Genomic DNA, 115,343 nt, shown 5'->3' with positions numbered 1-115,343 from the left:
GCCATCTCTTCTACCAGGCCTCTGCGCTTCAGCCTTCCGACCATTTTTTCCAGTCCATCCCGGCTAACTGATGGATATGTAGAGAAATACGGAGTGATTTTATAAAGATGAGCATCCTGGATGGTCTGTGATGAGCGTTTGCCCTGTAAAAGGTGAAACAGCGAATAAATGGTTCTCTCACCATTGATTGTTTTCAATATCGACAAAACAACAGACTCCAAATAGGTTATCCCCATACTATCACCCTTGAAATTAATGCCAATGATGGCTAAAAACATTTTTCTATCCCATTTGCCTGCCTATTTTTGGGTAAAAATAAACATAGCGTAGGGAAAAAATCCCTATCCTGCTATAGCAGAAAAATATTATAGCTTTATTTTAACATGAAAATGTCCAGCAGAATGTTTTATTTTCAGCGCAAAATCCATTCCACGCCTTATCTGATAAGCATTCTCAATACTTTTTTTATTGAAATGTTGGCGATACAGTTTTACAATAGATATGAGGAATACGTTTTCACTGATATTGGTGAAAACAGCATATTATTGTTAAACACTTGGGAGGAATTATATCATGGCTAAGTACACGATCGTTGACAAAGAAACTTGTATTGCATGCGGAGCTTGCGGTGCAGCTGCTCCAGATATTTATGATTACGATGATGAAGGCATCGCTTTCGTAACACTTGATGAAAATGAAGGTATTGTTGAGATTCCTGATGTATTAATCGACGACATGATGGATGCATTCGAAGGCTGCCCAACCGACTCAATCAAAGTTGCTGATGAGCCATTCAACGGAGATGCAACGAAGTTCGAATAAGATCATACATAAATTCCCGCTTAATAAGCGGGAATTTTTTATTTTGACTGAGAAAATTAAACACTTTAAAAACCAAAAAGCAACGGTGCAGGCCGTTGCTTTATATCATCAAAAATATATCAAGCACTCTTATAGTTTTGCTGTCTTTCAATCCATGTTTTCATTCTCGTGAACATCAGCATGAATACGATAGACATCATCAAGCCTTTTACGAAGTTGAAAGGCAGGATACCTGCTACAATAAACTGTTTTGTTTCTGGACCAGACATTGCCGGCATATTCAGGAACAATGTGTAGGCAGGCAGGAATACATAGTAATTAAGGACACTCATCAGAATGGCCATGCTGACTGTCCCTGCCACTAAGGCAAACGTCATTCCTTTTTTAGTTTTTACCCGCTGATATAGATAGTAAGTTGGCAGAATGAATAAAACTCCTGCTGCGAAGTTGGCGGCATGGCCAACTGGCACTCCAGTTTCACTGCCTGTCATGAAATAATCAAGGATATTCTTTATAAGTTCTACTAAAATACCAGCTGCCGGACCGAAGATCAAAGCAGCAATCAATGCAGGAATATCGCTGAAATCGACCATCAAGAATTTTGGAAACGGCGGCAGCGGAAAATTCAGCAGCATCAAGACATAAGATATACTGCTCAACATTCCAATTGAAACCATTGCTTTTACACTAAATTTTTTCATTTTCCTCTCTCCTTATAGAGATCCATCTCACATAAAGAAGAAAGATTCAGCATTCACATACCCATAGACAAATAAAATCCCCCAAGTTTTATGCTTGAGGGAGAATTGACTAAGGCATGCTTAATAAACGTTCAAACCTGCATTTTTTGAACGTCTGCAGAACCTCCATCTTCTCCCATCCAGACTATACTGTCGGCTTTGGAATCGCACCAAATCCTGCCTAAAAGGCTCGCGGGCTTAGAGAAAAAATCACTCATTACCGCCGATCGGGAATTTCACCCTGCCCCGAAGATAGACCATATTTAATTAACATGTTTATTATACTGAAAAAAAGAATTTTTGTGAAGATGTTTGCTTGTGACGTTTTTATGTCACCACCAAATTAATCCTAATCTCCTTTCTGACTGAATATGATGATGGAAAGCCTGCAAAATTCGGAAATTTAGCCTTAAATCCTGATAGCGACTTCTATTTAAGAGAGCGTTTACATTATATTTAAGAACATTTAGTGCATTTGACAAAAGAATATTCGTCTTGTAAAATAATCAGAAAATTATTTTTATTTACATAAAGGAGTGAGCAAAGATGTATCAGGTGTTAGCTGCTGATTCAATCAAAGAACAGGGCTTGCAGCCATTGCTGGAATGGAAGCATGCACAGGTGCATACAGGGGGAATTGATTCCGGCCTGGTCAGTTTAGAAAAAGTCGACGCGTTATTGGTAAGAAGTGCGACAAAGGTAACGGCCGAACTGCTTGACTCCATGCCTTCACTAAAAATCGTCGGACGTGCAGGTGTCGGTGTGGATAATATAGATATTTCCGCAGCGACGAAAAGAGGAATTGTCGTCGTCAATGCCCCTGATGGAAATACAATCTCCACTGCTGAGCATACTTTTGCGATGATGGCAGCATTGATGAGGAATATCCCTCAGGCACACTCTACTGTAAAAAATGGGGAATGGAAAAGGAACCAGTTCATCGGAAATGAACTCCACAGTAAAACATTGGGAATCATCGGCTTAGGAAGGATTGGATCCGAGCTTGCCAAAAGGGCACGGGCTTTTGGGATGTCCGTGAAGGTGTTTGATCCATTTTTAACGAAGGAACGAGCCGATGTCTTAGGCGTACAATTATCCACTTTCGACAACGTTCTTCAGGAAGCGGATATCATCTCCGTCCACACACCATTGACAAAAGAAACAAAAGGGCTTCTTAATGAAAGGACTTTGAGCCAGACTAAGAAAGGGGTCTATCTCCTCAATTGCGCCAGAGGCGGAATCATCGACGAGATGGCCCTCGCCCACTTTATCGAAAATGGCCACGTAGCCGGTGCTGCCCTCGATGTTTTCGAAGTCGAACCTCCAGGGGACCACCCTTTGCTTAAATTCGATTCCGTCATTGTCACCCCACATCTTGGTGCCTCAACAAAAGAAGCACAGTTGAATGTCGCTACACAGGTTGCCAGGGAAATCCGGACTTTCTTTGAAAATAAACCTGTTGCCAACTCCATTAATCTGCCAGCGATGTCTAAAGAAATCTATGAAAAAATACAGCCTTTCCACCAGCTGGCAAAGGAAATGGGGAAAATCGTCTCGGAATGCCACAATAAAGGCGTCAATGAATTGACAGCCACCTATTCAGGGACTGCTGCAGAACTGGAAACCACCTTTTTGACAAAAGCACTGCTGGCAGGTTTTTTTGAAAATCGAATCGATGTGAAAGTGAATGAAGTGAATGCGATCCATATCGCGAAAGAGCGTGGAATCATGGTCGGGGAAAAAGTGACAGGAAACTCGTTCGGCTATGCAAACACCGTGACCGTCACAGCACGCGGAGACGGAGAAACTTTTACAGTGAGAGGAACCTATATTGAAAACTATGGCCCCAGGATTGTCAGCCTCGATGGGTTTAATATCGATTTCCATCCATCAGGCAATCTGCTCTATATCCAGCATATGGACCGTCCTGGTGTAATCGGCCATGTAGGAAGGATACTCGGCGACCATGACGTGAACATCGCAACCATGCAGGTTGGCAGAAAGGAAGCCGGCGGAGAAGCCATAATGGTCCTATCCTTTGACAAGCCGCTTTCGAATGATATGATCGCCAAGCTTGAGTCACTTCAGGACATCGTTACAATCAATAGCATCATTCTTTAAAAATACTAAACAGGCCTCGAATCTGAATTGGAGGCCTGTTTTTATTCGCTCGTTAATCATGACTAACCCAGCGGAAAAGCTTTTCGTTCTCCTTTGGAAAAAGTCATGATTTCTTTATAGCCAACCTCTTTCGCAAGCTCGAGGGCCTGGTCAAAATCAGCACCAACATGTTCGGGGACATGGGCATCGGATGATAGGACAATCGGAATTTTTTTATCAAAGCACATTTGCAAAACCCTTTTATCCGGATACAAAGTCTGAGTAGGTTTCCGCAATCCGGCAGTACTTATTTCCACGCACGTCTTTGATTGCGCAAGTGCTGTTGTCGCCCTGTCATACTGCTCCAATAGAAAACCTTCATCCTCAGGGACATAGTTAAAGATTTTCACAAGATCTATATGCCCAATAATATCAAATAAATCGGACTGTGCCAGTGTCACGACCTGGTCAAAGTATTTTCGGTATACTTCCTTTACGTCTCTTTTATCCCATTCTTTTCGATATTCTGCGAGGTCAATCCCAAAATCACCGATCCAATGAATCGATCCGATCACATAATCAAAATCGTAGCCTTTGATGAAACGTTCCATTTCTTCATGTTTGCCTGGGGTGTAATCCATCTCAATGGACATCTTCACGTCAATTTCATTTCTCCAGGCTTCTTCAAAAAGACGAACATAATCAGCCATATCATAAAATCTTCGCTCATCCACCCAGCTATTTCGCAAAATATCCGCTGTTTGATAAAAGTGATAGGCATGTTCTGATATCCCGAAATGCTGAATTCCTTTCGAGCTGGCTGTATCCGTAAACTGCCTTAAATAGTCCAGTGTCAATGTGCCTCTTTCCAGATGATTATGATAATCCGTCAGCATTGTCCCCATCCCCTCCCGCGACTCTTTTCCCCATTATACTTTCAAGTGATGACAGGAACAAGAAATTGCTTAGCGGGTATTCAATATTTGCTGCGGCTGGATTGTGTCCGTTGTCAAGTTATTCAATGCTTTCAACTGGCTGACAGTTGTATTCGTCTTCCTGGCAATTGAAATCAAGGTGTCACCGGAAACTACGACATACCGATTGTCAGCAGATTTCCCAATGGCTAAAACCACACCACGGGATATTTGATCGCTATCAAGCTGATTGCTATGCTTGATTGAATCTACAGATGTATGGTACATTTTCGCGATTGACCAAAGAGTTTCCCCAGCTTTCACTGTATGCTTTATTTCAGGCTGCTGAGGACTGGCTTTCGCAGACTTATGTTGATTCTTGTCCTTAGATTCAGCTTTCGAACTGCCATGCTGATCATCATTAATTGCAATATCATCTGCCAACCGCAACCTGGCGACTGTTTCCATTGTCACTTCTTCCACCTTCGCCATCGCCTCAACAGGCTCCCCGACAGAGGTGTCTCCTAACGCCAAAACAGGATCGACGGCATTTTCTTTTTCATATGTCCATTTTTCCTTATGGATTTCAAAGTGGAGATGGACACCTGAGGAGTCTCCCGTATTGCCCATAAGGCCGATAATATCTCCCTGTTTGACAGCCTGTCCTTCCTCAACATTCCTTTTATTCAAATGTGCATAAACAGTTTCCAGGTTGTTATCGTGCTTAATGAATACAACATGACCGTATGAACCTGAATAATAGGATTTTGTAACGATCCCCTTATCAACACTATGTATAGGTGTTTTGAACCCACCTGCGATATCAATTCCTTTATGGTGGCCATGTCGTGTTCCGTACAGGTCTGTAATGACCCCTTCCGCCGGCCATACCCAGTCTGAAGTCAGTTCTGGTATATCGAGCATTTCTGCCTGAGAGTGCTTTCCGCCAAGAAACAGCAAGCTGATACAGAGTGCCATTAACCCGGCAATGAGCAATCGCTTTATATAATCCTGCATTTTCTTCCTCCTTAACTTTTTACTCCCTTTCCATCCCTATGACAGCCTGTACGAAAATAGAACTGCGGTATGGAATAGCAGCAGCTAAAAAAGCACATTCGTTATAATTGGTGGTTAGCTGCTTTTTTATGCAAAAGAAGGAAAATTAGTTATTTAGTCTAAAAACGCAAAAAAAGAAAGACCTGCATGGCCTTCCTTTTTTAAAAAAATGCTCAGCTGTTTTTCTAAAAACAGCAGCAGTTTCAATTATTCACTTTCAATCTGCTTCTTGTTTGGAGCGAGTGGCAGCGGCAGAACTTCTTTCAAATCGAAAGGCCCCAGCTGGTCAATGTTTGCATTGGTAAACCTAACACCTTTATAATCAAACTCGCTCGCCGTCATCAAGATCGCCTCTAAATTTGGCATGAAATCTTCCTGGAGCTTTGTATCATCAGTTAAGGTGATTTCGAGCACTTTATCATTAGATTCAGTCTTTGCAAGCTTGAAATTCTCCGGAAGTGAAGGTGAAAGATAACCAATCTCATCTCCCTTCCACATCTCCTTAAATGCATCTCCAATTGATTTATGCTGTTCTTTTGTCGGAACAAGGTATGGATTTGGCATCCCTTCCACTGTCAAAAACAAGTATGCTCTTCTCTTTGTTGCTTCTGTATTTAGCTGAAATTCTTCCTTTGATCCATAGTTCCCCAACTCAATCCCCGGGTTCCCCTCTGTTGTCAGGACCATTTTTTCTATGCCAACATCCGAGAAATTTTGTGTCATCGAATCTACAAACATGACCTCTGCAGCACTACCATATCTATATGGATGATTTTCCTTCACATCCATCGTCAATGTCTTTGTCGCTTTATCATAGCTCCAGGAAGCATCCATTGGGTAGTAATCCGTCAGCCCCCAGTCCTCTTCGTTAAGCTGTGGCATTGTTTCTGTATAGCTCTCGATCCAGGATTTACCTGTTTCTTTAGCCTTTGTTACCGTAATGGGGACAACAGCCTGCGCCTGCTGGTCAGGAATCGCAAAGGTGAAGATATCTGAAGTCTCGGTATCAAACTCGTCTGGATAAACAGAAATCAGCCCGTCATATGGATTGGCTTTATTCATTGCGGCAAATTCTTCAGCCTTTTCTTTTCCGTCTGCTGAGTCCCTCATGAGGGTGTTTTCCTTCTCAACCTTTGCTGAATCATCCCCGATTGCAGTATCCATTTCCATTGATGAGTTTTCTTCCTTAGCAGAACTGCTGTCCATGCTTTTTTGTTCAGAATAGTTGTTTCCCATCAATCCCGGGGAGAGAATAAAGGCGAGGAAGAGTACTGCTGCGAGAGCCGCACCTGGAATGACCCATGTAGGCATTTTCTTTCTTTTTTCCACTCGATGGGCGATATTCTGATAAATGTCACGAGAGTCGCGATGATCTTTTATCTTTGGCATCTGGCCGAGGAGATCTTCTAGCTGCTTATCGCTTAGCTGTGACTTTTTCACTAGTCATCCCTTCCTTTTCAATCATTTCTTCCATAAGCTTTTTCAGTGTCTTCAAAGCACGGTGCTGGGTCGTCTTTACCTTGCTTTCCGTCCACGCTAAAGCTTCGGCCGTCTCGGAAATCGTCAGTTCATGTATATAGCGCATGATGATGACCATTCGCTGGTCGACTGTGCATTGATCGAGGCACTTGTACATCAATTGGATTTCTTCACTTTGAAGCGCCATTTCCTCCGGCAGCGGCTGTTCATCCCTTACCTGCCGTGCAGACATATCAAAGGTTTCTAGCAATCGCTGCTTCCAGCCCTTCTGTTTTCGGAAATGATCGATCGCGACATTCTTCGCGATTGAAAACAGCCAGGTTTTTTCGCTGCTTTTCCCCTCGAACCTGTCATAAGCCTTGAGAACACGGATGTATACTTCCTGAACAAGGTCCTCTGCCAGTTCCCTGCTTTTCACCATATAAAATAAAAATTGAAAAACGTCATGATGATATTTTTGATACAATTCATCAAAAACGGAGTTCATAGGTCTTTTCGCCTCCGCATTCATTAGATTAGTCGTAAAACAGATAACAAAGTTTCATATTAACTATATTATTTTTAGATTGGAAATGAAAGGGTTTTTCCGAGGAGAATTGTATTTGTCTTTTTAGTGAGTGGATGAATACATGACGGACACTTTTTCATGATTTTTCGCTATTTCTGTCCGTCATGACCTTGATGAGGGACACTTTTCGATGATTCTTCGCTATTTCTGTCCGTCATGATTTTGATGACGGACACTTTTCGATGATTCTTCGCTAATTCTGTCCATCATAGCCTTGATGACGGACACTTTTCCTTGATTCTACACTTTTTCTGTTCATCATCACTTTGATGAGGGACACTTTTCTCCGATTCTACTCAGTTTCTGTCCGTCAAGAGGACAGTATCCCCGTCGTTAAGAAGAATGCGCTAACACCAGGAAAACAACTAATCGAAAAAATCTGAAGAAAATACAAAGAGGCTGCCCCTAACCTGATGTGGTTCGGGACAGCCTCTTGAGGGAACGATCAATGTTCCTTGTGAATCAAGAATAGTCGGCAAGTTATTCGATATTTCGAGGGATGAAAAAGGAAAATGTCGTACCTTGTCCTAGTTTGCTTTTTACAGAGATAATACCTCGATGTGCGTCGATGATATTTTTGGCGATAGCCAGTCCGAGACCCGTTCCGGAAACTCCCCGTGTCCTTGACTTGTCACCCTTGTAAAAGCGTTCGAACAGGAACGGCAAGTCTTCTTCAGGAATGCCTGGCCCCTGATCGCTGACTTCGAAATACAGGCCGCGTTCACCGGTTCTGCATTTGATTTCCACCGATGCAGAATCCGGCACATGCCTGATTGCATTATCGATTAAATTGGTCAACACTTGCTCGATTCTGTCGGGGTCAAAGCGGAAGTGTCGTTCCTCTGCTTCCATTTGCGCTGACAGATCAATTCCTTTATCCTTCGCCAGACCTTGGAACTTGCGGATGACCCGGTTGATATATGGTTCCAATTCGACGGACTCCACATTAAGCAGGATATGTCCTGCTTGCATGCGGGCTAAATCGAGGAGTTCATTGACGAGACGGCCCATTCTGAGGGACTCATCGTAAATGACTTTAGCCATTTCCTTCTTCTCATCATCTGTCTGTGCAATATCATCGACGATTGCTTCACTGTATCCCTGCATCATCGAAATCGGAGTGCGCAGTTCATGTGAAACATTCGCGATAAAATCTTCCCTCATTTTGTCGAGCTTTCTTTCCTCGGTCATGTCCCTTACTACGGCGACAGCACCACGGATGAAACGTTTATTATAAAGAGGACTGACAATGATGACCCATGTCCTTCCCTGGGCAGTGATTTCGCCAACTTGTTCTTTCTCCGTATTGACCGCCAGCTGGAACAATTCCATGACTTCGGAAGGGACGGCATCTGTATTCTCTGATACAAGCCCTTGCTCATAATACCAATATCTCAGAAAAATCTCCGCAGGCGGATTCGTAATCAGGATGGTTCCATCACGATTGAAAGTGATGACCCCATCCGCCATCGAGCTAAGGATGCTTGTCAGCTGTTCTTTTTCCTGGCTGAGGGCGTTCATGTTGAATTTCAGCTGCCGGCCCATCTGATTGAAGGCTGTGGCCAATTCGCCAATTTCATCATGGGTTAGGATTGGCACCTTAGTGTCAAACTTCCCCCTTGCGACTTCAAAGGCTGCCTCCCTCATTTTTCTTAATGGAGAAGTAATCCTTGTTGAAAGAAAGAAAGCAAAGATGGTCGTAAGGACAATCGCTACACCTGCTGCAAGCAGGATGAATTTCGTTGTCAGGCGTGTCGTTTCTTCCATGACCGCTAAGGACTGATAAATAAAGACAGCGCCGTTTCCTTTTTCATACTGATGCAGCGGTACTCCAATCATTAAATACTGGGTATCATCTGCCTCATTGGAAACACCGGGCAATGATGTAATAATGTCCACTGTCTTGTCTCTTTCGAACACTTTAGAAAGATCTTTGTCTTTTGTAAAAAAGGATATCGGCACATGAGCTGCTTCCTCACTGCCGGGAGAATAAAAATACGTATTTTGATCCCTGATGACCGTTACTCTTGCACTGTCATCGACCATTTCCCAGGCGATTTCAAGACCTAGGCCTTCTTCGTTGCCAGGGTGGTCTTCGAGCACCCTGGCAATTTTTTCAGCCGTATTGGTCATATCCTTACGAGTCTCATTAATATGATAGTTTTCAAAGAATTCCATCAGCATGACTGTCAGGATGAACAATACGAAAGAAACGAGCAAGAGGATGGTAATCCAAAGCTTACCTACTACGCTTCGCCAAAACATCATTCATTGACTACCTCGAACTTGTAGCCAACCCCCCAGACTGTCACAATCATTTTAGCAGCCTGTTCAGATACTTTGTTCAGCTTCTCACGCAATCTTTTTACATGCGTGTCTACAGTACGCAAATCACCAAAGAATTCATAGTGCCATACTTCCTTCAGCAGCTGCTCACGGTCAAATACCTTATCCGGGGCTTTTGCCAGGAAATACAGCAATTCATATTCCTTCGGTGTCAAGCTTACTTCCTTGCCATCTGCTAAAACCCTGTGGGCATCATTATCAATGGTTAAATGAGGGAAAACAATCACATCTTTAGCAGTTGTTTCAGTCTGCAGATAGCTTGTGCTCGAAGAACGTCGCAGCATAGCCTTGACACGCAAAACAACCTCACGTGGGCTGAATGGTTTGACAATGTAATCATCCGTTCCGACTTCGAAGCCCTGGACCCTGTTCACTTCCTCACCTTTAGCTGTAAGCATGATGACAGGAGTTGACTTCTTTTCGCGGAGATCACGGCAGACCTCGATTCCGTCTTTTCCAGGCATCATCAAATCAAGCAGGATGACGTCATAATCATTTGCAAGCGATTTCGCCAGTGCTTCATTTCCGTCTTCTGCTTCATCAATTATATAGTTCTCTCTTTCAAGATACATCTTCAATAATCTTCTGATTCTTTCTTCATCATCAACTACTAAAATCTTCACTTCTTTTTCCATAAGGTATATCCCTCCCTGCGATTATTTTACATAAACAAGAGTATTCTTTCCATGCTTTTTTAAAAAAGGCCTTCACTAAAAACAGTGAAGGCTGTCATTATTTTGACACAAATCAGGAACCTGCGTATGAATGCAGTCCTGCAATAACAAGGTTAACCGCTACAAGATTGAACATGATGATGATAAAACCGATGACCGCCAGCCATGCTGATTTTTCTCCATGCCACCCTTTTGAAAGGCGCAAATGAAGGAACGCTGCATAGAACAGCCAGGTAATTAGTGCCCAAACCTCTTTCGGGTCCCAACCCCAGAACCTTGTCCAGGCAATTTGGGCCCAGATCATCGCAAAAATCAGGCCGCCGAGCGTAAAGACCGGGAATCCGATCAGCACGGAACGATAGCCGATTTCATCGACAAGATCCAGATTGATATTCTTCGTCCAAGGCTGCATGGCAGCGGCTACGCGCTTGCGCAGGATAAGTCTTATTAAAGCATATAATACTATACCCGCTGCGAGTGACCAAATAACCGTATTCAATTTCTTGGCACTGATGATGGCAGGTGTCTCGAACACTGGTTCAAGACGATTCTTGTCAGTAAGTTCATACTGATGAGGTCCAACAAGGGCAGGAATAGTGTATTTCTCTGTCGCAGGCTGTCCCTCTTTGTTTACATAGTTGAAGTTCGCTGAATAATCAGTTGCTGCAAAATAGCTTGATACAAATACAAAACCAAGAGTACTGATCAATCCAAACAAGACAACTTCCAGCCAGATGTTACTTTTGGTTCTCTTCGTCTGGTCGACACTTTTCACAAGATAAATCAGGCCGGCAGCAAAACTCACTGCCAGGATTGCCTGCCCGATCGCTGTAGTAGTTACGTGAATATGAAGCCAATAACTCTGCAATGCCGGAATCAATGGTGTGACATCCCTTGGGAACATGCTTCCATAAGCGATGATCAAAGCCGCTACCGGCAATGTGAACAAGCCCAGCAATGGCGTTTTATACATGAAATAAATGATGATGAAGGCTCCTACCAATGACATGCCGAAGAATGTCGTAAATTCGAACAGATTGCTGACCGGCGCGTGCCCGGATGCAATCCACCTTAAGATGAAGAATGTCAACTGGGAGAGGAAACCCGCAATCGTAACAATGATTCCAATCTTAGCCCATCTATTTGGGACACCTTTTTTATCAGCATGTCTCTTATCCTTGATCGCTCCCCCAAAAAACAAAATACCGACTAAATAGAGGATAAAAGCTGTAAACAGAAAGTTCGAACTTAACTCAACCATTATATTCCCTCCTTACTCCTTTTTGTCTTCGGCATCCTGGTCTTCTGGAGCATCGATTCCTGAATCAGCAAAGACATCATCAAGCTCCCTCTTCAAACCATGCCAGTTTTTATTTGTGTGAGCGGCTGTCCAAATTTTGCCATTGATCTTTCTTAACCATAGGCGACGATGGTTCCAGTATGCTCCCTGGACGACGCCGATCATGAAGATCAGTCCTCCAAGACCGATAATCCACAGTGTGAGGTCTTTTCTGACAGTCAGGGCCGTTACATTCTTCGTTTCGATTCCTGCAAATGACATCTTGTAATCATTTTCTCCCAAAGGCTCAAGATTCTGCCTGATCGCAACGAAGCTGACTTCGCCATCCGGCTTTTCAGGAGTGAACATTTTAAAAATAAATGCAGGATTATTTGGAATACGTGATTTCGTCGCAGGCTCTCCATCTTCATTGAATTCAAAATCTGGGAAATAGCTCATGACTTCCACTTTGTATCCATTTCCTAAATCGTAGTTCATTTTAGGATCATATAAATCTACTTGGACATCGCCAAATTGTTCTTTTGTCTTTTTATTCTCCAGCTTGAATGCCATCTTGCTCATTTCACCAAGCTTATAATCGACCTGGTACAAGGCGAAACCGTCTACTTTCAAAGGCTTATTAACCTGGATGGCCTGGTCACGGACCTTTTCAAGCTCTGGTTTTTCTCCAGGGACAATGTCTCCCTGTCTCTCGTAAAGAGTAGCATTCGTCTGATAGTTCTTAACAACAGTACCAACCTTATTGATGGCATCCTTGAAGACTTTCTCATCCTTATCCTTGTCATACACTTCGAAGATAAATTGATTGTTTTTCAGATAATAGCGTCCTTCAGTACCAGGAATCGATTTCGTTTCGCCTTCCCTTAACCAAAGAATTTCATCTACATACATACCTGGTACGAAGCGGAGCATGCCGCCAATCAAAAAAATGATCAGGCCAAGGTGGTTAACATACGGGCCCCATCTGGAAAAGCGATTTTTTTCAGCGAGGATATCACCGTTTTCCTCACGCAGCTTATATCCCTTTTTTGTTAAATTGCCTTTGATCTTCTCCGTTGCTTCTTCAGACAATACAGCTTCCGACACACTGAACATTCTCTGGCGCTTCAAGAAACTCTCATGTCTTGATACTCGCTGTTTTTTCAGAGACCTATATAACGGAACCACCCTGTCAAGACTGGCGATTACCAGTGAAATGCCCAGAGCAGCGATCAGGATCAAATACCACCAGGAACTGTATAAGTTATGGAATCCAAGATCATAATAAAGTTTGCCCAGCCATCCATACTGTTCTTCATAGTATTCCGCGGCAGGCATTAACGGCGGAATGTACATTTCCTGTGGAAAGATCGTTCCTAATGAGGATGCGATCAGGAGGATGATAATCAGCGATACCCCCACTTTCACAGATGAAAAGAAATTCCAGATCTTATCGATTATCGTCTTGTTATAGGTTTGTGAACGACGGGCACTTCCCTCATAGCGCATGTCAAGAAGCTGCTTTTCTTTCTCTTTTTCCTCAAGCACTCTTCCGCAAGATTCACAAAGGATCGTTCCCTGCGGATTGACATGGCCGCACTCACATTTTACTTCTTTCATAGTAAAAACTCCCTGTTCCCCTTACTTTAAGGTTTAATCTGTTCCATGAATTCACGGACTGTTTCTTCAGTTAATTCCCCGGTATGACTTTTCACAACATTGCCTTCTTTGTCAATCAGAAAAGTAATTGGCAACGGATTGATTCCGTATGCTGCCTGGACTGCTCCATCGTCTATCATGACAGGGAAATTCAGCCCTTTTCGATCTATAAATCTGTTGACAACCAGCTCTGTTTCTCCTGAATCAACCGCAAGCACCTGTACACCCTGATCCTTGAACTGCTGGTACTGATTTTCAATATAAGGCATTTCCCTTTCGCAAGGCTTGCACCAGGTTGCCCAGAAGTTAAGGAATACCCCTTGGCCTTTATATTCTGAAAGCCTGTGCTTATTGCCTTCCATATCAACGAGGACAAAATCAGGAGCAGGTTTCCCAACTACGATTTTGTGATTTTTATCCTTATTCATGTTGGCATATAATGTATAGCCGACAGCCAAAGCCATTACTGCGAGAATGATTGTTCGAGTGATCAGTCGTTTTTTCTTCATTCCCTAAACCTCCCACCGTATTTCTCCCTTATTATATCATTATACCTATTAACATGTTGAAAAGTCAGGACTTTTTCATTGCCAATACACGCAGCTGTTTTACTTCGTGATGGGTAAGCTCCCTGATTTCCCCCGTTCTCAAACCATTCAAAGTGAGGAATCCATATTTTTCGCGTTTAAGCTTCAAAACAGGATGGCCAATTGCCTCGAACATTCTTCTGACCTGCCTGTTCCGGCCCTCATGAATCGTGATTTCAACAATAGCGGTATCTTTCTTTTTATCCACACTGAGCATCTTGGTTTTTGCCGGTGCGGTTTTGCCATCCTCAAGCATAATGCCTCGTGCCAGGCTTGTCAGCTTTTCGCGCGACGGGATTCCTTTCACCTTTGCAACGTACACTTTGTCAATTTCATTGCTGGGATGCATGAGCAAGTTCGCGAATTCTCCGTCGTTCGTCAACAAAAGCAGTCCCGATGTATCAAAATCAAGCCGCCCTACAGGATATATGCGCTGTTCAATGGTCTGGAAAAAGTCCGTCACTACTTTTCGCCCTTTATCATCCTGGACACTTGAAATGACTCCGCGAGGTTTATAGAACAAGAAATATACCGGTTCTTCCCCCTCAATCTGTACTCCATCCACTTCGACTCGGTCAGAGGAAGTCACCTTGCGGCCAAGTTCTTTGACTACACTGCCATTTACCTTGACTCTGCCTTCGAGGATCATTTCCTCGGCTTTTCTTCTCGATGCTATTCCTGCATGAGCAATCACTTTTTGCAGTCTTTCCATGAAGGTCACTCCTAATTAATATCAATTAACCGTGGGTTATATAAATATCTAATCCATCCTTATGAATTATGACATAACTTTCGCTTATTTCAAAGTAAGCAATGGTGTAAAAAGCGAAAAATAAATCGGTGATGTTAATTGTTCTTTAACAATGGTTTATTACATTCTCTTGCTTAAATACATTTTTTAGGAATTATGGCAAAAAAATAAAGAAGATACCACAAATGGTATCTTCTAGTAGTATGACATACTCGAATCCTGTTCATTTCGCGAACATGAATGTGACGACGATAATGGCTGTTATGATTGCCACCGCGTCAGCAAGGAGGCCGACTTTGAGTGCATCTCCCATCTTTTTGATCCCGACAGCGCCGAAATATACCGTAAGGACATAGAACGTAGTGTCTGTACTTCCCTGCAGTGTGGCAGCAAGGGTACCGATGAAAGAATCCGGTCCATGGACACTAATCAGGTCGCTCGTAATCCCCAGTGCCGCTGTACCTGAAATTGGCCTGATCAGCGCGAGCGGAACGATTTCAGCAGGTATCCCCACCATCTCAAGTCCTGGACGAATCCAGCTCACCATCACATCAAGGGCCCCCGATGCCCTGAAGACGGCAATCGCGACCATCATCCCCACCAGGAACGGCATGATGGACACGGCCATTTTGATCCCTTCCTTGCCGCCTTCTACAAAACTTTCATATGTAGGGACTTTTTTATACGTTCCATAGATCAGGATGAAAGCGATCAAGACAGGGATGAACCATAGTGATATTGCGGATACAATTTCCATTTTGATTTACCCCTTTTTGCTTCGTCTATAGTAAAAGAACCGATCGATCAGTACCGCTGCAACTGCTGAAACGGCAGTTGCCACAAAGGTCGGCCCCACTATATCTGTTGGATTTGCGGAATCATAATTCATCCTTATCGCAATCACAGTGGTCGGGATGAGGGTGATACTCGCTGTATTGATCGCCAGGAAGGTGATCATCGAACGGCTGGCTTCGTTTTTTCCATCATTTAACTCTTTCAGTTCTTCCATAGCTTTGATTCCGAGTGGTGTAGCCGCATTCCCCAGACCAAACATATTCGCAATCATGTTTGAAAGGATATAGCCCATCGCTGGATGGCTTGGAGGGACTTCCGGGAACAGCCTGGAGATGAAGGGCTTAAATAAGCTGGAAAGCTTGGACAACAATCCCGAATCCTCAGCAATCCGCATCATGCCCAGCCAGAAAACAAGGATGCTGATCAAGCCGATACTAAGCGTGATCGCTTCCTTCGCCCCGGTAAATACCGCTTCGTTCACCTCGGCCATTGTGCCATTGATCATCGCAAATCCTAGGCCAATTAAGATCATCAAGACCCAGATATAGTTAACCATGATCCTTGACCCCTGCTATTGACGTGAAAATATTTTTGAAAAAATCGAAGAAAGACTTTTTCTCTTTTTCTGGCAGTTTATAATAAACAGGCAAACTGGCAATCTGTTTATCTTCAAGGAAAACATTTGCCCGGCCGGCAATCTCCTGATTCTGCAAATCACGCTGGTCTTTCTCCGGTTTTTTTAATCGATATTCTACCCTCACCAGCTCTTCTTCTTCTGAAGTCAGCGGGTAAACAAAGGAATGGTCAAGATAGACTTTGTTTTTATATTTGGAGTCCTTGATTCCATCCACTTTACCTTTTGAAAGAATTTCCGCAATATCATAATCGGAAAATGCATTTTCAAACATCTGGATATGGTCATTCCAATCATCGGGTGCATTGAGAGTAACGGCGATCATTTCGAAATCGCCTTTTTTTGCAGTAGATACCAGGGTCCTTTTCGCCCGTTTTGTATAACCTGTTTTCCCTCCTGTACTGTACTTGTATTTCTCTGTCAGGAGCCTGTTCTTATTTTTCCATACCCTATCCCAGGTTTCTGTCGGGTTTGAAGCCCTGTGTACCTTTGTTCCCGATATTTTCTTGTATTCCTCATTATTCATCGCATAGCGAGTCAATAATGCCATATCATAGGCAGTTGATACATGATTTTCATGATCATCGAGACCATGCGGATTGGCAAAATGAGTATCTGTCATTCCGATTTGCTGCGCTTTCTCGTTCATCATGTATACGAACCCATCGACACTGCCTCCCACATGTTCCGCAATGGCGACTGCTGCGTCATTCCCTGATCTCAGCATCAGTCCATACACCAGGTCCTCGAGACTGATTTTTTCACCCGGCTTTAAATAAACCGAAGAGCCCTCAGCCCGGACTGCCTGATCACTTACTTTTACCATTTCATCCAATTTTCCCGATTCGATCGCCAGGATCGCTGTCATAATTTTTGTAATACTTGCAATCCTGCTCACCTTGTGCGCATCTTTTTCGAATAAGACCCTTCCAGATTCCTGTTCCATTAAAATAGCACTCCGGGCACTTACGGAAACAGAGGCCTGGACTGTTCCGGGAATGCTGTATATCAACAGAGTGACGATAATTAATAGTTTCATCCAAATCCTTTTCATTGATTGACCCTCGTCTCCTTTGGCAGTTTGTACAAGTTTATGCGGGACAAGGCATGTTATGACATAAAAGGAGTGTTTTAACTCGTTGTTCACGCTCAGTTATTCTGCTTCCAAAAACAGCGAATAAAAAAGGAACAGCCTCATTTTGGCTGTTCCTTCGAGAGATATTATCTTGATTGAAGCATTTTTGTCCGGTAATCCGTTTCATAGTATTCAAGTTCTTCACGGATTCCCTGGAAGCCGCTTTCAAGACTGACGAGCAAGTCGCTTAGTTCAGTGGCCACTGGCTGCCTGAACTTGATTGCATTCTTGCCGGTATAAGCAGATCGGCTGTCTTCGTACCAGGCATCATTTTTAGGAGAGAAGAACTCTTCGATGCACTGATAGTAGATTCTGTATAATGTCTTTTCCGCTGCTGGTTTTGAAAACACTTCGGCCTGCAGGATTACCTTGCAGGCATCCAGCCCTTCTTCACAATAAACCGCCAGCTTGCGAAGACTTGAAAGGATGGACTTATAATATTCCTCATCAGCCGGCTGGCCCTGTTTTAGGCTCTCCAGCGTCGTTCCATTCAGAAAGCTCTCAAGCTTAACGACTGTGGCGGACAGGAATTCTCTTACTTCATCAATTTGTGTTTTTACGATTGTATTCCCCAAAATGACACCCCCAATGGATTTTGACCATGTCTTTTATAGCTAAGGTGCTGCTTTTCCACCGATCCCCTTCGCACTCCGTTTCTTTATACCGGCTGGACAATATAATCTAAAGGAGAGCGCACCTCAAATGCGCCTTTTTGCTCGATACCCTGATAAATTCCGGGTATCTTGCTGAAATCCAGGCCTTTGAAAAGATCCGCGAACTCTTTCTGCTCATTTATATATACCCTTTTGCGGTGTCTGTATCCCGGATTTTTCAAAAGTGCTGCAAGTGCAACGAGATCCTTCATGAATACTTCCTTATTACCGGCTTTAAAGACTGGATTTTCAGTGAATGGAGTAATGCTCCCAACCAGCTCATCGAAATACCTAACATACAATACATGCAGGGTTTTCTCTCTGCCATCTTCTACAAAAGTGACTTCACTCCGGTTGAAAAAATCCTCTGAGGTGTTTGATTTTTCCTTTTCAAGTTCATAACCAACACATTGCTTTATAAGCATGTTATTCCTCCCGTTGGACATTCATTCTTAAATCCTTATGTAGCAAGAAATGCTTTAAAGACTGTTCACCTTGAAAGCACTTCCCGGATGATTATTTTGATTTTATCATAAATTCCAAACTTTGTGCACAACTGCTATTGGTCCATATCCATCGTTTCCTGAAATTTCTCGAAAAATAGATCTGCATCATCCTGCAATTCATCTTCTTCAATATTTTCCGGCAGAGGCGGAAGTTCATTTATGTTTTTCAAACCGAAGTAATCGAGGAATTCTTTTGTTGTTCCGTACAAAATGGCACGTCCTGTTCCTTCTGCCCTTCCCACTTCCTTGATCAGTGCGCGTGAAGAAAGCGTATGAAGCGGCCTTTCGGTTTTTACTCCGCGGATTTCCTCGATTTCGGTGCGCGTAATCGGCTGTTTATATGCGACAATCGCCAGGGTTTCCAGCGCTGCCTGGGACAAATGGGCGGTACCAGGCGATTCAACCAGCTTCTTGAGGTAGTCAGCATGTTCTTTTTTTGTAGCTAGCTGATATACTCCTGCCAGTTGGACAATGGTAATGCCGCGGTGTTCATCCTGGTCATAGTCACGCTGCAGTCCGGCAATGATTTCATTGGCCTGGATTTCATCAACCTCAAGCACAGAGGTGATTTGCTTAAGGCTCAAGCCTTCATCTCCAGCTGCAAAAAGCAGGCTCTCCAATATTCCTTTCCACTTCACAATTCCCACCGCTTTACTCCTTTCTGGCTGTCATATAAATTTCAGCAAAGTTTTGTTCCTGCTCGACATCGATTTCCTTCCGTTTGATCAGCTCAAGTATGGCCAGGAACGTAACGACAATATGCTCCCGGTCAGCTTCAGGGAACAAATCATTGAATTTTTTCCTTGTTCCGCTTTCTTTCAGGAAGGTCATGACCTCGTCCATTCTTTTTTCAATCGATATTTCCTGCCGCGCGATCTTGGTGGACATCGGCCTTTGGAGCTTTTTCCTCCTTAAAAGCTTCTGAAAAGCACCCAGCATATCATACAAAGAGATATCAAGATCAGCGTTATCGCTCTTACCATCATTTGAGTACTCAGTAAGATCACTCGGAGGCTTCGTGTACATGAGCCCTCTTTCCTCTTCAAGTGACTTCAAATCACTGGCAGCCTCTTTGAATTTTTTATATTCAATCAATCTCTCGACAAGCTCGTTTCGGGGATCATCTTCCTGATCGAAATCAAATTCATCGTCCAGCTCTTCTTCATGCTTTGGAAGCAGCATTTTGCTTTTGATTGCCAAAAGTGTTGCTGCCATAACAAGGTACTCACTTGCCACATCAAGCTGCAATTCCTTCATCGCATGAATATACATCAAATATTGTTCTGTGATTTCCGCTACCGGTATATCGTAAATATCAATCTCCAAAGTATTGATTAAGTGCAGAAGTAAATCTAACGGACCTTCAAAGGCCTCGATCTTCACGTTATATTGCATCATTTCCCACCAAAACTCCTATATTGAACTGCATCATTATATAAGTATAGTAGATTCACCTCATGTTATCCATCACAAATTTAGAGACAGCTCCGGGAAGAAATCCGCAAGCGCCCAAACCATTTCCTTTGATGCTGCATATGCTGAAAATGTATATTAGGCTATTTCACTATTAGGAGGTATGTTAAATGTCTGATGGTAAAGGCTATGGCTACGGAGCAGGATTTGCTTTAATTGTCGTGCTTTTCATTTTGCTCATCATCGTTGGTGCAGCGTGGCTATAAAAACCAGGCCACTGTAAAAATTGTGGAATGCCCGGCTAAAGCCGGGCATTTTCCTCTTTAAATCGCCTTTCCATGCTACGGACAGGTGAAATATATGCTAAGCTATTGTTAGTTGATTGGGGGGGGTTTTTCATGACTAAGTATCCAGCTTCCTATATACAATATCTCGCCCATTTCCATGGAGACAGGGATTATTTTGAATGCCATGAAATTCTGGAGGAATATTGGAAAGCAACAGATGCTGGCAATAAACAATCGATCTGGGTCGCACTGATTTTGCTGGCTGTTTCTAATTACCACCATCGCCGGAAAAACTTCTCAGGGGCATTACGGACTTTAAGTAAAGCAATCGAGCTATTTGCGGCAGACATGCAGGCCATCCGCCGCTTGGGAATAGACCCAGAGCTATTGATCGAATCTCTCGGGAAAAGAAGAAAAAACCTGCTCAACAAGGTGCCATATACAAGCTTCAATCTGCCGATATTTGACGCCGAACTGAAAAAGCTTTGCCTTGAAGAATGCAAACAGAATGGTTTCACATGGGGAATGACAAGTGATATGGACAATCCAGACTTGATCCACAGGCATTCAGCAAGGGATCGAAGCGAAGTGATCTCCGAGCGCAAGATGGCCCTGGAGGAAAGAAAAAACAGGTAGTACCATATAGCTTCAAAATAAAAAAGGCAGGGATTTAACATCCACTGCCTTCAACACTATTATCTTCCTGACTGCATTTTTCAAAAAAGGATGCTGTCTCAGCATTTGCGATTGCCGTCCATTCCGGAAACATCTCCTGCAGGGCGTTGACCATGCGTCTTCCAATTCCCTGATGGCGATGGGATGGATTCACAGATATGTGGAGAAGCTGCATCATTTTATCCTCAGCGAAGTTAACACCCAAAAGCCCGATGATATCTTCCCCTTCCTTCCATAAAAACAGCTGCCACGAATCATCTGTTTCGTAATTCCTCATCGTCTGCTGAAGTTTTTTCAGATCCTTCTCATTTGGCATGAAAGATAACAAGCCCATCGCAATCTTTTCGAATGCCTTTTTATATCGAATTAACATAAATATCCCTCATTGTGGTTTGACAGTAATAAATGGAATGATACCAACACCATTTTTTCCATTTTCCTTCTAATTTAAACCTTCGCTACTCCTGACCGAGTACCGCAAAATCAAATGTTATTCACCATTTTGATATTATATGTTTTTCTGCATTTTCTGGTTCTTATATAAATTGAATTGATATAATCATACATAATCCGGGCTGATACTTCAAATTTTTTCTGCGTTCTATTGTCCCGGCACAATAAAAAACCAGTAGTAGGCTCCCCACCCGATTGACATCAATAGCAATAACAGAAACAATAGCCAGTTGTTCTTTTTCATAAGGAATCCCTCCAATCTGTTATTCTACAATAAGACCGGGATTTTAGCCAATTTTATATAGAACCTTATGAAACAGCTAAAAAAGCTGCGGAAACGCAGCTTTAACTGTTAACCTTTTCTTTAAGCGGAAGATCCAATTTTACCATATCCTCATATGTTTCACGGCGAACAACCAGGGTCTCTTTCGAATCTTCGAGAAATACGACTGCTGGTCTTGGAAGGCGGTTATAGTTGTTTGCCATTGAATACCCATATGCTCCCGTACAAAAAACTGCTAGGATGTCCTGGTTACCAGACATTGGCAGCGGCAGGTCCCAGATTAGCATATCCCCCGATTCACAGCATTTTCCTGCGATCGAAACTGTCTCCTCAGGCTTATCCATTACTCTATTCGCAAGGACTGCCTCGTACTTGGCCTGATACAATGCCGGGCGAATATTGTCACTCATCCCGCCGTCGACCGCCACATACTTACGGACATTTGGAACATCCTTCTTTGACCCTATGCGGTAAAGGGTGGTACCAGCATCTCCTACAAGCGAACGTCCCGGCTCGATCCAGATTTCCGGCATTTTCATTGAATATCGGGAAGCCTGCTTTTTCACCTCAGCAATTATTTCTTCCACATATTGCGCCGCGGGAATAGGATCATCTTCATCTGTATAACGGATCCCAAAGCCACCGCCAAGATTAAGAACCGTGGATTCGAAGGATAGTTCATTTTTCCATTGATGCAATTTTTCAAAGATTTTCCGAGCAGCAAGAATGAACCCTGTCGTTTCAAAGATTTGTGAACCTATGTGGCAATGCAATCCCAGCACATCGATCAGTTTTTCTTCGAGAGAAATGCGCATCGCCTCATCAGCCTGTCCATTCTGTAAATCGAAGCCAAATTTAGAGTCTTCCTGACCTGTTAAAATATAGTCATGTGTATGTGCTTCAATTCCAGGTGTAACCCTTAATAAAACTTTGGTGGCCGTGTTCTTTTCCTTGCAAATATCCTTCAGCATGTCAAGCTCATAAAAATTGTCAACCACAATGCAGCCAATATTGTGCTCGATCGCCATGACCAGCTCTTCATGGCTTTTATTATTTCCATGAAAATGGATTTTTTCTGTCGGAAATCCGGCTGCAAGTGCAGTGTACAGCTCTCCTCCAGAAACGACATCAAGCGAGAGGTTTTCTTCGGCAGCCAATTGAACCATCGCCACAGTTGAAAAAGCTTTGCTGGCATATGCTACTTGAGCTGTAATCCCAGCATTCTCAAAAGTTCTTTTAAAAGCTCTTGCCCGTTCCCTGATCAAAGCCACATCATAAACATAAAGCGGGGTTCCATATTTTTCAGCCAGTTGGACTGTATCTACACCGCCAATCTCCAAATGTCCCAGTCGGTTAGTCTTTGCCGTTCCATGAAATTCCATGTTGTCCCCTCATCCCTTGCCAAAATATTCATTTCCTTCAAAGCATCTTTTCACAATGTTCGATTATTTCAAATGAATCCTTCATCAAATAAACAAAAAGACAGTTCATTTGATGAACTGTCTATTTATTTTTTTCACTTTAAGTCTTTAGTAAATTAAAAACACTTTACCACAATTCATGGCAACGCGCAATTGTAATATCGTCAAGAGTTTGAAGGCTGTTTAAAGCGATTCCTTGCATGCACAATGCTTGGACGGATTTTCGAGCCAGGAACGGTCCTTCTTATCAAAATCTGCGTAAAAGCAATCGGATGGAAAGGAATAAATGGCCACAGATAAGGTGTATTCAATGATTTAATATGGACCAGAAACAAGAGCCAAAAGGTTGTTCCGAGCATAAACCCCGGGACATGGAATATGGCCGTCACGATCAGCAGAAACACCCTTCCTATTTTGTTCGCAACACTCAACTCATAACTAGGCGTCGCATATGTACCGATTGCGGCTACAGCGACATACAGTATGACTTCAGGCACGAACATTCCGACATCGATGGCGATTTGTCCAATCAGGACGGCAGCTATCAATCCCATCGCTGTTGATAACGGTGTCGGTGTATGGATGGCCGCCATCCTCAGGAACTCGATGCCGCCATCTGCCATCATGATTTGCAGGAAGACCGGTATATTGGAATCTTCATTAGGCCCGATGAAAGATATTTTTTCAGGCAGCAAGTGTGGATTCTGCACAAATAAATACCATAAAGGCAAGAGAAGCAGAGAGGCAAGGACCCCCAGGAATCGCACCCAGCGGACCATTGTTCCGACCGCAGGTGACTGCCTGTACTCTTCAGCATGCTGAAGATGATGGAAATAGGTCGTTGGTGTGATGATGACACTTGGGGAAGTGTCAACATAAATAAGGATATGTCCCTCGAGCAGATGGGTAGCGGCGACATCTGCACGTTCTGTGTACCTGACGAGAGGATATGGATTATAGCCTTGCTTTACCAGAAATTCTTCAATTGTTTTATCGGCCATCGTAATTCCATCGATTTTAATCGTATTGAGTTCTTTTTTGATAGCATCGATCATTCCTGGATTTGCAATATCTTTAATATAGCCAAGGGCAACATCCGCTTTAGACCTTTCGCCAATCTTCATCATCTCAAAACGAAGATTTTCATCCCTGATCCTTCGTCGGGTCAACGCCGTATTGACGATGATATTTTCGACAAAACCATCACGGGACCCGCGCACTACCTTTTCAGTATCTGGCTCCTGAGGCTGTCTTCCCGGATAGCTCCGGACATCCACAACCAGTCCGGACGCTTCCCCTTCAACCATAATGACAATCAAACCTGAAAGGACCTGGTCGACGAGTTCATCCATTGTTTTGATTTTTTCAACAGATTGATGGGTAATCCGGTTTTCTACAATGGCCTGCAAATGGGTCGAAAGCTTCTCATTATCATTGATATCCACCAATTCTTCAACGATATGTACGATGAAGCTAGTATCACACAACCCGTTTACATAGTAAAAGTGAACATCCTTTTTCAGGATTTTCAGCTTCCTGACACCCAGGTCAAAGCTATCCCCCAGGCCGACCTTCTCTTTCATGTACTTTTCAGCTTCGTCCAGCGATAGCGGGATTGGCTGCTTGTCATTCTTCTTTGGCATAGAATCCGCTCCTTTCAAGGATGATTTCCACTGCTTTCTTCGTGATGGGAGAACCTATTTTATAATGATCACGTCTGGCCATTTTGCCGATATCGCCTATCCCGATGATCAACGGGACATCAAGCTTGTCCAGACAATAAACTGTATCTCCATTGATCCTTCCCATTTCCAACTCTGGAAGGCCATGTTTATCGACACCATAGGGAGTGAGTTCACCATCCCGGTCGATGCAAAAATCCACCCTGCTCCATTCTTCCATATGCGTTTTCGAGGCAACCGCGATCACGCCAAGAACCTGAATGTCCTCATGCTCAGCTACGTATTTCATTGCCTTTTCTCCTGCTCCTTCTCCAAGAAAGCCGCTATCATCAAACATGACCAGGACCGGGTCCTTGGCGGCTTTTTTAATCAACTTAACAAGGTGAGGTCCGGAAAGGACGGAAGGGTTCCCGTGAGAAAGAGAAATGCACCGTCCGCCAATATCAGCAGCAACACGCTCAACAGCTCGCCGTGCATAGTCATCACCATCTGTAATTAGGATTACCTTCCTTGTCTCGGCCATTATTTGCCGTCCTTTCTCTTTCCTCATTTTTATCGCCCTACAAAGTAAATCCAGTGAAACAATGACCCGAATACTTTTCCAAGCACAATGGCCATCAGCAAAGTCTCAAGCTTGTCATCAACCCGCACCCTTTTTGCCAGGATAGGCAGTACGTTCAAAACTTCTGTTAACGCGGCTGCCAGCATCCCGACAAATATGCCCCCGGCGAGTCCAAGAGGAATGGTGACGTAAGGAGAAAAGCTCAACACAGGGTCCCTTAAACTTCCGGCTGTTCCCAGCAAAGCACCAAGGACAACAGCCCATTCGTACCAGGAAATCAGCTTCATCGTCTTCGTGAGCTGCGTAAGCCTGGGAATCACTCCAAGAACCGACAAGAATGCAACAAAGCCCGATCCTACTGCAAGCCCGCTAGCCAGCCCGATAAGAATAATGAACAAGATTTTAATCGTCATCGAGATGTTTCACACTTTCCTTGTTTTCATGCAGAATGACATATTGATCAAGTGATTGCTGATAATTGAACATTTCAACCTCAAGCGGGCTCGGTTCTTCATTTAGCCGCTTTTTAAAAACATGATTAAAAAATAGGATCATGCCTACACCGATGCCGATTGAATAAGGAATCTGGAATAACAGCGGCTTTGCGACTTCTTTTCCCGTCATTATAAAATAGAGCCGCTCATGCACCATTTGCATGCTGACATCTTCATGGAAATTCATGATGGTTAACGCTGCACCGAAAAACAACAAAAACCACACAAGAATGAAAAATGGAATCGACATTCCTTTTTTCTTGTAAATCACCTCAATAATCGTTTGAGCCGGCCCAACAGCCTGGATTTCATGATCCGGATATATCCCCGTAATGAAATGAATCACCTTCATTACATCGATGATGTGGATATGATCCTTTGGCGAGATCCTTTTGACTTGAAGCGATGCCAGGTCTTGATATATATCTTCGCTGGCAATGATCTGCGCAATATCCTTCAATAAAAGTGATTCCTCAGGCTTGACCTGTACGCGATTCCGCATGCGGATATAAATCGTTTTTTCCATCAGATTCACTTCCAACACAGTGTTTTCCTCGTATATTTAGTATGTATTGCTGTGTGCTTTTCATGAAGTCCAATAATTGGTTAAGATCGGGTGCTTAATTGATTCGGGATCTTGATTTTTTGGGGTGGAATGGTGCCGGGGTTATTGGTGTCCTGTATGGTGTTTTGGAGCTCCAATCATAGTTATTGGTGTATCGTTTTCCCAGTTTCTAGTGTTACAGAGCACCAATCGACTTTATTGGAGACTCATTTTCCCAGTTTCTGGCGTTTTGTGATACCAATCGGCTTTATTGGTATACTGTTTTTCCAGTTACTGGTGTTTTGTGACACCAATCAGCTTTATTGGTGTACTGGTTTCCCAGTTTCTGGTGTTTAAGGGCACCAATCGGCTTTATTGGAGACTCATTTTCCCAGTTTCTGGCGTTTTGTGATACCAATCGGCTTTATTGGTATACTGTTTTTCCAGTTACTGGTGTTTTGTAACACCAATCAGCTTTATTGGTGCACTGGTATCCCAGTTTCTGGTGTTTAAGGGCACCAATCGGCTTTATTGGAGACTCATTTTCCCAGTTTCTGGCGTTTTGTGATACCAATCGGCTTTATTGGTATACTGTTTTTCCAGTTACTGGTGTTTCGTAGCTCCAATCGGCTTTATTGGTGACCTCTTTTTCTAAATTCTGGTGTTTTATGGCACCAATCTGTCTTATTGGTGACCTCTTTTTCTAAATTTCTCCAATCGGGTTATCAAAAAAGTAAATCTGGTTTACAGAAAAACAAAAAGCCATATGGATTCAAAGATCCATACGGCCTTTCATTTGCTGAAGTATTTTCTTTTCGAGGCGCGAGACCTGGACCTGGGAGATACCAAGCCGGGCCGCGACCTCTGATTGGGTTTGATCCTTATAATACCGCAAGTACACAATCAGCTTTTCCCGTTCATCCAGTTCGTTGATTGCCTCTTTCAAGGCGATTTTATCGAACCAGCGTCCTTCTTCTCCATTGTCGATCTGGTCCAGCAGGGTAATTGGATCGCCGTCATTTTCATAGACAGTTTCATGGATAGAAGCTGGGCTTCTGCTTGCCTCCTGGGCCATGATGACATCTTCAGGCGATAATTCGAGATATTCGGCAATTTCATTGACAGTCGGCACCCTGCCCAGTGTTTTGGAAAGCTCGTCTTTTCCCTTCCTGATTTTATTGCCGGTCTCCTTCAGCGACCTGCTTACCTTCACGGTCCCGTCATCCCTGATGAAACGCTGGATTTCACCAATGATCATTGGAACGGCATATGTTGAAAATTTTACGTCGTACGAGAGGTCAAATTTATCAACTGATTTTAAGAGGCCGATGCTGCCAATTTGAAACAGGTCGTCTGGCTCATATCCTCTGTTGAGGAAACGCTGGACGACGGACCAGACGAGACGCATGTTCTTCTGGACAATCAAATCCCTGGCAGCCTGGTCTCCCTGCTGGCTTCTCAAAATCAGTTCTTTGACTTCATGATCCTTAAGATACGTTTGGCTATTATCCTTTTTTACCTCCACATCCATCGGCAGAACTCCCTTAATTGCACAGCGCTTTGCTCTTTGACAGGTGCTTTTTCAAACGAATCTCTGTCCCAAAGCCGGGCTCTGATCTCACTTGTACTTCGTCCATGAAATTTTCCATTATCGTAAAGCCCATACCGGACCGTTCAAGCTCTGGCTTTGATGTATAAAGAGGCTGCATGGCTTCATCGATATCCTGAATGCCTATCCCTTCATCTTTAATGAGCATGTCAACCATCCCATCCTGGAGCAATACAGAAATGAATACTTTACCGTCCGGATTGCTCTCATATCCATGGATAATCGCATTTGTTACTGCTTCGGATACAACTGTCTTGATTTCCGTCAATTCGTCCATCGTCGGATCCAGCTGTGCAATGAAGGCAGCAACGGTAACGCGGGCGAATGATTCGTTTTGACTTAACGCGCTAAAATGAAGATTCATTTCATTCTTCATGGATCATGCAACCCCCAATCTCTCTAATGCAAATTCTTCCGACGGATCAAGACGGATGATCTTGAATAAGCCCGACATATCAAATAACCGTTTGATTGGCGGCGAGATTGCGCAAACAACCATTTCTCCATGAAGCTGTTTGATTTGTTTATATCTTCCCAAAACTACACCCAGTCCCGAACTATCCATAAAGGTGAGATGTTCGAGGTTCATGACAATGTGGCGGATTCCTTCGTTCTCAATGGCTTTTGTTGCCTGCTCGCGAAGCTGGTCTGCAGTGTGGTGATCCAATTCACCACTGATCCGGATCAATAAGACATCATGCTTCACTTCCATATCAATGTTAAGACTCACTATCCAAAGCCTCCTTATCTGGTATAGTGAGTCAAATTCTCCATTGTTTCAGCCAAATCCTTCTTCAGAACAAAACTAGTGCCAATTCGCTAAAACTAGATGGAATGGCAGAGTTTTCGACACCGGCATGAACCTGGCTGACATTATTTTTGGCTTCCAGCCCTGGTGAACATCCCGAATGAACGCTTATACAGAATCCACCAGCTTGCTTCTTTTACCTTGGCATCCGCAACGAGCGGGGTTTCGGCTACTGTCTTGCCATCTTTCACAAGCTTAAGGGTTCCGACCTTGTCTCCTTTTTCGACAGGAGCTTTAAGGCTTTTGTTCAGTGTGATTTTCTGTTTGACATCCTTGATATCCGCTCCTTTTTTTGTAAGGAGGGAAACACTTCCAGAGGTGACCGCGTTTATTGTCTTTTTGTCACCCTTGCTGATCACAGCTTTCCCAAGCGGATGTCCTTTTTTGAACAGTGGATGTGTCTGGTACTGGCTAAAGGCGTAGTCCAGCATCTTCGTTACCTGAGCATTCCTCGCTTTGGAGGTCGGTGCCCCGAACACGACTGCAATCGCACGCATGCCATCCTTTTGCGCAGTCGCTGTGAGACAATATTTTGCTTCATTGGTAAAGCCGGTTTTTAATCCATCCACTCCCGGGTAAAAACGAACAAGCTTATTCGTATTGACCAGCCAGAATTTCTTTTCTGAATCCTCACGAAGATAATCTTCATAAGTACCTGTATACTTGGTTATTTTTTCGTACTTCAGCAGCTCTTTTGCCATCATGGCCATATCATACGATGAGCTGTAATGTCCATCGACAGGCAGGCCAGTAGTATTTTTAAAAAAGGTATCTTTCAAGCCAAGTTCCTTGACCTTATCATTCATCATTTTCACGAATGCCTCTTCAGATCCACCGATGCGCTCGGCCATCGCGACCGCGGCGTCGTTTCCTGAACCGATGGCGATTCCTTTCAGCAATTGCTCGACTGTCATTTCTTCCCCTGGCTCCAGGAAGATCTGGGAGCCTCCCATTGAAGCAGCATATTCACTTGCCCGGACTTTCTCGTCCATCTTCAGCCTTCCTTCATCCAGTGCTTCCATGATTAAAAGCATTGTCATGATTTTTGTCATGCTGGCCGGCGGCAGCTTCTCATGACTGTTTTTATCAAACAGGACTTGTCCGGTATCTCGCTCGATCAAAATAGCTGAACTGGCATCATTGGCCAGTCCCTGGTCTCCTTCATTCGCATATCCTTTTGGGGATATCAATGCAGTTCCCATAATAAAAACAAGCAGTAAACTCGTAAGCTTTTTCAGATTCATGGCCATAACCCTCCTATCTTTATAGGCTCTATTTTTATCCAACCAATCCACTTTTATACAGGTAAGGCAGATAAATCCGGTATTTTTTGCATATAAAAAAAGCGGAGAGTCATCTCTCCGCTTTCATTCAACCATTTTATTTTGTTATTTCTTCATGCACGAGGATTGGTGCTTCAACATGTTCGCTCGTGATTTTAATGTTTTCATACAGCATTTCTCTGACTTCATTCACATCTTCAAAGTTACTGTAGATAGTGAGAAGGGATTCTCCCTTTTCTACCTTGTCGCCAATTTTCTTACGCAGCATGAGCCCAACTGCCAGATCGATTTCAGATTCCTTCGTTGCTCTTCCTGCTCCTAGAAGCATGGCTGCTGTTCCTACTTCATCAGCGACGATTTCGGATACATAGCCTGCCTCTTTTGCTTCAAGTTCAAACTTGTATTTCGCCTGCGGCAGGTTTTCCGGATGATCGACGACAGATGCATCGCCGCCCTGGGATGCAAGGAATACTTTGAAGGTTTCGAGAGCAGTGCCGTTCTTGATGACTTCTTCAAGCTTGGTTCGTGCGTCTGCAAGAGACTCAGCCTTTCCGGCAAGGAAGACCATGTGGCTTCCAAGAGTCAGACAAAGTTCCGTTAAATCTTCAGGACCCTCGCCCTTCAGGGTATCGATTGCTTCCTTGACCTCCAGCGCGTTCCCAATTGCAAAGCCCAGCGGCTGGCTCATATCGGAGATGACAGCCATCGTCCTGCGGCCGACGTTGTTCCCGATTCTCACCATTGCTTTTGCCAGTTCACGAGAATCATCCAGCGTCTTCATGAATGCGCCTGCTCCTGTTTTCACATCGAGAACGATTGCATCCGCTCCTGCAGCGATTTTCTTGCTCATAATCGAGCTTGCAATCAATGGGATGCTGTCGACCGTTGCAGTTACGTCACGCAATGAATAAAGCTTTTTATCAGCGGGCGTCAGATTTCCGCTCTGGCCGATGACCGCAATTTTATTTTTATTGACAAGATTGATGAATTCTTCATTGTCTATTTCGACATGGAAGCCTTCTACTGCTTCCAGCTTATCGATGGTTCCACCTGTATGTCCGAGCCCGCGCCCTGACATTTTTGCAACCGGCACACCCAAAGCTGCTACTAATGGACCTAGTACTAGCGTCGTTGTATCGCCAACACCCCCTGTAGAGTGCTTGTCGACTTTAACACCTTCGATCGCTGATAGATCAATCTGGTCTCCCGACTTCACCATGGCCATCGTTAAGTCTGCGCGTTCTTTTTCCGTCATTCCCTGGAAGAAAATCGCCATTGTCAGCGCGCTTACCTGGTAGTCAGGAATACTGCCATCTGTATAGCCGTCAATGAAAAACTGGATTTCTTCCGTTGATAACTCATGTCCGTCACGTTTTTTCTCGATCACATCGACCATTCTCATCATTATCACCACTTATCATTATTTAGCCGGAGAGCTATGGATTATTTTTGCCCTACTGTTTTTACAATCTCATTTACAAGTAAAAGGAAGCTGGACTTCACTTTTTCAGTTGTTTCAATTACTTCATCATGGCTTAATGGCTGATCAAGGATGCCTGCTGCCATGTTTGATATGCAGGAAATGCCAAGTACTTCAAGTCCGGAATGCTTTGCTACCATGACTTCAGGGACTGTGGACATTCCGACTGCGTCTCCGCCAAGCGTACGAATCATTCTGACTTCAGCAGGTGTTTCATAGACAGGACCAGGGTTTCCGAGATACACGCCTTCTTTGATTGTCAGATTGTTCTTCTCTGCGACTTCTTTCGCAACTGCTCTTAAATTCTTAGAATAGGCTTCGCTCATATCTGGGAAGCGAACGCCGAATCGTGAATCATTCGGCCCGATCAATGGGTTCGTACCCATATTGTTGATATGGTCAGTAATGATCATCAAATCGCCTGGTTCGAAGCTTTCATTCACTCCTCCAGCTGCGTTCGTAACAATTAGTTTATCAATCCCTAGTTCCTTCATGACACGGACTGGAAAAGTGACCTTATCCATGCTGTAGCCTTCATAATAATGGAAGCGCCCTTGCATCGCGATGACTTCGACGCCGCTAAGCTGGCCGCAAACCAATTGTCCGGCATGTCCTTCAACTGTTGAAACCGGGAATCCCGGGATTTCGTTATATGGAATCTTGACCGGGTTCACAATGTCGTCAGCCAGTACTCCCAGACCTGACCCTAGAATCAATCCGATTTTAGGCTGCTGAGTTAATTTATCATTGATATATGTTGCTGCTGTTTGAATTTGATTATAATCCATGAATTCCACCCCTTAGTTCAATTCCTTCAGGAAGCTAGTTCCGTGCTCAGGCATTTTTACGTTAAAGTTTTCCGCAACCGTCGCGCCGATGTCTGCAAAGGTCTTACGTATCGGCAGTTCTTTTCCTTCTTTCATTCCCTTTGAATAAACAAGAAGCGGCACATATTCGCGTGTGTGGTCTGTTCCGTGGTGAACAGGATCATTACCGTGATCTGCGGTGATGATGAGCAGGTCATCTTCTTTCAATTTATCAAATACTTCAGGAAGTCGTGCATCGTATTCTTCAAGCGCTTTACCGTAGCCTTCCGGATCCCGGCGATGTCCGAACAGCGCATCGAAATCAACCAGGTTCAGGAAGCTCAACCCAGTGAAGTCCTGGTCCAAAGTCTGGAGCAGCTTATCCATGCCGTCCATATTTGATACGGTACGCAGGGACTCTGTTACCCCTTCGCCGTCATAGATATCAGAGATTTTACCGATTGCCAGCACGTCAAGGCCTTCATCTTTCAACTCATTCATGACCGTTCTGCCAAATGGCTTGAGCGCGTAGTCATGGCGGTTGGAAGTACGTTTGAAGTCACCCGGCTGGCCGAGGAAAGGTCTGGCGATGACTCTGCCGACCATGTACTTTTCATCAAGTGTCAGTTCCCTGGCGATCTTGCAAATATCATATAGTTCTTCGATTGGAACGATTTCTTCATGTGCCGCAATCTGCAATACTGAGTCTGCTGAAGTATAGACGATCAAAGCGCCTGTCTTCATATGCTCTTCACCAAGCTCAACAAGGATCTCGGTTCCGCTTGCCGGCTTGTTTCCGATGACCTTTCTGCCAGTGCGTGATTCCAGTTCTGAGATCAGTTCATCAGGGAATCCATCAGGAAAAACCTGAAAAGGAGTCTGGATGTTCAAGCCCATGATCTCCCAATGCCCTGTCATGGTATCCTTGCCGTTTGACGCCTCTTGCATCTTTGTATAGAACGCCATTGGCTTTGCAGCAGGGCTGATACCTTTAATTTCTTCGATATTGCTAAGGCCAAGCTTGCCCATATTCGGCATATTCAGTCCGTTCATTTTCTCTCCGATATGGCCAAGAGTATGGGAACCTTTATCTCCAAATTTCTCTGCGTCAGGTGCCTCTCCGATCCCGACTGAATCCATCACAATCAAAAATACTCTTTTATATGTATTCGACATTCTGTCTCCTCCTTAAAAAGTATGAATGCGTTTCTCACAATTTTACAATTTTATGTTACCCTTTTTTGCTTATGATAATCGGATGCGTGCGTTTACATTTGTCAGAAGTCTGACATCTTCATTTTACTAGATATATCTAAAAACACAAGAAAAAAAGCCGGCTTTTCAGGCGGCTTTTTTGACAATTCTATGAAACTATCTGTCTGTTATCTAAAAATTTCTAACCGAAACTAGGCGCGGGGATGGAACTTTGTATAAACGTCCTTCAGCCTCGTCTTTGTTACGTGGGTATAGATTTGTGTCGTTGAAATGTCCGCATGTCCAAGCATTTCCTGGACTGCACGAAGATCTGCTCCATTTTCAAGCAGATGGGTAGCAAATGAATGCCGCAGCGTATGCGGTGTCAATTCTTTCTCGATTCCTGCTTCAGTTGTCAGCCGCTTGAGGATTTTCCAGAACCCTTGCCGTGACAACCCTTTTCCATGATGATTTAAGAATAAAGAGTCATCCTTATGCTTTTTCGATGCCAGTTTTGGCCTTCCTTTTTCGAGATACTCTTCGATCGCACCCGAGGCCGTCTTCCCAATCGGAATGATCCTTTCCTTGCTCCCTTTGCCCATGCAGCGTACAAAGCCCATCGTCAGGTGTACATCAGATAGTTTTAGTCCGATCAGTTCACTTACACGAATTCCCGTAGCATACATCATCTCAAGCATTGCCTTGTCTCGATAGCCAAAAGGGTCGGTAAGTTTCGGGCTTTCAAGAAGCGTCTCGACCTCTTCCATGCTCAGCACCTTAGGCAAAGAACGTTCATGCTGAGGACTTTCAATATGGACAGTCGGATCATGATCGACAGCCTTTTCACGCAGGAGAAAATGATGGAAAGCCCGGATGGAGGCAATATGCCTGGCCAGGGTTTTCGAGGATTTCCCTGAGTCTTTTAAAAACTTAAGGAAGTGGACAATCTGTGGGCGCTGGACTCCATTCAAGTCCCCAAGCTGTTCCACATTTTTCAGATAATGAATATAGCTATTCAAATCGCGTTTATAGGATACAATCGTATTCTTTGATAGACCCTTTTCAACAACCAGAAAGTGGATAAAGTCGTCAAGCCTGTCTTCCATTTCTATTACTCTCCATTCAGATAAAACAGTATCAGCCTTTCAAGCATGCTTCCTTCTTTCTTATCAAAGGTTCCTGACACCTTGATGGCTGCTCCTTCCGGTGCGTCATACCGATGATAACTTTCATATTCTTCATTAATCCACATGATACCATAATAAAATAGAATTGTGCATCCAGTGAACAAGATGAACACCTTTAATGTATGCATGACCATTCCGAACCACGATTTCATCTTCTTGCCTCCATACTTGTTGTAACAGAGAGATTCCCTGTTCAAACGACTATACTTATTTATTAATCTGTATGCCAATTTGGACAAGAATTATACCTGATAAAAGAGGTTAATTATGGCTCTTTTAGTTCACAATCAAAGATTACTCGTAAATCTCGTTGATCTCTCTAAGCAGGCTGATCCGGCTTCTCATACGGAAACGGCCTTCATTATAAGTAAAAAGCCCTTTCTCCATTAGGAAAAAGGGCCTCGAATTATTCTGTTTCTGCCGAATCCTTCTCCTGGCATCTGTGACAAATGCCGTGGAAAGTCAGGCGGTGGTCTTTAATCTTGAATTTCCAGTCTCTTTCAACGATTTCTTCTACATCCTCCAGAAGATCGTCCTGGATTTCATCAACAGCTCCGCACTCAATGCAGACAAGGTGATGATGGAAATGGGCAGCGCCTTCCTGGCGGAGATCATATCGGGACACACCATCCCCGAAATTGATTTTATCAACAATTTTCAGTTCGGTCAGCAGTTCAAGTGTCCGGTATACTGTCGCCAGTCCGATTTCAGGAGATTTCTCTTTGACAAGCAAATAAACATCTTCAGCACTCAAGTGGTCTTCTTCATGTTCAAGCAATACGCGGACGGTAGCCTCGCGTTGCGGCGTTAATTTATAGCTGGACGAATGCAGCTGTTTCTTGATTCTCTCGATTCTGTTTTCCATTTCGATAGTTCTCACTCCCCCGCCACTGTTCTTTTATTATATCAGAACGGAAATGAGATTCAAAATAAAATTATTACAAATAAGAAACAATAGTTATTTTCAACTGATAATTATTTTAATTTAATGAGTTGATAACAGCCTTCAATAATGACGGGGATAAATATGCCTCGATTCCTGCTGCCACTGCCAGAAAGACCAGTGCGGCTAAAAAAGAAAATATATATCTAAAAAATTGAGGCATGATCGGCTGGCTGATTTTTTTCATGAACTGATTCCTGATCATTTTTAAGGAAAATGTGACTGCCATCGCTGCGGTAATGATGAAAACAGGGATGATGATGAAGTTTTGCGGCAGGATGGATACAAACGACAACATGAAACCATCCCACTGCATCTGGTTCACGAGAAAGCCTACTGTAAAACCGACCACCATTCCTTTCATGAATAAAAGGACCAGGATAACCGGAAGTCCAATGATGGAAACCCCCAAAATCCAGATCAGGCCAATGAATTTGCCATTATGCATAAAGCTTTGCAAAAATAAATCCTTTCCGTCTGCTACTTTACCGGAAGCAGCCTGGCCAAAAAATTGTGATAGATAATAGAATAAATCTTCTTTTTGAGTAAAACTGAGGCTATTCACGATCACCGCGCCGAAGATGACGCCCATCAGAAAAAGGACTATGACAAAAAGATAGATTGAGGAATATTCTCGTAAATGGGTTACTGCGACGTCCTGGTACCTTCGTTTCTTCATCTCTCTTCCTCCTGCATATTGGTTACTACCATCATATGCTTGGACGGGAAGTCTATGACTCTGGAAGAAGAATTTTCACTCTCTTTACTAGAAACAAAAATCCGGCCTGCCAGGACCGGATTTACATATCTGCTATTTTTCCATACTTTCCTCCGCCGCCGGCCAGGAAGCCAAGCTGTCCTTTTCTGGCCTTGTCGATGGTGATTGCCGTCTTTTCAGGAATCAGCTGTTTTAAGGAGTCAAGAGGGACAGAGTGAAGCACTGCCATTTCTGTTCCGAAATGATCCATAAGCTTTTCCAGCATTTTCGGCCCAAGGCCTGGGATGAACTCTAGCGGAACCTGATGGATATAAGGCGGCCTCTCGGGCTTATTTCCATCTGCAGTCTTCAGTTCGCGTATTCTGTCAGCAACCCCCTTGACGATTTTGCCGGAGCCACATTCCCTGCAGATCTCATCAATGGACGGAATAGGAGTAAGGCAGTTTGCACAGACGGTCCGATGGTATTTTCCGAGCTGCGGGTCCAGTCCGTAATTTGCTTTTATCCGCCTTCCTTCAGAACCCTTAAGTGCTAGCGCCAGTTCTCCAAAAGAAGGCTCTTGCATTTCAATCTTCTGGTATTCCCTAGCAATTTTCGCAAGGGAATGGGCATCCGAGTTCGTGAGAAAAGGATAACGATGGATTTCGGAAATCTGATCGGCCATCATTGTATTTGAGCTTAACCCCAGCTCGATGCCATCAATCATATCAGGATCAAATACTTCCGTTAATGAATGCTTTACACCCTTTCCATATAAGCTTTTAAAAGGAGTAAAAACATGTGCAGGAATGAAAATCCCGCCAAGTTCCTTTACTTTTCTCTGCAATTCGCGGCCGGAAACATATATTCTCTGTGAGCTTAGGGTAATATTTTTCAAGTGATTTTGCAGCCACATCGAGAACATCCTCATCGTTTTCAGGGTTGGCAAGTAGCACAGGACATGGAGCGGTCCCTGTGTGCTCTCATCATTGATCTCAAGTTCCGACCCGAGGATGATGCTCATCCCGCCATAACTCAAACCGCCATCAGGATGTTCCTCAAGTTCACCTGCGCGAAGCAGATCCTGCATTTCATCGAGTACTTCAGGTGAATGGCTGTCAATGATCCCGATCATGTCCATACCTTTAAAATCCCTGGCATGTCGGATAATATTGCTGAAAGTCAGCGATTTCGCACCTGTGATTTTCACTGCCCTGCCCGATTTCGTCCTGCCTATATGGATATGAAGATCGACAAAGTATTCCTGCATTTATTTACCCAATGCCTCCTGCAACTGCAAATGCTGTACAGCATATGCCGTTTTTGCATCATAAATCTTTTGTTCCTTTACCAGCTGGATGGCTTCTTCAAGACTTACTTCAAGCAGATTGACAAATTCATCTTCATCGGCTGCTGCCGGGTTGGCTTTTTTCGCAAGTCCTGTTGCTTTATATACATGGATGATTTCATCTGCAAACCCTGGAGATGTATAGAAGGAAATCAGCCATTCCATGCTGGCGCATTCATAACCGGTTTCTTCTTCGAGCTCTCGGGCAGCACATACTTCCGGTTTTTCACCAGCCTCCAGCTTGCCGGCTGGTATTTCGACAATGGTCCTTTCAAGCGCCTTCCTGTATTGTTCAACCATGATGATTTTATTGTCATCCGTAACCGGAATCACCGCCACTGCCCCTGGATGCTTGACGATTTCGCGTTTGGAAGTTTTCCCATTCGGCAATTCTACATCGTCTACCTGCAGGCTAATGACTTTTCCTGTAAAGATTTTTTCCGTCTTCAATGTTTTTTCTTCAAGAGATTTCATTCATGTCCACTCCTGTTCTAATCCGATATCAAATGCTCATACATTTTACCATACTTATCCGAAAGGAGTATGGCGATGAAAGTGTATGTGCACGGCCAGGGCATCACAATTGCCGGCAAAGCGTGGGAAATTAAAGCGATTTTAAGAGAATATGGCAAAAAGCATACCCTAGTGAAAGACTGGGTGGAAACAGTCAGTAAATCGATGGGCCGTCCAGATTAGTTGAACCCGTTCCTTCCCTTCCGATAAAATGGAAATACTATTGATGGAACGGAGTGATGGAATGAAAAAACGGCAATTAGGATCTTCTGAATTATTTGTTAGTGAAATCGGCCTTGGCTGCATGTCACTTGGTACAGATTACACCAAGGCACAGGCAGTGGTCGAAGCTGCCCTTGAGGAAGGAATTAATTATTTCGATACCGCCGATTTATATGACTTTGGAGAAAATGAAAGGATTGTCGGACAGGCGCTGCGGAATGTCAGGGACCAGGTTGTCATTGCCACGAAAGCCGGCAATCGCTGGACCGATACGAAGGACAGCTGGACCTGGGACCCCTCGAAAAGCCATATAAAAGAGGCAGTCAAACAAAGCCTGAAAAGATTGGATACCGATTATATCGACCTTTATCAGCTGCACGGAGGGACGATTGATGATCGTATTGACGAAACAATCGAGGCTTTTGAAGAGTTAAAAGCTGAGGGCTTTATTATGTATTATGGCATTTCCTCGATCAGACCAAATGTCATCCGTGAGTATGCACAAAAATCCAATATTGTCTCTGTCATGATGCAATACAGCATGCTCGATAGGCGTCCGGAAGAAGAAGTGCTCCCGCTGCTGGGTGAAAAAGGTATCAGCGTTGTAACACGAGGAACCGTCGCAAAAGGGATGCTCAGCGACAGGCTGCTTGAAAAGGCGCCATCCAAGGGATATCTTGATTACAGCTATGATGAATTGCAGGAAGTATTGCCATTATTGAAGGAAAAACTGGCTTCTTCCCATACTCTTACCGAAGCAGCGATTCAATACAATCTGGCAGCCCCTGCTGTAGCCTCGATTGTCGCCGGGGCAAGCAGCGCAGAGCAAATTAGAGAAAACGCCCGGGCAGCAAGAGCCAATCCACTTTCTGCTGAAGAAATCCATTTAATTAAATCGCTTACGAAAGCAAACCAATATGATCAGCATAGATAGCAATAAAGGTTTGGACATATTCGCCTTTTCGGCGGGTATGTCCTTTTATATTCCAGATTTTCTTATCTTTAAGCCAGCAACAGCAAGACTGTATAAGCTGCCAGGCCTGCCGCGAATGCCCAAAAATTGCTTTCCCGCTCTTCAGGAAGCTCCTCCTTCATGACATTCAATATGACACCACCGGCCAGCAATCCGAAGAGGACCGCGATGATATTTTCATTCACTTCGACTACGATGCCAACAGCCCATCCGGCCATGGTCGCTCCAGCCAGCATCCATCTTCCAATCCTGTCGTAAATCTCCTTATGTGCTTCCCTGAGAGAATGATCACTGGTGATGAAGTGGACGGCAAGCGCGATGAAGTACAAAACCAATCCTTTGATGGACTCCTGTTCTCCATGCAGCAATAGATATCCGATCAATGCGTTGTAAAGGAAAAATGACGTAATATGAATCCAGAACACGCCTTTTGAGGCCCGGTTCAGATTATTCTCTTCCTGCTGCTTTTTCTTTGAGGTTTTTACCAGGCGCTCCAGTCCATAAAAAAAAGCCAACCCGAGCATTGCGACAATATATGTATGGTTCTCAAAGAACTTGAGCGCTTCTGATTGAATATTACGATCGAGTATCTCATTATGCTTATTCAATTCAGGAAGCAAGTGGATGAAGACATATGCCACTGAAATGCCGCCGGCTGCTGAAAGCAGCCTGCTTCTCGGTACGTTATCAAGGAACGGTAAATATCTGGAAAACAAATGAATGGCAACAAAGCCTGCTGCCAGCATAAAAGTTGTAAAAATCAATGTGTTTTGCTCCTTTGCCGCTTTTTACTTACTTGCCCTTTAGCGTCTGAAGCAAAACATTCTCTTTACAGTGGTTTCCAGATTCTCGCTTTTTGCTCTATGTCTAATACGGTTGATGACTTTGCCGCAATATAGGATTCGATATCATATTCATATTGCCGGGCAGCTTCTTCCTTCACACTTGCATACCTGGCTGCTTCATGCGGATGGGATCTTAAGTAATCACGGAAAACAAGGTGCCTGTACAGTTGATGGCTGCCTTTTTCAAAGGCATGGAGATGCACTTTACGGATCCCGTTGTCATCACTTTTTTGAAAATAACGCCGCCCTGGGATCCCGTTTTCTCCCCTGGCATCGTATCCGGCAGACTCGAGCGCTGGTGTTGCCTTTTCCACTAATTCGAGGCTTTCCGCAGCAAGCATGATGTCTATGATCGGCTTTGCGCTTAGCCCGGGGACAGATGTGCTGCCAATATGATGGATATCAACCTCTGTCTGGTTAAAAGCTTCGGCAATCAGGTTTTTCTCTTTTTCAAAAAGAGTTTTCCATTCGGCACGATACGGGACAACTTCTACTCTTCGTTTTTTCATTTGAACTTTGTCCAATCCATATCACTTTCGGAAAGCAGTTCTTCAAACGACTTGTTCTTCTCTCTTAACCGCTGTTCTTCTTTTTTCCGCTGCAAGTCGGCCTGCTTTTTCTTTTCTTCCTCTTCTTTCAGCTCTTGCTGCTGGGCTTTTAGTTTTTGCATGATATCCTGGTTTAGCAGGTCACCTAATGTTGCCGGTTTTTCGTCTTTTTTGACTGGCTGCTGGCGTTTTTGTTTTTTCTTCATGATTGATCCCTCTGTTTCTTTGCATTTTCTGAATTCGCTCATTTGGCAGAGCCGTTTTGTTAAAAGATTATACCACCGGAAGCTCATTTTTGAAATCAAACCGGACCACTTCTGCTAATGAAGAAGGAACGCCCCTTTAAAGGGCGTTCCCGATAATCAATATGCGTCCAGTTTCACCGCATCATCCACCTGCAGTTCCGGTTGCGTTGCTTTAATTACATCTTCCACTGTGTAGCCTGATGCTACCTCAACGAGTTTCAGCCCGAAAGGTGTCACGTCGACGACCGCCATATCGGTGATGATCCGGTTGACCACATTTTTACCGGTCAGCGGCAGGCTGCATTCCTTGAGGATTTTCGCATCTCCATTTTTGTTCACATGTTCCATGATGACGATGATCTTTTGTGCACCGTGAACGAGATCCATAGCGCCTCCCATTCCCTTGATCATCTTGCCTGGAATCATCCAGTTCGCAAGGTCACCAGCTTCAGAAACTTCCATGCCGCCAAGGATGGCAATATTGATGTGCCCTCCGCGAATCATTGCAAAGGACTCGGCAGAATCAAAATAAGCTGATCCCGGAATGGCGGTGACCGTTTCCTTCCCCGCGTTGATCAGATCGGGATCAACGCTTTCTTCTGACGGGTAAGGTCCGATTCCAAGCAGTCCGTTTTCGGACTGGAGGACAACCTGTTTATCGTCAGAAATGAAATTTGCCACCAGTGTCGGCATCCCGATCCCGAGGTTTACATAAAAACCATTCTCAATTTCTTTTTCAGCCCGGCGTGCGATTTTTTCCCGGACATTCCCTTTATTTTTAATCATATGCCTTCTCCTTTCATGATCAGCCAGAGTTAACTTCTCACTGTCAGCCTTTCAATCCTTTTCTCCTGATTGCCCTCAATCAGTGTCTGGACATAAATGCTTGGAGTATGGATACTGTTCGGGTCCAATTCGCCCACTTCATACAAGTTCTCTACCTCGGCAATCGTGACTCTGCCGGCAGCAGCGATCATCGGATTAAAGTTCCTTGCCGTTTTATGGTAGACGAGGTTGCCCATTTTATCGGCCTTCCAGGCACGGACAATGCTGAAATCCGCTGTCAGCGCTTCTTCCAGGAGGTATTCCTTGCCATTGAACATGCGGGTTTCTTTTCCTTCAGCAATTGGTGTTCCTACACCCGCCGGCGTGTAGAAAGCAGGGATACCGGCACCGCCAGCCCTGATTTTCTCGGCAAGCGTGCCCTGTGGGATCAATTCGACCTCGATTTCGCCAGACAGCACCTGACGCTCGAATTCTTTGTTTTCTCCAACATATGAACCTACCATTTTTTTGATTTGCTTATTTTTAAGCAGCAGCCCTAGGCCCCAATCGTCAACGCCGCAGTTATTGGAGATGACTGTCAGGTCCTTTACCCCTTTTTCAACAAGCGCGAGGATTGCGTTCTCAGGAATCCCGCAGAGCCCGAAGCCGCCAACCATTAAGGTTGCTCCATCATGGATATCCGCTACGGCGTCTTGAAAGGATGTGCAAATTCTTTTCATCGTTCTTCCCCCTTTTGACTATGTTCGCACCGGCACTATTATCTTGCCGGAATGACTATTAATCTTTTACAAAGTGATAGAATCAGACGAGTTCCACTACTGTGGCGACACCCTGTCCGCCACCAATGCATAGTGTCGCAAGGCCTGCCTTTGCCTGTCTTCGTTTCATTTCATGAATCAGCGTAACCAGGATCCTTGCGCCGCTCGCTCCAATTGGATGGCCCAACGCGATTGCGCCTCCATTGACATTTAAGATGTCCTTATTGAAATTCAATTCGCGGTCGACAGCAAGTGACTGGGCAGCAAACGCTTCATTCGCTTCGATCAGCTCCATCTGGTCCATTGTCATGCCCGATTTTTTCAGTGCCTTCTTTACCGCGTCAACCGGACCGATCCCCATGATACTCGGGTCAACACCGGCGCTTGCGTTCCCTTTGATCACGACAAGCGGTTTAAGACCCAGTTCATCCGCCTTTGCCCGGCTCATGACGACCAGTGCAGCAGCTCCATCATTGATTCCTGATGCATTACCTGCTGTTACGCTGCCATCCTTTTTGAATGCAGGACGCAGTCCGCCAAGCTTTTCGGCTGTTGTCCCCTTTTTCGGATACTCATCTGTGTCAAATACGACTGGATCGCCTTTTCGCTGCGGGATTTCAATCGGGACAATCTCGTCTTTGAACTTTCCTTCTTCAATCGCTTTTGCAGCCTTTTCCTGGCTGGATGCTGCGAACTCATCCTGTTCCTCCCGGCCAATTTCATATTTTGAGCATAGGTTCTCAGCCGTAACCCCCATATGGTAGTCATTGAAAGCACAAGTGAGTCCGTCGGAAGTCATGCTGTCCACGAGCTTCTGGTCGCCCATCTTGAACCCATCCCTGGCATTTTTCAATAAATAAGGTGCCTGGCTCATATTCTCCATACCGCCGGCAACGACAATTTCAGCATCTCCGGCAATGATCGCCTGTGCAGCCAGATGGACAGCCTTCAGGCCTGATCCACAAACTTTATTGATTGTCATAGAGGAAGCGCTTTCAGGAATGCCCGCCTTAATGGCTGCCTGTCTCGCAGGATTTTGCCCAAGTCCCGCCTGGAGCACATTGCCCATGATGATTTCATCTACCTGTTCCGGTTTGACTCCTGCCTGCTTCAATGCGTCCTTGATGACCGCAGCCCCCAGCTCCGGAGCGGAGATATTTTTCAAGCTTCCATTAAAGCTGCCAATTGCTGTTCTTACTGCAGCTACGATTACTGCTTCAGTCTTGCTCAAATTGCTCACCCTTTCTCAGATCTTCACATTTTTATTACTTCGATTGATTTGAATCAAATCCCTTTTATTTTATCAAAATTTTATTTATTCTTGCATTTTTAAAAATATTCTATTTACAATGAAGATATCTTAAGAGGAGGGTATGTCTAATGCTGCAGCTTCCCGAGAAGGTAGAAATTATTGAAGTCGGCCCAAGAGACGGGCTGCAAAATGAGAAGAATTTCGTTCCAACTGAAGTAAAAAAAGTGTTTATCAGTTCCTTGAAGGACGCCGGAATCAAAGAAATGGAGCTTACATCCTTCGTATCTCCCAAATGGGTTCCGCAAATGGGGGATGCGGCGGAGATTGTCGCAGATTGCCTGGATGAAAATACCCGGAATATCGTACTCGCTCCAAACAAAAAGGGAATTGAACGTGTTTATATGACGGATTGTAAAGCGGTTGCTGTGTTCGTCGGTGTCAGCAATACTTTTAATCAAAAGAATATCAACAAAACAACGGCCGAAAGCCTGGCGGAAGTACTGCCGTTGATTTCGGAGCTGAAGGCAAAGGATTATTTTGTACGCGCCTGCATCTCTACCGCATTTTATTGTCCATATGAAGGCAAGATTGCTGAAAAAGAAGTCCTCGCACTGTGCGGTGAATTCGTTAAAGCTGGAGTGGATGAACTGAGTGTTGCCGACACGATCGGCATGGCGGCTCCCCATGAGTCTTATTCTTTATTTTCCAGATTGATTGAGGCCTATCCGGATGTGCTGATGACTGCACATTTCCATGACACAAGGAAACTTGCGCTGTCCAATATTCTTGCCGCACTTCAGGCGGGTGTCACCCGTTTTGATACATCAGCCGGAGGCCTTGGCGGCTGTCCGTTCGCTCCTGGCGCTGCCGGAAATGCTGCGACTGAAGATGTTGTCTATATGCTTCAAAGGATGGGAATCCAAACCGGTGTTGATCTTGATAAGCTCACCCAGGCCATCGAAGTCATCCAATCTCATATCTCAAGGCCGATCGAAAGCAGTTATTTCAAGCTTCATTCAGTTAATGTTTAACTTTTTTGCATAAGCTCTTGTTCCTGAATCCATCTTATTAGATGAAACCATTCTGATGAAGGGAGCCTTTAACATGAGCCAAAAACGCGACAAGGGATACAGCCAGCAAGGTAAACCAAATGCTGACACAGTCAAGCAGCAAATTGCTGCTGAGGAACTCGAAAAAGCCATCCACCCGACAAAGGGACAAAATTCCCAGCAATAAGCGTAAACGCCTGCTTTAATAAGATTTTTCAGACCGCCCTGACCGGCGGTTTTTTCATGTTTGTTATTCACATATAATGGTAAAATAAAGAAGTGATCCTTTTTAAATCACAATTGCAGGAAAGCCTGTCTGATTTAGTTGGGAATATTTGTTGATCGGAGGGGTTGGCTTGAAGAAGGCGTTACGTGTGTTATTTTCATTTTTGCTGTTACTTGCCTCACTTGGCGTATTCATATCCAATAAAGTCATGTTTTTAAAAAGGAAGGATGACGAGGAGATCTTTAACCGGGAAACGGAGGCTGGCCATCTGGTGCCTGATGAGTATGATGCCCTTCCAAAAAGGGAAGTGACCATCCCTTCATCCTTTGGCTATCCATTGAAGGCTGTCCTTGTTGAACCGCATGAGTCAAATCGTCGTTATATCATCATCGCCCACGGTGTTACCCAGAGCAAGACGAATTCCGTAAAATATATGAATCTGTTCTTGAACAGAGGCTTTAATGCGGTTATTTACGACCATCGCCGCCACGGAGAATCCGGCGGGAAAACAACAAGCTATGGCTATTACGAGAAATTCGACCTTCAGTCGGTGGTCAACTGGCTCAGAAAAGAAAAAGGACCGGACCTCCTGCTTGGCATTCATGGTGAATCCATGGGCGCTGCGACCTTGCTTCTGTATGCGGGGATGCTTGAGGATGGTGCCGATTTCTATGTAGCTGATTGCCCGTTTTCAGACTTCAGCGAACAGCTCGCCTACCGCATCAAGGAAGAAGTCAAGCTGCTGCCGCCGAAACTATTGCTGCCGGTTGCCAATTTGTTTGTCCGTATCCGTGATAAATATTCCTTAAGTGAAGTATCGCCGATTGCGGTTATTGAAAATATCAAGAATCCGATCCTGTTCATCCACAGCCGCATGGACGATTTCATTCTGCCCTCCATGACCGAGGCTTTGTTTGAACAGAAAAAAGGACCGAAGAAACTGTTCATGGCCGAAAACGGGCTCCACGCCCAATCATACAGCCAAAATCGGGAACAATACGAAAAGGTACTCGATGAATTCCTTGAGGAATACGTCTTGGCGGGTGATGGAATTGCTGTTGCGGACCATAACCCAATATAACCCGCCTGTCTCGGACACTCTTGTTCGCTTTCTGGGTCCGTTTGTCCGATAGATCTGTTCTATCGGACATTTTTCTTTCATTCTGTCTTCCATTTGTCCGATAGAGCCCTCCTATCGGACACTTTTCTCTCATTCGGCTTCCGTTCGGCCGATAGAGCCCTTCTATCGGACACTTTTCTCTCTTCCTGGCTTCTGTTCGTCCGATAGAGCCCTCCTATCGGACACTTTTCTCTCTTCCTGGCTTCTGTTCGTCCGATAGAGCCCTTCTATCGGACACTTTTCTCTCTTCCTGGCTTCTGTTCGTCCGATAGAGCCCTCCTATCGGACACTTTTTCTCTCGTTCTGGCTTCGGTTCGGCCGATAGAGCCCTTCTATCGGTCATTCTTCTCTCGTTCCAGCTTCCCATTGACCGATAAAAAAAAGACTGGCTCAACTGGAGCCAATCCTTTACTGCTTTTCTCCCTGGCGATCGATTTCTTTGCCTTCGGCGTTCAATGCCCTGACTTCTTTATAGTCGCCAATGGCGTAGTAGTAGCGTTCGTTTTCTTTTTCAATGATTTCTATTTTGGTGAATTTGCCGTCTGGTCCCGCAGCTTCAATTGCTTTGATATCCGGGTTCAATACTTTCCCGAAAATGACCGGAATTGTCACATCCAAATTGCCGTCTTCTTTAAAAACCGTGAAGTCATCGACATACAGGAGCATGAAATCATTTTTATAATAAGTCCAGTGGTTATGCCCTGCATTTTCCCAGCCTTCTTTTTCGCTGCCCTTGATATAGGCGACGGCGAGTGCGTCGAATGTTTTCGAGCCCTCTTTTTGTTCTGTTGTGTAAAAGACGAGCCACCCATCCTCCACTTCTTCTTTGTGGATGATTTGTTTGATGTTGAACGGAATATCGTTTTGGATTGCTTCTCCTGCAGTTTTATAAGCACACGCTGACAGTACAAACGTGCACATAAGGATTATGGCTGCTTTCCACAATCTTCCCATCTCTCTCCCCTGCCTTTGCACCAAACTTCTATGTAATTCTACAACTCTCTCTCATTTAACCTTTTTTTCAATTTTTTGTAAACTTATAGTTTTGTTTTATCATAAAAACTCATTCTTGGATTCAGATACTCGTTCGGGCTTTTCAACTGGAAGCATCCGTTGGTCTCTTTGAAGTCCAGCGTCATTTCCTCAGCAAAGAAGACTTCCTTCGCTTTTTCGATATAGATTGGGATGCCTCCTGTTTCTATTGGGTGCTCTTCCCCTTCTTTTTCGCCTTCAAACCAGAGGGCAGCCACACCATTCACTGCACAGCCGCATCCGTCTATATCGTATTTCAATTTCACATATCCTTGTTTGCCTGCGATTTTTTCACTCAGTTTATTTGATGCTGCTTCGGTGATTTTCAATTTCATGATTGCACTCCCTTTCCGAGATTTCATTTTACCATACAGATGACTTTTTTACGTTTCACAGCCCTTATGTGAAAATATCTTGCAATTTTCCTGTTTAGCTTTTACTATCAAAGATAATTCTGTCAACTGGAAAGGGGTGCTTTTTTTGTCAAAAGTAACAATTAAGGTGAATGATAATGGATCTTTAAGGATTTCCGGCGATGTAGAGCTGCTGGATGGGGCCGGCAATAAGTATGAGACAAAGCCGGTGTTCTCGCTTTGCCGCTGCGGTATGAGCAAAAACATGCCGTTCTGTGATGCTTCCCATAAAGGAAAATTCGAGTCGGCCGTGCGCGCGCCGCAAGCTGAAGAAACGGAATAATGCATTGAGGGCAATGGGCATCCATTGCTCTTTTTTGTGGGGGTGGGTCACTGAGCTACCATTCGTCTGCAAGCCTGACATCCGCAATTGCCGCGATTCCAATGCGATGAGTCTCCTCAAACCGATCGATAATATGCAGTTTCTGTCCAAGCTCGTTCCAGTAATGGATTTTCCCGATCACCAATTCATATTTGCTGTGGCGGAAATAAGTGATGCTGACGGGCCTGTTGTACTCCATCGCTTCGAGGATCGTTTCATTCAATTGTTCAAGCTGCTGTTCATCCAGCTGTTTCTCTTTTTCGTATTGATCTTCCTGTGCCCAGTCACGGAGCATTTTCACATGTTCAGGCAGCATCATCGATGTCCACTTGATTCTTCCGCGGTCACGTATCATCTTTTCTCCTCCTTCAAATTATCAGCCCTTATGCCCGCCAACGAGTGCCGCCCGGTGCCTTGCGGTTCCAGCTGCCGTATAGGAAACCGCCCTCAGGAGAGCCGTGGATCCATAACGGCTGCGGATCCGGTCCATCGCATAGCCGAGTTCTTTCTTTTCCCAGCCGTTTTTTTCGAATAAGTCGAGCTGGAACTCACTGTCCGTAACAAGATTCCCGATTGATATCGAAATGCTCCGAACCGTTTTTCCAGCGTAGTTCTCCGCAAAAAGCTCAAGGCAGACACGATACACATCCATCGTAATATTGGTCGGCTCTTCAATCGTCCTTGACCGGTGGAATCCGCCGCCAAATTCATCCTGGCTGTAACCGACCCCGAAACTGATCGTCCGGCCTGCTTTCCCGTGGCTCCTTGCCCTGCGTGCAACTTCTTCGCACATTTCAAGGATGACATGTTTGATTTCTTCCTCTTCTTTGTAATCCCGGAGCAGGATCTGGCTTTTCCCAAAGCTGATCTGCCCTTCCATGATCGGGGCGCCGATATCGGAAAAATCGATTCCCCATGCATGCCAGTACATCTGGTTGCCCATGATGCCGAATTTTTTCTCCAGGACTTCAAGGTCATAACGGGCGAGCTGGCCGACTGTGAAAATCCCCATGCTGTTCAGTGTTTTTTCGACGCGCCGGCCGATTCCCCACATATCCCTCAGCGGCGAGACATTCCACAGCTTTGTCTGGACATCGTCATAGGTCCATTCGGCAATCCCTTTGTGCTTGGCATCGAGGTCAAGGCATAATTTCGACATCAGCATATTCGGGCCAATCCCGACTGCGCACGGAAGCTGGAACTCTCGCTCGATATCATCTTTGATTTTTTTTGCGATGGAAGCAGCGTCACCCCAAAGCTTAGAGGCACCATCCACTTTTATGAAGCTTTCATCGACACTGTAAGTATGGATCGCTTCCTTTGGGACATAGCGATTGAATACGCGGGAGATTTCAGTGGAAATTCGCAGGTATGTTGACATTTGCGGATCAACGACGACAATTCGCGGATCATCGGGAATTTCAAACTTTCGTGATCCGGTCTTGATGCCAAACTCCTTTTTCAAACGGGGTGAGGCTGCGAGGACGACACTCCCGGGACGATCGAGATTCCCGACGACAGCCAGGTAACAATCAAGAGGATCAAGGCCGATCATCACGGCGGAACAGCTCGCATAGAAGCTCTTCATATCCACACATAAAATTTTGTTTTGCGGCATTTCGCTGTAATCGACCATGTTTTCCCTCTCCTTTCGGTAAGCTTTTTTAAAAAAAGAACGTTTGTTCCGTATCATTATACCCATTATATTAAGCGAATATGCGTTCGGTTTCAATGGAAATTTTCCGGGTGACTGACTTAATTAAGGTGAAAATGGGGAGTCATGCCAGGACTGGAGATTTTTGCGGAAGGGTGTTTCCTGTGAGAATTTCCGATTATAATCAGAAAGAGAGGTGTGTGTCGATGGATAAAAAACTCATTCGCAAAATGGTCCAAAAGTGCTTCGTGCAGTATCGGCATGACGAATCGCTCCCATTTGGAGAGGCAGAATTCGAAGAAATTTATGAAAAAATTATCGGAATGAAAGCTGAGGATCCCGAGGCAGATTTGCATGACATCATCAATGATGCCGTTTATGAATTTTTGGCTTCCTAAAATAGGACCAACATGGAATAGACTACTCTTAAGACAATCTGATTCATCAAATATAAAAACCGCCAAAAAAATCGTGGCGGTCTGGAAGTTTATTTTTTATTGAAGATACTTTTGCCAAATAATTCAAATGTCCGGGGAAACAGGGTATAGAATTTGCTGCCTGCGTTCATCCAGCGCGGCAGATTGATTTCCCTTGTCTTAGTCATCATCCGGTCCACTACCTGCTTCGCCACATATTCCGGCTTCAGCATGAACCTTTTGACATTTTTCACATACGTTCCCTGCTTATCCGCAATATTAAAGAAGTTAGTTTTAATCGGTCCCGGATTGACAGAAGTGACAAAGACGTGATCATCAGCAACCTCCATGCGAAGACTGTTCGTGTAGCCAAGCACCGCATGCTTTGTTGCCGAGTAGACACTTGATTTCGGCGTGGCTATTTTGCCTGCCTGGGAAGCAATGTTGATGATATGGCCGCTCTGCCGCTGCTTCATGCCTGGAAGAACCATTGATGTGCAGGCAATCAAGCCAACCACATTGACATCGAACATCGACTTGATTTCATCCATTTTCACTTCGTGGGCAAAATCAAAGACGCCGAACCCGGCATTATTGACCAGTATGTCAGCATAGCGGATGTCAGAAAGCACTTCAAAAAAAACTTTCCTGACTGCTTCCGGATCTGAAACATCCAGCTGTCGCGCATAGATATTGATGGCGTACTTCGATTGCAATTCTTTTTTTAGAATTTCCAGTTTATCAATACTCCGGGCCAAAAGGACAAGATTCGCTCCACGCGCAGCGCAAAGCCTGGCAATCTCAGCCCCAATTCCTCCCGAGGCACCGGTAATAATAATATTTTTTCCTTTTAAAGATGGCATCCATTTTCACCTCATTTTGCTGTATAAACGAAGGAGGTTCCTTCTTCCCTGGCTGAAATGGCGTCCAGGGATTGTAAATAATCAAGCTGTCCGACGGTTTCCGAAATCGTCAGGTTCAGTTCACGTTCATATACCGTCGGGAAAAGCAATTTGCAGATCTCAAAAACGGTGAGCTCCCTGCCTTCGAGCATTCCTCTGACCTGCATGGCACGGTCGTGCTGGCGGGCGAGCCTCTTTTCAATCAGCCTGTGCAATTCCGTTATCTCCGTCCCATGACCTGTGTATACAAGACCGACAGGATGCTGCAGGAGTTTTTTTAGGGAGTGATTATATTGGACCAGTGGCTTCGGCCTTTCTGTTTCACCTGGCAGCGGCGGCTCAAGCAATGGATTTGGCGAGATTCCAGCAAGGATTGTATCACCCGCAATCATCGTGCCGTCTTTCTCACGCAAGAGTACGATGTGGCTCTGGGCATGTCCCGGTGTCTCGATCACCCTCCATCCTGGCAGGGCCGGAGGAATGTCATTTTCCGCAATAGTCCCAGTCAACGAGCGATTGCAAGAAAATACTAATGTCTTTTTCATGATTTTCATCGATGGCACAAAAAATTGGTCGGGTATTGCCGATTGTGAGAAGAAATTCTCATAGAATTCCTGATGTTCCTTCTCGAATTCCGAAGTCCTGTTAATCCACCTTTCGTTCAGGTGATGGCCATATACCTCAAGACCTGGTGAAAGGTAATCCAGCATTCCTACATGGTCCGGATGATCGTGTGTGAGGATGACCTGCTCAATATCTTCCGGCGTCAGTCTCAAATCAGCCAGCTGGGATTTGAACGATTCCCAGGAATCCTCTGTTTTTGTTCCCGCATCAACAAGTGTCAACCTGTCCCCTTTGATTAAATATGCGTTCACATCACCGACAGGGAAAGGTGTCGGCAAAGTCAGTTTGGCAATTCCATCTTTCCATTCAGCCATCGTATCTATACACCCCAAAACATTATTTTTCTATAAGGTAAAGTGATTGTATGTTCAAGAAATCATTCAACTTTACTGGTATTGGTATTTTTTCAATATAAAATTAAGTTTACCTTTAAAGCGGGCAAATGTCATTATTTTCACATTTCATTTTCAGAAAAAACTAAAAATTAGTCATTTCCCTCTTGACATAGGGGTTGTCTTTCTTGCATAATCACTATTAAAATTTCGTATACTTTTCAAAAGCACTAGAGCAAGACGAGTAGACAGGAATGGTGTTAGAGAGTGGAGTCCACCGGCTGAAAGGCTCCGCGGCCCTCTTCATGTTGAACCCTACCTTGCTAGCTGCCAGGCAAACCTGGACGTATACCGGCGTTAACGGATGTGAGCTGCACTTATTTGGCAAAAGCCGAAGAAGTGAATGAAGGTGGTACCACGGAAGCATGGCCTTTCGTCCTTTTATGGATGAAGGGCCTTTTTGTATTTCAATAACAATAAACACAAACTTATGGAGGCGAATCTGATGAAGAAGCTTGTTTTTGTTGGAGCAGGATCGATGGCGGAAGCAATGATTTCCGGGATAGGGGGAAGCGGGCTTCTTCCGGGAGAGCAAATATGGGTCACAAACAAACAGGATACAGACAGATTGAAAACATTGGAGCAGAAATATGGAATAAAGGCGACATATGATTGCGGCATTCTTTTTAAAGACGCGGATGCCGTCGTCCTGGCGATGAAGCCAAAGGATGCAGCTGGAGCGATTGAGGAGATTAAGTCCTATTTACCTGAAGGGATGCTGATCATTTCCGTCCTTGCTGGCGTTTCGATTGATGCCATTGAAACGGCTGCGGAAAAATCCCTTGCCGTGGTCAGGGCAATGCCAAACACCTCGGCTGCGATTGGCAGATCGGCAACAGCCCTGGCCGTGAATTCCGATGTGAGTGAATTCCAAAAAACGATGGTGCAGCAGCTTTTTAACACAATCGGCCAGACGACAATCGTTGAGGAAGATCAGCTGGACGCCGTTACAGGATTATCCGGCAGCGGGCCAGCCTATATATATTATCTCGTCGAAGCAATGGAAAAAAGCGCCGCTGAAATCGGGCTTGAAAAGCAGACAGCAAAGCAGCTGATTATCCAGACGCTGCTCGGCGCAGCGGAAATGCTGATACAGTCGGATAAGGAACCTGCACAGCTCCGCTTCGAGGTAACCAGCCCAGGTGGAACGACTGAGGCAGGCATCAAGGTACTTGAACAGCACGGGGTACAGGCGGCTTTTGTATCCTGTATCAAGGAAGCTACGTCCCAGTCAAAAAAGCTTGGCAGCCTGCTGGGCAATGAACTGGCAGCCGCAAACCGCTCCCTTTAAGATTGCAAACTGGTCCACTGTTTCTCTACAATGGAGAAAAAACACAGGGACGTGTGAATAGTGCTGGTAATTTTACTGTCTTTAACTTTAGTCATCTGGATTTTGGCAACGATCGATGCCTTGATTGGCTTCAGGAAATTGGATTCTCTCGAGAGGGCTAAGGCGGGAAACCGAAAACCACTTCTCAGCGTCATCGTGGCCGCGAGGAATGAAGAAGAACATATTTCCCACAGCATCCGCACACAGCTGGCACAAACCTACAAAAATACCGAGTGGATCCTCGTCAATGACCGATCCGAGGATGGTACCGGCAGTGTGATGGAATTCCTGAAAAGCTTGGATTCTAGAATTAAAGTGGTTCATATCAAGAGTCTGCCAGAAGGGTGGCTCGGCAAGAACCACGCTCTCTATAAAGGCTTTCAGCTCGCGTCAGGCAGCCTGATCTTATTTACAGATGCTGATGTCATGTACCATCCCGAGGCTTTTTCTAAAGCGGTCGGTTATTTTGAGGAACATAGCCTCGATCATTTGACCGCCGCCCCGAACCTTAGTGCAAAGCCTTTCTGGCTGAAGGCCTTTGTTGCATTCTTCTTATTTGGCTTTTCCTATTACAAGAGACCATGGCTCGGCAATAATCCACGTTCAAAAACGGGAGTCGGGATCGGTGCATTCAATATGATCACCCGGTCGGCCTATGAAAAAGTCGGCACCCATGAATCTATAAAGATGCGGCCAGATGATGATCTGCAGCTGGGAATGATGGTAAAGCGCCTGGGTCTCAACCAGCGGATTGTCACGGCTATGACGCTCATTGAAGTCGAATGGTACCAAACCCTGGGTGGGGCTTTAGGCGGACTGGAGAAAAACACCTTCGCCGGCCTTCACTACAGGATCAGCATGGTGCTGTTTTCAGTGTTTGGTGTCTTTGTTTCTCAGGTCTTACCTTTCTTCACTGTTTTTTCGGGTAATCAAGCAGTAGCAATCCTCAGTGCTGTTAATCTCGTATTCCTGGCTTTTCTGTATATGTTGGTAACCAAGAAAATGACCCGATTTTCACCATGGCTGTTCCTTGTCCTGCCCTTTACGGCCCTGCTGTTCATTTTCTCCATCCTGAGAGCAAGCTATCTGACTATTAAAAGAGGTGGAATCATCTGGCGCGGAACGAAATATACGCTTGCGGAATTAAGAAAAAACACATTGCGGTGAGTACAATTTTTCCTTTCCTCTTCAAGCCCTGTTATACTGAAGATATATTTTGGATAACGAAATAAAAGGAGGCTTCTGGATTGGAAAAGAAATTATTTTCCCCTTATAAAATCAAAGATTTAACCCTGAAAAACAGGATTGTCATGGCACCGATGTGCATGTATTCATGTGAAAAAGAAGACGGGATGGTCACAGACTTTCATATGACACACTACGTGAGCCGGGCAGTAGGCCAGGTTGGCCTGATCATCCTTGAAGCAACCGCGGTCACACCACAGGGCAGGATTTCGCATCAGGACCTGGGTATCTGGAGCGATGAGCATGTTCCCGGGCTGACAAAACTGACTGAACAAATCAAGCAGAATGGCGCCGCAGCTGGTATCCAATTGGCACATGCCGGCCGAAAAGCAGCATTGCGTGATGAAATCATCGCCCCTTCTGCGATCGCTTTTGATGAAAAATATAAAGAACCAAAGGCCATGACGGTTGAAGAAATCAAGGAAACTGTCGAGGCATTCAGGAAGGCTGCTGAAAGGGCTAAGCGTGCAGGCTTCGATGTGATTGAAATTCATGCGGCACATGGGTATTTGATCAACCAGTTCCTCTCCCCGCTTACAAACAAACGGGAAGATGAATACGGCGGCACTGACGAGAACCGTTTCCGCTTCCTCAAAGAAACCCTTGAAGAGGTAAAATCAGTGTGGGATGGCCCTCTGCTTGTCCGTGTTTCTGCATGCGACTATCATGAAGATGGCCTGACTGCCGATGATTACGTAAAAATTGGTGCATCGATGAAAGAACTTGGAGTTGATTTGATTGATGTAAGCTCCGGAGCGGTTGTGCCAGCAAGGATCCACGCCTATCCAGGCTATCAGGTAAAGTATGCTGAAAAAATCAAACATGGAGCCAATGTGGCTACTGGAGCTGTAGGATTGATCACCACCGGTATCCAGGCTGAAGAAATCCTGCAGAATGATCGCTCCGATCTGATTTTCATTGCCCGCGAACTGCTGCGCGATCCATACTGGCCAAGAACTGCAGCCAAAGAGCTTAGAACAAGCATTGAATCACCTAAGCAATATGAACGAGGATGGATGTTTTAAGCTAAAACTAAAATGATCTTTGTTCCTAAAGAGGCATCCAGTGTATTACGCTGGATGCCTCTTTTTGACCTCCTGTACCTTGAAATGACTTTAATATGAATGACGGACACTTTCTGGCGCTTTTCCTGAATTTCTGTCCGTCATGACCTTGATGACGCACACTTTCTTGCAGTTTTCCTGAATTTCTGTCCGTCATGACCTTGATGACGGACACTTTCTTGCACTTTTCCTGAATTTCTGTCCGTCATGACCTTGATGACGGACACTTTCTTGCACTTTTCCTGAATTTCTGTCCGTCATGACCTTGATGACGGACACTTTCTTGCGCTTTTCCTGAATTTCTGTCCGTCATGACCTTGATGACGGACACTTTCTTGCGCTTTTCATGAATTTCTGTCCGTCATGACCTTGATGACGGACACTTTCTTGCGCTTTTCGCGAATTTCTGTCCGTCATATGTCTAAGATCCTAACCAAATCCAGTAACACCATAGAAAAAGAGGCTGTCATTTATACAGCCTCTTTTTCTATGAATTCATTTATTTAACAGACTTTTTTCAGTAAAATCCTGCGGTACATATTCCCGAACATGACTCCTTCATCAGAAATCAGCCTGACTCTAGCTTTTTCCGTTTGGCAGGCTTCCTCAAAAGATACGCCGATGTCCGTACCAAGCAGCATGATCACATGCCTGAAGGCTTTTTTGGCAAATGAAAGTCCTTTCCCCGGCTCGGCAAATTTATCGAATATCAAGACAAGGCCATCTTTTCGGCATACTCTTACCATCTCGGCAAACGACCTTTTGTGGTCAGGGACGACTGATAAGATTAAACTTCCAACAACATAATCAAAGGTGTCATCGGCGAAGTCAAGCTGCTGAGCATCCATTGTCAAAAAAGTAATCTTTGAGCCTTGGAATTTATCCTTTGCTTTCTGAAGCATATCCTCTGAATAATCGATTGCGGTAATATCCAATTGTTCATAAGGCAATCTCTCAATATCTGCCCCGGTGCCTGCACCAACGAACAGTACCTTGTCTCCGGGACGGAAGTGGATTCCTTTGAACAGTGTGTCTCTTACCCTGAAGAATGGACCAGCATTAAAAATCCCGTCATAAATCGGTGCCGCAGCTTTGTAAATGATCTTATTCCAAGAATTGTTCATAGCATCCACTCCAACCTGAATGATAAATGCGACTTCTATTTATCTTTGACTCTTAAAAGTCTCAACCCGTTGAGTGTTACAATCAGCGTTGCGCCCATGTCGGCGAATATCGCGATCCACAAGGTAAGCCAACCTGGGATGACCAGCAGCAGAGCGAGCAATTTCACGCCAATCGAGAAAGCGATGTTCTGCTTGATGATCGTCAGTGTCTTTCGGCTTAATTTCATCGTGAAGGGCAGCTTTTTCAAGTCATCGGCCATCAACGCAATATCGGCCGTTTCGAGTGCTGTATCGGTCCCAGCCCCGCCCATCGCGATACCAACAGTAGCCGCGGCAAGTGCAGGCGCATCGTTGATTCCATCGCCGACCATTGCGACTTTTCCATGATCTTTCTGTAAAGACTTAATGAATGACAGCTTATCCTCTGGCAGCAGATCGGATTCAATATCCGACACGCCCGCCTGGCTGCCAATTGCCTGTGCTGTCCCTCTATTGTCCCCTGTCAGCATGATCGTCTTTTCAATCCCCAACTCATGGAGACGGGCAACTACTTCCCTGCTTGTTTCCCGTACCTCATCGGCGACTGCGATGAGACCAAGCAAGCGGGATTCTGTACCAACCACCATCACTGTCTTGCCTTCCGCTTGCAGATCGGCAATTTTTTCAGAAGCGGAGAATGGAATTTTGCCAGCAATTATTTCTTCAAGATAGTTAGGGCTGCCGATATGGTACACAACTCCGTCGATCACACCTTTTAGACCTTTACCAGTTACCGACGTGAATGCTTCGACCTGCTTCTCCCTGAATGATGCCCCAACCGTTTCTGCTTTGCGGACAATCGCAGAAGCTAGCGGATGCTGTGACTTGTTTTCCAGAGCGGCAACTTTAGAAAGGAGTTCCGTTTCATCTGCATTGGTCAGCAGCACGAAATCGGTCACTTCCGGGACACCCTTAGTCAGCGTCCCGGTTTTATCAAATGCCACCGCTTTAAGCATGCCCATCTCTTCCAGATGGACTCCACCCTTAACAAGTACACCATTTTTGGCAGCGTTGCCGATTGCGGTCACGATGGACACCGGCGTTGAAATCACGAGTGCGCAGGGGCAGCCGACAACAAGGACAGCTAATCCCTGATAAATCCATTCACTCCAGTCGCCGCTGAACAAGAGCGGAGGTATAATCGCCACCAGGAAGGCAACCAGGATGATCATCGGAGTGTAATACTTAGCAAATCGGTCTACGAAAGCCTGAGATGGCGCCTTTTCTGCCTGAGCCTCCTCGACAAGGTGGATGATTTTAGCGATTGTACTATCATCGACCAATTTGGTTACTCTGACCTCAATCATTCCTTCACCATTTATCGATCCAGCATAAACTTCATTTCCAACATTTTTCTCAGCAGGGACAGACTCACCGGTGATTGCCGACTGATTAACAGACGAGAAGCCAGCAACCACTTCTCCATCCATGGCAATCTTCTCGCCTGGTTTGACAATCATAATGTCACCGACTTCTATCTCATTTACATGAATACTGTATTCTCTTCCATTGCGCCGGACCAATGCTTCCTTCGGTGCAATATTCATCAACGAGCGGATCGAAGCTCTTGCCTTATCCATCGAATATCTTTCAAGGACTTCGCTGATCGCAAACAAAATGACAACGACAGCGCCTTCGCTCCATTCGCCAATAATCGCCGCGCCGATGATGGCGACAGTCATCAGGGCCCTCATGTCAAAATCAAGTTTTAACAGATTCTTTATCCCGCTTTTGAATAGCGTGTAGCCGCCAATAAAAATGGCTCCCAAGAATAATAGAATCGCAGGCATTGATTTTTCACCATACGTCCCTTGAAAATAATAGGCTGCAATGATCATTGCCAAACTGAGCAGCAAATTCGCGTTTTCCTGCCAGAATGGTTTCTTTTTTCCAACAGGTGCATCGGCTTTATCGGGATATAGCCTGAGGTTCTCGAACGCACCCGCCTGCTCCAGCTCTTCAATCGTTGTATTCCCGTATACAGTCAGCTTCGAGGCGCCAAAATTAACCTTTGCATCAAAAACACCATCCAGGTGCTTTACGTTCTTTTCGAACTTACCGGCACAGCTTGCTCAGGTGAAGCCCTGTACCCGGTATATTGTTTTTTCTCCTGTCTGAACTGCTTCAGTCACAATGCTCCATCTCCTTTTGGTGTTCAAACGCCATTTGAATCATTTGCTTCACATGGTCATCCACCAGAGAATAATAAACAAGCTTCCCTTCCTTGCGGTATTTGGCAAGACCCAGGTTCTTCAGCGTACGGAGATGGTGGGATGCGGTAGCAGTTGAAGCATTCGCAATCGCAGCAACATCACAAACACAAAGTTCATCCCCCACAAAAAGCGAATAGGCGATCTTGATTCTCGTTTCATCGGATAAAGCTTTAAAAATTTTTGCGGCATCCGCAGTATTTTGTTCCTTTAACTTCTCAGCAACCGCCTCAACCTTATCACTGTGGACACAGTTGACCTGACAGACATCCTGCTCCTTCAATTTATCTTCCACCTCATTCAAATCATCATTTGAATATATCATATTCAAACCACCGTTTGAATGTCAATAAAAAAACCAGGATTTTCTCCTGGTTTTAAAGATTAGGCTATTTTTTCCTCCTGGCGGTCAGCAACCTTTTTAAAATAAAATCCTAATTTTACGAGACCAACCGCGATCAGGGAAAAGATCATATTATAGAAAACCGCGAATATCGCAAGATCCACCACTTCAAAAATGACAGCATACAGTACCCCAACAATCCCGAATAAGGAAATAGTGATCAGGAAATGCATCCTCGGCAGGAGAAAAGTGATGATCCCGCTAAATAACATGACCAGTGAACCCATAATAAAAAAATGAAGACCGAATAAAAGTAAGAATTCCAAGAGTACTCCCCCAGTTTCGTGTAGACAGAATGGATGGAAATTGTTCCATCACCTTCCATTTCCCTCAGAGTCATTTTTTAAACAGTATTAAATCCGGTCATCCCATATTCGATTCAGGAGTGTGCTTTCACTTGAAACAACCAGTTCAAAAACATCTGGATTGGTCATTTCCATCAGGCAATCGTATCCGAAACTTTCATTGAAATACCTCATGAGTAATGTGGTCATGTTTCCGTGGCTGACAAGGAGGATATGATCATCATCCGAACATAGTAAGTCTTCAATCAGGGATTTAGCCCGTTTCATCGCGGCAGAAGTAGACTCTCCACCCTCAAATACAAGCTCGAAGTCTTCGAAGGTTTGTTTCAGCTTTTCTCGCCAGTCTTCCAGATTCACTGTGCTTAGCACTCTCTCACCAAGTCTTTCATCCTCAAGAACTTCTATTCCCTTGGAATTGGACAGAGGTTTGATTGTATCGACCGCTCTTTTAAATGGACTCGAATAGATGACATCTACTTCCTTGTGTTTGAAAAAGTCAACCAGTGCAAGCGCCTGCTTCCGGCCATGTTCGGTCAGTGGCGAGTCTACCGGCTGTCCTTCAGCACTCGCATGACGTACAAGATAGATCGTTTTCAATCGTCACACCCCTTTATTCAGTCATGATCATACGGAATCGTGATTTCCAAGAAGTCCTCTGATATGACGGTGTTGGCAAAAATCGTTTTGGCTTCAGCTTCTAGCTGCTGCCAGTCATTGCGGTCATATCTTGAACTAATATGGGTAAGGCACAGCTTTTTCGCTCCAGCATGCAAGGCTGTTTCTGCTGCCTGCAATGTAGTCGAATGGAAATACTCATGTGCAAGCGCCTCTTCACCTGCTGAAAAAGTGGACTCATGGATGAGCAAGTCCGCATCCTGGGCAAGCAGTTGAGCATTTTTGCATATTCTTGTGTCTCCTAAAATGGAAATGATCCGGCCTTTCTGCGGCGGACCGACAAATACAGCAGGGTCAATCACCGTACCGTTGTCCAATATGACCTCTTCGCCATTTTTGATTTTCCTGTAATCAGGGCCCGGTTTTACACCTGCAGCTTGAAGCTTGTCTGCAAGGAGTGTACCCTGTCGGTCCTTTTCAGTAATTCTATACCCATATGAAGGAATTCCATGCTCAAGCAGCCTTGCTTCCACAATAAACTGATCATCCTCGAATATGATTCCTTCATCCAATTCGACAATCTCGATTGGATACTTCAAATAAGATTTGCTGACCTTTAAGGATACTTCAATATATTCTTTGATCCCCGGCGGTCCATATACCGAAACCAATGAGTCCCCGCCCTGGAACGAACGGCTGGACAGCAAGCCTGGCAAGCCATAGATATGATCACCGTGCAAATGGGTGATAAAAATTTTCTCGATTCTTCTCGGCTTTATGCTTGTATGTAAAATCTGGTGCTGGGTTGCTTCCCCGCAGTCAAAAAGCCAGACAGCTCCCCGTTCCTCGAGCAACTTCAGGGCAATTGAAGTCACATTCCTTAATTTTGCGGGAACACCCGCACCTGTCCCCAGAAAAAAAACATCCATAAACCTGATATCCTCCTGTCCATACGCCTGCAAGCGTACCCGCTTTCATTATTCCTTTCAATATATCATATGTTTCAGCTTCCTTCTAAACAGAACGTTGATTTAAACGAGAATGGGATAGTTCGATACAATTTGCAGAAACTAATTACAGGCCAAAAAAGTTGCTAATTGCTCTTCAAACAGATACAATTTTGTATTTGTAAAGTGTTTTTTATTCGCAGAGATTGTTGCTTTCCATTTTCCGGGCGAGAATGCGGAAAAGTAAACGGAAAGAGCCTTCTACATATTTCTAAATTCACATAAAAGAGAGGTTCTATATTGTGGCACACACCGAAAAACCAACAGCTTTAATCATGATCTTCGGGGCTACAGGAGACCTGGCAAACCGCAAACTGTTTCCTTCCCTTTACAATTTGTATGCAAAAGGGAAATTGGACAAGTTCGCGGTCGTTGGAGTTGCCCGTCGTTCACTGACAAATGAGGAATTCCAGCTTAGGGTAAAAGAGTCTGTAACTGAACATGGCGAGGCAGAAGCGAATATTGATGAGTTCGTCTCCAAGTTTTATTATCACTCCCATGATGTTACGGATTCAAGCTCCTATATCGCTCTTGGCAAGCTGGCGGAGGATCTCGACGGACATTACGGACTTGATGGCAATAGAATTTTCTACCTGGCAATGGCACCTGAATTCTTCGGAACGATTGCTGAGCATTTAAAGAAAGATAACCTGACGAATGTTTCAGGTTTCAAAAGGCTTGTCATCGAGAAGCCATTCGGACATGACCTTGAATCGGCAAAGGTGCTGAACAAGCAAATCCGGACTGCTTTTTCCGAGGATGAGATCTACAGGATCGACCACTACCTCGGAAAGGAAATGGTTCAAAATATCGAGGTCATTCGTTTTGCGAACGCGATGTTCGAGCCACTCTGGAATAACCGCTACATTTCCAACATCCAGGTCACATCCAGCGAGACGCTTGGCGTGGAAGAACGCGGCCGCTATTACGAAAAAAGCGGTGCACTCCGGGACATGGTCCAGAATCATATGCTTCAGATGGTCTCATTGCTGGCGATGGAACCGCCTATCAAGCTGACAACGGATGAAATTCGTTCAGAAAAAGTAAGAGTATTCCGTGCACTCCGTCCAATCACGGGAGAGGCAGTGAACGACTATTTTGTCCGTGGCCAATATGGTAAAGGATCGATGAATGAAAAAGTTGTTCCTGCTTACCGTCAGGAGGAAATGGTTGACCCTGATTCCAATACGGAAACGTTCGTAGCAGGCAAGCTGATGATCGATAACTTCCGCTGGGCTGGAGTACCTTTCTATATCCGGACAGGTAAAAGAATGAAGGCGAAATCAACAAAAATCGTGATCCAATTCAAAGATATCCCTATGGATTTGTATTATAAGCCAGAAAAAACGGTCAATCCAAATCTGCTTGTGATCCATATCCAGCCTGAAGAAGGAATCACGCTCCATTTGAACGCCAAGAAATCCGGCCAGGGAACAGATGCTACACCTGTGAAACTGAATTACGCCAATAAAGGGATCGATGGCCTGAATACACCGGAAGCATATGAGAAGCTTCTGTATGATTCATTGCGCGGTGATGCAACAAACTTCACACATTGGGATGAAGTCGCTTTATCCTGGAGTTTCGTCGATAATATCTCTGAAGTATGGGAAAACACAAAAGAACCGTCCTTCCCGAACTATGAATCTGGCTCAATGGGTCCTGATGCAGCAGACAAGCTGCTCGAAAAAGATGGATTCTTCTGGTGGCCAATCACCGAAATCGATGTAGAAAATTGCTAATGCAAAAGGCCCGCCTGGTATATGGCGGGCCTTTTGTTTAACCTCCAAAAAAGAAATCAAGGATATTCGAGCCAGCAGATGCTTCTTTGTTATAGAACTCCGAATATCCGCATCTCCTGCAATACACAACCGTAAACTGGTTATTCTGGATATCAAACATCTTGGATAATCCCGTTCCAGTCATCGCAACATCCTTCTGGGCTGCGTCCGTGCTGCCACATTTAATGCACCCTTTTTCATTCATTGTCTTCCAACTCCCTTTTTGAACTATACTTCTTTTACGAATCTGCCAAAGATTGGTTTCACCTTTTCACATAAAAAAATCCTGAAAAGGAAAACTTATATTTGTCATATTAACTAAACAGAGGTGGAATGTATGGGGTGGTTTGGACACAGCAACAAGACATTCAGCTTTGCCATGTTTTCTGAGAGCCATCTTGCCATTTTAGCAATCTTCATATTTGTAAATACAGCGATTTTTTTAAACAGGAGGATTTTAAGTGATGAAAAGTGGCGGAAAGCTGAGCTGCTGACAGCATTCTCATTAATATTGATCGAGCTCTTCAATCATTACTGGATGTATAAACATGCTGTCTGGAAGCTAGGACGCTCCATGCCCCTGGAACTATGTAATATAGGACTCTTCCTCGCTATTGGTTTACTGTTGACGAGAAAGAAACTCTTTTTTGAGCTATTGTTTTTCATTGCCTTATTAGGTGCGACCCAGGCGATCATCACACCTGCTTTAACCTATGGCTTCCCTCATTTCCGCTTTTTTCACTTTTTCTATGCCCATATGATGATTGTATGGGTAACCCTTTATTTCACTCTGGCAAAGGGTTTTCACCCTACATTCGGTTCAGTTTTAAAGGTTATTCTCTTCATCAATCTGCTTCTGCCCGCGATCCTGTTCATTAACAAAACCGCTGACGGGAACTATTGGTTTTTGCGGCATAAACCTGATAGCCCTAGTTTCATGGATTTACTCGGTCCCTATCCATGGTATATTTTTTCCCTGGAAAGTTTGCTGGTCTTTTTAAGTCTCATGACTTGGCTCTGCTTGCGGTTATGGCTAAAAGGAGAGAAAAGGAATTCTTATTCTGAGACTTAAACATTCCTAGCATACAAAAAAAGAAGGCAATCTCATGCCTTCTAAAGGTTCCTTTTGATAAACTGCAGTGTGTTTTCAATAATAATCTGCTGATCATTGTCTAGAGTTGCAACATGGTAGCTTTCTTTTAAGGGATGAATTTCTTTTGTTTCAGAGCTGATATTTTCATAAATGGTTTTTGAATTATCCGGCGGCACCACATGGTCTTCGTCCGAAACAAAGATCAGCGCTGGGCAAGATATTTTCGGCAGGTCCTCTTTCACTTCTTTCATGAAGGTTAAAATTTCTTTTACAGATTGGACCGGCGTTTTTTCATAAGCTAATTCCGTTACTCCCGGTTTTTTTATATCGGATCCAATTGCATCCAAAAACCTGGTTCCTTCTAATTGGCGGACAGGCTCCATTGCCGGGATATCAACAGCGGCATTGATCAGGACAATCCCCCGGATTTCCGGATACTTTTCAGCCATGTATAAAGTCAGCGTACCGCCCATTGACAGGCCTGTCACAAAAATCGTATCACATCTTTCTTTTAACCACTGAAATCCCTCTTCAACAGAAGCAATCCAATCATGATAAGAGCTTTGTTCCATGTCTTCATAATGGGTACCATGACCCTTCAAGCGGGGACCACAAACTGTATATCCTGCTTCAGCATACGCCTCCCCAAGAGGCCTCATACTCTGCGTAGAGCCGGTAAACCCATGCGATACAAGAATGCCAACCCTATTTCCTTCAAAATAGAAAGGTTCAGCTCCCTCAAGAACTGGGTAACGATCTGTCATACCATTCCCTCCAATCAAATGATCTACTTAAAAAGATTTCGACTCAACTTGTGGCAAACCCTTCCTTTCGTACGAAAAATACCTTTATTTTCAATAAAAAACAGCGGATTCAAAATCCGCTGTTACTTTGTCTTATTCCATCCACTCGGTGTGGAAGATTCCTTCTTTGTCAATGCGCTGATAGGTGTGGGCGCCGAAATAATCGCGCTGTGCCTGAATCAGGTTGGCTGGCAGTGTTTCTGTCCGGTAGCTGTCGAAGTAGGAAAGAGCAGCTGAGAAGCTTGGGACAGGAATTCCGTTAAGGACAGCAGCTGAGATGATTTCCCGCAATGACTGCTGATAGCTGTCTGTGATTTCCTTGAAATAAGGATCAAGCAGCAAATTCTTCAATTCAGGGTCGCGGTCATACGCTTCCTTGATCTTCTGGAGGAACTGGGCCCTGATAATGCAGCCTCCGCGGAAAATCATCGCGATCTCCCCGTAGTTCAGGTTCCAGTCATATTCTTCTGATGCCGCTCTCATCTGAGCGAAGCCCTGTGCATAAGAACAAATTTTGCTCAAATACAGCGCCTTTCGAATCGATTCAATGAATCCCTTTTTGTCGCCATCAAATGGTTTCGCTTCTGGTCCGGAAAGTACCTTGCTTGCCTCAACTCGCTCCTGCTTCATTGCCGATATGAAACGTGCGAAAACGGATTCCGTAATGATAGGCAGCGGAACTCCAAGGTCCAGCGCACTCTGGCTTGTCCATTTTCCAGTTCCTTTTTGTCCAGCGGTATCAAGGATCACGTCGACAAGCGGTTTGCCTGTTTCATCGTCCTTCTTTGTGAAAATATCCGCTGTGATTTCGATCAAATAGCTGTCAAGCTCACCCTTGTTCCATTCTGCAAACACTTCATGCAGCTCTTCAGCACTCAAGCCAAGGACATGCTTCAGCATGAAGTAAGATTCAGCGATCAGCTGCATGTCGCCATACTCGATGCCATTGTGGACCATTTTTACATAATGGCCCGCTCCATCTGGACCAATATATGTGGTGCACGCGTCCCCATTGACTTTAGCGGCAATATCCTGGAAGATCGGCGCAACCAGGTCATATGCCTCCTTTTGTCCGCCTGGCATGATGGAAGGTCCGTGCAATGCGCCTTCCTCCCCGCCGGATACACCAGTGCCGATGAAGTGTAATCCAAGCTCACTCAGTTCCTTGTTCCGACGCTGTGTATCGGCAAAATATGTATTTCCGCCGTCGATGATGATATCGCCCTTTTCTAGATGTGGCTTCAATTGCTCGATTGTCGCATCGGTCGCAGCCCCGGCCTTTACCATCAGCAAGATTTTCCGTGGTTTTTCAAGCGATTGGACAAATTCTTCGATTGAAAACGTTCCATGGATGTTCTTGCCTTCCGTTTCGGCGAGCATTTCATCCGTCTTTTCTCTAGAACGATTATAGACAGAAACAGAATAGCCACGGCTTTCAATATTCATCGCAAGGTTTTTACCCATAACAGCGAGGCCAATGACTCCGATTTGCTGTTTTGACATAATTCCAACTTCCTTCCTTTTTCATAACTGGTTTTTAAAAACTTACAAACTAATGTAACAATGAATCCAGGTGGGTGCAAACAATAGGGTTCATCCCTCTTTATTTTGACTTAACCCCTGGAAGCTAAACAACTTTAAGAGTCTTTTTTCTCGTTATTGCCATTTCTTTTGCGATCCTGAAGGAAATCCTTATTAAAGCTTGTACCTGCTCCGGGGTTTTCCCTTGAAGAATGCTTCTTCACCTGTAAACCAGCGCTTTCGATGATACCTTTGCCGTATTTTTCACGCAGCTGGCCCATCGTATTGATCAAAGGCTCTTTTTTTGCATCCTGTTCGTAGGAAAACAAGTCGAGCTGTTTGACAGCTTTATCTGCCTCTAACAGATCTGTTCCAGTGATTCCGAGCAAGCGGACAGGATCACCGTTCCAATGTTTTAAAAATAAAGCTTTTGCCGCAGTAGCAATATCGTCTTTCTTGGAAACAGGATTCTGGAGCTTTTGGCTTCTTGTGATCGTTTTTCTGTCCTTGAACCGGATCATGATGCTAATGGTGGTTGCGACAGCTTCCTTTCTCTTCATCCTGGCAGCTACCTGCTCTGATAAGCGATCAAGAACCTTCAGAAGTTCATGCTGATTCGAAAGATCTCTCGGCAGGGTTGTCGAATTGCCGATACTCTTGAAGTCATAGACCGATTCGGGATCCACCACTCTATTGTCCTGACCGTTGGCTCTTTCTTTCAGCTTCAGGCCATTAATCCCTAACAGGGCTTTCAATTGGATATCATTTGCTTTTGCCAGGTCGCCAATAGATTGAATGCCGATACTTTTTAGTTTATCCGCGGTTTTCGTTCCTACTCCATGCATCTCTCCAGCTGCGAGCGGCCATAGAACCCTGGGAATATCCCGCTTTCTTAAAATCGTGATCCCCAATGGTTTTTTCATATCGGAGGCTGTTTTCGCCAGGAATTTATTAGGGGCAATTCCAATGCTGCAAGGCAAATCAAGCTGCTCGAGGATCCGTTTCTGAATGCTCTCAGCTATTTCCAATGGTGCCCCAAGTTCAGCACAATCCGTAATATCCATATACCCTTCATCAATGGAAACAGGTTCCACCAGCTCGGTATATTGGCGTAAGATATCGAACATGGCACCGGATGCAGCCCGGTACCTGTCAAAATTCGGTGTTTTTATGATTAACTCCGGGCAAAGCTTTTTTGCTTCCCACAACGGCATCGTTGTCTTGACACCGAACTTTCTTGCTTCATAGCTGCAAGTTACAATGATTCCACGCCGTTCCTCAGGGTTCCCTGCAATAGCAAGGGGTTTTCCCTTCAATTCAGAATCATAAGCCATTTCTACGGAAGCATAGAAACTGTTCATATCAACATGTAAAATGACTCTGCCCTTTTTTGGATACATCTCTTTCATGTCAGCCACTTCCCAAATATACGTTCCCTTCTAGTTTATCAAAAATAACCGACTTATACGTAATCGAAGTTTGGAAGATAAATTTGAATTTTATGTGAAGAAAACATGGAAAAGGTTAAAGGTTCCGCTCAGAAACCCGATAAAATCAATAAATAGATATACATAGACGGGGGAATTTTTATGCAGCATTGGTCCATTGGCAGAAAGTATGCAAGCGTTTTCGCATTTATTATGGTCATTTTCCTGGGCAGTTTTATTTATTTGTCCATTGTTTTGGGCAACCTTCAAGATGCGATCGACCTGGCAGAGGAGAAGAGTGACTACGCGATCATGATCAGTGAGATGGGAGCTACTTTTCGCCAGAAATACATCATTATCACTGACTACATAACCGAACCAAAACCTGAGCTTCTTACACTATATAAAAAAGAAGCGGAACAGTTTGATGCTTCGGCTGAAAAACTGAAAGCAAATGTGAAAACAGAAGAAGCTCAAACCCTATTCGAGGCAATCGTCAAAACAGATAAGTATATGGACGACATCTGGGCTGATGAGATATTAAAGACAGTGGATGAATTCAAGCAAAATGGAGAACAGGTTGATATTTTCACCCAAATCAGTCTTGCGAACAAAGCAGAAACCATCAGGGATATGAATATCGAGAAATTAAACCAGTTACAGACGGTGATCCTGGATGACAGGAGCAAAATCATGAATGAAAACCATTCTTCAATTGCTTCCATGATCCGTAACACTTTCATTCTGATCATCACCGCCTTTATCATCTCTTCTGTGGCAATGTACTTTGTCTCCCGCAGCATCAGCAAAAATCTTAAGGATGTGGTTGCTTACTGCAAGAAACTCGCAGCCGGTGAACTGAATGTAAAAGCGTTGCAGGCAAAAAGCAAGGACGAAGTCGGTCAAATCATCCAGGCAATGAATCAATTATCCGGAAACCTTAAAGCTTCTATTTCCAGCATTCTTGCGTCATCTGACCAGGTTACTGAAATGTCACGGAATCTAAAGGAAAATGCAGAAGCTACCACAGAAGCAAATAATGAGATCACGACATCAATCATGCAAGTTGCCTCTGCCTCAGATGAACAGGTGAAGATTTCAGAACGCACCAATGAAGCAGTCGAAAATGTGTCTTCTCAATTAATTAAAGTTACTGGTTCCATGCATGAAACCCTGCAAACCACTACAAACACGAAGCAAAAGATTGAGCAGGGAAAACTATATGCCATCAATGTGACAGAACAGATGGATGAAATCAATGGTAAGGTTACAGAACTGGCGAATGTGATTCATTCCCTGAAAAACAATTCTCAGGAAATCCATCGAATCATTGAAATCATCACTGATATTTCTAACCAGACAAATTTATTGGCATTGAATGCAGCGATTGAAGCAGCAAGAGCCGGAGAGCATGGGAAAGGCTTTGGTGTCGTGGCTCAGGAAGTGCGTAAACTTGCCGAACAGTCAGCCGGAGCGGCAGACAGCATCCGCGCAATCCTTGAACAAACTGGAAAAGAAACAAACCAGGCAGTCAATGTGATGGATGAAAGCCAGGTGACTGTACAAAAAGGCAATGAACTTGTCGGGAAAGTGGCAGACATCTTCACTGAAATAGCTCAATCGATCGAGGAAGTCGGCTTGAAGGGAGACACTGTCAGCAGCGCTGTCATGAGTGCGAATGAAAAGATCGAATTCATGGCCCAGTCAGCAAACGACGTCATTACCGCATCTTCAAATTCCGCACAGTTCCTCGAGCAGGTAGCAGCTACCACAGAGGAACAAAACGCAACCATGCAAGAGCTGTTGGAATCATCGAGCAAATTGTCCAGCATGGCCGAGGACCTGAGAAAGTCATTCTCCAGCTTTAAACTATAAACGAAAACAAGCTGACCCGCGGGGGCCAGCTTGTTTTCATATCACGCACTAGCTATGTAATTCCTGTTTTTGAATCTTCATATAGTCCTTAATCTCTTTGATTCCCTCAAGTGACTGAATCAGGGTTTCCGGATCAATGACCATGATCATCCGTTTCTCAAAATTGGCGATGCCTGTGATGAATTTAGTATTGCGGTATGCGATCAGACCTGGCTGTTTTAAGTTTTCCTGAGGTATCTCAAGGATTTCCTTCGCATCCCTGACCAGGACACCCAATGAGATATCCGTTGTCTCCAGTACGATCAGCCTCGTCTTGTCATCGGCTTTAATATCCCGATTATAGAGAACTTTTTCCAAATCGATGACCGGAATCAAATCTCCCCTTACCTTCGTGATCCCGGTAACATAATCAGGCATATGCGGAATCGCAGTCATCCCTTCCATTTTTTCAATCGATATGACGAAAAGAATCGGAAAAGCGTATTCTTCGTTCCCTGCCTGGAACACAACCGTCTTAGTACTTTCAGCCATTGGAGTACACTTCCTTTATTTAAAGTTCTATCCTTATGTAATAATAGATTATTATGGTTGCGTGGTGAATGATTAGGTAGATCATTCCAAGTATTATATCGGATTCTTTCGTTTCATCTTTAGGGCTATTGACAAAAGAGGTCGACTAATGGACATTTTGAGAGCCACTTCTCTCCGAAATGTCTATTAAAACACATTTCTTGGACATTTTGACGCTCGCCCCTCTTCAAAATGTCTATTAAGATCTGTCTGTTCGTATAACAAAGGGCTTCCCCCTGCAGGAAAGCCCTTTGTTCCTCATTATTGTGCTGCTACTTCTTGAATCAAAGCGATGACCATTTCGGCGAGCTTCTCCAGCTCTTCGATAGGCATTCTTTCGTTTGTTGTGTGGATTTCTTCATATCCTACAGCCAGGTTGACTGTCGGTATACCAAAGCCGGCAATGACGTTTGCGTCGCTGCCGCCGCCGCTGTGGAGCAATTCGGAGCTTCTGCCGATTTTTGCGGCAGCTTTTTTAGCCAGTTCCACAACCAGGTCACCTTCGCCAAATTTGAAGCCTGGGTACATGACCTGGACATCAACTTCTGCTTTGCCGCCCATTTCCTGTGCAGCTGATTCGAATGCTTCCTTCATTTTCGCCACTTGCGCTTCCATCTTTTCAGGGATAAGGGAACGGGCTTCAGCAAGGATTTCTGCACGGTCGGCAACGATGTTTGTCTGCGTTCCGCCCTGGAAACGGCCAATGTTTGCAGTTGTTTCTTCATCAATGCGGCCAAGCGGCATTCTGGAAACTGCTTTGGCTGCAATCGTGATTGCGGATACCCCTTTTTCAGGAGCAACACCAGCGTGTGCAGTTTTGCCATGGATGACAGCCGACACTTTCGCCTGTGTAGGTGCTGCAACAATGATGTTTCCAACCTTGCCGTCACTGTCAAGTGCATATCCATATTTCGCTTTTACCAGAGAAGAATCCAGTGCCTTGGCACCAACAAGTCCTGATTCTTCCCCGACTGTAATGATGAACTGGATTGTTCCATGAGGAATGGATTGTTCTTTCAGGACACGGATTGTTTCAAGCATGACTGAAAGTCCCGTTTTGTCATCCGCACCAAGAATCGTTGTTCCATCTGTTACGACATATCCATCTTTGATGGATGGCTTTACTCCCTTAGCCGGTACGACTGTATCCATATGGGAAGTGAAGTAGATGGTATCGACACCTTCTTTTGTCCCTTTCAATGTACAGATCAGGTTTCCCGCACCATGCCCTGTTTGCGCCGTTGTATCATCCTCGAATACTTCCACTCCGAGGTCCTCAAATTTTTGCTTGAGAACGCGGGCGATTTCTGTTTCATACTTTGTTTCAGAATCAATTTGGACAAGCTCTAAAAACTCATTCAGTAAACGTTCGTTATTAATCATCAAAGCCTACCTCCAATTATGTATATACTACTTGAGTATAACGCTAATTGAATGGCAACACCAAATCCAAAATCTTATAGCGGAATGTTGCCATGCTTTTTGCCCGGCCGATCTTCTTTCTTTGTCCGGAGCATCTCAAGTGACTGAATCAGTTTGATCCGTGTATCACGCGGATCAATGACGTCATCGACCATTCCCTGGCTGGCAGCGACATATGGATTCGCAAATTTTTCACGATACTCATCGATTTTTTGCTGTCTTGTCTGTTCAGGATTTTCGCTGTTCTGGATTTCCTTCGCGAAAATAATATTCGCGGCTCCCTGCGGCCCCATAACCGCGATTTCGGCATTTGGCCATGCAAAAACAAGATCTGCTCCAATCGATTTACTGTTCAGGGCAACATATGCTCCGCCGTATGCTTTCCGTAAAATAACGGTCAGCTTAGGAACAGTCGCTTCTGAATAGGCGTAAAGGATTTTCGCGCCGTGGCGGATGATGCCGCCATGCTCCTGCTTGATTCCAGGGAAAAATCCTGTCACATCTTCAAATGTGATAATCGGGATATTGAAAGAATCGCAGAATCTGATGAATCGAGACGCTTTATCGGAAGAATCAATATCAAGTCCTCCTGCCATCACCTTTGGCTGGTTGCAGACAAGGCCGACAACTTCCCCTTTGATTCTCGCAAGTCCAATCACGATGTTCTTGGCAAAGTCCTTCTGGATTTCCAGGAACGAACCGGCATCGACAACCTGCTCGATTACCTTTCGTACATCATATGGCCTGACAGCATCGAATGGGATCACGTCTGTCAGGTCCGGACGGTAATCTTCCTCCTCGTCCGCTTCGAGGCGCGGCGGCTTCTCTTCATAGTTTTGCGGGAGATAGCTTAGCAGCAACCTTACCTGCTCCAATGTTTCTTCTTCCGACTGGCCATGGAAATGAGCGTTGCCGCTGATTGTATTATGTACGATAGCCCCGCCTAAATCCTCAGCGGAGATTTTTTCTCCTGTCACGGTTTCAATTACTTTAGGTCCAGTGATAAACATTTGGCTAGTTTTTTCAACCATGAACACAAAATCAGTGATCGCCGGTGAATACACCGCTCCACCTGCACAAGGTCCCATGATTACCGAAATCTGGGGAATCACACCTGAGTAAATGGAATTGCGGTAAAAGATCTGCCCGTAGCCATCGAGAGAAACTACGCCCTCCTGGATTCTTGCTCCGCCGGAATCATTCAGACCGACAAATGGAGCGCCATTCTTGGCGGCAAGATCCATCACATTAGCGATTTTCTTTGCATGCATTTCACCTAAAGCACCGCCGAAAACGGTGAAATCCTGTGAAAATAAATAAATCGGCCTGCCGTTGACCTTTCCGTAACCAGTGACAACTCCATCCCCTGGTCCCTTTTGATTCTCTAGCCCAAAATCGGTGCTGCGATGCTGGATGAAAGGATTCAATTCAACAAAGCTGCCTGGATCGACAAGCAGTTCAATTCGTTCACGGGCTGTCAGCTTGCCTTTTTCATGCTGCTTTTCAATCCGGTCGTCACCGCCGCCCAATTCAATTTCCCTGCGCCTATCATATAGTTCATTGATTTTTTCATAGATGTCTGGCATTTTATTCAGCCTCCCTGTTTTTCTCGCAAAGTTCGTATAAAATGCTTCCGGTAGATTTTGGGTGCATGAATGCCACAAGCGCTCCTCCTGCACCTTTCTTCGGAACATCCTGGATCATCTTGATGCCGTTTTTCTTCATATCATCAATTCTTTCCTGGATCGATTCCACACCAAGGGCAACATGGTGGATTCCCTCGCCGCGCTTCTCAATAAAACGGGCAATCGCGCTTTCCTCCGATTGCGGCTCGAGAAGTTCAAGCTTCGTTTCTCCTGCTTTCAGGAAAGCCACTTTCACCTTTTCGCTGTCTACTTCCTCGATTCCCAGTAATGGCAGTTTTAGCACGTCTGTATAAAATGGGAGGGCATGCTCAAGAGATTTGACAGCAATGCCGATATGGTCAACCTTTTTTATCATGAATTTCCCTCCAAATATTATTTAAATATATTTAACCGTTTTAATATTCGACAAAAATGTCACAAATCCTTCTTATTTAGATAGATAAGAGAGGTATTTCAGAAATTATCATTGTCTACACTATCACAATATCTTTAAAAGTTGCTGCAAATGCATAGACAAAGGGGTTGTTGAAAAGTTTCTGGCAATGTAAAATAATAGAGGTAGAATGCGAAAGTTCGAAGGGGGATTTCTTTCATGCGGAAACCGAATATCAGAAAGGTAGTAGTTTACGTTATGCTTTTTACTATGCTGGCTTCGACCCTTCTAATGGGATTGGCTACCTTCCTATAATGATAAAATAAGCAAAGGGCTGTCAGATGACAGCCCTTAATTTTTTTCACTTATCGCCCCATGCTCCTGTCCTAACTGGATAAAGCTTTTCGATGAGGATGTTATAAGGATTTTTGTTCCTAATGGGATGAAATCATATAAAGATTCAATGGCCTCGTTCTGCAGCCTGACACAGCCTTCCGATACTTTCCTGCCGATACTTGAAGGGTCATTTGTTCCATGTATTCCATATGTCCGGCCATCTGTGTTTTCGGCGTCAAAGCCAATCCATCTGCTGCCCAGCGGATTTTTAGGGTCACCCCCCGGAATATCCTTCTTGCGATAATACGGTTCAGTAGCTTTGACTGTTACTGTGAAAAGCCCTTCAGGCGTCAGGTCCTCTGATTTGCCTGTTGCTGCGCTGACAACCGTCTGCACTCTGTTCTCATTGATTAAAGCGACCTCGTTCGTTTTTTTATTCACAATCACAAATGGGTCCCCGGGCAGCGGATTTGTTCCCAACGGCCAGACAGGCGAAAAGATGAAAACTGCAAGAAGCATGGAAATTAACACCGGCATGCTGATCCCTCCGTTGTCTTTTTCCGTTAGTTTGCCACGGCAGGCTGACTTTTATCCTTGCCTGTATTCAGACCTTTAAATGACCTTTTCAACAAAAGGAACTGTTCCATTTCATTGACGAAATGAAGCAGGGCGGCCCTCGCCTCGAATTCCTCCCTTGATTTCGGCAGCTCCATATTTTCAAATTCGGCTTTCATCCTTAACAATTTTTCCAGGTAAAATAATACCGTATTACCCGGGTGGATTCCTTTAGCCAAATCCTCGATAAATCCCGCGACCATATTAGCCTGCTCCACGTGCTGAGGAATCGAGGTGATCGAAGGCAGCACCCGTTCAATGATTTCGAATTGCTTTTCTCTTATTTTAAAATACTGATAATACAAGTTCTCATCTCTTAAGATATTGTTTTCAACATCCTGGATTGCCAGGCTTTTTGCTTTTTCAATCAGCACGGCAGTCTCTGTCAGCTCCCTGCCATCCCAGCTGGAATCATTATTTCTAAGGTATTTGGCAATTTCGCTGAAAATTTTCTTGAACTGGGCCTCAATTTCTCTTTGGTACTGCTCGAGCTTGTAATCGACACTCGGCATATAAAGATTCATAATCAACGCTACCCCTATCCCAATCGTGATGATTCCCAATTCGTTCAATAAAAGACCGCCTGTTACTTTTCCCGCAGAGTATATATGCATGATGATGACACTGCTGGATACGACTCCCTCTTTTGCCCTGAACATGACGACGGTTGGGATGAAAAATAACAGCAGCAGTCCAATCACAACCGGATGGTAGGCAATGCCCTCAAAAAACACCGCAGAGAAGCCCATCGCAATGATGCAGGCAAGAAACCGGTGCCATGATGCCTGCAGCGACCTCTTTTTTGTCACCTGGATACAGAGGATCGTCAGGATGCCTGCCGAAACGTAATTCTCGAAGCCCAAAAGCTGGGCAATGACGATGGAAAGTGCCGTACCAAGTGCTGTTTTTAAAGTCCGATAACCAATTCTGAATTTCACCGTATTTTCTCCTATCAATCAAACTTATACTTATACTTATACTGGACCAGCTAAAGCGAAAGCGAGTCCGTTCCGTCTCATTTCTGATCCTCTCAAACCAAATAAAAAGATGATCATACCATTCAAGATATGATCATCCATAGTTTATCAGATACGTCATCGTTTATAAAAGCAAGCCGCAGGGACTTACAGCATTTTTTCAAGAAACTCTTTTGCCCTGCTGCTCTTCGGACTGCTGAAGAATTCTGCTGGTGGAGCATCTTCCACCAGTACACCGCCATCGAGGAATAGAACGCGGTCAGCCACTTCACGTGCGAAGCCCATTTCATGGGTGACAATGGCCATGGTCATGCCGGTATGAGCCAGGGACTTCATGACCTCCAGTACCTCTTTGACCATTTCCGGATCCAGTGCGGAAGTAGGCTCATCGAACAGCATAACTTCAGGGTTCATCGCAAGCGCCCGGGCGATCGCAACACGCTGTTTTTGGCCACCTGACAATCTGTTCGGATATTCGTTTGCTTTTTCGGAGAGCCCTACTTTTTTAAGAAGTTCAAGACCATGCTTTTCTGCTTCTGCCTTACCTATGCTTTTAACCTTTATTGGTGCATAAGTGATGTTTTGCAGCACTGTCATATGCGGGAACAGATGAAAGTGCTGGAACACCATCCCGACATTTTCACGGACTTTCATGATGTTCGTTTTTTTATCGGTAATATCATCAGCGCCTATCAGGATCTGTCCGCTTGTCGGCTGCTCAAGTAAATTCAGGCAGCGTAGGAACGTTGACTTCCCAGACCCCGAAGGCCCGACGATGGCAACGACCTCTCCGTTCTCGATTGTCGTTGAGATTCCTTTTAAAACTTCAAGCTTGCCAAATGATTTTTGAAGATTTTGTACTTTAATCACTTTGTCTCATTCTCCTTTCAACTAGCTTCCCGATGAATGTCAAGGAGATGACCATGAGATAATAGATCAGGCCGGCAAAAATCATCGGCTCGAAAAATCTGTACTGCTCTCCGCCGACAATATACGCTCTCCGCATAATATCATTTGCAGCAATGACCGTTACAATTGCTGATTCCTTCGTCAGGGTGATGAATTCATTCATCAATGCAGGCAGGATATTTTTCAATGCCTGAGGCAGGATGATGTCCCGCATCATTCGATTGCCAGGCACACCAAGAGCCATCGCTGCTTCTTTCTGTCCTTTATCAACAGCTAAAATTCCAGCGCGGATAATTTCCGAAATATACGCAGCCGAATTTAATGAAAAAGAAGCGACGGCAGCTGTATAGGAAGAAATCTCAAAGCCGATGATCTGCGGAGCCCCGTAATAAATAATCATCAATTGCAAGATCAGCGGTGTCCCGCGGAAGATGGAAGTATAAACGTCTGCGAACCAATGGAGCGCCTTGTATTTGCTGATTTTAAAGATTGCTAGAATAATACCAAATGCAAAGCCCAGGAGCCCTGCTACCAAAACTATTTTTAGTGTGACGCCGATTCCCTTCAAAATATATGGCAACGAAGGAAGGATGGCGGTAAAATCAAGATCCATTTTTTTAACAGCCCTCTCTGTCTATTTCATGAAGGAGAAAGGCGCCCAGAAGACATGAGCATCTGAACGCCTGTTTTGCTTCTTACTTTTCTCCGCCAAACCATTTAACGATCAATTTGTCTACTTCACCGTTCTCCATCTTTTCTTTCAGAACCTTGTTGAATTCCTCGGTCAGTTTGCTTCCTTTAGGGAACGCGATTGCTGAACCAGCTTCTTCTTCGCTTCCGTCTTCAAGCGTGAAACCTTCAAGGTCTGGATTATTGTCGAAGTAGCCTTTTGCTACTGTATCTTCAATAATCGCCGCATCGATACGTCCAGCTTTGATTTCCTGGACCAACTCAGGGATTCTTGTACGTTTCTCAATTTTGATATCCACTGTTTCCGCAATTTTTTCAGCTTCTTCTTCCTGGATGGATGATAGCTGGACACCAACAGTCTTTCCTTTCAGGTCTTCAATCGATTTGATCTTGCTGTCCTTCGCAGAAACGATCATATGCTGTGCCGTATAGTAAACATCAGTGAAGTCCACGTTCTCTTTACGCTCTGGAGTTGGAGTCATGCCTGCCATGACAAAGTCAACGCGGTCTGCCTGGATTGCACCAATAAGGCCGTTAAAATCCATATCCTTGATTTCAATTTCGTATCCTAACTCGTTTGCGATCAGATTGGCTAAATCTACGTCAAAACCAATTATTTCATCGCTTTTTGCTGTTTCCACATATTCAAATGGCGGGTAGTCAGCTGAAGTTCCCATTTTAAGGACTTTCTTTTCTTCACCGCCGCTGCCTGAAGTTTTTTCAGAGCTTGTCCCACATGCAGCAAGGACTCCCATAATTAACATGCTGATCATTAAGATTGATAATGCCTTTTTCACTTTGTTTTCCCCCTATAATGTTCATACTGTAATTTTTATACAATTTAACTAATATATTAGTTAGCAATCTATTTTTTCTAAGTGATCGAACTAATAATTATTAACTAAAATGAATTTTAACACATATCTATAAATATGCAATAATATTTTTAAATATAAATAAAGAAGTTTTTTCAGACAAAAAAAGAACCCCGAAAAACCGGGGTTCTTTAACATTTATACTTCTTCGCAATATTCTTCGAAAGCATCCTGCAGTTTATTCACTACTTGCATTGGATCGTGGCCTTCGATTTCGTGGCGCTCGATCATCCTGCAAAGCTTTCCATCCTTTAAAAGTGCGAAGGAAGGAGATGAAGGCGGAAATCCAGTGAAATAGCTGCGTGCCTTTTCTGTTGCTTCTTTATCCTGTCCTGCAAAAACAGTAACAATTTGGTCAGGGCGCTTATCGTAGTGAAGAGAATGCGCTGCAGCTGGGCGGGCGATGCCCCCGGCACATCCGCAAACGGAATTCACCATTACTAGTGTCGTACCCTCTTTGGCCAAAGCCTGTTCTACTTCTTCGCTAGTGGTCAGTTCTGTATATCCAGCTGCCACGATTTCCTGGCGTGCCTGACGGACAACATCATTCATGAAAAAATTAAAATCCATGCTCATTGATCAATCTCTCCTCTGCTGGGAATTAACTAGTACATAATTAATGATACCAATTAAAATAAATTTTTCAAAGTATGTTTAACTGCCCTGAAATCCGGGAAAGGTAACAATACAGCTAGATCCATACCCCTAAACTCCCTAGATGAAGGACAACGGCATATTCCGTTGTCCGCTTTTTTTGCTCAGGAACAAAAAGCGTAAGCGCCTCGTTAAGCCCCGACAAGCGCTGGAGGGCCGACCGGTGAAGTCGTTCTTTGACTTCATTGGGCGGACCGAAACCGAAAAGTATAGCCGACTGTTCAGAAACGCAGAAACTGGAGACTCCGACAAAGAAGCGCTTTTTGCTTCTGCCGGCGGAGTTGAAGTTTCGGAGTTTCTAGGAGGCGACACTAGACAAGCGACTCGAGGGGCTAGGCGCTGGAGCTAGATTAAGAAAACTACATGTAGTTTTCGACACCTAACCAATTTTATAATTTCCTAAACAATTACGAAAAGCTATCCAGAATAGGACAGCTTATTTTTTCGCTTTGAAAAAGGCTTTAAATAACTCATCGACTCCTGAGGCGACTGGCCTGTTTCCTGAAATCACTTCGTTTTCTATTATCGGCAGCAAACTTTTGATCGCAGGATGATGAAAAAAATTCATCTGAAGCTGGTCGATGATCATATCATTCAGCCATTCCTTTGTCTGGGATCTTCTTCTTTCCTCAAAAATCCCGCTTTCCTTTGTAAGGCTCGAGAAGTCCGAAATCATTTTCCATATCTCGTCGTTCCCTTTATCATACAGCGCAGAACTCGTTAAAGCGGTCGTTTGCCAACCCTTCGTTGCCGGCTGCAGGAAATGAAGAATCCTATTATATTCTTCTTTTGTCTTTTTGGCAGCCTGTTCATTTTGACCATCTGCTTTATTGACAATAACCGAATCCGCAAGTTCCATGATTCCTTTTTTCATGCCCTGGAGTTCGTCACCTGCACCCGTGAGGACAAGCAGCATGAAGAAATCGACCATATCCCTGACTATGACTTCGCTCTGTCCGACACCGACCGTTTCAACCAGGATGACATCAAAGCCTGCTGCTTCACAGACAAGCATTGTTTCCCTCGTTTTACGGTGTACACCCCCAAGTTTCCCTCCGGATGGGGAGGGACGGATGAAGGCCCGCGGATTTCTCGCAAGCTTTTCCATCCTTGTCTTATCTCCTAGGATGCTTCCACCTGTCAAGCTTGAGGTAGGGTCCACAGCGAGTACTGCAACCTTGTGTCCCAGCTCGCACAGATAGCTGCCGAAGCTTTCGATAAAGGTGCTCTTCCCAGCTCCCGGGACACCTGTGATGCCAATCCTGATGGATTTTCCCGATACAGGAAGGAGTCTTTGCAAAAGAGATTGGGCATATTGAAAATCATGCTCCGCGTTGCTTTCAATCAAAGTGATTCCTTTTGCCAGTGCCGTCCTGTTCCCGTTCATGATTTCAGCTGCAAGAGAATCCGGGTCTATTTTACGGGCTACTGTTTTTTTTACGAAACGTCCTGTTTTTACAGTGAGTTCATTACCATGACCATTCCCTGATACTCCCGGCTTCACGGTGCTTGAAAAGGAATCAGCCTTCCCCGGGTCAAACCATTCAGGCTTTTTTTCGTCCTTCATTAGTGGGACACTTCCTCATAGCCCAAGCGCTCATAAATTGTCCGCAACACTTTTTGGGCTGCAACCGGAATGATCGTTCCAGGCCCAAAAATTGCGCTGGCTCCATTGTCATATAAAAACCGGTAGTCCTGAGCAGGGATGACTCCGCCGACTATGACCACAATGTCTTCACGTCCAAGCTTCTTCAGCTCATTTACAAGCTGGGGCAATAGCGTTTTATGCCCAGCTGCCAGAGAGCTGATCCCTATGGCGTGAACATCGTTTTCCACTGCCTGGATGGCTGTTTCTTCAGGTGTCTGGAAAAGCGGTCCGATATCGACATCAAAGCCTAAGTCTGCAAAAGCGGTTGAAATGACTTTAGCACCCCGGTCATGGCCATCCTGCCCCATCTTGGCAATCATGATTCGCGGTCTGCGCCCTTCATTTTCGAGGAACTCTGCCGTCATTTGCTGTACTTCGGAAATCTCTTCTTCATTCGTGAAAGCTGCACTGTATACCCCGCTTACTGACCGGATGACTGCTTTATGCCTTCCTGCCGCTTTTTCGATGGCATCTGAAATCTCTCCCAGTGTCGCCCTTGCCCGTGCGGCTCTTACTGCATACTCGAGTAGATTGCCTTCACCAGTTTCGGCCACAGCAGCCAGATCATTCAAAGCGGATTCTACTTTTTCATCATCACGATTTTCTTTCAGCTGCTTCAGCCTTTCGATCTGTTTCGCGCGCACGGCGGAGTTATCGATATCGAGGATTTCAAGCGGATCCTCCTGATCAAGCCTGTATTTATTCACCCCGATAATTGTTTCTTTACTAGAGTCAATCTGGGCCTGGCGTCTTGCAGCTGCTTCTTCAATGCGCATCTTCGGCAAACCCGTTTCGATCGCTTTAGCCATACCGCCAAGATTTTCAATCTCTTCGATATGCTCCCAAGCTCTCTCAATCAGCGCGTCTGTCAGACTTTCAACATAATAGCTTCCTGCCCATGGATCGATCACTTTTGTTATCCCGGTCTCTTCCTGCAAAAATAATTGTGTGTTGCGGGCAATGCGGGCAGAGAAATCCGTTGGCAGCGCGATCGCTTCATCAAGAGCATTGGTGTGCAAGGATTGTGTGTGGCCCATCGCCGCGGCATGTGCCTCCACCAATGTACGGATTACGTTATTATATGGGTCCTGCTCGGTCAGGCTCCATCCCGATGTCTGTGAATGTGTCCTCAATGCCATTGACTTTTCATTTTTCGGATTGAAAGTCTTGATCATTTTTGCCCAAATAAATCTTGCTGCCCTCATTTTGGCAACTTCCATGAAATAGTTCATGCCGATCGCCCAGAAGAAACTTAATCTCGGAGCGAATGAATCGATATCAATGCCGGCTTTCAAGCCTGTCCGCACATATTCAAGGCCATCTGCCAGCGTGTAGGCTAATTCAATATCTGCCGGTGCTCCAGCTTCCTGCATATGATAGCCAGAAATACTGATTGAATTGAATTTAGGCATGTATTTGGATGTGTACTCGAAAATATCAGCGATGATTTTCATTGACATGTCAGGCGGGTAAATATAGGTGTTCCTGACCATGTACTCTTTCAGGATATCATTCTGGATCGTACCGGATAATTGATCCTGTGTTACTCCCTGTTCCTCGGCTGTCACAATAAAGAATGCCATGATCGGAAGGACAGCCCCGTTCATTGTCATTGACACAGACATCTGATCAAGCGGAATTCCATCAAACAGGATTTTCATATCGAGGATGGAGTCAATCGCGACACCAGCCTTTCCGACGTCACCTTCCACCCGCGGATGGTCTGAATCGTATCCCCTGTGGGTCGCAAGGTCAAAGGCAACAGACAAACCCTTTTGTCCCATCGCCAGGTTCCTTCTGTAAAATGCGTTGCTTTCTTCTGCAGTTGAAAAGCCTGCATACTGTCTTACCGTCCATGGACGGTTTACATACATCGCAGGATACGGTCCCCTTGTGTAAGGCGGCAAACCAGGCAGACCATCCAGATGGTTCGCAGACGCGAGATCTTCCTTTGTATACACGGCCTTCACTTTGATCTGTTCATTTGTTTCAAATAACAAGTCTTCGAGCTTTTCTTTTATATAAGAGTCAACCTGCTCCTTGCCTTCCTTTTTCTCATCAGCAAATATAGTGACTTTTGTAAAATCAGGCTTTTGCATTGGTTCCTACCTCCATTTCTTGAAGGATCGAAGATAGCGACTGGTATGCATTGCTTCTTACATGCAGGAAATCCTGGATTCCGGCAGTTTTCCACTCGCTTTCTTTTTCCTCCGGAATTCCTGCCAGATAAAGCTTTACATCATATTCCTTCTTGATTTCCAGCGCCAGCCCGGGACCGAATGAATTGTAGGAAGTCTGGTCCCCGCTGATGACAAATTGTTTTGCACTTGATGCTTTGATGAATTCCAGCGCTTCCTGAACTGTATGGATCTCGCCGCTCCTTAGCGCATGAATGCCGCCCGCTGATAAAAGACCAGAAATAAAATCCGCTCTTGGCTTGTGCTTTTTCAGCTGATTTAGGCAGATTAAGCCAACCACCGGACGCTGCCCCATTTTCTCCAGTCCATTTGCCCTGAATCTCAGTTTTTCAAACGGTTGTGATAAACGTTTGGATTCTAATGGCGCAAAGCTTTTTTCTATGTCTTCAAATCTTTTTAATAGAGAATCCTCTGACTCAATCATTTTCACGCTGTCCGCAAGCGTGCCTCCGAAATATTTACTATTTCTATCCTGTACTTCAGGCTGGCTGACAGCTTCTGATAGATTGGCATAAACATTTGTCCCGATGATGCTCTTTTTCCGATTGAAAATATCCTGTTCCCGGGCATCGGCCGTCTTTGCAATCTGTTCATGGAACCATCCGGACTTAAGAGCCTCATAAATCCCTCCCCTGCCATCCAGCTCAAGGAACAGATCCCACGCCTTTTCAGCTAGTTCATTAGTCAAGGATTCGATATACCACGATCCTCCTGCAGGGTCAGCTACCTTTTCGAGATGTGCCTCGGATTTAAGGATCAGCTGTGTATTGCGGGCAACCCTTTCAGAGAAGGCACTAACTGTTCCTGCTGCTTCCTCGAAGCTTCCTGTGTGGAGATACTGTATGCCTCCCAGTACTGCAGCAAAGGCTTCATTCCCCACTCTGAGCATATTCACGTAAGGGTCAAAGATTGTTTTCGTGAACTTTGAAGTTTCAGCTGATACTACCATTCTTTGATCTTCTCGTTCAGCCCCGAATGCTTCTGCTATTTTACTCCAAAGGATCCTGGCAGCCCTAAGCTTGGCTGTTTCCATGAAGAAGTTCGAGCCTATTGCAAAGTGGAACACGAATTTTGATAACGCTTTCTTTAGATCCCATCCCTGGTCAAGCAGTTGCTGCAGCAGGTATACCCCGGTGGAAATGCCGGCAGCAAGTTCCTGAACCGCACTTGCACCGCTGTCATGATATGGGACAGTATTGGCGAGCACTGTTTTTAGTTGTGGCAATTGCTGGTCTGCTTCCTCCAGCACCTTTGCCCATTCTGCAAAAAATGCCTTTTCCTCTTTTGGAAGTCCCCCATTTTGGCCCGCGTCGGCAACAGGATCTGCGGCAACAAAACCCGAAACCTTACTTGAAGGCCCTGCCTCCTTGCAGGCAATTGACAATGCAGCAAGAAGCGGTGTTTGAAGCAATCCTGCATTCAAACTTAAAGGATAGTCATTTTTATAAGAAGCGAAGAATTCTGCCAATCCACGCTGGTCAGGGAACAAATCGGATTTTACCTCAAAGGAAATCGCTGTTTGTCCCTTGGTTAAGGCAGAGTCCATCTTTTCTTTAAGTTCCGGCAAATCGTTGTAAGAAAGGCGGTTCGCTATATGCCAGGATTCAGACTGGTATCCGTATGGATGGATGCCGCGCCTGTAGTCTGGTTCCCCAGGAAGAGCCCCAGCCAATTCATCCGGGAGATCATTTTTTGTGTAAAGCGGCTTAAGAGTGATATCTTCATATGTATGTGTATAAAGTGTTTCAATCGGCTTTCCTTTTAATGAAGCAGCAGCTTTCTTTTGCCAGTCTTCAAATGCCGCGTCCTTGAACGAGGCAGCCTTCATGTTCTCAATTGTCATAAACTTCACTGTCCAAAGTTCAGACAGCCTTCCCCCCTTCGCATGCAATTGTGATAAAATTCTAATTTTTATATTCCTCTTTTATTTTAGTATACGAATGCTATTCTAGCAACGAACGACCATTTCAGTTTTATCAATTTAACCTCCATAGGAAAACGCCCAGAATTGTTCTGGGCGTCTTTAGATAGATGAATTAATAGATTGATGTTGTGTCTTTTGATGTGTTTTCCAGGATCTCTTTTACCCTTGCGAGGAAACGTCCGCAAACAAGGCCGTCCAGTACACGATGGTCAAGGGACAGGCACAGGTTGACCATATCGCGAACTGCGATCATGCCATTGTTCATTACGACAGGACGCTTAACGATTGACTCGACCTGAAGGATCGCAGCCTGTGGGTAATTGATGATTCCCATTGATTGGACAGAACCGAAAGAACCTGTGTTGTTGACAGTGAAGGTACCGCCCTGCATGTCCTCGGAACGGAGCATGCCAGTACGTACCTTCTGGGCAAGTTCATTGATTTCCCGGCCAATGCCTTTGATTGTCTTTTCGTCTGCATTTTTAATGACAGGAACGAACAAGGCATCTTCCGTAGCAACCGCGATTGAAATATTGATATCTTTTTTCTGGATGATCTTCTCGCCAGCCCACATAGAATTAATTTGCGGGAATTCTTTCAATGCCTGTGCGACTGCTTTCACAAAGAAAGCAAAGAAAGTTAGGTTGAATCCTTCTTTTTTCTTGAAATCATCCTTTAAACCATTTCTGTATTCTACAAGGTTTGTAACGTCCACTTCCACCATTGTCCAGGCATGCGGAGCTTCATGCTTGCTGCGCAGCATATTCGCAGCAATCGCCTTGCGGATTCCGCTCACAGGAATCTCGATGTCACCGGCAGCAACTGGTACAGACGGCGCAGGTGCAGATGCAGTTGCAGCTGCTGGCTGAGATGGCGCAGCCGGCTGGGCTGGAGCCTCTGTCTGTGCAGCAGCTTGAGCCTTAGGTGCTTCTGCAGAAGGCTGAGGAATATTTCCGGATTGAATGATCTGCTGTAGATCTTTACGGGTAATCCTTCCGCCTGCCCCTGTACCATTAACCAGAGCCAAGTCGATATTGTGCTCCTGAGCTAGCTTCAGCACTGCAGGTGAGTACCTTGCTCTGTTTCCATCATTGCCGGACACTGCTGGTGCAGCATTTCCTGGTGCAGCTTCTGCTGCAGGTTTCTCTGCAGCTGGAGCCTCCTCGGTGCTGCCGCCCTCAATTTCAATGGTGCAAATGATTTCACCAACCGCAAAAGTATCTCCTTCATTCGCAATCAATTCCTTGATTGTACCTGTAAATGAAGATGGTACTTCAGCATTTACCTTGTCAGTCATGACTTCGGCCAGTGGATCGTATTTATTTACTTTATCACCAACAGAAACCAGCCATTTGCTGATTGTTCCTTCCGTAACACTCTCGCCTAATTGAGGCATTTTGATTTGTTCGATCGCCACAGGTTGACCCTCCTTCTTTTCTTATAATAGATTTGGAAAATATCCATTCGAGTCGGTGTCCAGCTACAGCGCCTAGCCCCTCGGGTCATAAGCCGCCGCGTGATGTACATTCGAAGAAGCTAGTTGCTCCCACGGCTAACGCCGCGTCGCAAGGCTGCAGGGAAGTATGTTCGGGGCAGTTGCCTGGCTGAGGAACTGCCTCCTCGCGGTTCGTCTTATGCCTGTCGGGGCTGACCAAGGCGCTTCCGCATTTCTATTTAAAATTCAGCAAGCTCTCTCATTGCTTTTTCAACTTTATCAGGGTTGATCATGAAGTACTTCTCCATAGTAGGAGCGTATGGCATAGCAGGAACATCCGGGCCAGCTAGCCTCTTGATCGGTGCATCGAGTTCGAATAAGCAGTGTTCAGCAATAATCGCAGAAACTTCGCTCATGATGCTGCCTTCTTTATTGTCTTCCGTTACAAGAAGGACTTTTCCAGTCTTGGATGCAGCTTCGATGATCGCTTCTTTGTCCAATGGATATACCGTTCGAAGATCCAGAATGTGAGCAGAGATTCCATCCTTCGCAAGTCTTTCGGCTGCCTGAAGAGCAAAGTGAACAGCCAGGCCATAAGTGATGACGGTGATATCTTCACCCTCGCGCTTGACGTCAGCTTTTCCGATTGGAAGTACATAATCATCCTCTGGAACTTCGCCTTTGATCAATCGATAGGCACGCTTGTGTTCAAAGAACAACACTGGATCTTCATCCCTGATCGCAGCTTTCAGCAAACCTTTAACATCATAAGGTGTTGAAGGCATCACGATTTTCAGCCCAGGCTGGTTAGCAAATACTGCCTCAACAGACTGGGAGTGGTAAAGTGCACCATGGACGCCGCCGCCATACGGAGCACGGATGACCATCGGACAGCTCCAGTCATTGTTTGAGCGATAGCGGATCCTTGCCGCCTCTGAGATGATCTGGTTTACAGCAGGCATGATGAAATCTGCGAATTGCATCTCCGCAATCGGGCGCATTCCGTACATTGCCGCACCGATTCCAACACCAGCAATCGCTGATTCCGCAAGCGGTGCATCGATGACCCGGTCTTCCCCGAACTTTTCGTATAAGCCCTGCGTAGCCTTGAAAACCCCGCCTTTTTTACCAACGTCTTCACCGAGGACAAAAACTCTCGGATCTCTTTCCATCTCTTCTTTGATTGCCAATGTCACTGCATCTATATAAGAAATTACCGCCATTTCCGTTCCCCCTTACTCTTCAGCATATACGTATTTCAAAGCATGTTCAGGCTCTGCATACGGTGCATTTTCAGCATAATCTGTTGCTTCATTGACCAGCTTCATGATTCGATCGTTGATTTCCTTTTCACTCTCATCGTTCATTAGGCCATTTTCCTTTAAATATGCGCCGAAGGTAATGATAGGGTCCTTCGTCTTTGCCTGGGCAACTTCGTCAGGCGCACGGTAGCTTCTATCGTCATCATCTGATGAGTGCGGAGTCAGACGGTAGGAGACGGCCTCGACAAGTGTTGGGCCTTCACCACGGCGTCCGCGGTCAGCAGCTTCTTTTACCACTTTATAAACTTCTAAAGGATCATTTCCATCCACAGTGACCCCTGGCATGCCATAACCAATTGCACGGTCTGATACCTTTTCGGCAGCGACTTGTCTCTCATAAGGTATCGAGATTGCATATTTATTGTTCTCAACCATGAAAATGACAGGAAGCTTATGGACTCCCGCAAAGTTAGCTCCTTCGTGGAAATCGCCCTGGTTGGAAGATCCTTCTCCGAAGGTAACGAAGGTTACTAAGTCCTTTTTCTCCATTTTACCTGCAAGTGCGATTCCAACAGCGTGAGGAACCTGTGTTGTTACCGGTGAAGAACCTGTTACGATCCGGTTTTTCTTTTGCCCAAAATGTCCAGGCATCTGACGACCTCCAGAGTTTGGGTCTTCCGCTTTGGCAAAACCTGAAAGCATTAAGTCTTTTGCCGTCATGCCAAAAGTTAAGACCACACCCATGTCACGGTAATAAGGAAGTACATAGTCCTTCTCGCGATCAAGCGCAAAGGCAGCTCCTACCTGTGCTGCTTCCTGCCCCTGACAGGAAATCACAAAAGGAATTTTCCCGGCACGGTTCAATAGCCACATCCGCTCATCCAGCCGGCGGGCCAAAAGCATTGTTTCATACATTTCCATTACCTTTTCATCACTTAAGCCAAGTGCAGCGTGACGATTTTCTGCCATCTTAATACCTCCCAATTGTTCGTACGAAGCTTTTCTTTTCGGAAAAGAGTTGTTGTTCATTAAAAAAATTTAAGAATGGATTGCCTTTCCATCCACAGCCAGGGCAGCTTCACCGATGGCTTCAGATAATGTCGGATGCGGATGGATTGTGTGGGCAACTTCCCATGGTGTAGCATCCAAAACTTTTGCAAGTCCCGCTTCTGAGATCATATCCGTCACATGCGGTCCAATCATATGGACACCTAAAATATCATTGGTTTCCTTGTCAGCTACGATTTTCACAAAACCATCTGACTCACCATATACTAACGCCTTACCAATTGCTTTGAATGAGAACTTACCTGTCTTAACTTCAAAGCCTTTTTCTTTTGCTTCGTCTTCTGTCAATCCAACGCTGGCAGCCTCTGGAGAGCTGTAAATACATTTTGAGACGAGCGTATAGTCGATTGGATGAGGGTTTTGATTGGCAATGTGCTCAACTGCCACTATTCCTTCATGTGAAGCCACATGCGCAAGCTGCAAGCCGCCAATCACATCACCGATCGCATAAATATGGGATTCCTTCGTCTGGTAAAATTCGTTTGTCTGGATGAATCCTCTTTCAAGCTGAATTTCAGTATTCTCAAGTCCAATTCCTTCAACATTAGCCTGGCGACCAACAGAAACCAGTAATTTTTCAGCAGTGAATTCTTTCGTTTCAGCTTTTACCTCTGCACTGATCGTGACTCCATCACCTTTTTGGAGCGTCTCAGATAAGACTTTGGCACTTGTTACGATTTTCACGCCTTTTTTCTTCATCGCACGCTGCATCTCTCTTGAAACTTCCTTGTCTTCAGTTGGAACGATTCGATCAGCATACTCAATGACTGTCACTTCTGTTCCGAAATCAGCAAGCATGGAAGCCCACTCAATCCCTATAACGCCTCCGCCAACGATGATGATCGACTTTGGAAGATCTTCCATGACAAGTGCTTCATCAGACGTCATGACATATTTGCCATCTGCTTCAAGGCCCGGCAGCGTCCTTGGACGTGAGCCAGTAGCGACGATCACATTTTTAGGGATGAGCATTTCGTTTTCTTCGCCATTATTCATCTCTACTGAAATGGTACCCGGCATAGGTGAGAAAATGGAAGGGCCGAGGATTCTGCCCAAACCTTCAAAGACATCGATTTTCCCCTGTTTCATCAGGTGCTGGACTCCTTTATGGAGCTGCTCGACAATCTTCTCTTTCCTTTCCTGCACTTTGGTGAAATTCACCGCAACCTCGCCAACTGTAATCCCAAAGTTTTCACTTTTCTTTGCAGTTGCATACACTTCAGCACTTCTAAGCAATGCCTTGCTTGGAATACAGCCTTTATGAAGGCATGTTCCACCCAGCTTTCCTTTTTCAACGATGGCAGTTTTCAACCCAAGCTGAGAAGCCCTGATTGCTGCCACGTATCCTCCTGTACCGCCTCCGAGAATGACTAAATCATATTCTTGAGCCATCGGTATCCCTCCTCTATATATATTAACTAAGAATGTTGGTTCAATTTCAGCACTGCATGGTTATCTGCCCGGATATTCCTTGACATCTTCTTCGCCTCGTAAAATTCGAAGTGCTCCCTCTGCAAGGGCCTGCAATTCATTTTCACCCGGATGGACGATTACGTCTGCAATCCAGTTAATCCGTTCAGAAATTTCCTGCACGAACTCTTTGCCGTAAGCAAGTCCGCCTGTTAGGACAATCGCGTCTACTTTTCCAGATAGGACCGCGCTGGCAGAACCGATTTCTTTTGCTACCTGATATGCCATCGCGTCATATACAAGCTTCGCTTTTTCATTCCCCTGCTTGATCATCTTTTCGACCTTGACTGCATCATTCGTGCCCAGGTAGCCAACCAGACCTCCCTGGCCGACAAGCTTTTTCATGATTTCATCCCGGAAGAAATCCCCTGAGAAGCATAGCTGAACCAGGTCTCCAGCCGGCACTGTGCCTGCACGTTCAGGACTGAAAGGACCATCACCATGCAGACCATTATTGACATCAACGACCCTGCCCCTCTTATGGGCTCCTACAGTGATACCGCCACCAAGATGGGTAATGATGAGGTTAAGCTCTTCATACCTCCTGCCGAGTTCTCTGGCAACCCTGCGCGCAACCGCCTTCTGGTTCAGAGCATGAAAAATGCTCTTGCGTTCAATGAGCGAGAACCCTGAAACTCGTGCGATCGGGTCAAGTTCATCGACCACGACCGGGTCTACAATAAAGGAAGGAATGTTCAAACCAGAGGCGATTTCATAAGCCAAGATACCGCCCAAATTTGATGCGTGCTGGCCAGAGTAGCCTGCCCGCAAGTCTTCAAGCATCTTATTGTTAACTGCATATGTACCGCCCTCGATTGGCCGTAAAAGACCGCCGCGCCCACAAACAGCACTCAATTTTGAAATGTTGATGCCTTCGGTATCAAGCGTTTCAAGTATCGTATTCTTCCTGAATTCGTATTGATCGATGATGGTCTCATAGGAGTTGATGACAGCTGAATCATGTCGGATTGTTTTTTCGAAAATTGATACTTCGTTATCAAAAACACCTATTTTCGTTGATGTAGATCCTGGATTTATGACTAGAATCCGATGTTCTGTTTGTTGCACAGTTAAACCTCCAATTTGCTTACGGGCTGCTTCCAATCCGTAACGTCAGTAGCATTTAGGAAACAGCAGAGGCGCCGAAGGTTCGATTCAGCGCACTCTGCAAATCATTTTTGATTAAGGGTGTATTCTTCTTTCACATAGCTGAAATCATGCAGATTTTCACACTGCTGGAGAAAAGCACCTCCTTGAAAAATCCCGTCTTAACGGCGGCTTAAGATATGGTGGCCGTTTTGCAGGAACTGGCTGCGGGAATTGCGCATTCTCTCAATGCGTTCTTCTGCCATACGGTCTGCCGCTTTATACGTAGGGATCCCGTCCCTCTTGGCAATTTCAATGACTTTTTCTATATTGTTATAAATCGTTTCTACCTTTTTCATCGCTCTCTCAGCATTATAGCCATACAGCTCATCTGCTACGTTGATTACTCCGCCTGCGTTGATGACATAATCAGGAGCGTAAACGATGCCCATTTCGTGGATGATGTCGCCATGCTTGGTATCCTTCAGCTGGTTATTTGCTGCACCGGCAATAACCTTTGCTTTGATTTGCGGAATTGTTTCATCATTGATGACCGCGCCTAATGCACAAGGAGCATAAATATCACAGTCAACGCCATAGATTTCATCTGGGTCAACTGCCTTTGCCCCAAATTCCTCAACAGCTCTTTGGACTGCTTCTTTATTGATGTCAGTAACGATCAGCTGAGCGCCTTCTTCATGAAGGTGGCGGCATAGATTGTATGCGACATTCCCTACACCCTGGACTGCAATCGTCTTACCCTCAAGAGAATCTGTTCCGAACGCTTCCTTCGCAGCTGCCTTCATCCCTCTGTATACACCGTAAGCAGTTACTGGTGAAGGATTACCGGATGATCCGAATGCCGGTGAAATACCTGTTACATAATCTGTTTCTTCATGGATCAAGTCCATGTCAGCTACCGTTGTACCAACATCTTCAGCAGTGATGTATCTGCCATTCAAGCCCTGGATATAACGGCCGAACGCACGGAACATTTCTTCGTTCTTGTCCTTGCGAGGGTCACCGATGATGACCGTTTTTCCACCGCCAAGGTTGAGTCCAGCTGCCGCATTCTTATAAGTCATGCCCTTAGCCAGTCGAAGAGCATCTTCGATCGCTGCTTCTTCTGAAGCGTAAGTCCACATGCGGGTACCGCCCAAAGCTGGCCCTAAAGTTGTATCATGGATTGCGATAATCGCTTTCAAACCTGATTGCTTATCCTGGCAAAACACTACCTGCTCATAATCATACTGTTCAAGATACTTGAAGATTTCCATTTCTAGTTCCCCCTCTGATTTATGTAGGTTATTTTTCAGCAGAGCATAACGCCAGTGCAAGAGAATAAAGCTTGCTTTCGGCTGTATCTGCCCTGGATGTTAACACGATTGGAGCTTTTGCCCCTGATATGACTGCGCCAACTTTTGCATTGGCAAAATAAACTAATGATTTATAGAGTACATTGCCGACTTCGATTGCAGGGACTAAAAGGATATCGGCTTTCCCGGCAACATCACTCTTGATTCCCTTGTGCTCGGCAGCCAGCTGTGAAACCGCATTATCGAGCGCGAGCGGACCGTCTACAATACATCCGGTAATTTGCCCTCTTTGATTCATGACCGTCAATGCTGCTGCATCCAGCGTTGCCTGCATGGCGGGATTGACTACTTCCACTGCTGCAAGAGGTGCCACTTTTGGCATGTCAATACCGATTGAATGAGCTACCCGGACGGCATTTTTAATGATTTGTGCCTTTTGTTCAAGGTCCGGCGCAATATTCATCGCAGCATCGGTAACGATTGTGTAGCGATCATACCCCGGCACTTCAAAAACAGCCACATGGGATAAAACCGCTCCCGTCCTAAGGCCGTACTCCTTATTCAGGACAGCTTTCAGGATTGTGGCAGTCGGGATATTCCCCTTCATCACTACCTGTGCTTCATTCGCAGTGACAGCCTTCACTGCCATCTCTGCGGCCATACTGTTATTAGGTGCAGAAACAATTTCCATCCCTTTATGACTTGCTAGTTCAGGATGCTGCGTGGCAATGATCCTTCTGATTTCCTTTTCATCTCCATAAAGCAGGAAATCGGCCAGGTTCCTTTTAACGGCCTCGGCAACTGCTTCTAATACTTCTGTATCTTCTGCCGCTGACACGGCAATGGTTTTCCTGTCATTTCGGGATGCCATGCTGATTAGTGAGTCAAGTTTCATGTCTGGAGTCAACCCTTTCTTTCTTTTGCGCACCACCCGTTATTTATATATGCAAGAAGCGTGCCAACATAAAAACCGTGAAAACGCTTTACTTTTCCCGAAAAATATTATGCAATAAATTGCACGGTGTGAAATTTATTGCATGCTATTCATTTCAATGCCGTATTTTTCGAGCTTATAATACAGATTTCTTACAGAAATGCCCAGTAATCTAGAGGCAGCAGTTTTATTGCCTTTCACGGAATTAATAGTAGTTTTTATTACTCTTGCTTCGTATCTTTCCAATTGGACTGCCAGTGTCTCTGAACGGATTGTTTGGGCATCGTCGTCTTCTTTTTCCTTCTCCTGGCTATTCAGGAGTTCGGGAAGATGTTCTTCCTGGATGATGGTTTCGTTATAATTAAGGAAGATGATCGCCCGGCCGAGCACATTCTCCAGTTCCCTGACATTCCCTGGCCAGTCATAATCCATTAATTTCTTAATAGCCTTATCCGAGACACCTTCAACATTTCTTCCGTAGTCCTGATTAATTTTCCGGATGAGCCTTTCGCAAAGCAGCGGAATGTCATCTTTCCTTCTCCTGAGAGGAGGTATATGGATCGGCATCCTGTTCAGACGATAATATAAATCTTCCCTAAAACTGCCATTTGCTATCGCTTTTTCAAGATTCATATTGGTTGCAGCGATGACCCGGACATTGATGGACACAGGTTTCGTTCCTCCGACACGGACAATTTCCCTTTCCTGCAGGACCCGCAGCAGTTTAGCCTGTGTATTTGCCGGCAATTCACCTATTTCATCTAGAAAGATGCTTCCGTTATTGGCTTCTTCAAAGAAACCGCGCTTCCCGCCTCTTTTTGCACCCGAGAAAGCCCCTTCTTCATAACCAAAAAGTTCGCTTTCCAGCAGCGACTCGGAAATAGCGGCACAATTAACACGAATGAACTTGTTGAACTTGCGGTCACTGGCATTGTGGATGGCATGGGCAAAAAGCTCTTTCCCTGTACCTGACTCACCGCGGAGGAGGACAGTAGCAGGAGTTTTCGCCCCGAGCTTCGCCTGTTCAACCGGAATCGTCATTTCTTCCGATTGGCCGATTATATCCTCAAACGAATATTTCGCCTCAAGGGTCCTGATGATTTGCCTTGCGCGATGGAGTTCCCGGTTCAGATTCTGGATCTCAGACATATCATGGATGACCCCGACACTGCCCTTTAATTTCCCATCCACGATGATAGGGGCTACATTCACGACTACTTCCTTTTTATTCGGACCAACCCTCATAGCAGCTCCGCGAACAGGCCTTCTTGTCTTAAGCACCTTCATATGCATGCTTTCTCCCTCGGAGATATCTGCAGTTGCAGGCTGTCCGATTACTTCTTCTTCTTTTAGCCCGGTTATTCTCGTGTAGGCAGGATTAATCATAATCCCACGGCCATCTTCATCCACAACGGATATTGCCTCATCACTGGAATGAATGATTGCCTGGAGCATCGTTTGGATTTCTTTCAGGTTTGTTATCTCTTCCGCAAGATTGACTACATCCGTAATATCCTTGAACACGGAAAATGCACCAATCAGCTGGTCATTCTCATCAATAATCGGAATTCTTGTTGTGATAATTTTTGAGCCATTGGGCAGCAATAATTCCTGATTGGACTCCACCTTCCTCGTATGGAGGATTCTCGGAAGTTTGCTGGTCGGAATGATTTCCAGGACATGGCGGCCCTCAGCAAGCTCCCTTTTATTGCCGATGATTTTTTCTGCGCTTTTATTGAACAAAGTTACCGTTCCCTCTGTATTGATGACGACCATGCCATCTCCTGAGGAATTAAAGATTAAATCATGTTCATATGTAATTTTTCTGAGAGTCTTGATCAACTCTTCCTTTTCTTCTAACAAGGTAGCAAGAAGGAATGCAACACTGCCTGGGATCAGCACCGTGTTTTTACTGCGGGCATCTCTTAATTCACGGAAAACCTGTTCCTCCCCGGTCACTTCGATGACGATGTCCAATTCATCGGACATATATGCTCGCCAATCTGTCCCGGTTGGGATACCAGCTTCCTTTGCAGCCAGTATTCCTGGAGCATTCGGATTAATGTCAACCACAGCAGCTACATTGGCCGTTTGTTTAAAAATGTCCAGAATGGCCGTTCCACCCTTGCCAGCCCCTACAATCATTATTTTTTGCATAATTGTCCACCACATATCGGAAAAATATTTCATGGATTGCTTTTTAGAGTCTGCAATTTCTTTCAATTTCATTGTAATGCTTTTTGAATGCGCTGACAAATTTCTTTCTTTTCTAACTTTTCCGGAGATAATATGCCATGAGCAACTTATATTGCGGAAAAACCGGGCGTTGAGTATACTTTCTAAAGAGGACAAATTACGAGGGGATACCAAATGATCAGGATTGTAGCGTTAATCATCATGCTGATACCAGGTGTCATTGCTGCTTTGGGTGTAAAACTGATGCGCGATATGGTTTTCGGGATTTTGCAGGCACCTTTTCCCTATTTATGGCTTCAGTTCCTGGCCGGACTCATCTTTTTCCTGGCGGGACTGGGATTCATCGCAGGTTTCATTCTGCATCGGGACCGTAAAAGGAATAAAGTACAGGCATTCTTCCGCATACCTGATAGCAATAAAAAGCAAAACAGGCCTTGAATTTTTCAGGCCTGTTTTTTAGTTCCCCTTATTTGGAATGCCTTTGCAGGGTCATCTGTAATGACCGCACTGCAATTTACCCTGAACAGCCTTTCCAGCTCAGCATCCTTATTTACCGTATATGGCCTCACATCAATCCCGCTTTCAAGTGACGCTTTAATGATTTCGTCCGGCGCAGCTCTCCAATGAGGATGGAAACCTTTGGCCCTGATTGACTGCGCGTAAACCCATGGCATATATAAACCATCAGAAAGCAAAGGAGCTATTTCTATGTCAGGTGCCATCATGTAGCTATGGACAATGCTATAATGATTAAAGGATGAAATGATAATCCTGTCAGATAATTGATAATCCCTTATCATATGGATCACTTTTTCTTCCATGCCATCATATGGAATAATGGTGTTTTTGAGTTCAATATTACAGTTCAATTCTGTTCCTGCCAGCCACTCAAGGACTTCATCTAGAGCCGGAATCTGTTGTTTTTCCGACTGTGCACTGAACTTGAAGCGCGCATCCAATTTCCTTAATTCCTTATAATTATAGTCCTTGACCAATCCTGTTCCATCGGTAGTTCGATCGACCTTTTCATCATGAATGACTACCAGTTCACCGTCTTTCGTCATCTGGACATCAAGCTCAAGTCCATCGGCCCCTGCCTTTTCAGCTTCTTTAAAAGCGAGCATAGTATTTTCCGGATATTCAGCCGCATAGCCACGATGTGCTAAAATTAGAGTCATAAACCATCACACCCATCATTTTATTTGGAGGTATTAACAATGAGACCACTGCATATTTCTGCCGAGACGGCAATCATGCTCTCGGAAAAATTAGGAGTTCCCGTTGAACAAATCATGCATATGCCCCAGCATATCCTTTTGCAAAAACTTGCCGAACTTGACAAGGATAAGGAGAACTGACTTTTTAAAGGCGCCTGAGGGCGTTTTTTTTATATTTATCTCAGGTCACAATATATATCATAATATGCAGACATGCCATTGACCAACTTTCTACCACGTAAAAATAAAAACATCTTACTCGATTTCGACTTTTATCGAAATCAAGTAAGATGTCGTTATGATGTATGGAAAAATAGCTAAATATTGTCTAACCCTTTCAAGAAGCTTTATGCTCCAAACGCAGCTTGTCAGCGACCATCGCGATGAACTCGGAATTAGTAGGCTTCGCTTTAGACATGCTCACTGTATAGCCGAATAATGAAGAAATGGAGTCGATATTTCCTCTGCTCCATGCAACCTCAATCGCATGTCGGATCGCACGTTCTACACGGCTGGCCGTTGTATTGAATTTCTTTGCGATATCCGGGTAGAGGACTTTTGTGATCGAGCCAAGGAGTTCAATATCGTTGTAAACCATAGAAATAGCTTCACGCAGGTACATATAGCCTTTAATATGGGCAGGGACGCCAATTTCATGAATGATGCTTGTAATGCTTGCATCCAGATTTTTAGGCTTTTGTTCAGCATTTGACCTTCCATAATTGATGGAAGACGGCTTTCTTGCTACAGATTTTGCCTTGCCGCTTACCTGGCGGATATGGCCTGCAAGATGCTCCATGTCAAATGGTTTCAGGATGAAGTAAGATGCTCCAAGTTCTACAGCTTTTTTCGTCACATCTTCCTGACCGAAGGCTGTCAGCATGATGACATTTGGGATAATTCCTTTTTTCATGTCACGGAGCCTTTCGAGCACCGCCAGACCATCGAGATGCGGCATAATAATATCTAAAAGCAAGACATCAGGATCAGTGTCTTCAAGCATTTCCAAACATTCCTGGCCATTATGGGCAACCCCTACAATTTCCATATCTTCCTGGGAAGAAATATATTCTTCCAAAAGACCAACTAATTCTCTGTTGTCATCTACAACGCATACTTTTATTTTGTTCACTGCTTGGTTCCTCCTCAAATCCAATTATGATCACAAACATTATCTTCTCTAAATTCTATTCTAAATGACTAATTCGACAATGCAACAGAAATTCCTCTTATTTTTAATTTTTTCTTAAAAAAGTAATATTTTCTTATATTTGCTTCAATTTCCTCTGTTTTTCGACTAATTTCGATAGTTGACAAAAAAGCAAGCAGGAATTTGTCGAATTATCTCTATTTTCATTGCTGCCACTTTTAGACAAGGCTGTTGATTTTCGTTCCAGGCGCTTCGCTTTCCGCTGGAAGAATAATGAAAAAGCCCAACTGCCGGCTTTTTCAAAAGGCAATTCTTCCTGGCTGGCGCTGATCCTCCTCGTCGCTTTGCTCCTGCGGGGTCTTACCTGACCAGCTGCGCCACAGGACACTGATTAGCTTCCTGAATCAGCCTAGGCACGATGGAAATGCGGTAGCATTTTCGGAGGAGTCTACGCGCCTGCCNNTTCGGAGGAGTCTACGCGCCTGCCACTACAATCAACAGGTTAGAAATATCAACATTGGTCTTTAACAGTTCAAATTGACGACAAAGAAAAGGCGGCATACGCCGCCGCCGAATTCCTGCTTAACTTGCCTGCTCTCTTGGTTTTTCGTAGATGTCTATCCCTGCTTCATTCAGCATCCATTCAATATGGACTCCGTATCCGCTTGTTGGGTCATTTACGAACACATGCGTCACAGCACCTACAAGCTTGTTATCCTGAATGATCGGGCTGCCGCTCATTCCCTGGACAATCCCGCCTGTTTTCTCCAGCAGCTCAGGATCTGTTACCTTGATAACCATACCCTTTGTTGCCGGGAATTTTTGCGGGATGGTGCTGACAATCTCTATATCAAAAAGATTAACTTCGTCATTATTCACAACTGTAAGGATTTTCGCCGGTCCTTCCTTTACCTGATGGGACAGGGCAATCGGCAATGGCTTGTCAAATACTCCATTCGTAATATCCTTGTTCAGCTCACCGAAAATCCCAAAAGGACTGTTCCGGCGGATATTTCCAATTACTTCTCTGTCGGAAGAAAAGCGTGCCAGTTTTTCACCTGGATTGCCTTTCCCGCCTTTTTCGATTGAAGTAACGGTCGATCTAACGATTTGCCCATCCTCAACCACAATTGGCTTTTTTGTATCCATGTCAGATATGACATGTCCAAGTGCTCCATATTTTTTTGACTGAGGATGATAAAAGGTCATCGTCCCGATTCCTGCTGCCGAATCACGTATATACAAGCCAAGTTTATAAGTGTTCTCGTTTACATCCTTCTTAGGCTGCAGCCGGGTTTTGATTTTTTCATTTTCCCGCTTGATAACTACATCCAATGGCTTCCCGTCTGCTCCTGCTTGTTTTACGAATGGGCCGACGTCTGCCATTTTTTCTATTTGCTGTCCATTGATTTCTGTGATAATGTCGCCTTTTTTGATACCAGCCAGTTCTCCTGGAGATACCCTTCCTTCATCTGCCTGAACCTGATGATGTCCGACCACAAGGACACCAACTGTATTAAGTTTTACTCCTATTGATTGACCGCCTGGCCTGACCTTGAAATCCTTAAGGACATTCACATCGACCTTTTTCACCGGGAATCCGGCTAACTCAAGGACCATCTCATCCTTTCCATGCCTTTTCGCCTCAATAGAAACTGTTTCATCTTTCTGGTCAACCGTGATGCTCGAATCAGTTAAGGGAGCCGTTACTTGAACTGCATTTGCCTGGAAATCAAGCTTTTGCCCCTCGAATAAAGTTATATCTCCTGGAATAGATAAATATTCATGTACTGGTTTTGCAAATCCTAAAGCAATTAATGAAACAAGGAGAATTCCACCAATAAATTTTCTGAGAAAATCTTTTTTCAATCCATTCACTCTCCTCGCTTCTAGTCCACACACATCAAAAATGGCTACACCTTTAATTTTGCCTCGACTCGCCTCATTTATAACCGGTATAAAAATAAAAAAGCTACCCTTTATGGATAGCTTTTCATGTGACAGCCTTCATATTCTGTGCCAGCTGCAGCAATTCTTCTGCATGCTGTTTTGTAAGCTCCGTAATTTCCACACCGGAAATCATCCTTCCGATTTCCTTCACCTTATCAGATGATGATAGCGGAGTAACGGAGGTTTTGGTCCGCCCATTTTTGATGACCTTCGCAATATAAAGATGGGTATCCGCCATAGCAGCTACCTGAGGCAAGTGAGAAATACAAAGCACCTGGGATCCGGTCGAAACATTGTAGATCTTTTCAGCGATCGATTGCGCGACCCTCCCGCTCACACCTGTATCTACTTCATCAAAAATAATCGATGTGACACCCTGATGTTTGGAGAAGATACTTTTTAGAGCCAGCATGATTCTTGACAGCTCTCCACCAGAAGCGACCTTGGACAATGGCTTTAAAGGCTCTCCAGGATTTGTTGAAATATAAAATTCAACTTTGTCCGCTCCATTTTTCTGGAAAACGTCCAGGTCCGAATCGATCTTTAATTCAAATACCGCTTTTTCCATATAAAGCTCTTTTAATTCTTTATGAATCAGCTTCGTCAGTTTCTTGGCCCATTTTTTGCGTGTTTCAGTTAAATTATGGGCTTCAATCCGCAAGTCTTTTTTGAGCGATGCCAATTCCTTTTCCATCTGGCCAATATGGACTTCCTTGTTTTGCAGCGTCTCAATTTCTTCTTCGATCTTAGAAGCATATTCAAGGATCTCTTCAATCGACTTACCATATTTCCGCTTAAGCTGGTTGATTTCATTCAATCTGTCTTCTATCTCCAGTAAACGCTGAGGATCATACTCAAGGGAATCGAGGTCGTTTCTGATCGTTCTCGCAGCATCCTCGAGCATATAGTAGCTGTTTGCGACAGTTTCTGCGACCGTTTTATATTCAGGATCCAATTCAGCAGCACTCTGGAGATTATCCATAACCAGTCCGATCCAATCCAGACCTTTCTGATCGCCTTGCAGCGCATTGTAGCTTGTCTGGATACTTTCGAAGATGCGTTCAAAATTGGCAAGCTTCCGCCGTTCTTCCAGCAGTTCCTCATCCTCGTTCATCATCAGGTTCGCTGACAGGATTTCATCATGCTGGAACTGGATCAGGTCGAGCCTGTGCGCCATTTGCTGTTCATTTTCACTGAGGTTCTTAAGCTTTTTGAGTGTTTGTTCATACGATCTGTATACCAGTTGATACTCCTGGAGGGCAGGAAGGATTTCATCTGATCCAAACTGGTCCAAAAGATTGATATGCCGTGTTTCATCCATTAGTTCCTGGTGTTCGTGCTGGCCATGGATATCAATCAGCGTTGAACCGACTTCCCTTAAGACAGCGATGGTGACAAGCTTGCCATTGATTCTGCAAACACTTTTGCCACTGGCTGCAATATCCCTCCTTAAAACAATCATCCCGTCCTCGATTTCAATCCCGAATTCTGCTGCTTTCGACTTACACGGATGGTTTTCACCTTCAATAAAAAACAGCCCTTCGATCTCCGCCTTATCCTCACCGTGACGGACAAATTCGGCTGAACCTCTCCCGCCGACAAGCAGGTGGATTGCATCAATGATAATGGATTTACCGGCACCGGTTTCTCCAGTCAGAACAGTTAGACCTTTATTGAAAGATACAGATAATGATTCAATAATGGCGAAATTACGTATTGATAATTCATTTAACAAGCAAACGTCACCTCATTTACAGCATGTCAAGAAAACGATTTGTGACCGACTCAGTATCCTCTGGAGTACGGCAAATAATCAAGATGGTATCGTCTCCACAAATCGTTCCTAATATATCATCCCAATCAAGATTATCAATCAGTGCACCAATCGCATTCGCATTGCCAGGCAATGTTTTCATGACTAACAGATGTCCAGCCTGGTCGATTCGGATAAAAGCGTCCATCAGCGATCTTTTCAATTTTTGCAGTGGGTTGAAACGCTGGTCAGCTGGCAGGCTGTATTTATATCTTCCATCAATCAAAGGGACCTTTACAAGATGCAGCTCTTTAATATCACGAGAAACTGTTGCCTGTGTAACATTAAAACCCGCCGCCTTCAAACGGTCGACCAGTTCATCCTGAGTCTCGATATCCTTGCTTGCAATCAACTCACGAATTTTAATATGTCTTTGTCCTTTATTCATTCATATCACCTCTGGATAAATCCGAAACATTCATATACTCATATGTTAGCCGATTTCAACAGAATGTACAATCTTTCGTGGTTATTCAGCAAAAGATCATGCCGGAATTGACAAAGTGGTGAACAACTTTTCAAGCCAACAAAAAAAGAACAGACTGATAAAGTCTATTCTTCTTCACTGGTTTGTTTCGATTTCAGTTCATCATGTGCCTGCGTCACAACTGTTTCAGGCAGGATTTTCAACATTGATTTGCCCTTTTCATCTTCTGGATTGTTCCACTGGAGATGGAGGAGGAATTCAATATTGCCATCTCCGCCGGTGATGGGCGAAAAGCTTAAGTCCTTGACATCATATCCCTGTTCAATCGAAAAAGAAATAATCCGGTCCAAAACTTGTTCGTGGACCTTCCTGTCTCGGACGATTCCTTTTTTGCCTACTTGTTCCCTTCCTGCCTCAAACTGCGGTTTAACGAGGGCCACAATATCGCCCCCTGGCACCAGCAAGGTTTTGAGGACAGGCAGGATGAGCCGGAGTGAAATGAACGAAACATCAATGCTTGCGAAATCCGGCATACCTTTTTCAAGATCTTCTGGTTTCACATAACGGAAATTCGTACGTTCCATCACGACGACTCTTTCATCCTGGCGAAGCTTCCAGGCGAGCTGATTGTAGCCAACATCAAGTGCATAGGACATTTCAGCACCATTTTGAAGAGCACAATCAGTAAATCCGCCAGTAGAAGCCCCGATATCAAGCAGCTTTTTCCCGTTGACATCAAGGTCAAAAACCTTCAGGGCCTTTTCCAGCTTTAGTCCGCCGCGACTTACATACGGAAGGAGATTTCCTTTAACCGTCAACGGAAGATCGATATTAACCTTTTCACCTGGCTTGTCAAGCCTGTTTTCGTTTGAATAGACGAGTCCTGCCATGATTGTCCGTTTCGCTTTTTCCCTTGTTTCGGCAAGGCCGCGGTCTACCAGCAGAACATCTAAACGTTCTTTTTTTATTTTCATTGCTTACGCCCTTTTTTGTTTCTGTCTTGCAAGCTTTTGCATTCTTAAAACAACATCTTCTGTTGTCATGCCAATTTCATGAAGCAGCTTGTCGACGCTTCCATGTTCGATGAACTTGTCCGGAATCCCCATCCTGTCGATTTCGACGTGCTGATAGCCAAGGTCATGTGCCGTTTCAAGCACAAAGCTTCCGAATCCGCCCTGCAGGACAGCTTCCTCAATGGTCAGGATCGGCATGTTTTCGTTCAGGATCCCTGTAAGCATTTCTTCATCAAGCGGCTTGATAAAACGTGCATTGACAACTTTTACGGATACACCTTGCTTTTCAAGGATTTCCGCCGCTTCCATTGCCATCGGAATGGTTGTTCCGAACGTGAGGATGGCTGCATCTTCACCTTCACGCAGCACTTCCCAGCTGCCAATCGGGATTTCCTTCAGTTCTTCATCCATTGGGACACCGAGACCATTGCCTCGAGGGTAACGCATCGCAATCGGTCCATCATCATACTGGATTGCAGTCTTCACCATATGCTGACCTTCGTTTTCATCTTTCGGCATCATCAAGACCATATTAGGCAGATGCCTCAGGAAGGCAATATCGAATACACCTTGATGCGTTTCACCATCCGCTCCAACAAGTCCGGCACGGTCTATGCCGATGAACACATTAAGGTTCTGGCGGCATATATCATGAACTACCTGGTCATAGGCTCGCTGCAGGAAGGTGGAATAGATCGCCAGGAATGGCTTCATCTTTTGTGTCGCCAGGCCAGCAGCAAAAGTCGTTGCATGCTGTTCGGCAATTCCGACGTCAATCATCCGGTCAGGGAATTCACTTGCGAAGCCTTCAAGTTTTGAACCAACAGGCATCGCTGGTGTCACAGCCACGATCCGCTCATCTGTCCGTGCGATTTTTCTTACAGTCTCACTGACGAGCTTACTCCATGCCGGCGGTGCGGAGTCCGGTTTTACGAAAGCACCGGTTTCCATTTTATAAGGGCCTGTTCCATGCCAGGTGCCGATTTTATCATTTTCAGCAGGATTGTATCCCTTGCCTTTTTTGGTGATGACATGCAGAAGCACAGGACCTTCCTGTTTCTTTGCATATGCAAGGTTCTCGAAAAGAGCGTCATAGTCATGGCCATCCACTGGTCCAAGATAAGTGAAACCCAACTCTTCGAAAAAGATGCCTGAAACGAAGAGATATTTTAAACTGTCCTTGATCCGCTCGGCTGTGGACGCCAGCTGGCCGCCAATGGCAGGGACTTTTTTAAGCAGGTATTCGAGCTCATCTTTTACCCAGTGGTATTTACCCGCAGTCCGAAGACGTCCAAGCACATTATGCAAGGCTCCAACATTTGGCGCGATGGACATTTCATTATCGTTCAGAATCACGATCAGCTTCTTTTTCTCATGTCCGATATGATTCAACGCCTCTAACGCCATTCCCCCTGTAAGGGCACCATCGCCGATGATCGGCACAATATGGGAATTTTCCCCCTTCAAATCACGGGCGATTGCCATTCCCATTGCAGCTGATAAAGAGGTTGAGCTATGGCCGGTTTCCCAGACATCATGCTCGCTTTCCACCATTTTCGGGAATCCGCAAAGGCCTTTATGCTGCCGCAATGTATCGAATTGACAAGCTCTGCCTGTCAGGATTTTATGAACATAGGACTGGTGGCCAACATCCCAGAGGAATTTATCCTTTGGGCTGTCAAAGCATTTATGGAGAGCAATCGTTAATTCGACCACTCCAAGGTTAGGTCCAATATGTCCTCCTGTGACCGATAATTTTTCTATCAAAAACTGCCGAATCTCCCTGCTTAACTCTTCCAATTCCTTTTTCGAAAGATTTTTCAAGAAGGAAGGGTCTTTTATCGATAAAAGATCCATTCGGACCACTCACTTTCATTTCTGACTTATCATTCCGCCATTTTTTCAGGCTGTTCTTCATAGACTATTGCTCTGCCTGCTCCGTATCAGGCCGCAATACAAGCAATATGGTTAAAATAACCTTATTCTAAAAAAGTTGTTAGTAATAACATATATTAAATAAAGAACGGTTTTCAAGCTATACCTTAAAATATGGCATCTATTTTTCACAATATGTATAAAAAAAGCCGCCAACACCAAGGTGCTAACAGCTTATTATAGCACACGGATGAAGAATGCTTCAACGAGGCACAGATTTCTAATGGTTTCTTAATCCAATCAAATCCGTAATTTGTGAAAGGACCCCCACTTGAAGCCCGGTTGATTCCAGAGCATCCTTGGCATTGCGCAGGTGATCCTGCAGGGCTTGTTTGGCTCCATCCAGTCCAAGCAAAGCGGGATATGTGCTTTTTTCGTTCGCAGTATCGCTGCCGATAGGTTTGCCAATCATCTCTTCTGTCCCTTCGAGGTCCAGGATATCGTCTCTAATCTGGAAAGCAAGACCGATATGATAAGCAAACTTCGCCAGTATTTCCTTTTGTGCAGCAGTTGCCCCGGCAATCTCTGCTCCGGCAATGATACTGTATTCAAGCAATTTCCCTGTTTTATGGATATGGATATATTCAAGCTGTTCGAGCGTCAGCTTTCTGTGCTCCCCTTCCATATCCGCTACTTGTCCGCCAACCATACCATGAGCTCCCGCAGCAGTTGACAGCCTGCTGATCAATGTCAGCTTGACCTTGTCGGATGCTGACTCCTCTGGCATTTCCGCAATCATGTTGAAGCTAAGCGTCAACAATGCATCTCCTGCAAGAATGGCCGTGGCTTCACCGAACACTTTATGATTCGTCAGCTTTCCTCTTCTTAGATCATCATCATCCATGCTTGGCAGATCATCATGGATCAAAGAATAAGTATGGACCATTTCAATTGCCGCAGCAGCATCAAGTCCATGAATCGGGTCTTTGCCAAAAGCGTCAATCACCGCAAAGACCAGAAGCGGCCGAATTCTCTTCCCGCCTGCTTCAAGAGAATAGAGCATGGCCTTTGCAAGATTTTCCGGAGTCTCCAGGGAACCAACTGCATCCCTGAGCCGCTCCTCAAGAAGTGCCTTATATTTCTTTGAAAAAGAATCTAGTGAAACAGGATGCAAAACTATTCCTCCTCATTTATGGAGAAGCTTTCAGTCCGTCCATCTTCAGTAATGATCTGGGCCAGTTGTTCTTCCACATTCTTTAGCTTATCATGGCAAAGTTTGGATAATTCCATTCCTTCTTTATAAAACGAGATTGCTTCCTCCAATGGCACATCGCCCTCTTCCAATTTTTCAACAATACTCTCCAATTGGTCCATCGCCTGTTCAAAGCTCAGTTTTTTTTCTTCAGCCATTGTTTTCACTCTCCTCAATATCTGTAACGACGCATTTAATGCTTCCATCAGAAAGCTTTACGAATATTTTTCGTTCCGGCTTTACCTGGCTGACAGTCTTGATTAAGCTTCCATCATCTGTGTAGGCAAGGCTATAGCCGCGGTCCATGATTTTCAGCGGGCTCAATGCTTCAAGAGTGGACAGGATCCCGTTGAACTCTTTTCTCTTTTCTGAAACAACAGCTGTCATGGCCCGGTTTAATGCCCTCGTTGTTCTTAAATGTCTCTCTGCAGAGATTTTCCTTAATTCCTCTGGATGGCTGCGCTCCAATCTTCGTTTCAATTGAATAAGCGCATCATGTTTAGAGGAATATAATTTTTCAGCTCCGCGGGTTAGTGATTCAGTCAGCTTGTCGATTTGTTCAAGCTTTTGCTCATATAATTTTCTAGGGTAGCGGAAGGCGTAAGACCTGATCAGCCGCTGGTAGCGCTCTTGCTGGAAGAACACCTTTTCCCGCATAGCCCTCATCAGTCTCGTCTCCCTGTTCATTACCCTCTCAATCAATTCCTGGATATGAGGGACAGCAAGTTCAGCCGCACCTGTAGGCGTCGGTGCTCTCATGTCTGCAACGAAATCCGCAATCGTGAAATCCGTTTCATGTCCGACTGCCGAAATAATCGGTATTCGTGAGGCAAAAATCGCCCTTGCGACTGTTTCCTCATTGAAATTCCACAATTCTTCAATCGATCCGCCTCCGCGTCCAATGATCAGAACATCAAGATCTTCCCGCTCATTTGCCTTCTCGATCGCCCTCACGATGGAAGGGCCGCCCTGATCACCCTGTACAAGTGCTGGAAAGATCAGTACCTTCGTTATCGGATATCTTCTTTTGATCGTCGTCAGTATATCACGGATTGCCGCCCCTGTTGGAGATGTGACAATCCCGACAGCTTTCGGGTATTTTGGGATAGGCTGTTTATATTTCGGGGAAAAAAGCCCTTCTTGCTCAAGCTTTTTCTTGAGCTGCTCATAAGCGACGAATAAATCGCCCACTCCATCGGTTTTCATATCCTTTATGTATATCTGATACTGGCCGCTGCCTTCATATACGGAGATATCTCCTCTGACCAGCACCTTCATCCCATTCTCAGGCCTGAACTTCATGTTTCGGGCAGATCCGGCAAACATGACAGCAAGTATTCGGGCTTTCTCGTCCTTGAGTGTAAAATACATATGTCCGCTGGAATGCCTTTTGAAATTTGAAATTTCACCTTTGAGATAAACACCCTGCAAATGCGGATCAGCATCGAATTTTCGTTTTATGTATTTAGTTAACGCATTGACGGTAAGATAACGCTGTTGCTCCATTGGAAAACTCCTTTGGCGGAACATATGAATATTCCTTTAAAGATTGATTCAGGCTTCATAAAAAACTGCCCATATCCATTATAAGTTTAGAATCCCGATTCGTCACTTAACATAAGTGGATTTTCAGTTTCTAACCATAACAGATATGGACAGGATACTGCCTTATCGATTTGAATTTTGTAGTCTGCTCATATTATTTTTTGCCGACTTGAGGGTATTGTACATCAGCATGGCAATGGTCATTGGACCGACACCGCCCGGCACTGGAGTGATATAGCCGGCTTTTTCTTTTACTTCATCAAAAGCGACATCCCCGCATAGTTTGCCTTCATCGTTCCGATTCATGCCCACATCGATGACGACAGCTCCTGGTTTGATATGGTCCGCTGTAATCAATCCGGCTTTTCCAACAGCCGCTACAATGACATCCGCCTGCTTTGTGTGTTCTTTCAAATCCTTTGTTCTCGAATGGCAGTATGTAACCGTTGCATTTTCATTTAAAAACAATTGGCCTGCCGGCTTCCCGACAATATTGCTTCTGCCAACCACGACTACATGCTTGCCGGCTAGGTCGATTCCGATTTCCTCCATCATCACCATCACACCGTAAGGAGTACATGGCAAAAAGGCATCCTGTCCGGTCATCATTCTGCCAATATTGATCGGATGGAAGCCATCAACATCTTTTTCAGGGGAAATGGCTTCAATCAATTTCTTCTCGCTGATATGCTCCGGAAGAGGCAGTTGTACCAAAATGCCGTGGATGGCCTCATCGTTGTTCAATTCTTCAATTTTGGCCAATAGTTCCTGCTCAGCAATCGAAACAGAATATTCAATCAGGACGTTATGCATCCCCAGTTCCCTTGCCGTTTTTTGCTTGCTGGTGACATAGGTTCTCGATGCCTGGTTATCTCCGACAAGAATGACAGCCAGGCCTGGAGTAACACCCTGCTTTTTTAGCTCCTGGACCTGATCCGCAATTTCGAGTCTTTTCTTTTTAGCAATTTCTTTCCCATCAATAATTATAGCAGCCATACTTTCTCCCCCTATATAATCAGGGAAAGGCCAACCTGCATGCTTCAATGGTGTCAGGAAATGCTTTGTTTCACTTTTGACAGAACACCATTGATGAACCGGCTTGATTGGTCATCCCCATATAATTTAGCAATTTCAATCGCTTCATCAAGAACGACATTCATAGGTACCTCTTCATTGCAGTATTTCAATTCATATACAGCCAGGCGAAGCAGATTACGGTCAACAGCCGCCAGTCGGTCGAGGGACCACTTTTCCAAGTACACCTTGATCTCCTCATCAATTTCCGGCTGATGCTCCAATGTACCGTTTACAAGCTTATTCAAATAGTCATCCCCGGCTTCTTCTTCAAGCACATGCTCAATCGCATCCGATGCTTCCACCTTGCTTATATCAATCTGGAATAAGGCTTGCAGCGCCTTTTCTCTTGCTGTTCTTCTTTTCATGGAATTCTTTAGCTCCTTTTATCGCTTGTCTGATTCTAACAAAATAATAGCATATCATATCTGATAAAGCATGGTTTCCTATTATTTTTCACTTTTTAGAAAAAAGTTAATCAAAGCAAAGGCAAATATCTGGTGGAAGCAAAGAATTTGTGGATGTTATTAACTGTTCCTGTGCCCATGTCGGTTAATGAGGTTATCTGTGCCTGCTTCGGACAGCTTTTACAAAAAAAAAGGAATCCTGTCCGAACCCGGACCTACTTCGGACAGCTTTAACCGAAAAACCTGCAATCCTGTCTGAACTTGGACCTGCTTCGGACAACTTTAAAAGGAAAACCAGGATTACTTAGCAGGTATCTCCTAAAACTATAAAAAAAACCAAAGGCATGTATATTTATGCCTTTGGTTCGGTGATTAAACTTCCTGTTCGACTTCTGGTTCTACTTTTTGGTTTTCGAACTGAACGCCGACTACATGGATATTGACTTCTGTTGCATCAAGTGCGGTCATGTTCAATAATGCCTGGCGGATGTTATCCTGGATTTTCTGTGCTACCACAGGAATCGATACGCCAAACTTCATGACGCAATAAACATCAACCTTGATTCCTTCTTCTACAAGCTCAACTTTTACACCTTTGCCGTGGTTTTTCTTTCCGAGTCTTTCGACTACACCAGCTGCGAAGCTTCCGCGCATCTGCATGACACCTTCTACTTCTGATGCAGCGATGCTTGCAATGACTTCAATTACTTCAGGTGCAATTTCTACTTTGCCCAAGCCGTTTTCATCATGGCTCATTTCAAGTAAATGTTGCTGTTCACTCATGGCTAGACCCTCCTATTATTCTTCTGACATCACATCATACATTTCAAGGAATTTCGTATTGAACTGCCCTTCCACGAATTTTTCATGGTTCAGCAGCTTGAGATGGAACGGGATCGTTGTGTGGATTCCTTCAACCACAAACTCACCAAGCGCCCTCTTCATGCGGTCAATTGCCTCTTCCCTGCTGCTTCCATAAGTAATGACTTTCGCAATCATTGAATCATAGTAAGGCGGGATTGTATAACCAGGATATGCCGCTGAATCTATTCTAACACCAAAACCGCCTGGAGGGAGATACATTTTGATTTTGCCTGCTGATGGCATGAAATTTTTCGCCGGATTTTCTGCGTTGATCCGGCATTCAATCGCCCATCCGTTGAACTGGACGTCTTCCTGCTTAAGGCTCAGCCTTTCCCCGGAGGCAATCTTGATCTGTTCCTTGATCAAATCGACGCCTGTCACCATTTCAGTTACAGGATGTTCAACCTGGATACGGGTATTCATCTCCATGAAATAAAATTTGCGGTCGCGGTAGTCATAGATAAATTCTACAGTGCCTGCACCGGTATAATCAACTGCTTTTGCAGCCTTAACCGCTGCCTCGCCCATTTCTGCCCTGATTTCACCGTCAAGCGCCGGAGAAGGGGTTTCTTCAAGCAGTTTTTGCAGGCGTCTTTGGATGGAGCAATCACGCTCTCCCAGGTGGATAGTATGGCCGTAGCTGTCAGCAAGCACCTGGATTTCAACATGACGGAAGTCTTCAATATATTTCTCAATATACACTCCAGGATTTCCGAAAGCTGTCATCGCTTCCTGCTGGGTAATATTGATCCCTTTGATCAGCTCCTGCTCGGTACGGGCAACACGGATTCCTTTTCCGCCTCCGCCAGCCGTCGCCTTGATGATGACCGGGTAACCGATATCATTCGCCAGGCTGACCGCATCCTCCGTGCTTTCAACGATTCCCTGTGAACCCGGCACGATCGGCACATTCGCCTCCTTCATCGTTTCCCTCGCAACATCCTTAGTCCCCATCTTTTGGATCGATTCAGGAGAAGGACCGATGAAATTGATATTGCACTCCCTGCAAAGCTCGGCGAAATCGGCATTCTCGGAAAGGAAGCCGTACCCCGGATGAATGGCATCGCAGCCTGTTAGCTTGGCCACGCTGATAATATTTGTGAAATTTAAATAGCTGTCCTTAGAAGCCTTTGGTCCGATGCAGTATGCCTCATCAGCTAGCTGTACATGGAGAGATTCTTTGTCAGCTTCCGAATAGACGGCGACGGATTCAACTCCCAATTCCCTGCACGCACGGATGACGCGGACTGCTATTTCTCCTCTGTTGGCTATCAGTACTTTTTTTATCATCAATATCGCTCCTTATTCGGGCTTAACCAGGAATAAAGGCTGGCCGTATTCTACAAGCTGTCCATCTTTAACTAGAATTTCTACGATTTCCCCGTTCACTTCTGCTTCGATTTCATTGAAAAGTTTCATTGCCTCGACAATGCAAACAACCGAATCCTTGCTCACTTTGGATCCCGCTTTCACATATGCATCGGCTTCAGGTGAAGAAGATGCATAGAAGGTCCCAACCATTGGTGAAACAATCTTATGTAAATTTGAAGTATCCTGAACTTCTTCCTGCTTCACTTCCTGGACTGCTGCAGCTTCAACTTTAGGCTCAGGGCGTGAAGCTTCCTGAACCGCCGGCACTGGCTGCGCCGCAGGCGCCGGTGCAGCTTGCTGAACATGTTCAGCCACGGATTTCACTTCTCCGTGCTTCTTCATTTTGATTTTTGATCCTTCATATTCGTATGAAAACTCATCAATGCTTGATTGATCCACTAATTTAATTAACTCTCTGATTTCCTGTACTTTTAACATTTTTAGGCACCCCTTGTCCATTTCATAATTAAGACTAGATACTAACACTATACGATAATACCATGTAAAAATTCAATATGTAACACTGTTTCTTGTCTTCCTTCTCTATTTTAATATTTTCTGAAAAAAAAGTGAATTCATACGACAGGAATCCCGAAATTTCTAGCGAATATAACATTAGTTTGTTTTTCCGAGGAGACTAGAATAAATGAAAACAATCGAAGAAATTAAACATGAGGATTTAAAAAGGAAAAATTCCTTAACCGTCAAAGCCACTTTTGTATCTGTTATTTTGGCCGCTGCAGTGGATATCGCCATGCAAAAAGAACTTGCCGTCATCCTGTCGATTATTGTGGGCGGCGGATTGGGTGTGGGGCTGGTCGCCTTGCTCCACTATTCTAACAAGCTGGCAAACTTCATTCCCTATTTATCTGTGTTCATTGTTTCAGGCGTTTTGTACCTTATTATGGAAACCAGTGTTTCCCCCGCTGCCTTCACACTTCTTTATTTTATCCTGGCGGCTGCGGCAATCTATATGGACAGGAAATTGCTGTTTCTCGCTTCCGGTCTGGGTTTCATGCTCATTACGATTTTCACGCTGCTACACGGGCAGGAGCTGCCATTGGAACCGAAAAATTATGTGACCATCTATCTTCTATACATGTTAGTGACAGTCATGCTAGGTTTTCAATTTTCGATCTCAAAAAAGCTTGCAGAGACGATTGTTTCTGCACAGCAGGAAACAGAGAGACTTTTGGTGAAAGATTCAGAGACGAAAGAAGTGATCAAATCCAGCACCAGGAGCATCGCAGCCCTGATAGATGAAGTGAAATTCAAAAGCCGGGAGAATTACGAATCTTCTAATGAAATGACCCAATCCGTGACAGAAATATCTGCCGGGATTAACATTCAATCAGATTCGGTTGTGGATATCTCCCAATCCCTTGAAAAGACGAACCAGGTGATCGCCAGAACATCGGCACTTGTCGAAAAACTCCATCACGATTCAGTGGCAGCTGCGAACGTCACCGAAAAAGGTGATGAATTGATGTCCAACCTAATAACAGAATTGACCGCCTCTTATGACAATATGAGGAATGTCAACGATCATATCCTGTCCCTTTCTTCACTGATCAAGGAGACAGCCAGCTTTGCATCCGACATCCAGGGGATCGCGTCGCAAACTAATTTGCTGGCATTGAATGCATCGATTGAAGCTGCCAGGGCGGGAGACAGCGGCAAGGGTTTTGCTGTCGTTGCCGAAGAGGTAAGAAAGCTCGCCGACATCACAAGCAACACAGCAACACAGATTACTGAAAATCTCAAAAGTGTCATGAGTGACACTTCAAAGACGAAAACAGGCGTTAACCTGACAGCTGAAAAGCTCACGGAGAACCTGGAACTTGCTGCGGAAACCATGGAAGCGTTCAAGAGTATCCATCAAACCTTTATAGGCCTGAAAGAGGATATATCAGAGCAAGACGAATTGACTAGAACGATCCTGGATTCATCGGTGGCTATCGAGAGTTCGATTGCAGGCTTCAGTTCCGTCATCCAACAGGCCAGCGCAGCACTGGAGGAGATCTCCTCCTCAGCCATCTCGCAAACCGAGCATCATGAACAGCTATTTAAATCAGTCGAAGTTGCTCACCAATCTTTGGATCAATTAATAAAGCTGCAGCAAAATTAAAGGGAAGGCATTTGCCTTCCCTTTCGCTTTATTGATTTATTTTGCAGGGTCAAACTGGACCGCTACCGGCTGGAAAGAGCCTAACTCCGTACGGACCATCTGAATGATTTCGTTTGCAGCGGAAGCAGAATGTTCCTTGGCTTTCACAGTGATCCTTACATTTTCACCATCTGCACGAACCAATGCGTCTTCATAGCCCATTGATGTAATCAATGTTTCCAGAATCTGTTCTTTTTGTGAAATCGCATCAAGCTGATTCATTTTATCAATAGCTTCGCTTCTTTCCTCTGCTGGCAAGTCAGTTGTAGCAGCTACCGTCTGCAGCTCTTCTTTTTGCTTCGTGCGCTGTTCTTCAAGCTTCATGCGAAGCGCTTCGAACTTCTCATCGCTTGCGACACCGGAAACCACAGTCTTGCCATCTTTAGTTTCAGTCGCTGCTGTTTCCTTATCTTCTGCTTTCTTTTCTTCAACGCCTGCAAGATCGGACTTCTGCTGCTCAGGTGAGGTGATATAATACACCGATAATACAACCACAAGACTCAACATCGTCAGTAACCAAACTGTTTGCTTTTTTAATAACATCTATTATTCCCCCTTAGATTTTTTAGGCATGACAGCCACCCGGTGGTTCGGAACATCCAATGCCCTTGTGACTGCTTCGATAATCCATTTTTTCACTTGTATATTGTCTGCACCCTTCGCAACCACGAGCACACCTCTGATTTCAGGCTTCTTTGTCTCGAGAACGATTGGCACCTCTTTCTCACCATTTCTGATGATGACCAGCTGCTCGTCTTGCGATGCATCCTGGACTTTGCGCTTGCCGCCTTCACGATCAGTTTCATCCGTTGTCTGTGATTGGATGACCGTATTTTTCTCAAGGACCTTCTTTTCAGTAGCATCCACGTTCACCAAAACAGTGACATCGCCGACGCCATTGATGCCTTCCAGGATCTCGGTCAACTGGGCTTCATATGCTTCTTCATAATCCGAAATGACATCGTTTCCTACAGATTTCTTCTGTCCGAATACGGCTGCGTCCTCTTCAGTTTCCGCCTCCTTAGTGGCAGTAACAGCAATGTCGGGATTCTGGTCGCCGATGATATTGCCGATCAGCATAATCGCCGCTCCGAATAAAACGACAATTATTAAGTATTGGTATTTGCCGGTTTTCTTTTCCGGCGGCCCATCCTTGCTGCCCAGTTGTTTCTTTAGCCAGCTCAACGGACCTTTCTCATTGTCCATGCTCGTCACTCCCCCCTTCTATCATTATTTGAATAGACTTTTCAGGAACATTCCATTTTTCTGACAGAAGAGAAGATATTTGATCTGTATTCTGAGAGGTTTGTTTTGATGGAAGGGGTGCATTCGTATCAATTTCTACTTCTCTTACTACTGCCACAGTCTCTCCCTCATCCTCCGCTTTTTTCAGATGGACGATGACATACTCCAGGTTCTCCGGGAAAGGCCGCTGATCCTGATCATTTACTTCGAGCTCGATATTCGCAATCTCCATTCCTTGTTGTTCCATCAACTCCTCCTCTGCGGCTGTTTTCAATTGGACAGCCATTGTTTCTAAAATATATGCATGCTGAGAGGCTTGTATTTCTGTTTTCTGAATTTCTATTGAATTTTTTATCTTTTCATCTTCC

At 44.7% G+C, this 115,343-nt stretch carries 119 protein-coding genes, 2 pseudogenes and 1 riboswitch (2 of these 122 running past the window's edge); of the genes and pseudogenes, 22 read left to right on the top strand and 99 right to left on the bottom strand.

Translation table 11 applies throughout. The features are described 5' to 3' along the window. Positions 1-278, bottom strand: partial view of a YpbB family protein gene (locus tag J7E38_RS01595; protein ID WP_214707330.1) — the 5' end (the start) only. 826 nt of this gene lie to the left of the window's left edge; the window shows 278 of its 1,104 coding nt (coding positions 1-278); the start codon lies at positions 276-278; its stop codon lies off the left edge, out of view. Positions 279-573: 295 nt separating this feature from the next. Here J7E38_RS01595 and J7E38_RS01590 point away from each other — a divergent pair, with 295 nt between their 5' ends. Beyond that, positions 574-822, top strand: coding sequence for a ferredoxin (locus J7E38_RS01590; protein WP_023627496.1), 249 nt, complete (start codon positions 574-576; stop codon positions 820-822). A gap of 119 nt (positions 823-941) precedes the next feature. Here J7E38_RS01590 and J7E38_RS01585 read toward each other — a convergent pair whose 3' ends face one another. Further along, positions 942-1,523 carry an ECF transporter S component gene (locus tag J7E38_RS01585; protein WP_214707332.1) on the bottom strand — a complete coding sequence of 194 codons (582 nt, stop codon included), beginning with the start codon at positions 1,521-1,523 and terminating at the stop codon, positions 942-944. Positions 1,524-1,686: 163 nt separating this feature from the next. Next, positions 1,687-1,820: riboswitch (FMN riboswitch) on the bottom strand. A 288-nt stretch (positions 1,821-2,108) separates the two neighbouring features. Between J7E38_RS01585 and serA the strand changes: the two genes are divergently transcribed. After that, positions 2,109-3,683, top strand: coding sequence for a phosphoglycerate dehydrogenase (gene serA, locus J7E38_RS01580; protein ID WP_214707333.1), 1,575 nt, complete (start codon positions 2,109-2,111; stop codon positions 3,681-3,683). 62 nt (positions 3,684-3,745) lie between these two features. Here the strand turns inward: serA and J7E38_RS01575 are convergent, their stop codons facing one another. The 17 genes from J7E38_RS01575 to J7E38_RS01495 form a co-directional block, all read right to left on the bottom strand. Next, a complete protein-coding gene (locus J7E38_RS01575) occupies positions 3,746-4,558 on the bottom strand; it encodes a histidinol-phosphatase (protein ID WP_214707335.1) in 813 nt (270 codons plus the stop codon). A 69-nt stretch (positions 4,559-4,627) separates the two neighbouring features. Then, the gene (locus J7E38_RS01570; RefSeq protein WP_214707337.1) at positions 4,628-5,593 is read right to left on the bottom strand and encodes a M23 family metallopeptidase; all 966 of its coding nucleotides are present in this window, start codon (positions 5,591-5,593) and stop codon (positions 4,628-4,630) included. 246 nt (positions 5,594-5,839) lie between these two features. After that, positions 5,840-7,072: a hypothetical protein gene (locus tag J7E38_RS01565; RefSeq protein ID WP_214707340.1), complete on the bottom strand. Its 1,233-nt coding sequence runs from the start codon at positions 7,070-7,072 to the stop codon at positions 5,840-5,842. Continuing rightward, complete coding sequence (sigX, locus tag J7E38_RS01560) at positions 7,047-7,598, bottom strand: RNA polymerase sigma factor SigX (RefSeq protein WP_214707342.1); 552 nt, start codon at positions 7,596-7,598, stop codon at positions 7,047-7,049. The genes J7E38_RS01565 and sigX overlap by 26 nt, the downstream gene beginning before the upstream one ends. Before the next feature lie 561 nt (positions 7,599-8,159). Further along, positions 8,160-9,947: an ATP-binding protein gene (locus J7E38_RS01555; protein ID WP_214707344.1), complete on the bottom strand. Its 1,788-nt coding sequence runs from the start codon at positions 9,945-9,947 to the stop codon at positions 8,160-8,162. Continuing rightward, positions 9,944-10,660, bottom strand: a complete 717-nt coding sequence (locus J7E38_RS01550; RefSeq protein ID WP_079509602.1) for a response regulator transcription factor — start codon at positions 10,658-10,660, stop codon at positions 9,944-9,946. The genes J7E38_RS01555 and J7E38_RS01550 overlap by 4 nt, the downstream gene beginning before the upstream one ends. A 112-nt stretch (positions 10,661-10,772) precedes the next feature. Then, positions 10,773-11,960, bottom strand: coding sequence for a c-type cytochrome biogenesis protein CcsB (gene ccsB / locus J7E38_RS01545; protein WP_214707346.1), 1,188 nt, complete (start codon positions 11,958-11,960; stop codon positions 10,773-10,775). Between the two features lie 12 nt (positions 11,961-11,972). Further along, a complete protein-coding gene (gene resB / locus J7E38_RS01540) occupies positions 11,973-13,598 on the bottom strand; it encodes a cytochrome c biogenesis protein ResB (RefSeq protein ID WP_214707347.1) in 1,626 nt (541 codons plus the stop codon). Positions 13,599-13,624: 26 nt separating this feature from the next. Then, positions 13,625-14,146, bottom strand: coding sequence for a thiol-disulfide oxidoreductase ResA (gene resA / locus J7E38_RS01535; RefSeq protein ID WP_214707350.1), 522 nt, complete (start codon positions 14,144-14,146; stop codon positions 13,625-13,627). A 64-nt stretch (positions 14,147-14,210) separates the two neighbouring features. Then, entirely contained in the window at positions 14,211-14,936 is a 726-nt protein-coding gene (rluB, locus tag J7E38_RS01530; RefSeq protein WP_214707352.1) for a 23S rRNA pseudouridine(2605) synthase RluB, read from the bottom strand. 262 nt (positions 14,937-15,198) lie between these two features. After that, entirely contained in the window at positions 15,199-15,732 is a 534-nt protein-coding gene (locus J7E38_RS01525; RefSeq protein ID WP_214707355.1) for a spore maturation protein, read from the bottom strand. A gap of 6 nt (positions 15,733-15,738) precedes the next feature. Then, positions 15,739-16,326: a nucleoside recognition domain-containing protein gene (locus tag J7E38_RS01520; protein WP_214707357.1), complete on the bottom strand. Its 588-nt coding sequence runs from the start codon at positions 16,324-16,326 to the stop codon at positions 15,739-15,741. Next, positions 16,319-17,458: a D-alanyl-D-alanine carboxypeptidase family protein gene (locus J7E38_RS01515; protein ID WP_214707358.1), complete on the bottom strand. Its 1,140-nt coding sequence runs from the start codon at positions 17,456-17,458 to the stop codon at positions 16,319-16,321. Before J7E38_RS01515 ends, J7E38_RS01520 begins: the two co-directional genes overlap by 8 nt. A 167-nt stretch (positions 17,459-17,625) precedes the next feature. Further along, on the bottom strand, positions 17,626-18,114 hold the full coding sequence (locus tag J7E38_RS01510) for a YpuI family protein (RefSeq protein ID WP_214707359.1): 489 nt from the start codon (positions 18,112-18,114) through the stop codon (positions 17,626-17,628). An 83-nt stretch (positions 18,115-18,197) separates the two neighbouring features. Beyond that, positions 18,198-18,617, bottom strand: a complete 420-nt coding sequence (locus J7E38_RS01505) for a hypothetical protein (RefSeq protein ID WP_214707360.1) — start codon at positions 18,615-18,617, stop codon at positions 18,198-18,200. A 134-nt stretch (positions 18,618-18,751) separates the two neighbouring features. Further along, positions 18,752-19,345, bottom strand: coding sequence for an SMC-Scp complex subunit ScpB (scpB, locus tag J7E38_RS01500; protein ID WP_214707362.1), 594 nt, complete (start codon positions 19,343-19,345; stop codon positions 18,752-18,754). A gap of 4 nt (positions 19,346-19,349) precedes the next feature. Then, positions 19,350-20,093, bottom strand: coding sequence for a segregation/condensation protein A (locus J7E38_RS01495; protein ID WP_214707384.1), 744 nt, complete (start codon positions 20,091-20,093; stop codon positions 19,350-19,352). A gap of 188 nt (positions 20,094-20,281) precedes the next feature. On the opposite strand from J7E38_RS01495, the gene J7E38_RS01490 reads away from it, so the two are divergent. Together J7E38_RS01490 and J7E38_RS01485 are read left to right on the top strand one after the other, a co-directional pair. Next, a complete protein-coding gene (locus J7E38_RS01490) occupies positions 20,282-20,377 on the top strand; it encodes a YjcZ family sporulation protein (protein WP_079509612.1) in 96 nt (31 codons plus the stop codon). 132 nt (positions 20,378-20,509) lie between these two features. Then, positions 20,510-21,034 carry a DUF309 domain-containing protein gene (locus J7E38_RS01485; protein WP_214707365.1) on the top strand — a complete coding sequence of 175 codons (525 nt, stop codon included), beginning with the start codon at positions 20,510-20,512 and terminating at the stop codon, positions 21,032-21,034. 34 nt (positions 21,035-21,068) lie between these two features. On the opposite strand, the gene J7E38_RS01480 is transcribed toward J7E38_RS01485, so the two are convergent. From J7E38_RS01480 to J7E38_RS01390, 19 genes are all read right to left on the bottom strand, one after another. Further along, positions 21,069-21,446 (bottom strand): GNAT family N-acetyltransferase, encoded by a 378-nt coding sequence (locus J7E38_RS01480; protein ID WP_214707367.1) that lies wholly within the window; start codon positions 21,444-21,446, stop codon positions 21,069-21,071. Positions 21,447-21,871: 425 nt separating this feature from the next. Next, the gene (gene lysA / locus J7E38_RS01475) at positions 21,872-23,191 is read right to left on the bottom strand and encodes a diaminopimelate decarboxylase (protein WP_214707369.1); all 1,320 of its coding nucleotides are present in this window, start codon (positions 23,189-23,191) and stop codon (positions 21,872-21,874) included. 203 nt (positions 23,192-23,394) lie between these two features. Beyond that, positions 23,395-24,873, bottom strand: coding sequence for a spore germination protein (locus J7E38_RS01470; RefSeq protein ID WP_214707371.1), 1,479 nt, complete (start codon positions 24,871-24,873; stop codon positions 23,395-23,397). Further along, positions 24,857-25,435, bottom strand: a complete 579-nt coding sequence (spoVAEA, locus tag J7E38_RS01465) for a stage V sporulation protein SpoVABEA (RefSeq protein WP_214707386.1) — start codon at positions 25,433-25,435, stop codon at positions 24,857-24,859. Before spoVAEA ends, J7E38_RS01470 begins: the two co-directional genes overlap by 17 nt. A gap of 29 nt (positions 25,436-25,464) precedes the next feature. Beyond that, positions 25,465-25,887 (bottom strand): stage V sporulation protein AB, encoded by a 423-nt coding sequence (locus tag J7E38_RS01460; RefSeq protein WP_214707373.1) that lies wholly within the window; start codon positions 25,885-25,887, stop codon positions 25,465-25,467. Then, on the bottom strand, positions 25,877-26,494 hold the full coding sequence (locus tag J7E38_RS01455) for a stage V sporulation protein AA (protein WP_214707375.1): 618 nt from the start codon (positions 26,492-26,494) through the stop codon (positions 25,877-25,879). The genes J7E38_RS01460 and J7E38_RS01455 overlap by 11 nt, the downstream gene beginning before the upstream one ends. 790 nt (positions 26,495-27,284) lie before the next feature. Further along, entirely contained in the window at positions 27,285-28,043 is a 759-nt protein-coding gene (sigF, locus tag J7E38_RS01450; protein ID WP_214704325.1) for an RNA polymerase sporulation sigma factor SigF, read from the bottom strand. A 13-nt stretch (positions 28,044-28,056) separates the two neighbouring features. Beyond that, the gene (gene spoIIAB, locus J7E38_RS01445; RefSeq protein WP_214704327.1) at positions 28,057-28,497 is read right to left on the bottom strand and encodes an anti-sigma F factor; all 441 of its coding nucleotides are present in this window, start codon (positions 28,495-28,497) and stop codon (positions 28,057-28,059) included. A gap of 3 nt (positions 28,498-28,500) precedes the next feature. Next, positions 28,501-28,851 carry an anti-sigma F factor antagonist gene (gene spoIIAA / locus J7E38_RS01440; RefSeq protein WP_214704329.1) on the bottom strand — a complete coding sequence of 117 codons (351 nt, stop codon included), beginning with the start codon at positions 28,849-28,851 and terminating at the stop codon, positions 28,501-28,503. 143 nt (positions 28,852-28,994) lie between these two features. Further along, positions 28,995-30,167 carry a D-alanyl-D-alanine carboxypeptidase family protein gene (locus tag J7E38_RS01435; RefSeq protein ID WP_285291703.1) on the bottom strand — a complete coding sequence of 391 codons (1,173 nt, stop codon included), beginning with the start codon at positions 30,165-30,167 and terminating at the stop codon, positions 28,995-28,997. A 142-nt stretch (positions 30,168-30,309) separates the two neighbouring features. Further along, on the bottom strand, positions 30,310-31,614 hold the full coding sequence (locus tag J7E38_RS01430; protein WP_215038068.1) for a pyrimidine-nucleoside phosphorylase: 1,305 nt from the start codon (positions 31,612-31,614) through the stop codon (positions 30,310-30,312). A 41-nt stretch (positions 31,615-31,655) separates the two neighbouring features. Further along, positions 31,656-32,480: a purine-nucleoside phosphorylase gene (locus tag J7E38_RS01425; protein WP_214704336.1), complete on the bottom strand. Its 825-nt coding sequence runs from the start codon at positions 32,478-32,480 to the stop codon at positions 31,656-31,658. Positions 32,481-32,492: 12 nt separating this feature from the next. Beyond that, positions 32,493-33,674: a phosphopentomutase gene (gene deoB, locus J7E38_RS01420; RefSeq protein WP_214704343.1), complete on the bottom strand. Its 1,182-nt coding sequence runs from the start codon at positions 33,672-33,674 to the stop codon at positions 32,493-32,495. Positions 33,675-33,904: 230 nt separating this feature from the next. After that, complete coding sequence (xerD, locus tag J7E38_RS01415; protein WP_214704345.1) at positions 33,905-34,798, bottom strand: site-specific tyrosine recombinase XerD; 894 nt, start codon at positions 34,796-34,798, stop codon at positions 33,905-33,907. Positions 34,799-34,803: 5 nt separating this feature from the next. Beyond that, complete coding sequence (locus tag J7E38_RS01410; RefSeq protein ID WP_214704347.1) at positions 34,804-35,031, bottom strand: YqzK family protein; 228 nt, start codon at positions 35,029-35,031, stop codon at positions 34,804-34,806. A gap of 254 nt (positions 35,032-35,285) precedes the next feature. Next, on the bottom strand, positions 35,286-35,744 hold the full coding sequence (gene fur, locus J7E38_RS01405) for a ferric iron uptake transcriptional regulator (protein ID WP_214704349.1): 459 nt from the start codon (positions 35,742-35,744) through the stop codon (positions 35,286-35,288). A 115-nt stretch (positions 35,745-35,859) separates the two neighbouring features. Then, positions 35,860-36,501 carry a stage II sporulation protein M gene (gene spoIIM / locus J7E38_RS01400; RefSeq protein ID WP_214704352.1) on the bottom strand — a complete coding sequence of 214 codons (642 nt, stop codon included), beginning with the start codon at positions 36,499-36,501 and terminating at the stop codon, positions 35,860-35,862. A gap of 121 nt (positions 36,502-36,622) precedes the next feature. Further along, positions 36,623-37,789, bottom strand: a complete 1,167-nt coding sequence (locus J7E38_RS01395; RefSeq protein ID WP_214704353.1) for a TIGR00375 family protein — start codon at positions 37,787-37,789, stop codon at positions 36,623-36,625. Continuing rightward, complete coding sequence (locus J7E38_RS01390; RefSeq protein WP_214704355.1) at positions 37,790-38,341, bottom strand: NUDIX hydrolase; 552 nt, start codon at positions 38,339-38,341, stop codon at positions 37,790-37,792. Between the two features lie 75 nt (positions 38,342-38,416). On the opposite strand from J7E38_RS01390, the gene mciZ reads away from it, so the two are divergent. Then, positions 38,417-38,563, top strand: coding sequence for a Z-ring formation inhibitor MciZ (mciZ, locus tag J7E38_RS01385; RefSeq protein WP_214704356.1), 147 nt, complete (start codon positions 38,417-38,419; stop codon positions 38,561-38,563). A 61-nt stretch (positions 38,564-38,624) separates the two neighbouring features. After that, positions 38,625-39,536 (top strand): aldo/keto reductase, encoded by a 912-nt coding sequence (locus tag J7E38_RS01380; protein WP_214704358.1) that lies wholly within the window; start codon positions 38,625-38,627, stop codon positions 39,534-39,536. A 68-nt stretch (positions 39,537-39,604) separates the two neighbouring features. On the opposite strand, the gene J7E38_RS01375 is transcribed toward J7E38_RS01380, so the two are convergent. From J7E38_RS01375 to J7E38_RS01350, 6 genes are all read right to left on the bottom strand, one after another. Continuing rightward, positions 39,605-40,339 (bottom strand): hypothetical protein, encoded by a 735-nt coding sequence (locus J7E38_RS01375; RefSeq protein ID WP_214704359.1) that lies wholly within the window; start codon positions 40,337-40,339, stop codon positions 39,605-39,607. A gap of 65 nt (positions 40,340-40,404) precedes the next feature. Further along, positions 40,405-40,929, bottom strand: a complete 525-nt coding sequence (locus J7E38_RS01370) for a GrpB family protein (RefSeq protein WP_214704362.1) — start codon at positions 40,927-40,929, stop codon at positions 40,405-40,407. Then, the gene (locus tag J7E38_RS01365) at positions 40,926-41,174 is read right to left on the bottom strand and encodes a YqkE family protein (protein ID WP_214704364.1); all 249 of its coding nucleotides are present in this window, start codon (positions 41,172-41,174) and stop codon (positions 40,926-40,928) included. Before J7E38_RS01365 ends, J7E38_RS01370 begins: the two co-directional genes overlap by 4 nt. Positions 41,175-41,330: 156 nt before the next feature. After that, positions 41,331-41,999 (bottom strand): 3-oxoacid CoA-transferase subunit B, encoded by a 669-nt coding sequence (locus J7E38_RS01360; RefSeq protein ID WP_214704366.1) that lies wholly within the window; start codon positions 41,997-41,999, stop codon positions 41,331-41,333. A 29-nt stretch (positions 42,000-42,028) separates the two neighbouring features. Beyond that, complete coding sequence (locus J7E38_RS01355) at positions 42,029-42,718, bottom strand: CoA transferase subunit A (protein WP_214704368.1); 690 nt, start codon at positions 42,716-42,718, stop codon at positions 42,029-42,031. 82 nt (positions 42,719-42,800) lie between these two features. Further along, entirely contained in the window at positions 42,801-43,988 is a 1,188-nt protein-coding gene (locus J7E38_RS01350) for an acetyl-CoA C-acetyltransferase (protein ID WP_214704370.1), read from the bottom strand. 149 nt (positions 43,989-44,137) lie between these two features. Here J7E38_RS01350 and J7E38_RS01345 point away from each other — a divergent pair, with 149 nt between their 5' ends. The 3 genes from J7E38_RS01345 (at position 44,138) to J7E38_RS01340 (ending at position 46,365) form a co-directional block, all read left to right on the top strand. Then, entirely contained in the window at positions 44,138-45,040 is a 903-nt protein-coding gene (locus J7E38_RS01345; RefSeq protein WP_214704371.1) for a hydroxymethylglutaryl-CoA lyase, read from the top strand. 73 nt (positions 45,041-45,113) lie between these two features. Further along, positions 45,114-45,245 carry a hypothetical protein gene (locus J7E38_RS24025; RefSeq protein ID WP_285291699.1) on the top strand — a complete coding sequence of 44 codons (132 nt, stop codon included), beginning with the start codon at positions 45,114-45,116 and terminating at the stop codon, positions 45,243-45,245. A gap of 169 nt (positions 45,246-45,414) precedes the next feature. Continuing rightward, the gene (locus tag J7E38_RS01340) at positions 45,415-46,365 is read left to right on the top strand and encodes an alpha/beta hydrolase (RefSeq protein ID WP_214704373.1); all 951 of its coding nucleotides are present in this window, start codon (positions 45,415-45,417) and stop codon (positions 46,363-46,365) included. A 447-nt stretch (positions 46,366-46,812) separates the two neighbouring features. Here J7E38_RS01340 and J7E38_RS01335 read toward each other — a convergent pair whose 3' ends face one another. Together J7E38_RS01335 and J7E38_RS01330 are read right to left on the bottom strand one after the other, a co-directional pair. Continuing rightward, complete coding sequence (locus J7E38_RS01335) at positions 46,813-47,358, bottom strand: hypothetical protein (RefSeq protein WP_214704376.1); 546 nt, start codon at positions 47,356-47,358, stop codon at positions 46,813-46,815. 83 nt (positions 47,359-47,441) lie between these two features. Then, positions 47,442-47,771: an iron-sulfur cluster biosynthesis family protein gene (locus J7E38_RS01330; RefSeq protein WP_214704377.1), complete on the bottom strand. Its 330-nt coding sequence runs from the start codon at positions 47,769-47,771 to the stop codon at positions 47,442-47,444. Positions 47,772-47,877: 106 nt separating this feature from the next. Here J7E38_RS01330 and J7E38_RS01325 point away from each other — a divergent pair, with 106 nt between their 5' ends. Beyond that, positions 47,878-48,132, top strand: coding sequence for a CDGSH iron-sulfur domain-containing protein (locus J7E38_RS01325; protein ID WP_215038127.1), 255 nt, complete (start codon positions 47,878-47,880; stop codon positions 48,130-48,132). Between the two features lie 55 nt (positions 48,133-48,187). Here the strand turns inward: J7E38_RS01325 and J7E38_RS01320 are convergent, their stop codons facing one another. Next, entirely contained in the window at positions 48,188-48,526 is a 339-nt protein-coding gene (locus J7E38_RS01320) for a YolD-like family protein (RefSeq protein ID WP_214704379.1), read from the bottom strand. A 21-nt stretch (positions 48,527-48,547) separates the two neighbouring features. Next, positions 48,548-49,807, bottom strand: a complete 1,260-nt coding sequence (locus J7E38_RS01315) for a Y-family DNA polymerase (protein WP_214704380.1) — start codon at positions 49,805-49,807, stop codon at positions 48,548-48,550. A gap of 224 nt (positions 49,808-50,031) precedes the next feature. On the opposite strand from J7E38_RS01315, the gene J7E38_RS01310 reads away from it, so the two are divergent. Continuing rightward, positions 50,032-50,223, top strand: coding sequence for a YqzH family protein (locus tag J7E38_RS01310; protein WP_214704381.1), 192 nt, complete (start codon positions 50,032-50,034; stop codon positions 50,221-50,223). Positions 50,224-50,312: 89 nt separating this feature from the next. On the opposite strand, the gene J7E38_RS01305 is transcribed toward J7E38_RS01310, so the two are convergent. Then, positions 50,313-51,104 carry an SDR family NAD(P)-dependent oxidoreductase gene (locus J7E38_RS01305; protein WP_214704382.1) on the bottom strand — a complete coding sequence of 264 codons (792 nt, stop codon included), beginning with the start codon at positions 51,102-51,104 and terminating at the stop codon, positions 50,313-50,315. An 11-nt stretch (positions 51,105-51,115) separates the two neighbouring features. Then, positions 51,116-52,081, bottom strand: coding sequence for an MBL fold metallo-hydrolase (locus tag J7E38_RS01300; RefSeq protein WP_214704384.1), 966 nt, complete (start codon positions 52,079-52,081; stop codon positions 51,116-51,118). Positions 52,082-52,604: 523 nt separating this feature from the next. Between J7E38_RS01300 and proC the strand changes: the two genes are divergently transcribed. The 3 genes from proC (at position 52,605) to namA (ending at position 55,759) form a co-directional block, all read left to right on the top strand. Beyond that, positions 52,605-53,450 (top strand): pyrroline-5-carboxylate reductase, encoded by an 846-nt coding sequence (proC, locus tag J7E38_RS01295; RefSeq protein WP_214704386.1) that lies wholly within the window; start codon positions 52,605-52,607, stop codon positions 53,448-53,450. Between the two features lie 60 nt (positions 53,451-53,510). Further along, on the top strand, positions 53,511-54,656 hold the full coding sequence (locus J7E38_RS01290; protein ID WP_214704387.1) for a glycosyltransferase family 2 protein: 1,146 nt from the start codon (positions 53,511-53,513) through the stop codon (positions 54,654-54,656). Positions 54,657-54,736: 80 nt separating this feature from the next. Next, entirely contained in the window at positions 54,737-55,759 is a 1,023-nt protein-coding gene (gene namA / locus J7E38_RS01285; protein ID WP_214704388.1) for an NADPH dehydrogenase NamA, read from the top strand. 542 nt (positions 55,760-56,301) lie between these two features. Here namA and J7E38_RS01280 read toward each other — a convergent pair. From J7E38_RS01280 to rnz, 6 genes are all read right to left on the bottom strand, one after another. Beyond that, positions 56,302-56,922, bottom strand: a complete 621-nt coding sequence (locus J7E38_RS01280; protein ID WP_214704389.1) for a class I SAM-dependent methyltransferase — start codon at positions 56,920-56,922, stop codon at positions 56,302-56,304. A gap of 35 nt (positions 56,923-56,957) precedes the next feature. Next, positions 56,958-59,093 carry a heavy metal translocating P-type ATPase gene (locus tag J7E38_RS01275; RefSeq protein ID WP_353049927.1) on the bottom strand — a complete coding sequence of 712 codons (2,136 nt, stop codon included), beginning with the start codon at positions 59,091-59,093 and terminating at the stop codon, positions 56,958-56,960. Next, positions 59,086-59,454, bottom strand: a complete 369-nt coding sequence (locus J7E38_RS01270) for an ArsR/SmtB family transcription factor (protein WP_215038125.1) — start codon at positions 59,452-59,454, stop codon at positions 59,086-59,088. The genes J7E38_RS01275 and J7E38_RS01270 overlap by 8 nt, the downstream gene beginning before the upstream one ends. A gap of 101 nt (positions 59,455-59,555) precedes the next feature. Further along, positions 59,556-59,840 (bottom strand): hypothetical protein, encoded by a 285-nt coding sequence (locus J7E38_RS01265; RefSeq protein WP_214704391.1) that lies wholly within the window; start codon positions 59,838-59,840, stop codon positions 59,556-59,558. Between the two features lie 87 nt (positions 59,841-59,927). Beyond that, positions 59,928-60,476 (bottom strand): histidine phosphatase family protein, encoded by a 549-nt coding sequence (locus tag J7E38_RS01260; RefSeq protein ID WP_214704393.1) that lies wholly within the window; start codon positions 60,474-60,476, stop codon positions 59,928-59,930. 17 nt (positions 60,477-60,493) lie between these two features. Next, positions 60,494-61,423 carry a ribonuclease Z gene (rnz, locus tag J7E38_RS01255; protein WP_214704394.1) on the bottom strand — a complete coding sequence of 310 codons (930 nt, stop codon included), beginning with the start codon at positions 61,421-61,423 and terminating at the stop codon, positions 60,494-60,496. 320 nt (positions 61,424-61,743) lie between these two features. On the opposite strand from rnz, the gene zwf reads away from it, so the two are divergent. Further along, positions 61,744-63,243 (top strand): glucose-6-phosphate dehydrogenase, encoded by a 1,500-nt coding sequence (gene zwf / locus J7E38_RS01250; RefSeq protein WP_214704396.1) that lies wholly within the window; start codon positions 61,744-61,746, stop codon positions 63,241-63,243. A 37-nt stretch (positions 63,244-63,280) separates the two neighbouring features. Here zwf and J7E38_RS01245 read toward each other — a convergent pair whose 3' ends face one another. Then, positions 63,281-63,487: a zinc ribbon domain-containing protein gene (locus J7E38_RS01245; protein ID WP_214704398.1), complete on the bottom strand. Its 207-nt coding sequence runs from the start codon at positions 63,485-63,487 to the stop codon at positions 63,281-63,283. Positions 63,488-63,619: 132 nt separating this feature from the next. On the opposite strand from J7E38_RS01245, the gene J7E38_RS01240 reads away from it, so the two are divergent. Next, positions 63,620-64,354: a YwaF family protein gene (locus J7E38_RS01240; RefSeq protein ID WP_214704399.1), complete on the top strand. Its 735-nt coding sequence runs from the start codon at positions 63,620-63,622 to the stop codon at positions 64,352-64,354. Between the two features lie 41 nt (positions 64,355-64,395). On the opposite strand, the gene J7E38_RS01235 is transcribed toward J7E38_RS01240, so the two are convergent. From J7E38_RS01235 to J7E38_RS01225, 3 genes are all read right to left on the bottom strand, one after another. Further along, on the bottom strand, positions 64,396-65,139 hold the full coding sequence (locus J7E38_RS01235) for an alpha/beta hydrolase (RefSeq protein ID WP_214704400.1): 744 nt from the start codon (positions 65,137-65,139) through the stop codon (positions 64,396-64,398). A gap of 132 nt (positions 65,140-65,271) precedes the next feature. Then, positions 65,272-66,681, bottom strand: a complete 1,410-nt coding sequence (gndA, locus tag J7E38_RS01230; RefSeq protein ID WP_214704401.1) for an NADP-dependent phosphogluconate dehydrogenase — start codon at positions 66,679-66,681, stop codon at positions 65,272-65,274. A gap of 134 nt (positions 66,682-66,815) precedes the next feature. Beyond that, positions 66,816-68,108, bottom strand: coding sequence for a DNA polymerase IV (locus J7E38_RS01225; RefSeq protein ID WP_214704402.1), 1,293 nt, complete (start codon positions 68,106-68,108; stop codon positions 66,816-66,818). Positions 68,109-68,288: 180 nt separating this feature from the next. On the opposite strand from J7E38_RS01225, the pseudogene J7E38_RS24405 reads away from it, so the two are divergent. Then, a pseudogene (locus J7E38_RS24405) lies at positions 68,289-69,059 on the top strand (HAMP domain-containing protein); the annotation flags it as partial. Positions 69,060-69,473: 414 nt separating this feature from the next. Then, a pseudogene (locus J7E38_RS24400) lies at positions 69,474-70,001 on the top strand (methyl-accepting chemotaxis protein); the annotation flags it as partial. A 48-nt stretch (positions 70,002-70,049) separates the two neighbouring features. On the opposite strand, the gene J7E38_RS01215 reads toward J7E38_RS24400, so the two are convergent. The 4 genes from J7E38_RS01215 to mce form a co-directional block, all read right to left on the bottom strand. After that, positions 70,050-70,532 (bottom strand): chemotaxis protein CheW, encoded by a 483-nt coding sequence (locus J7E38_RS01215; RefSeq protein ID WP_214704405.1) that lies wholly within the window; start codon positions 70,530-70,532, stop codon positions 70,050-70,052. A gap of 300 nt (positions 70,533-70,832) precedes the next feature. Then, positions 70,833-71,954: a tripeptidase T gene (locus J7E38_RS01210; protein WP_214704407.1), complete on the bottom strand. Its 1,122-nt coding sequence runs from the start codon at positions 71,952-71,954 to the stop codon at positions 70,833-70,835. Between the two features lie 74 nt (positions 71,955-72,028). Continuing rightward, the gene (locus J7E38_RS01205; protein WP_214704409.1) at positions 72,029-73,579 is read right to left on the bottom strand and encodes an acyl-CoA carboxylase subunit beta; all 1,551 of its coding nucleotides are present in this window, start codon (positions 73,577-73,579) and stop codon (positions 72,029-72,031) included. A 1-nt stretch (position 73,580) separates the two neighbouring features. Beyond that, positions 73,581-73,994 (bottom strand): methylmalonyl-CoA epimerase, encoded by a 414-nt coding sequence (mce, locus tag J7E38_RS01200; protein ID WP_215038066.1) that lies wholly within the window; start codon positions 73,992-73,994, stop codon positions 73,581-73,583. A gap of 237 nt (positions 73,995-74,231) precedes the next feature. On the opposite strand from mce, the gene prli42 reads away from it, so the two are divergent. Beyond that, positions 74,232-74,327: a stressosome-associated protein Prli42 gene (prli42, locus tag J7E38_RS24020; protein WP_186326750.1), complete on the top strand. Its 96-nt coding sequence runs from the start codon at positions 74,232-74,234 to the stop codon at positions 74,325-74,327. 36 nt (positions 74,328-74,363) lie between these two features. Here prli42 and J7E38_RS01190 read toward each other — a convergent pair whose 3' ends face one another. The 17 genes from J7E38_RS01190 to J7E38_RS01110 all read right to left on the bottom strand — a co-directional run bounded on the left by J7E38_RS01190 (position 74,364) and on the right by J7E38_RS01110 (position 95,566). Continuing rightward, complete coding sequence (locus tag J7E38_RS01190; protein WP_214704410.1) at positions 74,364-74,885, bottom strand: L,D-transpeptidase; 522 nt, start codon at positions 74,883-74,885, stop codon at positions 74,364-74,366. Between the two features lie 26 nt (positions 74,886-74,911). Then, positions 74,912-75,901 carry an aromatic acid exporter family protein gene (locus tag J7E38_RS01185; protein ID WP_214704411.1) on the bottom strand — a complete coding sequence of 330 codons (990 nt, stop codon included), beginning with the start codon at positions 75,899-75,901 and terminating at the stop codon, positions 74,912-74,914. Between the two features lie 186 nt (positions 75,902-76,087). Next, a complete protein-coding gene (locus J7E38_RS01180; RefSeq protein ID WP_214704412.1) occupies positions 76,088-76,810 on the bottom strand; it encodes an amino acid ABC transporter ATP-binding protein in 723 nt (240 codons plus the stop codon). Further along, positions 76,803-77,462, bottom strand: a complete 660-nt coding sequence (locus J7E38_RS01175) for an amino acid ABC transporter permease (RefSeq protein WP_214704413.1) — start codon at positions 77,460-77,462, stop codon at positions 76,803-76,805. The genes J7E38_RS01180 and J7E38_RS01175 overlap by 8 nt, the downstream gene beginning before the upstream one ends. A gap of 82 nt (positions 77,463-77,544) precedes the next feature. Continuing rightward, positions 77,545-78,336: a transporter substrate-binding domain-containing protein gene (locus J7E38_RS01170; RefSeq protein WP_214704414.1), complete on the bottom strand. Its 792-nt coding sequence runs from the start codon at positions 78,334-78,336 to the stop codon at positions 77,545-77,547. Positions 78,337-78,552: 216 nt separating this feature from the next. Further along, entirely contained in the window at positions 78,553-78,990 is a 438-nt protein-coding gene (locus J7E38_RS01165) for a BrxA/BrxB family bacilliredoxin (RefSeq protein ID WP_214704415.1), read from the bottom strand. 514 nt (positions 78,991-79,504) lie between these two features. Beyond that, a complete protein-coding gene (meaB, locus tag J7E38_RS01160) occupies positions 79,505-80,635 on the bottom strand; it encodes a methylmalonyl Co-A mutase-associated GTPase MeaB (RefSeq protein ID WP_214704416.1) in 1,131 nt (376 codons plus the stop codon). Beyond that, entirely contained in the window at positions 80,635-82,815 is a 2,181-nt protein-coding gene (gene scpA, locus J7E38_RS01155; RefSeq protein WP_214704418.1) for a methylmalonyl-CoA mutase, read from the bottom strand. The genes meaB and scpA overlap by 1 nt, the downstream gene beginning before the upstream one ends. After that, positions 82,802-84,757: a methylmalonyl-CoA mutase family protein gene (locus J7E38_RS01150; RefSeq protein WP_214704420.1), complete on the bottom strand. Its 1,956-nt coding sequence runs from the start codon at positions 84,755-84,757 to the stop codon at positions 82,802-82,804. The genes scpA and J7E38_RS01150 overlap by 14 nt, the downstream gene beginning before the upstream one ends. 193 nt (positions 84,758-84,950) lie before the next feature. Then, on the bottom strand, positions 84,951-86,255 hold the full coding sequence (locus J7E38_RS01145; protein WP_214704421.1) for a dihydrolipoamide acetyltransferase family protein: 1,305 nt from the start codon (positions 86,253-86,255) through the stop codon (positions 84,951-84,953). A gap of 257 nt (positions 86,256-86,512) precedes the next feature. Next, the gene (locus J7E38_RS01140) at positions 86,513-87,496 is read right to left on the bottom strand and encodes an alpha-ketoacid dehydrogenase subunit beta (RefSeq protein ID WP_144476445.1); all 984 of its coding nucleotides are present in this window, start codon (positions 87,494-87,496) and stop codon (positions 86,513-86,515) included. 12 nt (positions 87,497-87,508) lie between these two features. Then, positions 87,509-88,504 carry a thiamine pyrophosphate-dependent dehydrogenase E1 component subunit alpha gene (locus J7E38_RS01135; RefSeq protein WP_214704422.1) on the bottom strand — a complete coding sequence of 332 codons (996 nt, stop codon included), beginning with the start codon at positions 88,502-88,504 and terminating at the stop codon, positions 87,509-87,511. A gap of 69 nt (positions 88,505-88,573) precedes the next feature. Next, complete coding sequence (gene lpdA, locus J7E38_RS01130) at positions 88,574-89,995, bottom strand: dihydrolipoyl dehydrogenase (RefSeq protein WP_214704423.1); 1,422 nt, start codon at positions 89,993-89,995, stop codon at positions 88,574-88,576. A 60-nt stretch (positions 89,996-90,055) separates the two neighbouring features. Continuing rightward, the gene (gene buk / locus J7E38_RS01125) at positions 90,056-91,141 is read right to left on the bottom strand and encodes a butyrate kinase (RefSeq protein WP_214704424.1); all 1,086 of its coding nucleotides are present in this window, start codon (positions 91,139-91,141) and stop codon (positions 90,056-90,058) included. A 200-nt stretch (positions 91,142-91,341) separates the two neighbouring features. After that, positions 91,342-92,436: a Leu/Phe/Val dehydrogenase gene (gene bcd / locus J7E38_RS01120; RefSeq protein ID WP_214704425.1), complete on the bottom strand. Its 1,095-nt coding sequence runs from the start codon at positions 92,434-92,436 to the stop codon at positions 91,342-91,344. Between the two features lie 28 nt (positions 92,437-92,464). After that, positions 92,465-93,370: a phosphate butyryltransferase gene (gene yqiS / locus J7E38_RS01115; protein ID WP_214704427.1), complete on the bottom strand. Its 906-nt coding sequence runs from the start codon at positions 93,368-93,370 to the stop codon at positions 92,465-92,467. A 135-nt stretch (positions 93,371-93,505) separates the two neighbouring features. Further along, a complete protein-coding gene (locus J7E38_RS01110; protein ID WP_214704428.1) occupies positions 93,506-95,566 on the bottom strand; it encodes a sigma 54-interacting transcriptional regulator in 2,061 nt (686 codons plus the stop codon). Positions 95,567-95,779: 213 nt separating this feature from the next. On the opposite strand from J7E38_RS01110, the gene J7E38_RS01105 reads away from it, so the two are divergent. Next, positions 95,780-96,043 (top strand): DUF2627 domain-containing protein, encoded by a 264-nt coding sequence (locus J7E38_RS01105; RefSeq protein ID WP_214704429.1) that lies wholly within the window; start codon positions 95,780-95,782, stop codon positions 96,041-96,043. A 5-nt stretch (positions 96,044-96,048) separates the two neighbouring features. On the opposite strand, the gene J7E38_RS01100 is transcribed toward J7E38_RS01105, so the two are convergent. Beyond that, positions 96,049-96,783, bottom strand: coding sequence for a glycerophosphodiester phosphodiesterase (locus tag J7E38_RS01100; RefSeq protein WP_214704430.1), 735 nt, complete (start codon positions 96,781-96,783; stop codon positions 96,049-96,051). Positions 96,784-96,822: 39 nt separating this feature from the next. On the opposite strand from J7E38_RS01100, the gene J7E38_RS01095 reads away from it, so the two are divergent. Beyond that, a complete protein-coding gene (locus J7E38_RS01095; RefSeq protein ID WP_214704431.1) occupies positions 96,823-96,963 on the top strand; it encodes a YycC family protein in 141 nt (46 codons plus the stop codon). 196 nt (positions 96,964-97,159) lie between these two features. On the opposite strand, the gene spo0A is transcribed toward J7E38_RS01095, so the two are convergent. From spo0A to accB, 14 genes are all read right to left on the bottom strand, one after another. Further along, positions 97,160-97,954 carry a sporulation transcription factor Spo0A gene (spo0A, locus tag J7E38_RS01090; protein WP_214704432.1) on the bottom strand — a complete coding sequence of 265 codons (795 nt, stop codon included), beginning with the start codon at positions 97,952-97,954 and terminating at the stop codon, positions 97,160-97,162. A 600-nt stretch (positions 97,955-98,554) separates the two neighbouring features. Continuing rightward, positions 98,555-99,841: a SpoIVB peptidase gene (gene spoIVB, locus J7E38_RS01085; protein WP_214704433.1), complete on the bottom strand. Its 1,287-nt coding sequence runs from the start codon at positions 99,839-99,841 to the stop codon at positions 98,555-98,557. Between the two features lie 124 nt (positions 99,842-99,965). After that, entirely contained in the window at positions 99,966-101,657 is a 1,692-nt protein-coding gene (recN, locus tag J7E38_RS01080; RefSeq protein ID WP_214704435.1) for a DNA repair protein RecN, read from the bottom strand. Between the two features lie 16 nt (positions 101,658-101,673). After that, positions 101,674-102,123, bottom strand: coding sequence for a transcriptional regulator AhrC/ArgR (gene ahrC / locus J7E38_RS01075; protein WP_214704436.1), 450 nt, complete (start codon positions 102,121-102,123; stop codon positions 101,674-101,676). A 164-nt stretch (positions 102,124-102,287) separates the two neighbouring features. Next, positions 102,288-103,136: a TlyA family RNA methyltransferase gene (locus J7E38_RS01070; RefSeq protein WP_214704438.1), complete on the bottom strand. Its 849-nt coding sequence runs from the start codon at positions 103,134-103,136 to the stop codon at positions 102,288-102,290. Positions 103,137-103,139: 3 nt separating this feature from the next. Further along, the gene (gene dxs / locus J7E38_RS01065) at positions 103,140-105,032 is read right to left on the bottom strand and encodes a 1-deoxy-D-xylulose-5-phosphate synthase (protein ID WP_214704441.1); all 1,893 of its coding nucleotides are present in this window, start codon (positions 105,030-105,032) and stop codon (positions 103,140-103,142) included. Between the two features lie 298 nt (positions 105,033-105,330). Further along, entirely contained in the window at positions 105,331-106,224 is an 894-nt protein-coding gene (locus J7E38_RS01060; RefSeq protein WP_214704442.1) for a polyprenyl synthetase family protein, read from the bottom strand. A gap of 2 nt (positions 106,225-106,226) precedes the next feature. Beyond that, the gene (locus J7E38_RS01055) at positions 106,227-106,460 is read right to left on the bottom strand and encodes an exodeoxyribonuclease VII small subunit (protein WP_144476399.1); all 234 of its coding nucleotides are present in this window, start codon (positions 106,458-106,460) and stop codon (positions 106,227-106,229) included. Then, positions 106,453-107,808 carry an exodeoxyribonuclease VII large subunit gene (gene xseA, locus J7E38_RS01050; RefSeq protein WP_214704443.1) on the bottom strand — a complete coding sequence of 452 codons (1,356 nt, stop codon included), beginning with the start codon at positions 107,806-107,808 and terminating at the stop codon, positions 106,453-106,455. The genes J7E38_RS01055 and xseA overlap by 8 nt, the downstream gene beginning before the upstream one ends. A 162-nt stretch (positions 107,809-107,970) precedes the next feature. Beyond that, a complete protein-coding gene (gene folD / locus J7E38_RS01045) occupies positions 107,971-108,843 on the bottom strand; it encodes a bifunctional methylenetetrahydrofolate dehydrogenase/methenyltetrahydrofolate cyclohydrolase FolD (protein ID WP_214704444.1) in 873 nt (290 codons plus the stop codon). A 53-nt stretch (positions 108,844-108,896) separates the two neighbouring features. Beyond that, entirely contained in the window at positions 108,897-109,289 is a 393-nt protein-coding gene (nusB, locus tag J7E38_RS01040) for a transcription antitermination factor NusB (protein ID WP_214704445.1), read from the bottom strand. 411 nt (positions 109,290-109,700) lie between these two features. Then, positions 109,701-110,111: an Asp23/Gls24 family envelope stress response protein gene (locus J7E38_RS01035; protein ID WP_214704446.1), complete on the bottom strand. Its 411-nt coding sequence runs from the start codon at positions 110,109-110,111 to the stop codon at positions 109,701-109,703. Positions 110,112-110,126: 15 nt separating this feature from the next. Continuing rightward, entirely contained in the window at positions 110,127-111,482 is a 1,356-nt protein-coding gene (accC, locus tag J7E38_RS01030; RefSeq protein WP_214704447.1) for an acetyl-CoA carboxylase biotin carboxylase subunit, read from the bottom strand. Positions 111,483-111,494: 12 nt separating this feature from the next. Continuing rightward, positions 111,495-112,001, bottom strand: coding sequence for an acetyl-CoA carboxylase biotin carboxyl carrier protein (gene accB / locus J7E38_RS01025; protein ID WP_214704449.1), 507 nt, complete (start codon positions 111,999-112,001; stop codon positions 111,495-111,497). Between the two features lie 208 nt (positions 112,002-112,209). Between accB and J7E38_RS24015 the strand changes: the two genes are divergently transcribed. Further along, entirely contained in the window at positions 112,210-113,691 is a 1,482-nt protein-coding gene (locus J7E38_RS24015) for a methyl-accepting chemotaxis protein (RefSeq protein WP_214704450.1), read from the top strand. A gap of 36 nt (positions 113,692-113,727) precedes the next feature. Here the strand turns inward: J7E38_RS24015 and J7E38_RS01015 are convergent, their stop codons facing one another. The 3 genes in view from J7E38_RS01015 to spoIIIAF are tightly spaced (at most 3 nt apart) and all read right to left on the bottom strand, a layout consistent with a single transcriptional unit that may run on beyond the window. Then, a complete protein-coding gene (locus tag J7E38_RS01015) occupies positions 113,728-114,273 on the bottom strand; it encodes a SpoIIIAH-like family protein (protein WP_214704451.1) in 546 nt (181 codons plus the stop codon). Positions 114,274-114,276: 3 nt separating this feature from the next. Next, a complete protein-coding gene (gene spoIIIAG / locus J7E38_RS01010; RefSeq protein WP_214704452.1) occupies positions 114,277-114,936 on the bottom strand; it encodes a stage III sporulation protein AG in 660 nt (219 codons plus the stop codon). Then, positions 114,926-115,343 carry the 3' portion of a stage III sporulation protein AF gene (gene spoIIIAF / locus J7E38_RS01005; RefSeq protein WP_214704453.1) on the bottom strand. 212 nt of this gene lie beyond the right edge of the window, so only the last 418 of its 630 coding nucleotides appear in the window; the start codon falls outside the window, past its right edge; the stop codon is at positions 114,926-114,928. Before spoIIIAF ends, spoIIIAG begins: the two co-directional genes overlap by 11 nt.

It is taken from the genome of Bacillus sp. ISL-35 (assembly GCF_018613355.1).
Lineage (GTDB): Bacteria > Bacillota > Bacilli > Bacillales > Cytobacillaceae > Mesobacillus.
This window is presented reverse-complemented; position numbering and strand designations above follow the sequence as displayed.

Coding starts and splice junctions, on each gene's coding strand:
- J7E38_RS24025 (WP_285291699.1), top strand. CDS start 45,114: ATGAGCCAAAAACGCGACAAGGGATACAGCCAGCAAGGTAAACCAAAT.
- xerD (WP_214704345.1), bottom strand. CDS start 34,798: ATGGAAGACAGGCTTGACGACTTTATCCACTTTCTGGTTGTTGAAAAG.
- J7E38_RS01055 (WP_144476399.1), bottom strand. CDS start 106,460: ATGGCTGAAGAAAAAAAACTGAGCTTTGAACAGGCGATGGACCAATTG.
- J7E38_RS01150 (WP_214704420.1), bottom strand. CDS start 84,757: ATGACAATTGAGAACATGAAGGCTGCCTCGTTCAAGGACGCGGCATTT.
- J7E38_RS01110 (WP_214704428.1), bottom strand. CDS start 95,566: ATGCAAAAAATAATGATTGTAGGGGCTGGCAAGGGTGGAACGGCCATT.
- deoB (WP_214704343.1), bottom strand. CDS start 33,674: ATGTCGAATACATATAAAAGAGTATTTTTGATTGTGATGGATTCAGTC.
- bcd (WP_214704425.1), bottom strand. CDS start 92,436: ATGGAAATCTTCAAGTATCTTGAACAGTATGATTATGAGCAGGTAGTG.
- J7E38_RS01410 (WP_214704347.1), bottom strand. CDS start 35,031: ATGAAATCGTGGTTCGGAATGGTCATGCATACATTAAAGGTGTTCATC.
- spoIIIAG (WP_214704452.1), bottom strand. CDS start 114,936: ATGGACAATGAGAAAGGTCCGTTGAGCTGGCTAAAGAAACAACTGGGC.
- J7E38_RS01140 (WP_144476445.1), bottom strand. CDS start 87,496: ATGGCGGTAATTTCTTATATAGATGCAGTGACATTGGCAATCAAAGAA.
- J7E38_RS01525 (WP_214707355.1), bottom strand. CDS start 15,732: ATGGAAATTGTATCCGCAATATCACTATGGTTCATCCCTGTCTTGATC.
- spoIIAB (WP_214704327.1), bottom strand. CDS start 28,497: ATGAAGAATGAAATGAATCTTCATTTTAGCGCGTTAAGTCAAAACGAA.
- J7E38_RS01205 (WP_214704409.1), bottom strand. CDS start 73,579: ATGCCAGACATCTATGAAAAAATCAATGAACTATATGATAGGCGCAGG.
- J7E38_RS01590 (WP_023627496.1), top strand. CDS start 574: ATGGCTAAGTACACGATCGTTGACAAAGAAACTTGTATTGCATGCGGA.
- spoVAEA (WP_214707386.1), bottom strand. CDS start 25,435: ATGGCCGAGACAAGGAAGGTAATCCTAATTACAGATGGTGATGACTAT.
- J7E38_RS01575 (WP_214707335.1), bottom strand. CDS start 4,558: ATGCTGACGGATTATCATAATCATCTGGAAAGAGGCACATTGACACTG.
- J7E38_RS01370 (WP_214704362.1), bottom strand. CDS start 40,929: ATGAAAAAACGAAGAGTAGAAGTTGTCCCGTATCGTGCCGAATGGAAA.
- J7E38_RS01095 (WP_214704431.1), top strand. CDS start 96,823: ATGAGACCACTGCATATTTCTGCCGAGACGGCAATCATGCTCTCGGAA.
- mce (WP_215038066.1), bottom strand. CDS start 73,994: ATGATAAAAAAGGTTGACCATATCGGCATTGCTGTCAAATCTCTTGAG.
- resA (WP_214707350.1), bottom strand. CDS start 14,146: ATGAAGAAAAAACGACTGATCACTCGAACAATCATTCTCGCAGTAATG.
- J7E38_RS01105 (WP_214704429.1), top strand. CDS start 95,780: ATGATCAGGATTGTAGCGTTAATCATCATGCTGATACCAGGTGTCATT.
- J7E38_RS01320 (WP_214704379.1), bottom strand. CDS start 48,526: ATGATACGTGACCGCGGAAGAATCAAGTGGACATCGATGATGCTGCCT.
- J7E38_RS01395 (WP_214704353.1), bottom strand. CDS start 37,789: ATGCAGGAATACTTTGTCGATCTTCATATCCATATAGGCAGGACGAAA.
- ahrC (WP_214704436.1), bottom strand. CDS start 102,123: ATGAATAAAGGACAAAGACATATTAAAATTCGTGAGTTGATTGCAAGC.
- lysA (WP_214707369.1), bottom strand. CDS start 23,191: ATGGAATTTCATGGAACGGCAAAGACTAACCGACTGGGACATTTGGAG.
- J7E38_RS01240 (WP_214704399.1), top strand. CDS start 63,620: ATGGGGTGGTTTGGACACAGCAACAAGACATTCAGCTTTGCCATGTTT.
- gndA (WP_214704401.1), bottom strand. CDS start 66,681: ATGTCAAAACAGCAAATCGGAGTCATTGGCCTCGCTGTTATGGGTAAA.
- J7E38_RS01390 (WP_214704355.1), bottom strand. CDS start 38,341: ATGAAATCTCTTGAAGAAAAAACATTGAAGACGGAAAAAATCTTTACA.
- J7E38_RS01315 (WP_214704380.1), bottom strand. CDS start 49,807: ATGGTCGATTACAGCGAAATGCCGCAAAACAAAATTTTATGTGTGGAT.
- J7E38_RS01310 (WP_214704381.1), top strand. CDS start 50,032: ATGGATAAAAAACTCATTCGCAAAATGGTCCAAAAGTGCTTCGTGCAG.
- J7E38_RS24015 (WP_214704450.1), top strand. CDS start 112,210: ATGAAAACAATCGAAGAAATTAAACATGAGGATTTAAAAAGGAAAAAT.
- J7E38_RS01015 (WP_214704451.1), bottom strand. CDS start 114,273: ATGTTATTAAAAAAGCAAACAGTTTGGTTACTGACGATGTTGAGTCTT.
- J7E38_RS01570 (WP_214707337.1), bottom strand. CDS start 5,593: ATGCAGGATTATATAAAGCGATTGCTCATTGCCGGGTTAATGGCACTC.
- J7E38_RS01555 (WP_214707344.1), bottom strand. CDS start 9,947: ATGATGTTTTGGCGAAGCGTAGTAGGTAAGCTTTGGATTACCATCCTC.
- sigX (WP_214707342.1), bottom strand. CDS start 7,598: ATGAACTCCGTTTTTGATGAATTGTATCAAAAATATCATCATGACGTT.
- J7E38_RS01470 (WP_214707371.1), bottom strand. CDS start 24,873: ATGCCAAAGAAGAATGACAAGCAGCCAATCCCGCTATCGCTGGACGAA.
- J7E38_RS01335 (WP_214704376.1), bottom strand. CDS start 47,358: ATGGGAAGATTGTGGAAAGCAGCCATAATCCTTATGTGCACGTTTGTA.
- fur (WP_214704349.1), bottom strand. CDS start 35,744: ATGGAAAACAGAATCGAGAGAATCAAGAAACAGCTGCATTCGTCCAGC.
- J7E38_RS01225 (WP_214704402.1), bottom strand. CDS start 68,108: ATGAAAGAGATGTATCCAAAAAAGGGCAGAGTCATTTTACATGTTGAT.
- proC (WP_214704386.1), top strand. CDS start 52,605: ATGAAGAAGCTTGTTTTTGTTGGAGCAGGATCGATGGCGGAAGCAATG.
- J7E38_RS01505 (WP_214707360.1), bottom strand. CDS start 18,617: ATGCTTATAAAGCAATGTGTTGGTTATGAACTTGAAAAGGAAAAATCA.
- J7E38_RS01495 (WP_214707384.1), bottom strand. CDS start 20,093: ATGCAATATAACGTGAAGATCGAGGCCTTTGAAGGTCCGTTAGATTTA.
- J7E38_RS01480 (WP_214707367.1), bottom strand. CDS start 21,446: ATGTTAATTCGATATAAAAAGGCATTCGAAAAGATTGCGATGGGCTTG.
- J7E38_RS01215 (WP_214704405.1), bottom strand. CDS start 70,532: ATGGCTGAAAGTACTAAGACGGTTGTGTTCCAGGCAGGGAACGAAGAA.
- rnz (WP_214704394.1), bottom strand. CDS start 61,423: ATGGATGTTTTTTTTCTGGGGACAGGTGCGGGTGTTCCCGCAAAATTA.
- J7E38_RS01585 (WP_214707332.1), bottom strand. CDS start 1,523: ATGAAAAAATTTAGTGTAAAAGCAATGGTTTCAATTGGAATGTTGAGC.
- J7E38_RS01355 (WP_214704368.1), bottom strand. CDS start 42,718: ATGAAAAGAATTTGCACATCCTTTCAAGACGCCGTAGCGGATATCCAT.
- dxs (WP_214704441.1), bottom strand. CDS start 105,032: ATGGATCTTTTATCGATAAAAGACCCTTCCTTCTTGAAAAATCTTTCG.
- J7E38_RS01550 (WP_079509602.1), bottom strand. CDS start 10,660: ATGGAAAAAGAAGTGAAGATTTTAGTAGTTGATGATGAAGAAAGAATC.
- J7E38_RS01345 (WP_214704371.1), top strand. CDS start 44,138: ATGCTGCAGCTTCCCGAGAAGGTAGAAATTATTGAAGTCGGCCCAAGA.
- J7E38_RS01365 (WP_214704364.1), bottom strand. CDS start 41,174: ATGAAGAAAAAACAAAAACGCCAGCAGCCAGTCAAAAAAGACGAAAAA.
- J7E38_RS01245 (WP_214704398.1), bottom strand. CDS start 63,487: ATGAATGAAAAAGGGTGCATTAAATGTGGCAGCACGGACGCAGCCCAG.
- accC (WP_214704447.1), bottom strand. CDS start 111,482: ATGATAAAAAAAGTACTGATAGCCAACAGAGGAGAAATAGCAGTCCGC.
- J7E38_RS01360 (WP_214704366.1), bottom strand. CDS start 41,999: ATGATTAAAAATAAAGGGAATGTCCGGGAAAAAATCGCACGCCGGGCT.
- J7E38_RS01330 (WP_214704377.1), bottom strand. CDS start 47,771: ATGAAATTGAAAATCACCGAAGCAGCATCAAATAAACTGAGTGAAAAA.
- lpdA (WP_214704423.1), bottom strand. CDS start 89,995: ATGGCTCAAGAATATGATTTAGTCATTCTCGGAGGCGGTACAGGAGGA.
- J7E38_RS01520 (WP_214707357.1), bottom strand. CDS start 16,326: ATGGTTAACTATATCTGGGTCTTGATGATCTTAATTGGCCTAGGATTT.
- J7E38_RS01300 (WP_214704384.1), bottom strand. CDS start 52,081: ATGGCTGAATGGAAAGATGGAATTGCCAAACTGACTTTGCCGACACCT.
- sigF (WP_214704325.1), bottom strand. CDS start 28,043: ATGGATGTGGAGGTAAAAAAGGATAATAGCCAAACGTATCTTAAGGAT.
- J7E38_RS01035 (WP_214704446.1), bottom strand. CDS start 110,111: ATGAGTGAACAGCAACATTTACTTGAAATGAGCCATGATGAAAACGGC.
- J7E38_RS01135 (WP_214704422.1), bottom strand. CDS start 88,504: ATGGCAGAAAATCGTCACGCTGCACTTGGCTTAAGTGATGAAAAGGTA.
- J7E38_RS01100 (WP_214704430.1), bottom strand. CDS start 96,783: ATGACTCTAATTTTAGCACATCGTGGCTATGCGGCTGAATATCCGGAA.
- J7E38_RS01175 (WP_214704413.1), bottom strand. CDS start 77,462: ATGGATCTTGATTTTACCGCCATCCTTCCTTCGTTGCCATATATTTTG.
- prli42 (WP_186326750.1), top strand. CDS start 74,232: ATGCGGAAACCGAATATCAGAAAGGTAGTAGTTTACGTTATGCTTTTT.
- meaB (WP_214704416.1), bottom strand. CDS start 80,635: ATGAAGGACGAAAAAAAGCCTGAATGGTTTGACCCGGGGAAGGCTGAT.
- yqiS (WP_214704427.1), bottom strand. CDS start 93,370: ATGAAACTTGACTCACTAATCAGCATGGCATCCCGAAATGACAGGAAA.
- J7E38_RS01165 (WP_214704415.1), bottom strand. CDS start 78,990: ATGAGCATGGATTTTAATTTTTTCATGAATGATGTTGTCCGTCAGGCA.
- J7E38_RS01515 (WP_214707358.1), bottom strand. CDS start 17,458: ATGAAAAGGATTTGGATGAAACTATTAATTATCGTCACTCTGTTGATA.
- J7E38_RS01280 (WP_214704389.1), bottom strand. CDS start 56,922: ATGAACAATTCTTGGAATAAGATCATTTACAAAGCTGCGGCACCGATT.
- J7E38_RS01190 (WP_214704410.1), bottom strand. CDS start 74,885: ATGCCGGTGTTAATTTCCATGCTTCTTGCAGTTTTCATCTTTTCGCCT.
- J7E38_RS01380 (WP_214704358.1), top strand. CDS start 38,625: ATGAAAAAACGGCAATTAGGATCTTCTGAATTATTTGTTAGTGAAATC.
- J7E38_RS01430 (WP_215038068.1), bottom strand. CDS start 31,614: ATGAGAATGGTCGATGTGATCGAGAAAAAACGTGACGGACATGAGTTA.
- J7E38_RS01235 (WP_214704400.1), bottom strand. CDS start 65,139: ATGACAGATCGTTACCCAGTTCTTGAGGGAGCTGAACCTTTCTATTTT.
- folD (WP_214704444.1), bottom strand. CDS start 108,843: ATGGCTGCTATAATTATTGATGGGAAAGAAATTGCTAAAAAGAAAAGA.
- scpA (WP_214704418.1), bottom strand. CDS start 82,815: ATGCAAAAGCCTGATTTTACAAAAGTCACTATATTTGCTGATGAGAAA.
- J7E38_RS01070 (WP_214704438.1), bottom strand. CDS start 103,136: ATGAAAATAAAAAAAGAACGTTTAGATGTTCTGCTGGTAGACCGCGGC.
- J7E38_RS01425 (WP_214704336.1), bottom strand. CDS start 32,480: ATGGATTATAATCAAATTCAAACAGCAGCAACATATATCAATGATAAA.
- J7E38_RS01305 (WP_214704382.1), bottom strand. CDS start 51,104: ATGCCATCTTTAAAAGGAAAAAATATTATTATTACCGGTGCCTCGGGA.
- mciZ (WP_214704356.1), top strand. CDS start 38,417: ATGAAAGTGTATGTGCACGGCCAGGGCATCACAATTGCCGGCAAAGCG.
- ccsB (WP_214707346.1), bottom strand. CDS start 11,960: ATGGTTGAGTTAAGTTCGAACTTTCTGTTTACAGCTTTTATCCTCTAT.
- spoIIM (WP_214704352.1), bottom strand. CDS start 36,501: ATGAAGAAACGAAGGTACCAGGACGTCGCAGTAACCCATTTACGAGAA.
- xseA (WP_214704443.1), bottom strand. CDS start 107,808: ATGGAGCAACAGCGTTATCTTACCGTCAATGCGTTAACTAAATACATA.
- J7E38_RS01460 (WP_214707373.1), bottom strand. CDS start 25,887: ATGACGATTAAAATCTTGTTCATTATTCTTATCGGGCTGGCTAGCGGG.
- resB (WP_214707347.1), bottom strand. CDS start 13,598: ATGAAAGAAGTAAAATGTGAGTGCGGCCATGTCAATCCGCAGGGAACG.
- nusB (WP_214704445.1), bottom strand. CDS start 109,289: ATGAAAAGAAGAACAGCAAGAGAAAAGGCGCTGCAAGCCTTATTCCAG.
- J7E38_RS01455 (WP_214707375.1), bottom strand. CDS start 26,494: ATGGAAAAAACGATTTATATCCGCATGCGGAATCGCGTACAGGTCAAG.
- J7E38_RS01490 (WP_079509612.1), top strand. CDS start 20,282: ATGTCTGATGGTAAAGGCTATGGCTACGGAGCAGGATTTGCTTTAATT.
- accB (WP_214704449.1), bottom strand. CDS start 112,001: ATGTTAAAAGTACAGGAAATCAGAGAGTTAATTAAATTAGTGGATCAA.
- serA (WP_214707333.1), top strand. CDS start 2,109: ATGTATCAGGTGTTAGCTGCTGATTCAATCAAAGAACAGGGCTTGCAG.
- rluB (WP_214707352.1), bottom strand. CDS start 14,936: ATGGAAAGACTGCAAAAAGTGATTGCTCATGCAGGAATAGCATCGAGA.
- J7E38_RS01210 (WP_214704407.1), bottom strand. CDS start 71,954: ATGATTAATAACGAACGTTTACTGAATGAGTTTTTAGAGCTTGTCCAA.
- J7E38_RS01485 (WP_214707365.1), top strand. CDS start 20,510: ATGACTAAGTATCCAGCTTCCTATATACAATATCTCGCCCATTTCCAT.